This window comes from Mesorhizobium sp. P3_A2, assembly GCF_056403115.1.
The window spans coordinates 223,431-332,483 of record NZ_JBFUGC010000007.1 but is presented as its reverse complement, the minus strand read 5'-3'; the positions used below and the strand labels follow the sequence as shown (position 1 = coordinate 332,483).

The following is a 109,053-nucleotide window of genomic DNA, read 5'->3' as shown; positions in this document are numbered from 1 at the left end:
CGGCGGCGGACGCGCATGTTCGGCGTCTTGCAATGCTGGACGGCCCCAGCCCAATCAGGTAATTTTGAGGCTCGCGGATTGATCGGCGCGGCTCACCCCGGCAGCGGACTACGGAGAGGGCGCGCCAACGCGTGCGCTGCATAAGTTCGGGAGTTTCGATGACCGAAGTGATCGATCGACTGGTGACGGCGATGAACGCGCATCATCTCGACGCTGTCACCGCTCTCATCCACGAGAACTATCGGAGCGTACAGCCGGCGCACCCGGGCAGAGCCTTCGTTGGGCGTGACCAGATGCGCGCCAACTGGGAGGCCATGTTCACGGGAATACCTGACTTCCACGCGGCGGTCACGCGCTCGGTCCAAGACGGTGACACGACCTGGATCGAATGGCATTGGTCAGGGACTCGCAGCGACGGGCAACCCTTCGAAGTGCGCGGGGTCACGCTGTTCGAGATCATCGACGGTCAGATTGTGGCCGGGCGATTGTATCTGGAGGACGTCGAGCGCCAGGTTGTCGGCATCGAAGACGCGGTTGAAGCCCTCTCCGGGCGCCGTCCGCCAACGGCCAGCAGTGGAACCGGTTCGTGACCTCGCCACCTCACTGCGTTACCTGGTAGAGCTCCGCAACGGCCTCCTTCAGCGCGCGCCTTCCGTCCGGCCTGAAATACATCATGTGGCCGCCCTCTATGACGTCGAGGCGGATAGGCTTGGTGTTGGCGAGCGTCGGGACCTGGTTGACCAGATAGCGCGAGGCGAGATAGGGCGTGACCAGGTCGGTTTCGCCATTGACGATCACCACGCCGAGCGCCGGGTTCAGCGAACGTGCGCGCTGCAGATCGTCCATCACCCCGGCATAGCCTTGCCGGGAGCCGCCATAGTCCCAATTGTGGGTGACATCGCCATTGAGCAACCGGTAGCTGACGTCGGTGCGAAAATTCAGCTCGTCGCGTGCATAGGAGACGAAGGCCGAGGTCAATGCCGGCACGCTGCGGTCGAGCACCGGATCCGGACCGACGATGCGCGCGCTCTCGGGGGCGATATCGCTGGTGGCGATCGTGCCGTCATAAGGACTGAGCACCTTGCCGCCGGCGCGTTGGAATTCGCGCGCGAAAAGGCCGGTCGGGATGCGAGCAAAATTGCGCTGCACGAGCTCGAGCGGCAGGCCGGTGATCTCGGCCACGCGCTGGCTGGCCAGCCGCCCGCCCTGTTCCAGCCCGCTGGTCAGAGCGGTGAGGTAGTCGCCCAACGCATAGTGCTCGACCCCGGCGAGTTTCTCGCGCAGCGCCTCGCCGCTGACGCCTTCGCTGCGCAGCCGCACCGCCGCCAGCGAGGGCAGTTCCAGCGCCCAATGCAGCGGCTGGAATTCGTCCGGCAGCACCAGCGTGAATTCCAGCGCCGGCGAGATCAGCACGATGCCGTTCGGGCTCAGGCCGACATCCTCCTGCAGGGTCCTAGCGAGGAGTGCTGCCCGGAACCCGCCATAGCTTTCGCCGGCAAGGAAGAGCGGCGATCCGGTGCGGCCGTTCTGGGCGAGATAGAGCCGGATGAAGGCGCCGATCGAACTGGCGTCCTGGCTGACGCCCCAGAAGTCCTTCGTGTCCTGGCCGGGCGCCTCGCGGCTGTAGCCGGTGCTGACCGGATCGACAAAGACGAGATCGGTCATATCGAGCCAGCTGTCGGGATTGTCGATCAGCTTTTGCGGCGGCGGCAGGAATTGGCCGTCGGCCCCGGTCGCGATGACGCGCGGGCCGAGTGCGCCGAGATGCAGATAGGCGGACGCCGCGCCGGGGCCGCCATTGAAGACGAAGGTGATGGGACGAACCTTCTCCGCGCCCGCCGATGGCGGCAGCGTGTAGGCGACATAGAAGATTTCCGCCGTGACCTCGCCCTTGCCGGACAGCAGCGATAGCGTCCCGGCCTTTGCCTGGTAGTCGAGGTTGCGCCCGGCAATGGTGATCGAATGGCTGGTGATCTGCGGCGCCGGCAGCAGCGAAAGCACGCCGCCGGCAGGGGCGGGGCGCTCGGGCGTTTCGGCTAGGGTCGGGTGCGCGAAGGCGACAAGCACCAGGAGAATTGCGGGAATGAGCTTCAGCTTGGCACGCATGACACCTCCGGGAATGGCTCCCGCATAGGTATGGTCTGGGCGGTCGAAGTCAAAGTAACTATTCGCGGCGTCGTGGCCCCTCTGTCCCGCCGGCATATCAGTGCTATCAAAGCGTGAAGGACTCGAAAGGACAGACCATGGACGCCACCGCACTCAAAGCCATGCAGGCGCCGCTGAAGGATGCTTATCGCGGCGATGCCGCGCAGGCGCTGATCACGCTTCGCGCCAGGGGCTCGATCGACGACCAGTCGATCGCTTGCAAGGTCGAGACGGGCAGGGCGCTGGCCGTGGCCGGGCTGCATCCGGCAACCGGTGGCTCAGGGCTCGAACTGTGTTCGGGCGACATGCTACTCGAGGCGCTGGTGGCGTGCGCCGGCGTGACGCTCAAGGCGGTGGCGACGGCGCTGGAGTTCAGGCTCGGCGCGGCGACCGTCGAGGCTGAGGGCGATCTCGACTTTCGCGGCACGCTGGGTGTGGCCAAGGATGCCCCGGTCGGCTTCCGCACCATCCGGCTGAATTTCAACCTCGACACAGATGAGCCGCAGGAGCGCATCGATTCGCTCATCAAGCTGACGGAACGCTATTGCGTGGTATTTCAGACGATCAACAGCAAGCCGGAGCTGGTGGTAAGTGCGCGGCGCTAATCTCCCCCCTCGAGGGGGAGATGTCGCCGAAGGCGACAGAGGGGGTCGCCGCGCGTAGAGCGCCAACTTCTTCTGTCGGCGAAGGGGCGTCGCGTCAGGACGTACCGACCCCCTCTGGCCTGCCGGCCATCTCCCCCTCGAGGGGGGAGATTAGGCTACTGCGCCGCGGGCTCTTCCGCATCGCCCTCATCCGTAAACGGCGAGGCGCTTGGCACGCAGTTCACCGCCCAGCCGGCCGGCGTCGGCTGCTTCTGGTACTCGGTGATGGCGTTGGTGCACTGTTCGCGGGTGTCGAAGGTGCTGGGCAGCACCACCATGCCGCCTTGCGGGCCGGCGATCACCAGGTACCAGACCAATGCTACGCTGGGAGCAGCCATGGGAATTCCTCGCTTTGCTGGATGTCGGATTCGGGTCGAACCCTAGCAACTCCCGGCTGATGGCGAAAGCAGGGCGAAGGGGGAGCGGCCCGCCGGAGCATCACAGACCCGTGAACGAGCCACGCCCTCTATTGCGCTCAGTTCACCGCAAAGCAGTAGAACAGGCCGTCGCCGCCGGTGCCTTTCAGCGCCTCCTGGCTGCAGCCGCCGCGCGAGGCGTGCGAGGAGTTCCAGGATTTCGCCGCCGCCGACTCGTCCAGCCCGGTGCGGTCGTGATGGCCCATCATCGCCGCGCCCTCCGCGCCACTTAGCGTCCAGTCGCCGCAGGTCTGGTCGGCGATCTTGGTGCCGTCGGGCTTCGAGCCGGTCAAAATGTCGTGCCGGTTCGGCTTGTCGCCGCGGCCGTTGACCACTTCGCCCTTCTCGTTCAGTGCCGTCTGCTTGGTGATGGCGTTGACGTCGCCGTGCAGCGAGGCGACGTCATCGGCGATCTTTTCGCCCTTGGCGTTGATCCACGGACCCTTGCCGATGCGGTCGCGCGCGTCGACGTCGGCGGTCGAGAGATAGGCGTGCCATTCCTTGCCGGTAGCCCCGGCCGCTTCCGCCAGGGACGCGCAATGGGCGTCCGCACCCTTGAGACCGCCGAGATCGGCGCCCTTCCCGGACCCGACACTGGTGACGAAGAAGCTCATCTTGGCGTCTTGGGCGAAGGCTGCGCCAGCCGTGGCGGCAATCGCTGCGGCGGCAACGAGAAGAAGTCTGCGCATGTCGGTCCTCCGGTTTCGAATGTCCTACATTCGAAGAAACGTAACTGGAGGCCTGTTTAATCCCGCTTCAGCCCAGCTTTTATTCCGGCTGCCGGTAGGCGACGAAGCGGTTGTGCCTGGCCTGGAAGATCAGCCCCGTCTCCTTCAGCTCGGGGCTGGCCAGCGGCACAATGCGCTTCGCAATCTCCGATGGATGCGGCAGCGTCTCCGGATCTTCGCCCGGCGCGGCCTGCGCGCGCATGGCAGTGCGCGTGGCGCCGGGGTCGACGGCATTGATGCGCAGCGCCAGGCTTTGCGTCTCATGCGCCCAGGAGCGCATCATGGCTTCCACGGCCGCCTTCGATGCCGCATAGGGCGCCCAGAAGGCGCGCGCCGAATGCGCGGCTCCCGAGGACATGAGAATGGCGCGGCCGGCGTCGGAGAGCCTGAGCAGCGGGTCGACCGAGCGGATCAGCCGCCAGGTCGAGGTGACGTTGATGGTCATCACCTTCTCGAAGGTCTTCGCCTCGACATGGCCGATCGGCGAGATGACGCCGAGCACGCCGGCATTGGCCACCAGTATGTCGAGCTTGCCCCAGCGCTCATGAATGGCACCGCCCAGCCGGTCGATGCCGGCCATGTCGGCAAGATCGAGCGGCACCAGCGTCGCTTCGCCCTTGCCGGTCTTGGCGCGCTCGGCCTTGATCTGGTCGTCGAGCTCTTCCAGCCCGCCAACCGTGCGGGCGACCGCAATCACATGCGCGCCGGCGGCGGCAAGTTCTTTCGCGATAAAATAGCCGATGCCGCGCGAGGCGCCGGTAACGACCGCGACGCGGCCGGAGAGGTCGAGGGTCATGCGAGCGCTTTCAAGGATGGCAGTTGGGCTTTAGGCCCCGTTGTTCGCCAGCAGCGACAGCGTGCGCACATTGTCGTGGCCTTCGAAGTCGAGCAGGCGGGTCGGGTACTGACCGGTGAAGCAGGCGTCGCAGAATTGCGGCTGCTCGTTGTTGCGGCCGGCCTCGCCGACGGCGCGGTAGAGCCCGTCAATGGTGAGGAAGCCGAGTGAATCGACGCGGATGAACTCGGCCATCTCCTCGATCGACATGCGCGATGCCAAAAGTTTCGACTTCTCCGGCGTGTCGACGCCGTAGAAGCACGACGCACTGGTCGGCGGCGAGGCGATGCGCATATGCACTTCCCGGGCGCCGGCATCGCGCACCATCTGCACGATCTTCTGGCTGGTGGTGCCGCGCACGATGGAATCGTCGACCAGCACCACGCGCTTTCCCTCGATCATGCGGCGGTTGGCGTTGTGCTTCAGCTTGACGCCCATATGGCGGATCGAGTCACCCGGTTGGATGAAGGTGCGGCCGACATAGTGGTTGCGGATGATGCCGAGTTCGAAGGGAATGCCGGCAGCCTGCGAAAAGCCGATCGCCGCCGGCGTGCCGGAATCCGGCACCGGCACGACGATATCGGCCTCGACCGGGCTTTCCTGCGCCAGCTCGGCGCCGATGCGCTTGCGCACCTCATAGACATTGCGGCCTTCGACCGAGGAGTCCGGACGGGCGAAATAGACATATTCGAAGATGCAGAAGCGGGTCTTCTGCGGCTCGAAGGGGAACAGGCTCTCAATGCCCTTCGAGGTCACGACGACCATCTCGCCGGGCTTCAGGTCGCGCACGAAGCGGGCGCCGATAATGTCGAGCGCGCAGGTTTCGGAGGCCAGGATCCAGGCGCCGTCGAGGTCGCCCAGCACAAGCGGACGAATGCCGAGCGGATCGCGACAGCCGATCATCTTCTTGGAGGTCATCGCCACCAGAGAGAAGGCGCCTTCGACCTGGCGCACGGCGTCGATGAAGCGCGAGTTGAGATCGCGCTCCTTGCTGGTCGCGACCAAATGCAAAAGCGTTTCGGTGTCGGAGGTCGACGAGAAGATCGCGCCCTGTTTCTGCAGGGCGCGCTGCACGGTCATGGCGTTGGTGAGGTTGCCGTTGTGAGCGACGGCAAAGCCGCCATCGGCGAGTTCGGCGAAGAAGGGCTGGATGTTGCGCATGCCGGCGCCGCCGGTGGTGGCGTAGCGCGTGTGGCCGATGGCGCGATTGCCTTGCAGGCTGTCGATGACATGCTGCTTGGTGAAGGTGTCGCCGATCAGCCCGACATGGCGTTCGACATGGAACTGCGTGCCGTCATAGGAGACGATGCCGGCCGCTTCCTGGCCGCGATGCTGCAGTGCATGCAGGCCAAGTGTGACGATGGCTGCGGCGTCCTGCCGGCCGAAAATACCGAACACGCCGCATTCGTCGTGAAAATGATCGTCTGCTTCGGCGGAAAGCACGTCGTCTGCGTCTGCCTTCGAAACTGCCATTGGGCTCAAGCTCCGCTAAAATGGCCATATAAGGCGAGAGCGCCGCGAAAGCAACGCACGCCGTGCGCCGTTCACATCATAGTCAGCCCATAAATGGCGCCCGCCCAGTGGGCGCCATACCGTTCCAGGTCAGTTTGCCGGCGCGGCCGGGGCCGGAGCAGCGGGCTGTGTCGGTGCATTGTCGGCCGGAGCGTCTGTCTCGTCGTCGGGCGCCGGCGCATCCTCGCCGGCTGCCGGCGCATCCGCCGCCGGTGCATCGGCTGCCGGGGGCGTCTCGGGTGCCGCCGGCTGATTCGGGTTGAGCTTCTTCAGGATGGCGTTTTCCGGATCCTCGGGCAGCAGGCTTTCCAGCTTTGCGCCGATGGTCTCGAGCAGCGGCCTCGACTTGGCGTTGGCGATCCAGGCCGGAGCTTTGGCGCCGGCCAGCCAGTTGAAGAACAAGAGCGCCACCGCGACGACGAGGATGCCGCGCGCCGCGCCGTAAAGGAAGCCGAGCGTACGGTCGAGCGCGCCGATCCTGGAATCGATGATCCAGTCGGCAAGCTTCATGGTGATGACGGAAACGACGATCAGCGCGATGACGAAGACGATGCCGGCGGACGCCGCCATGGCGATCTTGTCATTTTCGACATAGGGCTGAACGTAAGGCAGCACCGGCTTGTAGAAGAAGAACGCCGCCGCGGCGGCCGCGGCCCAGGAGACGACGGACAGGATTTCGCGAGACAAGCCGCGAACCATGGCGAGCATCGCCGAGACCAGGGTGAAGCCGACGAGAATTCCGTCAAGCAGCGTAATCGGCATGTTGTTCGCCCCACTCCGATTGTCTTTTCACGGCTCGGCCGAGCCGTGTCATTCTTCCTCGTCGACACGACTGCGCCGTGAGCCGGCTATGCGCGCCACGAGATCGGCAAGTTCGGTTGGCTGGAAAGCGCCGGCCCCGATCCCCCCGACAACCTCCTCGCTGCCCAAGGGCAGAACCGCACTTCCAAAACCCAGCTTTTCGGCCTCTTTAAGGCGCTGTTGCGCATGCGCAACCGGCCTCACTGCGCCCGACAGGCTGATTTCGCCGAAATAGACGCAATCGGCGGGAAGGGCAAGACCGGTGAGCGACGAAACCAGTGCAGCCGCCACCGCCAGATCGGCAGCCGGCTCGGAAATCCGGTAGCCGCCGGCGACGTTGAGATAGACATCATGGGTGCCGAAGCGCACCCCGCAATGGGCCTCGAGCACGGCCAAAATCATCGACAACCGCGCGCCGTCCCAGCCGACGACGGCGCGGCGCGGTGTGCCCAGCGACGACGGCGCCACCAGCGCCTGGATCTCGACCAGCACCGGCCGCGTGCCTTCCATCCCGGCGAAAACCGCAGCACCCGGCGATTTCGCATGGCGTTCGCCGAGGAACAGCTCCGACGGATTGGCGACTTCGCGCAAGCCCTTGTCCGACATTTCGAAGACTCCGATCTCGTCGGTCGGCCCGAAACGGTTCTTCACCGTGCGCAGGATGCGGTAGTGGTGGCCGCCTTCGCCTTCGAAATAGAGCACGGCATCGACCATGTGCTCGACGACGCGCGGGCCCGCGATCTGGCCTTCCTTGGTGACATGGCCGACCAGCACAATGGCAGCGCCGGTGGATTTGGCATAGCGGATCATCGCCTGGGCGGCGGCGCGCACCTGGGTGACAGTGCCGGGCGCCGAATCGGCCATGTCGGTCCACAGCGTCTGGATGGAATCGAGGATGACGAGGTCCGGCCTTCTGCCGTCGGCGATTGTTGCCAGGATGTCCTCGACATTGGTCTCAGCGGCAAGTTCGACGGGTGTGTCGGCGACGCCAAGCCGTTGCGCGCGCAGCCTGATCTGGGCGACGGCCTCTTCGCCCGAGACATAAACGATGCGATGGCCTTTTGACGCCAGTGCTGCTGCGGCCTGGGTGAGCAGCGTCGATTTGCCGATGCCCGGATCGCCGCCGACCAGCAGCGCCGAGCCGCGCACGAAACCGCCGCCGGTGGCGCGGTCGAGCTCCCCAATGCCCGAAATGATGCGCGGCGCGTCCTCGATGTCGCCGGACAGGCTGGTCAGCACCACGGCGCGGCCCTTGCGGGCATTGCGCGTGTTGGCCGGCCCCGAACCAATGCCGCCCGACGTACCTTCCTCGACGAGGGTATTCCACTCGCCGCAAGCATCGCATTTGCCGGCCCAGCGCTGATGCACCGATCCGCAATTCTGGCAGATGAACTGAACGCGGGATTTAGCCATCAGGCGCGGCCGGCGATCAAAGAAAGACAGGTTAGCGGGACAGCGCCCCCCTCTGTCCGGCAGGACAGAGGAGGGCGCCGTGGAGAGCTGCCCTTCCAGATCTTTGATGCGACTTCTGACAAGCGGCTACTCAAACCTCTCCGCGATATGATGCTCTTCGGCGAGGTCGGAAAACCGGGTGAATTCGCCCTGGAAAGCGAGGCTGACCGAACCCGTCGGGCCGTGGCGCTGCTTGGCGACGATGACTTCGGCCTTGCCGCGCATCTCGTTCATCTCGTGTTCCCACTTGATGTATTCGTCGGTGCCGGGCTTGGGTTCGCGGTTCTTCAGATAATATTCCTCGCGATAGACGAAGATCACCACGTCGGCGTCCTGCTCGATCGAGCCGGATTCGCGAAGGTCGGACAGCTGCGGGCGCTTGTCTTCGCGGCTTTCGACCTGACGCGACAGCTGCGACAGCGCGATGATCGGCACGGAAAGTTCCTTGGCCAGCGCCTTGAGACCGGTGGTGATCTCGGTGATTTCCTGCACGCGGTTCTGCGAGGCCTTGGCGCTGGAACCCTGCATCAGCTGGATATAGTCGATGACGATGAGGTCGAGGCCGCGCTGGCGTTTTAGCCGTCGCGCCCGGGCGGAAAGCTGCGCGATCGAGATACCGCCGGTCTGGTCGATGAACAGCGGGATCTTCTGCATGGTCTGCGAGCAGGCGACCAGCTTTTCGAAATCCATCTCGGAAATCTCGCCGCGGCGGATTTTTGACGATGGAATCTCGGTCTGCTCGGAAATGATACGGGTCGCCAGCTGTTCGGACGACATTTCCAGCGAGAAGAAGCCGACGACGCCGCCATTGGCGGCCTTGAACGAACCGTCAGCCTGCTGCGCCGGCACATAGGCCTCGGCGATGTTGAAGGCCATGTTGGTGGCGAGCGATGTCTTGCCCATGCCCGGACGGCCGGCGATGATGATCAAATCGGAGGGCTGCAGCCCTCCCATGCGGCGGTCGAGATCGCGCAGGCCGGTTGCGATACCCGACAGATGGCCGTCGCGCATATAGGCGGCGTTGGCCATGTCGACGGCGGTCTTGACGGCGTCGGTGAAGCTCTCGAAGCCGCCATCATAGCGGCCGGTTTCGGCCAGTTCGAACAGCCGCCGCTCGGCATCCTCGATCTGCTCGGACGGCGCCATGTCGACCGGCGCGTCATAGGCGATGTTGACCATGTCTTCGCCGACGGTGATCAGCGCACGGCGCGTCGCCAAATCGTAGATGGCGCGGCCATAGTCGGTGGCGTTGACGACGGTGACTGCTTCGACCGCCAGACGCACCACATATTGCGCCACCGTCATGTCGCCGACCTTCTCGTCGGCCGGCAGGAAGGTCTTCAGCGTGATCGGCGTCGCCACCTTGCCCATGCGGATGAGTTCGGCCGCGACCTCGAAGATCTTCCTGTGCAGCGGCTCGTAGAAATGGCCGGCCTTGAGGAAGTCGGAGACGCGGTAGAAGGCATCGTTGTTGACGAGGATGGCGCCGAGCAGCGCCTGCTCGGCCTCGATGTTGTTTGGCGCCTCACGATAAAGCGGTTGCTCCGCCACGCCGAATTTTCGTGCTGCCTCTGCCATGATGTCCCCGATTTCGATCCCGGCTTCTCGATACCAGAACGCGAAAGATCCGATGCTGACTTATATGCATCAGTTGCGTCCAATCGGCGTTGATGCCCGCTGTCCACAGGGGACGGCAAACCGTCCACAGGACAGAATTCCCGTGCTCTGATTCCGATTGACTCGCCAGATGGTGATTGTATTGGTTCGACCGGAACGAAGCAAGAACAATCTCGGCGGCTATCCGCTTCTCTCGTCCAACGTATCGCCCCAGTCCAACCGCCGCGCTTGCTTGAACAGCTCGCCGTCGCGCTTGGTGAAAAGCGTCTCGCCGGCGCTGCCGTCCGGCCGGCACAATTTGAGCAGCACCTTGCCGGAGCCGGCTTTCGGCGGCGCTATGACGCGCGCGGCGCGGGAGGCCGCGGGCTGCCGCGACGCCGCGACGTAGATGAACTTCTCGTCCTCCCAGGGCACTTCGGCATCCTTGGCCAGGCGATGCAGGCGCGAGCGGGCGACGCGGCGCGAAAAATGGCACCAGTCTGGCGGCTCAAGCGGGCAGGGGGCGTCGTGGGGGCAAGGGGCCAGCACATTCGCGCCGGCCTCAAGCAATTGCCGGCGCACGGCAAGGATGCGCTGCCAGCCAGCCGGCGTGCCCGGCTCGACAATCAGCAGCGTGTCGGCGGTCAACTGCCAGAGCCGGGCGACAAGCTTCGGCAGCGATGCCGGCGCGATCTCGTCCAGCACATAGGCGCAGGTGACGAGATCGGCGGACTTGAGATCGGCAAGGTCGATGGTGACGTCGCCGGCGCGCCAGTCGATGCTCGCGGCGATGGCGTCTAGAGCGAGCGCCTGGCCGACCTTGCGCACCGCGGCGCTGGCCTCAAACAGCACCGCCTGTTGGAGATCAGGCCACTGGTCCGTGGTGGCCCAAAGCACCGTGCCAGGGCCGGCGCCGACATCGAGCAAGGTTTTTGGCTGGAAATCGGGCAGCGTCCCGGCGAGCGCATCCAGGCTGGCGCGCACCGCGGCATAGGTCGCCGGCAGCCGTGTCGCCAGATAGGCTTTCACCGCCATCTCCTCGGCCATGTGTAGGCGGCCGTCGCGCAGTTCGGCACGGTAGCGGTCGGACAGCGTCCTGGCCGCCTGGCGCAACGCCGGCAGCGGTATCGTTTCGAGCAGGCGCTCGACGCCTTGTCTGAGCGGTGCCGGAAGTTCCACGCTCAGGCTCCCCGCGGTGCGAGCAGGATGACCGAGGCGCCGGCGATCCCGGCAGGGGCGGCTGCGATGGAGAGGAGGGTGGTCATCAAAAAAGGCCTCGCAAAAACGAGACCTTTTTCCGTGTCAGAACCGGCAATGGCAAGCGGCAATCCGCAATCGAGGCGTTATTCCCGATCCGCCACCTTGCGGCGGCGCGCCGGCTTGGGAGCCGCGGACCTTGTGGCAACCGACCTTGCAGCAGCCGACCGGGCAACAGCAGGCTCGGCGGCCGCCGTTTCCTGGCGATGCCCCATGTCGCGCATCTCCAGCGCCTTTTCGCATTTGGCTATGTAGTCGCGCGTCATCGGCAGCGTGTCGTTCTTCTTGGTAATCTGGATCTGGAAGATCACCAGATCCTGCCAGCGGAAGGCGGCTTCCGAGGCGGCCAGATAGAACTCCCACATGCGGCAGAAGCGCTCGTCATAGATCGCCTTGGCCTTGTCGCGGTTGGCGGCAAAGCGCTGGCCCCAGTGCTTCAGCGTATCGGCGTAGTGCAGCCGCAGAATCTCGATGTCGGTAACCACCAGCCCCGACTTCTCGATCGCCGGCATCACCTCCGACAGCGACGGGATGTAGCCGCCCGGGAAGATGTATTTGCGGACGAAGGCGCTGGTCGCCCACGGCACGCCCGAGCGGCCGATCGTGTGCAAGAGCATGACGCCATCCGGCTTCAGCAGCGTTGCCGACTTGTCGAAGAAGGTGCGGAAGTGGTTGACGCCGACATGCTCGAACATGCCGACCGAGACGATGCGGTCGAAGCGTTCGTTGAGTTCGCGGTAGTCCTTCAGGTCGAAATGCACCCGGTCCTGGAGGCCTTGCGCATGCGCCCGGTCGGTGGCGACACCGTGCTGCTCGGTGGACAGCGTCACGCCTTGAACGTCGACGTCGAAGGCCTTGGCGAGGTAGAGGCCGAGCCCGCCCCAGCCGGAGCCGATGTCGAGCACGGTCTGGCCGGCCTTCAGCCTGAGCTTGGCGGCGATGTGGCGCTTCTTGGCGACCTGCGCCTCGTCGAGCGTCATGTCCGGCTGCTCGAAATAGGCGCAGGAATACTGCATGTCCTCGTCGAGGAAGAGCCGGTAGAGGTCACCCGACAGATCATAGTGACGCTGCACGTTGCGGCGTGAGCGCGAGGCGGTGTTGATCTGCTGCAGGCGACGGAAAGCGTGGCGCAGGCCCTCGATCGCTTTCGACCAGGTGGCGTCGATGCCGCCGCTGCCCATGTTCTGGAAGGCGATGCGCATCAGGCCGAGAACGCCGCCTTCAAGGATGTCGAGTTCGCCGTCCATGTAGGATTCGGGCACCGCCAGCATCGGATCGAAGGTGATGGCGCGTTCGGCGTGCCTGGTCTTGATATGCATGTGCACCGGCTCGCCGCTGCCGTCACCGAAAACCACGGCCGAGCCCTTCGGCCCGGTGACTTTGAGATTGCCCGTACGCACCAGGCGGTCGAGAACGCGCTTCAGCAGAATATTCATCACCAAATGTCCCCTCACGGTCAGACTGGCGGGCCAATTCTGCAACAATATATAGGGGTTCGAAAAGTTCCATTTGGTACAAAAATGCCCGGGCGAGAGGCCCGGGCATTGGTCCACAAAGGCTGGATGACGACAATGTGATTGGGAGCGCTGCTCCTTCGCTTGTCGTTAAGCGATCAGGCGTTGTCTTCGCCGCCTTCGAACTCGGTATTCGGGTCGAAGAAGTTCTCCGGCCGCGCATTGTCGTTGATGTCGTCGCCATAGATGGCTTCGGCGGTGGTCAGCGTTTCGCCCTTGGCCTGACGCTCGGCTTCATCGGCCGTGCGGGCGATGTTGAGGCTGATGGTGACCTCGACTTCCGGATGCAGCGCGATCGCCACATTGGTGACGCCGATGGTCTTGATCGGCTGGTTGAGCTGGATCTGGTTGCGGTTGACCGAGAAGCCTTCCGCCGTCAGCAGATCGGCGATATCGCGGGTCGACACCGAACCGTAGAGCTGGCCGGTCTCGCCGGCCGAACGCACGGCGATGAAGCTCTTGCCGTCGAGCTTTTCGGCAACCTGGCTGGCTTCCGACTTGCGTTCGAGGTTGCGGGCTTCGAGCTGGGCGCGCTGGCCTTCGAACTTCTTCTTGTTGGCTTCGTTGGCGCGCAGCGCCTTGCCCTGCGGCAAGAGGAAGTTGCGGGCAAAGCCGTCCTTGACCTTGACGGTATCGCCCATCTGGCCGAGGCGGGAAACGCGTTCGAGAAGAATGACTTCCATGGTTTTGTTCCTTCGTCTGGACACCGATCACAAGGTCGGCGCCGAATTGAGTGGAACAGGTCAGGAAGCTCTGAGCGCCTTGGCGCCGGTGTCGCTGTCCTGCCTGTCGCGGCAGTTAGAGGCTTTTCACCTCAACTCGGGATTTCAATGCATGTCGCGCAAAGTGGGTCCCGGTTTTGGGACAACGACATGCATCATCAAAATACTCCCTGCGGCGCCCGTCGCCGTGGGAGAATAGAGCGGGCGGCGAACCGCCCGCTCGAAAGTCTTAGCGAACCACGTAGGGCAGCAGGCCGAGGAAGCGGGCGCGCTTGATCGCCTTGGCGAGTTCGCGCTGCTTCTTCTGGCTGACGGCGGTGATGCGCGACGGCACGATCTTGCCGCGCTCGGAAATGTAGCGCTGCAGCAGACGCACGTCCTTGTAGTCGATCTTGGGCGCGTTGGCGCCGGAGAACGGGCAGGTCTTGCGGCGGCGATGGAACGGGCGCCGGGTCGGGATCTGATTGATGTCGACCATTATTCTGCACCCCCTTCAACGCCTTCGCGCGGACGGCGCGGACCACGATCGCCACCGGCGTCGCCAAATGAGCGCGGCGGACGATCGCCACGGTCGCCGCGATCACGATCGCCAAACGAACGCGGACCACGATCGCCACGGTCGCGGTCGCCGAAGCCGCCGCGTTCCGACCGCTCTTCGCGCTTCTGCATCATGGCCGACGGGCCTTCCTCATGCGCCTCGACCTTGACGGTCAGGAAACGCAGCACGTCTTCGGACAGACCCATCTGGCGCTCCATCTCGTTGAGCGCTGCCGGCGGGCAGGTGAGGTCCATAAGCGTGTAGTAAGCCTTCCGGTTCTTGTTGACCCGGTAGGTGAGGGACTTCAGTCCCCAGTTCTCGACCCGGCCGACGGACCCGCCATTTGCGGAGATGACGCCCTTGTACTGTTCGACAAGCGCATCGACCTGCTGCTGCGAGAGGTCCTGCCGGGCAAGGAACACATGTTCGTATAGAGCCATAGTGGTTCAGTGCCTTTCTTCGTTTCTCTCCCGGATCCTCGCGGCAAAAGCCTCTGCAACTTCTCTGACCCGCTGGTCCCGAAGGGGCGGGGAAGAAAGGAGCATTTCGAGACGGTCGAGAGCGGAGACACGGGAGGCGGAAGCGCTTCTGGCTTCACACGCCGCTTTCCCCTAGGAAAACAACGGCCCTCCGTTCAGCCCCCAGCAAGGACCGGCAGATTGCGGGCGTCTATACAGCAATTTGGCGGGAAGGCAAGGGTGGGGCACCGTTCCAGACAGCATCCTTGGCGTCGCGGGATCGAAAAACGCCGGGCGTCAACTTGTATGGGCGAGCTTGTCCACCGTTTCGGGGAAGAAGTCGGGCGCGGCCTTACGCTTGCCGAACATCATGTCGTATTGCAGCAGGCGGAAATCGTTGATCGCCGGATCGATGTCCTTCTGCCGAGCCCAGTCGGGCGTCGCTTCGCCTGACGGTGTCAGCAGGAGATTGCGATCGACGACGCGGTAGCGTTCGCGCAGCGCGCCGAGGAAGCCGGTGTAGTAGGGGTGCGTGATCCCGGCGGTGGTCAGGATGTGGTAGGGCAGGAAGGCCGGGCTGACCGCGCCCATATCCTGCGCCGGGCCGGTGCGGTTCGACCAGATGATCAGCGGCGTCTGGTGGTGCTCAAGTGCTGCCTCCGGCGTCGGCTCCTTGCGCGGCGCGACATTGTCTTTGAGGAAGCCGGTCTCGACATAGACCGGGCCGAGCGGCGGCAGATGGTCGCCGAAGAAGGCGATGACCGTCGGCCGCTCGCGCTTCTTCGCCCATTCGATCAGCCGTTCGAGGCCACGGTCGGCATCGGCCGAACCCTCGGCGTAGCTGAGCAGCGATTCCCGCGCCCACGTGCTGATGGGAGCCGCGACCTTGTGGGTCGGGTTGTAATAGCGGTACGGCTCGTAGGGGCCGTGGTTCTGCAGGCTGACGGCGAAGAAGAACACCGGGCCCTCGCTGGCGTCGGCCTCTGCGATGATCTCGTCGGTCATTGCCGCGTCGGAGGCCAGCGGCCCGCGCTTTTCCAACGGTGGCAGCGTCTCTTCCGAGCGGAAATCGTTGAAGCCGAAATCGGCATAGACCGCGCCGCGGTTCCAGAACCAGTTGGTGCCGGGGTGGATGGCGCGCGCCCGATAGCCTTCACTTTTCAGGAAGGTCGCCAGCGACGGCGTCGGCGTGCGCACATATTGCTGATAGGGGATCGAGCCCGCCGGCAGGAAGGCGTTGGAAAAGCCGGTCAGCGCCTCGAATTCGATGTTGGCGGTCATGCCGCCGAATTCCGGCGAGAACATATAGCCGGAGCGCAAAGCCCGCACATTGGGGATCGGGTCCGGCGTGATGGTGACGCCGGGCAGCTTGGTCGGATCCCAGAAGGATTCGCTCATCACCACGATAATGTCGGGTTTCTCATCCGGCACCGAGGCCGTCACATCAGGTCTGTCGATCGCATCGATCGCCTTGTCGGAATAGCCGGCCGGTGCAGAGACATGCGCCATCGGCACGTTGAGCGCGAAAGCCAGCGCAAACCCGTTGGAGGCGTAGTTCTCCTTCTGGTCCCACATGATCGGGATGATCTGCAGCCGGTCGCGGGTCCACGAGAAGGTGGCGTAATCCATGATCGAGACGAAGAAGGCGAGCAGCGGCACTGCCAGCGTCAACCGCGCCAGGCGCCCCTTGCGGCTGAGGATCGGTACCTTGCGGCGCCACCGCCGCCAGCCGTAGACCAGCAGCGACAGCCCGGCGACGATGCCGACCGCCATGGCCACCGCCGTCCAGGGCCGCTCGCGCACCAGAAGCGGCATCAGCGCCATGATCTGACGCGAATAGAGGAAATCGGTCGGGTAGAGCGGATCACCGAGATAGTGCGACTTCTGGTGCCCGACAAAGGCCAGCGCCAGCGTCAGCGGCGCCACGATCATCAGGCTCTGGTGGCTGCGGCCAAGCACGGCGTCCAGTCCGATCAGCACCAGCGCAAAGACGATGATGGTGGTCCAGCCCGGCTTGAAGGGCTGCAGGAAGAAGTCGACCGTGCCGAAAAAGTCGCCGCGCACGATCCATTCGATGGCGAACACCAGGACAGCGGAGGCAAGCAGCGTGACCAGACCGTAGCGGATGACAGGCCATCTGCGCCCCGGCAGGTAGCCGGTGGACGGATCGTCTTCCAAGAACTGTGGCGCGGGTACTGCCGCGCCCTTCCTGATCCTTGCCACTTCTCTTCTTCCCCCGGCCCAAGCAACGCGTTTTTCCACTCGCGTCACCGTTCTGTCATAGAACTGTCATGCAAAAGCTAGCGCCTGTGGCGGAAATAAGAAGAGCCAGCAAACGATTCGTGAGCGGTTTTCATCAGGAGTGATCGGCAAAAAGCCTTTCAGAACAGGGACTCGAGGTCAGCTTCCGGGTGGAACGAGGACCGAAATGCTGCTCGCGGGCTTGACTTGGCGGTCCGCCTTGCGTCACAGGCAGGAAAAATCAGCCGCTGGAGAGAGCCCAAATGGCCGTTGCATTCACCTTTCCGGGACAAGGCAGCCAGGCTGTCGGCATGGGCAAGGACCTCGCCGACGCCTTCCTCGAGGCGCGCAGGGTCTTCGAGGAAGTCGATGACGCGCTGGGCGAAAAGCTGTCGACATTGATCTGGAAAGGCCCTGAAGAGACGCTGACCTTGACCGCCAATGCCCAGCCGGCGCTGATGGCGGTATCGCTGGCTGCGGTGCGGGCACTGGAAGCGCGCGGTTTTTCGCTGAAGGACAAGGTCGCCTACGTTGCCGGCCACTCGCTCGGCGAATATTCCGCCCTTGCCGCCGCCGGCTTCGTCTCGGTCGCAGATGCCGCCCGGCTACTGCGCATTCGCGGCAATGCCATGCAGGAGGCGGTGCCGGCCGGAGAGGGCGCGATGGCGGCGATCATCGGACTGGAACAGCCTGACGTCGAAGCCGCTTGCACTGAAGCAGCCGGCTCCGGCAAGGTCTGCCAGATCGCCAACGACAATGGCGGCGGCCAACTGGTGATCTCCGGCGCCAAGGCGGCGGTGGAACTCGCCGCGAAACTGTGCACCGAGAAGGGCGCCAAACGGGCGCTGATGCTGCAGGTCTCCGCCCCCTTCCACTCGGCGCTGATGGCGCCGGCCGCCAATGTGATGCGCGAGGCGCTGGCCGGGGTAACGAAGCATGCGCCGGTGGTTCCCGTCGTTTCCAACGTCACCGTGACCCCGACCAGCGATCCCGACGAGATCGCGCGGCGCCTGGTCGAGCAGATCACCGGCCGCGTGCGCTGGCGCGAAACGGTAGAGTGGTTCGGCGCCAACGGCGTCGCCACGCTCTACGAGATCGGCGCCGGCAAGGTGCTGTCGGGCCTGGCGCGGCGCATCAACCGCGACATCGCCACATCAGCCGTCGGCACTCCCGCCGATGTCGAGGCGGCGCTGGCCGCGCTGGGTTGACCAGAGCGTCCGGCGCAGGCGAGGCTGGGCTTGAACTTCTGGTCTCACCACTGTACATGAATACATGTATTCATCAGGAGGGTCCGTATGCCAACCTCGATTCGACTGGCTCCCGAAATTGAAGAGCGCTTGGATTTTCTTGCGACCAAGACCGGCCGCAGCAAGGCCTTCTATCTGCGCGAACTCATCGAGCGCGGTCTTGAGGACATGGAAGACTATTACCTCGCAGCCGAGGTCTTGGAACGGATCAGGAGCGGCGAGGAGGATGTTGTAACCGCCGAGGAATTCTGGCGTGGCCTGGACGCTTGAATATGTCCGCTCGGCGCGCAAATTCGTCGAAAAACTGGACCCGCAGACACGTCACCGCATCAGAGATTTCATCGAAAACCGCATCGCCGCACTCGACAACCCGCGTGAGGCAGGCAAGCCGCTGAAGGGACCTCTAGCGACATTTTGGAGATATCGGGTTGGGGATTATCGGATTATCTGCGATGTGCAGGACAAACGGCTCGTCATTCTGGTGGTGACGATAGGTCATCGTGGCGACGTCTACAGATAGCCAAATTCGCCGGCCGCCGACTTGAGAAGAGGATTGAAAAAATGTTCGAACTGACCGGCCGCAAGGCGCTCGTCACCGGCGCATCTGGAGGCATTGGCGAGGCGATTGCCCGCGTGCTGCATGCGCAAGGCGCCATTGTCGGCCTGCACGGCACCCGCATCGAGAAACTGGAGACCCTGGCCGGCGAGCTCGGCGACCGGGTAAAGCTGTTTCCGGCCAATTTGTCGAACCGCGACGAGGTCAAGGCGCTTGGCCAGAAGGCGGAAGCCGAACTCGAAGGCGTCGATATCCTGGTCAACAATGCCGGCATCACCAAGGACGGCCTGTTCGTGCGCATGTCGGATGCCGACTGGGACAGCGTGCTCGAGGTCAACCTGACCGCCGTGTTCCGGCTGACCCGCGAACTCACCCATCCAATGATGCGCCGCCGCCATGGCCGCATCATCAACATCACTTCGGTGGTTGGCGTCACCGGCAATCCCGGCCAGACCAATTACTGTGCCTCCAAGGCCGGCATGATCGGCTTTTCCAAGTCGCTGGCGCAGGAGATCGCGACCCGCAACATTACCGTCAACTGCGTCGCCCCGGGCTTCATCGAATCGGCCATGACCGACAAGCTCAACGACAAGCAGAAAGAGGCGATCATGGCGGCGATACCGACGCGCCGCATGGGCACGAGCGTTGAAGTGGCGTCTGCTGTCGCCTATCTCGCCTCCAACGAAGCCGCCTACGTCACCGGCCAGACCATCCATGTCAACGGCGGCATGGCGATGATTTGACGGGACATGGCCGGGTTATAAGAAGACATGGCCGGCTTGTGAAAAGAGACCATTTCGCCTTGGACCTTAGCCAATTTTCGTGTAATGCGGCCCGCAACCCGGCGGTTCGGGCAAAAACCGGTCCGGCACCGTTGCGTTTCCGGCAGGACCATCTTTCAGCTTGATTAGCGGCATTCTGCCCGCTAACGAAGACAGACAAACAAAAGACGAGGATGCCCCAAATGAGTGACACCGCAGAGCGCGTCAAGAAGATCGTCATCGAACATCTTGGCGTCGATGCCGACAAGGTGACGGAGCAGGCGAGCTTCATCGATGATCTGGGCGCGGACAGCCTCGATACGGTCGAACTCGTCATGGCGTTCGAAGAAGAGTTCGGCGTCGAGATTCCGGACGATGCGGCCGAGACCATCCTGACCGTCGGCGATGCCGTGAAGTACATCGACAAGGCTTCGGCCTGACGCTATCCGCAGTCATCACCGGGGAGGACCTGCGATGAGGCGTGTCGTCGTCACGGGCCTTGGCCTGGTTTCGCCGTTCGGTATGGGCTTCGAGCACAGCTGGAAGGAACTGCTGACCGGCCGCAGCGCCGCCAAGCGCGTCACCGAGTTTGAAGTGGAAGATCTTGCCTGCAAGATCGCCCACGTCATTCCGCGCGGTGACGGCACCAACGGCACGCTCAATCCCGAAGCCGTGCTTGAACCCAAGGAACTGCGCAAGATCGGCGACTTCATCCTTTACGGGATCGCGGCCGCCGACGAAGCGCTGAAGGATTCCGGCTGGGAGCCCGGCACAGAAGCCGAGCGTTGCGCCACCGGTGTCATGATCGGCTCCGGCATCGGCGGCCTCGAAGGCATCGCCGAGAATGCGCTGATCCTGCACGAACGTGGACCGCGCCGCATCAGCCCGTTCTTCATTCCCGGCAACATCATCAATCTGGTGTCCGGCCAGGTGTCGATCCGGCACGGGCTGAAGGGCCCCAATCACGCCGTCGTCACCGCCTGCTCGACTGGCGCGCACGCCATTGGCGATGCCGCCCGTCTGATCATCTTCGGCGATGCCGACGTGATGCTGGCCGGCGGTGCCGAATCGCCGGTGACCAGGCTTTCGCTTGCCGGCTTCGCCGCTTGCCGGGCACTGTCCACCGACCGCAACGACACGCCTGAGAAGGCCTCGCGTCCCTATGACCGCGACCGTGATGGCTTTGTCATGGGCGAGGGTGCCGGCGTCGTCGTGTTGGAAGAGCTCGAGCACGCCAAGGCGCGCGGCGCCAAGATCTATGCCGAGGTCACCGGCTACGGCCTGACCGGCGACGCCTATCACATCACCGCACCTGCCGAAGACGGCGACGGCGCCTTCCGCTGCATGACGGCGGCGCTGAACCGGGCCAAGCTGACGCCCGCCGATATCGATTACATCAACGCGCACGGCACCTCGACCATGGCCGATACGATCGAGCTCGGTGCCGTCGAGCGGCTAGTCGGTAATGCCGCCTCGAAGATCTCGATGTCGTCGACCAAGTCGTCGATCGGCCATCTCCTGGGTGCCGCGGGGGCCGCCGAGGCGATCTTCTCGATCCTCGCCATCCGCGACAACATCGCTCCCGCCACCATCAATCTCGACAACCCGGAACGCGAAACCGCGATCGATCTGGTACCCAACACGCCACGGCATCGCCAGGTCGACGTGGCGCTGTCCAACTCCTTCGGTTTCGGCGGCACCAACGCTTCGCTGGTCTTCCAGCGCTATATAGGCTGATTGCGGTATCGACCGGCGCGCCAGCGGTCTGTCGTCAATTTTGCCATATTCGAGCCTACTCTGCCGCTGGGGATTCGTCGCATCGGCCTGAAACCGAAGGCGCTTTTTTTGAAAGCACGATGCGTAGGCTTGAAATGTTAGGGCACGCTGTGCGTCCAACCGGACGCGCGGTCGCTCTAAGAGATCAGATGGTAGGGCGCTTATGAACACCAATCCGGGCGGCAGCGGACAATTCGGACAAAACCAGCAGACCGGCCCGATCGTGCCGAAGACTGCGGCCGAGGCCTTGCGGCCGGAAGCCGGCACGCCGCCGCCGAAGCGCTCGCGCGCCTCGCGCAGCCAGGTCGTGGTGTTCATGAACTTCGTCATCTCCGCGGTGATGTTGATGATCCTCGCCGCCGGCGTCTCGCTTTATTTCGGCAAACAGGCCTTCAACGAACCTGGTCCGTCCGCCAATGGCGACACCTTCCTGGTCAAGCCGAACACCGGCGTACAGGATATTGCCGACCAGCTCGAACGGCGTGGATTGATCAGCGACGCCCGCATCTTCCGCATTGGCGTGCGCGTCTATGGCAATGATTCAGCGCTGAAGGCCGGCGAATACGAAGTCAAGCCGCGCGCCTCCATGCGCGACATCATGGAGCTTCTGAAGAGCGGCAAGTCGGTGATGTATTCGCTGACCATTCCCGAGGGCCTGACGGTCGAGCAGGCGCTGCAGCGCATTGCCGAACAGGATGCGCTGACCGGCGACATGCCGGCGACCACGCCGGCCGAGGGCAGCCTTGCCACCGATACGTTGCGCTTCACCCGCGGCGCCACGCGCCAGCAGATGGTCGACAAGCTGCTCGCCGACCAGAAAAAGCTGGTCGACGAAGTCTGGCAGCGGCGCGCGCCCGACCTGCCTCTGGCCAATGTCGACGACTTCGTCACCTTGGCCTCGATCGTTGAAAAGGAAACCGGTCGGGGTGACGAGCGCTCGCGCGTTGCCGCCGTCTTCCTCAACCGTCTGGCCAAGGGCATGCGGCTGCAATCGGATCCGACCATCATTTACGGCCTGTTCGGCGGCAAGGGCAAACCCGCTGACCGGCCGATCTACCAGTCGGACATTGAGAAGCAGACGCCTTACAACACCTATCTGATCAACGGCCTGCCGCCGACGCCGATCGCCAATCCCGGCCGCGCCGCACTCGAAGCCGTCGCCAACCCGTCGAAGACCGATGATCTCTATTTCGTCGCCGACGGCACCGGCGGCCACGTCTTTGCCACCACGCTTGCCGAGCACAATGAGAACGTTGCCCGCTACCGGGCGCTGCAGAAAAAGCAGGCTGAAGACGCCGCCAAAGGTGCCAAGACCCCGGGCCAGACCGATGCGCCGGCGGATGGCGACAGCAGCGGTGACGCCAGTGGCGATACCGTCGGCGACAGTGGGGATGCCGGCGGCGATGCGGGTGCCGCCCAGTAGCAGGCCGGCGCTTTTTGGCGGAGTGACCTTGCGCCTTGCGGACATGGGCGACGCGCTGGTGCTTTGAGCGCCCAGCGCGGTTCGAAGCGTCTTTGGCCTTGCTCCGATGGCTCTGCAGATTTCAGCACTGCGAGATCAAAACGATACCGGAAATCAACACCTTGCCGGTATTCCGATTCTGACATTCGCGCTCCCCGTGATATCGAACGCGAGCGGGATTTCAGAATTGGAACATCAGGAGACACGAGCCGCATCATGAATTTGCAGAGCATGACCGGATTTGCACGCGCCGTCGCCGAGCACGACGGCGCTTCGATCGCCTGGGAGGTCAAGTCGGTCAACGGTAAGAGCGTCGAGGTCAGGCTGCGGCTGCCGCAAGGTTTCGAGCGGCTGGAGCCGGCGGTCCGGCAGACGCTGCAGAAGCGGTTTTCGCGCGGCAATTTCCAGGCGACGCTGACCGTCGGCCGCGCCGCCGGCCAGCAGGTGCAGCCGGTGGTCAACGAAGTCTTCCTCCGGGATCTGGCCGGGTTGGCCAAGCGGCTGCAGGAGCAGTTCGGTGTTGCCCCGGCGACTGCCGACGGCCTGCTTTCCCTGCGCGGCGTGCTCGATGTCCCCGAAACCAGCGAAACCGAGGAGGTTCGGGCAGCGCTCGACACGGCGATCCTGGCGGCGCTGGAGGCGGCGCTTACCGGTCTCGAGCAGGCGCGCCAAAGCGAAGGCGAAGCGCTGCGCTCGCTGCTTTCCGGCCATATCGACGCCATCGAGACGCTGACGCTCAAGGCCGAGGCCGACCCGTCGCGCGAGCCGGCGGCGATCCGCGAACGGATCGCCGAACAGGTGCGGCTGCTGATGGATGCGTCGGCCAATCTCGATGCCGGCCGGCTGCACATGGAAGCGGCGTTTCTGGCCACCAAGGCTGATATCCGCGAAGAAATAGACCGACTGAAGACACATGTGGCGTCGGGCCGGGCGCTGCTGGCAAATGGCGGCGCCATCGGCCGCAAGCTCGATTTTCTGGCGCAGGAATTCAACCGCGAATCGAATACGCTGTGTTCGAAGTCGAACGCCGCCACTGTCACCGCCATCGGGCTGGAGCTCAAGGCGGTGGTCGACCAATTTCGCGAACAGGTCCAGAATCTGGAGTAACCCAAGATGGGTGCCAAGGAGCCGATGGTTGCCAGGGATCTGGGATCCCGCATTCGCCGACGCGGGCTGATGCTGGTCCTGTCGTCGCCGTCCGGCGCCGGCAAGTCGACGATCGCGCGCAACTTGCTGGAAAGCGACGGCAGCCTGGAACTGTCGGTCTCGGTCACCACCAGGCCACGCCGCGGCTCGGAGATCGAGGGCGTCCACTACCACTTCCGCACCATGCGCGAGTTCGAGCGGCTACGCGATTCCGACGCGCTGCTGGAATGGGCCGAGGTGCACGGCAATTGCTATGCGACGCCGCGCGAGCCGGCCGAACTGGCGTTGGCGCAAGGGCGCGACATGCTGTTCGACATCGACTGGCAAGGCGCCCAGCAGCTCAAGGAAAAGATGCGCGCCGACATCGTCTCGATCTTCATCCTGCCGCCGTCGATGAAGGAATTGAAGGCGCGGCTGAAGCGCCGCGCCGAGGACCAGGAGCAGGTGATCGAGACCAGGCTGAAGAACGCCCGCAACGAGATCGAACACTGGAAGGAATACGACTTTGTCATCGTCAACGACGATCTCGACCGCGCTTTCGCCGAAGTGCGCGGCATCGTGACGGCAGAACGGCTTCGGCGCGATCGCCGACCGGGTTTGTTTGATTTCGTATCGGGACTGTTGGACGAGAAGACGGAGTAAGTAGCTCCTCCACCGTTGGGTAATCTAGTCACCTCTCAGCTGTCTGGCAGATCGTCCGGCCAACGCTGCGCTCCGTGAAGCACGCGCAGGATTCGAATTGTGCTGTCGGTCGGCTGATAGGCTGCGACGTATGGCGTGCCGACGATGACAAGCTCTCGCGTCCCAGCGAGACGGCCGGTCCGGCCGCTTTGGGGAAAATCTCGAAGACGGCTGATCGCGGCGACGATCCGTTCATCGACGTCGATCGCGGCCGCAGGATTGTCAGCCTCGATATGCGTGAAGATGCCGTCGCGATCTGAAAGCGCGAATGGCGACCAGACGATCTTCAAGATTTAGGTTCACCAGCCGAGCGCCGCGCCGTGGCGCGTCTCTCGGCAAAATGCGCTTCGATTTGATCGTCGGGAATGTCGGATCGGGTGTCGTCGAGCGCTTCGCGCACCTTGGCGCGAAACCACGCGTCATACGCCTCGTTGTTTGTGACGAGATCGATAGGCAGCGCACCCTCGTTGGCGGTTCGGGTGAGCAATATCCGCACCGCATCCGAGACCGTCAGCCCCATGCTTTGGAGCACCGCCGAAGCCCGATCCCGGATGTCGGCGTCGATACGCGTCTGGACCAGTGCATTTGCTGGCATGGCAATCTCCTTCGACATCAATGTAATGCGTTTGAATGACGATTGCTAGGCCGGCACCGGCGGTCAAACAGCGTTCGTCAGCCGCACGAATTCCTCGACGCTGAGCGTCTCCGCCCGCCGGGTCGGATCGATGTTGGCGCGCAAAAGCAGTGCCTCACCCCCTAGGCTCTTCACGCTCTGCCGCAGCATCTTCCGGCGCTGGCCGAAGGCAGCTTCGGTGACGCGGCCGAGTTTTTTCACGTCGGCCGCCAGCGGACTGGCACGCGGCACCAGATGCACCACCGAGGAGGTGACCTTGGGCGGTGGTGTGAACGCTTGGGGTGGCACGTCGAAGGCAATCCTCGCTTCGGTCCGCCAGCCCGCCAGCACGCCGAGCCGGCCATAGGCATCGCTGCCGGCGCCGGCGACAATGCGCTCAGCCACCTCGCGCTGGAACATCAGCGTCATCGATTGATAGAAGGGCGGCCAGTCGGTGACGGTCAGCCAACGGATCAACAGCTCGGTGCCGATATTGTAGGGCAGGTTGGCGGCAATCCTCACCGGGCCGCCGCCTTGCGACGCGGCACTGGCAAGAGTGGCAAAATCCGTCTTCAGCGCGTCGCCGCTGATCACCTCAAGCCGGCCCGGATAGTGGTTGGAGATCTCGGCAAGCGCCGCCAGGCAGCGTTCGTCGCGTTCGATGGCGATGACGCGCCGGGCACCGGCAGAGAGCAGCGCCCTGGTCAGCCCGCCGGGGCCGGGGCCAACCTCGATCACCGTGCTGTCGCTAAGGTCACCGGCGGCGCGCGCGATCTTGCCGGTCAGATTGAGGTCGAGCAGGAAATTCTGGCCAAGCGCCTTCTTCGCCTGCAGCCCATGGCGCTCGATCACCTCGCGCAGTGGCGGCAGCCCATCAATGCTCATGCGGCTGCGACCTTTATGCCGGTATCGGCCAGCCGGCGGGCCAGCTTCAGCGCCGCGATCAGGCTGTCGGGACGTGCGATGCCTTTGCCGGCGATGTCGAAGGCTGTGCCGTGATCGGGCGAAGTGCGGATGAACGGCAGGCCAAGCGTGACGTTGACCGCCTCGTCGAAGGCCAGCGCCTTGGCCGGGATCAACGCCTGGTCGTGATACATGCAGATCGCGACGTCATAGTTAGCGCGGGCGCGCGCATGAAACATCGTATCGGCCGGCAGCGGCCCGAAGGCGTCGATGCCTTGCGCACGCAGGATCTCGACCGCCGGGCGGATGATGCGCTCATCCTCCGTTCCCATGGCGCCGCTTTCGCCTGCATGCGGATTGAGGCCGGCAAGCGCGAGCCTCGGCCTGGCGATGCCGAAGCGGCTTGCAAGATCGGCGGCCGTGATGCGCGAAGTCGCAACGATCAGCTCTGTCGTCAGCATCTTCGGCACCTCGGCAAGCGCAATGTGGATGGTGACCGGAACGGTGCGCAATTCGGGGCCGGCGAGCAGCATCACCGGCGTCACCGGGCCACCGATGTGCAGGGAGGCCAGATGCGCCAGATATTCGGTGTGGCCGGGAAAGCCGAAGCCGGCATCGTAAAGCGGCTTCTTGGCGATCGGACAGGTGACGACCGCGGCCGCGTGGCCGGCAAGGCAGTCGGCGACGGCGCGGTCGATGGCTTCGATGGTGCCGGCGGCATTGGTCGGGTCAGGCCGGCCGGGATCGTCGGTGAAGCGCGCCGCCAGCGGCACCACGGGCAAAGCGTCTTGAAAGACATCAGCTGCTTGCGCCGGGGCCGTCTCCGCGATTGCCACCTCGGCGCCGATCCGACGCGCCCGCGCGGCGATCAGCGCCGGGTCGGCGAGAAGATAGAAGGGTGCCGCACCCGAATCGCGGGCGCTCTGCCACGCGGCAATGGCGATTTCCGGCCCGACGCCGGACGGATCGCCGACGCTCAGTGCCAGCGGAAGCTCTGTCTCACGCACGGCCAGGCCGGTTTCAGCGCGTGACGATCTTGGCTTTCGCCTTCAGCTCCTCGACATATTTGGCCGAGAGGTCGTCGGCGTTCTTGTCGCCGGTGCTTTCGCTCTGGAACACCATCTGGGCAGCCTTGTCGTCAGAGACCTCGCGCGACGAGCAGATACCGATGAATTCGATGCCGCGATCGGTCTCGCGCACAGCCGTGGCGCCGCCCAGTTTGGTGGCCTTGATCTGCTCGGCCCAGTCCGGCGGCAGTTGCGGCGCCAGCACCCTGGGGAGATCGCGAACGGTGACGTCGACCAGGCCCTTGGCGAATTCGCGCGTGGTGGCGCAGCCGTTGAAGCGGGCGCGCATGGCCTCGGCCTCACGCTTGCGCTTGGCGAGTGTGGCACTGCGCTCGGCCTTCGGCACCACGAAGATCACCTGCTGCAGCATGTACTCGGTGGCGCTCGGCTTGGCGCCGCCTTTTTCGAGCATGTGCTTGACCAGGTCCTGTTCGCTCATCTGTCCGCCGCCGCCGCTATAGCGTGCGCTCAGCGCCTGGTTCCACGCCATCTGGGCGCGGATGAATTCCTTGAAATGCTCCTTGGTCACGCCGGACTGCGTCATGACGCCGTCCAATTGCTTGAGCTGCATCTTGTTGGTCGAGGCAAAGCGCTGATAGGCGGCCTCGACCTGGGCGTCGGTGATCCGGATGCCGAGGCGCTTGGCCTCGGCGACGCGCAGCGTCTGGTCGATCATCTCCTGGCCTGCGTCGCCCTTCTTGCGCTGCAGTTTCAGGAAGGCAGCCCGGTGCGCAATGTCGCCGCTGGTGATCGGTATGTTGTTGACGACATACTTGATTTCACTGGCGAAGGCCGGCGGCGTCATCATGGTGACTGAGATCGAGGTCGCCGCTATCAGGAGCGCGAATCCTGCCGAAAACAGGTATTTCCTCATCGAAAGCATCCCAATTCTAAGCCCGGTTTTGGATGACCAAAACCCGTGCCCGCTTTATGCGGCAAAACGATGTCGTCAGCCGGCTCTACTGGATGGTGTCGATCGAGCTTTGTGACGAGCCGAAATCGCCGAGCGTGCGGAACGACAGGTTGAAGCCGACATTCTGCGACACTTCCCTGGTGTTGATGTCGCGCGATTCCGAGAACGTCATCAGATAGGTGAAGCAGGAATCGTTGTAGGCAAAGCCGACGCCATCCTTGACCAGCACGCTTTGCTGCAGGTCGTAGGTGCCCGTGCCGAAGACGCGCCAGTTTTCGGCCAGGTGCGTCGAGGCGCCGAGCGTGACTTCGTGGCGATCGGTGGTGAAACCGTAGAGCGGCTGCGCCTGGATGAAGGCGTATTTGGCGCTCAGCGAAACCGGCAGGCCGGAATAGGCGGCCTTCACCTCGGCGCGGCGAACTTCGAAGCTCTGCTCGTCGAAGCGGCCGCTGAACGAACCGGAGAAGCCGCTCGGGCTGCTGAAGCCGATAAGACCGACATAATCGGAGGTCGAAGTCTCCAGGCCGGAATCGGCACCCGCATTGACCAGATCCGGTGAATCGAACGAATTGCGTCCGCCCAACTGGTAGGATTGGCCAAAGATGGCGTTGGTGCCCCAGCCATTGTCATAGGCGCCCGAATAGCGGAACCCGACATTGGCGCGGCTGCCGCCTTCGACGCGGTCGTAGCCGGAGAACTTGTCGCGCTCGAACAGCGTCGTGGCGTCGAAGACGAAGCTCTGTGCATCCTCGTTGGGAACGGCCAGGCCGCCGACATACTGTTCGTTTGGGCGCATGAAGACCTGCGCCATCGGCTCGACGATATGGCTGGAGCCGGTCATCGAGAACAGCACCGGCCAGCGCATTTCAAGTCCGGCGGTCGCCATGTAACGGGCAAAGGAAGACCGCATGTCGGCGGTGGTGTCTATTCGAGGATCGGCGGCCATCGCATTAATGGCAGCGAGCGAGCCTGAGGATGCATTGAGATAGTCGACGTCACCCTGCAGAGCCAAGAGAGGCGTCAGTTGCAATCCGCCGTCCGTGGTGAAGGTGCGCTTCCACTCGGCCTCGGCGGTGAAGCGGCCCGACTCGCCCTCAATGCCGCGCACGCGCTGGACGCCCGAGGCCGGCACGTAGGGGGTAAAATAGGCCTGATCGAGATCGTCACGGCGGATCACCCGCGCATTGACATTGAACGACAGTTGGCCACCGGCCACCGACATGTCGGGGATATAGGCATAGTCGAGCGACGGCAGCACCCAGGGCTGCTTGTCGCTGCGCGACGAGATGTTGCTGTCCAGTGCGTTTTCCTGAACCTGGAAGCGCATGGCGCGCACATCGAAATAATTGCGACCGTTGAGGCCGGTCAGGTAGACCGACGATTGATGCACGGCGTCGTTGTAGCCGTCGATCGTATAGGTACGCGAGAAATTCTTGTCGGTCTGCAGCAGGATGTCCCAACCGAAGTCCCAGCGCGGATTGATGGCGAACTGGCCTTTGGTGCCCATCATGCCGCGAAACTTGTTGGGATCGCCGACTTCGCCCGAATTGACATTGTGGCCAGCGCTAGTGGGGAAAGCGGAGCCATCGATGAAGGCGTTGGGGTCTTCCTGACGGATGCCGGCAATCTTCAGCGTGTACTGGCCATTGTTGAAGCGCTGGCGCCACTCGGCCTCGCCGAGGAACCCCTGCTTGGTATAGCCGCTGCCGGTGACGGTGAGATCGTAGGTCGGCGACAGTGCGAAATAGTAGGGGACTTTGACGCCGACGCCGAGTTCGTTGTTGAAGGCGATGCTGGGGATCAGGAAGCCGCTTTTGCGCTTGACCGTCGGGTCGGCGATCTCGAACGCCGGCAGATAGGCCAGCGGGAAGCCGAAGAATTCGAAATTCGCGTTCTCGAAGCGAACCGTCTTCTTTTCGCCGTTCCAGATGATCTTCCTGGCTTTGACCCGCCAGGTCGGCGCCTTGTCCGGCTTGTCCTCGCAAGGCTCGCAGGCGGTATAGACGCCGTTGTGGAACGTCGTCAGCACGCCGCCCATGCGTTCAGCGCTTTCGGCGGCGAAATAGGCCTTTTCGGGGGTTTCGACGCGCAGCGCGTTGACGAAACCATCGGCGAAATCGTCGGTAATGTCGATGTGCTGCGAGTTGATCTTGGTGCCGTCGCTGTTGACGATCTCGACATTGCCGCTGGCGACGAGCCGCTTGGTGTTGCGATCATACACGACGCGCTGGGCGACGAGCTTGTTGCCGCCATAGTCGATCTGGACGCCGCCGATGGCGGTGACCGTCTGGTTGTCGTTGTTATAGACGAGCGTATCGGCCGCCAGCAGCATCTGGGTGCCGGAGGGAACCTTCGTTGCCACGTCGGTGACATCCTGCGCCAGCGCAGGAGCCATCGGCACGCCGCAAGCGAGCAGGCATACCAAGGCGCTCGCCGAATAAAGGCGCGCCAAACCAGCCTGCCTATGGCTGCGCAAAGCCGCCTCCCTCACTAGCCGTCTTCCTTGTATAGCAGGAATGTCACCCCAAAGAACATAGCCACGACAACCGGAACCCATGCAGCCACGGCTGTGGGCACGAATCCCGCCACGCCGAATGCCTTGACCAATACCGAAACGACATAAAGCAGAAACCCGGCGAGGACGCCACCCAGAATCATCGTTGCCGACTGCCCCATCCTCGCAAATCGCATTGAAACTGTTGCCGCAATCAGCGTCATGGCCACAAGCAGGAACGGTAACGCCACCAGCGAATCGAACTGCATGGCGAAGGCATTTGCCTTGAGGCCGAAGGAGCGGGCAACCTCAATCTTGCCGGGAAGCTCGTAAAACGGAATGGTTTCGGGGCGCGCCAGCCTTTCCTGCACGAACTCCGGCTTGAGGTTGGTCGGCAACTGGTCCGTCGTTTCCGAGCGGATGTTGCCGTCCTTGAACACCTTGACGTCCTGCAATTCCCAGTAGCCGTCGCGCAGGAAAGCCCGCGCCGCGTCCTTGCGCTCGACGATATTGCCTTGCGGATTGAGAACGAAGAACACCGCGTCGGCCATTTCCAGGCCCTGGTTGAGGATGGCGCGGGCGCCGATGATGGTGTCGCCGGAGCTGGTTTTCTGGCGGATCCACGGCGTGGCATCGGCCGCCACAGCGTTCGAATTGCCGGACCGCAGCTGGTTTTCCATCTGCTCCGACCAGGAAAAGCCGTGCGCGGCGATCGGATTGAGCACGCCGACCGACAGCGCGCCGAATAACAACGCACCGATGCAGCAGGGCAACAGGAACTGCCAGGCCGACACGCCGGCCGAACGCGCAATCACCAGCTCATATTTGCGGTTGAGCGACACCAGCGTCGCCATCGCCGAAAACAGGCCGACAAACGGCACCGTCTGCAGCATGATCATCGGCATCCGCAGCGCCGAGATGGCGACCGCCGTGCCGTAGGTGAAGCCCGGCAGGCCGGTGATGCGGCCGGACAGTTCGGTGAAGTCGATCAGGAACACCAGCGCCAGAAGGCCGATAAAGAACCAGATCGTGATCGACACGTAGCGAAAGAAGAAGTAGCGGCCCAAGGTCCAGCCCATCGTCAGGCTCCCTGGCCGGATGTGTAGCGCCGGGTGAGGCGCAGCTTCAGCGCCGTCCAGCCATCACTGACGCGGCCGGCGAAATTCGTCAGCCAGTCGGCCCAGCTGCCGGGCAGTTCCATGCTTCGCGAGGTGACGATGAACCAGATGGCGACCGCCGAGGCGACGATCGGCACGCCATAGACCATGTACGCATATTGCGGGACCTTGTCGGCTTTCCCGGCGGCAAAAAAGCCCAGCCAGCGCACGAACAGCGCAACGGCAATGGCTGTGATCAGCGGATGGATGCGCGCCTCGCGGTGTGAGCGCGCATCGCCTGCCACGGCCAACGCGATCAGCGCGAACACCAGCGCGTACGACCATTCGGAAAAGCGCTGGTCGAGCTCGGCCTTGTAGGCGCCGGGCCTGCGCTGGAAGATCTTGTCGTTGGGGTCCGGGTTGAGCAGGTACTGCGTCGTCCTGTCCTTGGGCAGGAGCAGGATATCGTTCGCCGCCGACATGAAAGCGGATAGATCGAAGGCGTAGGAGGTGAAGCGGATGACCGACAGATCGCCGGTCAGCGTCTTGCGATGAATGACGCCGTCATTCATCATCAGCACCTTCTCGTCACCCTTTTCGACGACGCTGCCGCTCTTGGCATAATAGATCAGATTGGCGCCTTCCTCGCGCGAATCGGCGACGAAGATGCCGCCAAGCCGGTTGTCCGGCAGCCGCTCGCCGATCTGCAGGAACAGCCCGTCGTCGATCTTGCGGAATGTGCCTTCCTGGATGATCAGCGACAAAAGATCGGCGCGCGAGGATGCGATCAACTGGCGGTTCTTCTGCCTGGCATAAGGCTCGACGCCATTGTCGACGGCGAAGGAAAGGACACTGGCCGCCAGAGCGATCAGCAGGACCGGCCGAACGATCGTCCAGCGCGAGGCGCCGGCGGCGTTGATGACGGCCAGCTCCGAATCGGAATTCATGACGCTGAGCGTCTGGGCGACCGCCACCACCAGGGCGAACGGCACCACGATCGGGATGATCGTGGGGATGATGAGGGCCGCGACCTCGAAGAAGGTCAGTGCCGACTGGCCGCTGTCGGTAACGAGATCGATGCGGGCGAGTACCTGCGTCGTCCAGACAATGGCCAGCGTCCAGATCAGCGCAGCGAGAAACACCGCCAGCGCACGACGCATGATGTAGCGTTCAACGACCTTCATGTAAGGCTTTTCTCGATTTGCCGAACGGCATCATGCCCGCAGACAAGGTAGTCGTCCGGCTGCGCCTGTACAACTGGGTGTGTTTGGCCATTTCTTTCAGGCGGATCGATCCGTTTCCCGTCCCACATCGCCCGTCCCGCGGGCCGGAGTGTCGGCGGCAATGGATAAGAAAGGGAGAACATCGATGGTTAACAACAGGTTGCGGCAGGAGAGCGGGGCCGTGCCGCGACGAATCGTCATCGATTCCACAGCGCATATGGGCCCCGATTCCGGCAAAGTCTTGCCAAATGAAGGAAAACGACCAAATGTCGCGCATCTTCCCTGAAAACGCATTCTCCCTGAAAACCTGAGCCGTTTCCGAAAGCAGGACCTGATGACTTTGAGACCATTGATCGCCTTCGCCAAATTTGCCGCGCCTAAAAAGGGCAGCGTCTTCGTGCTGGCGGCCGACGATGGCGGTCTTGGCGAGCCGGCAAAGGCCTGCGATCCGGATGGAACGCTGGCGCGGGCGTTTCCGGTGGCGGACTTTTCCGGAAAATTTGCCGGTGTCGTCGAAGTGCTGGCGCCGCAGGGGACATCGCTCGACCGGCTGGTGGCGATCGGCGCCGGCAAGGTTGCCGGTCTCGATGACTTTGCCTGGCTGAAGCTTGGCGGCACCATTGCGGCGTCCCTGCGCAAGGCGACCGAAGTGGCCATCATTCTCGATGTGCCGGGCGCAAAAATTGGCGGTAAGCAAGCGGCGAACCTGGCTGCCGGCATCGTCCTGCGCAGCTACGCCTTCGACAAATACAAGACTAGGAAGGACAAGGACGAGGCCGAGCCGAAGAAACCGGTCAAGGTCACCATCCACACCGCCGATCCGGCCGCCGCGAAAAAGGCCTTCGCCGACGAAGTGGCGGTGATCGACGGCGTGCTTCTCGCGCGCGACCTGGTCAACGAACCCGCCAATGCACTCGGCCCGGTCGAATTCGCCGCCCGCGCCAAGGAACTGGAAGCACTCGGTGTCGAGGTCGAGATCCTCACCGAGAAGGAAATGAAGAAGCTCGGCATGGGCTCGCTGCTCGGTGTCGCGCAAGGCTCGCCGCGCGGCGCCCGCATGGCTGTCATGCAATGGAAGGGCGGCAAGGCCAAGGATGCACCGGTCGCCTTCGTCGGCAAGGGCGTCACCTTCGACACCGGCGGCAATTCCATGAAGCCGGCTTCCGGCATGGAAGACATGAAAGGCGATATGGGCGGTGCTGCCGCAGTCACAGGGCTCATGCAGGCGTTGGCGGCGCGCAAGGCAAAGGCCAATGTCGTCGGCATCATCGGGCTGGTGGAGAATGCCGTCGATGGCCACGCCCAACGCCCGGGCGACATCGTCACCTCGATGTCGGGCCAGACCATCGAGGTGCTCAACACCGATGCCGAAGGCCGCCTCGTGCTGGCCGATGCGCTATGGTATTGCAACGATCGCTTCCAGCCGAAATTCATGGTCAATCTGGCGACGCTGACGGGCGCGATCATGGTCGCGCTCGGCCAGCACTATGCCGGCCTGTTCTCCAACAATGACGAACTGTCGGACAGGTTGACGACGGCCGGCCAGGCGACGCAGGAGCGGCTGTGGCGCATGCCGCTTGGGCCCGAATACGACAAGCTGATCGATTCCAAGAGCGCCGACATGAAGAACATTGGCGGCCGCTATGGCGGCGCCATCATCGCGGCGCAGTTCCTGCAGCGCTTCGTCAAGGAAACGCCGTGGGCGCATCTCGACATCGCCGGCACCGCGATGGGCTCGCCGCCGAGCGAGATCAACCAGTCCTGGGGCTCGGGTTTCGGCGTCAGGCTGCTCGACCGCCTGGTGCGCGACAATTACGAGGGATAGAGCCGGATATGGCCGACGTCCTTTTCTACCACCTGACCGAATCGACGCTGGAGGATGCGCTGCCCGGCCTGCTCGAGCGCAGCGTCGATCGCGGTTGGCGCGCCGTGGTGCAGACCGGCACCGAGGAGCGGCGCGACGCGCTCGACCAGCATCTATGGACATTCCGGGACGATTCGTTCCTGGCCCATGCGACCGACCGCGAGGCCTATCCGGCCGAGCAGCCTATCCTCCTGACCACGAGCGAGGCCAATCCCAACCAGGCGCAGATACGCTTCCTCGTAGATGGCGCTGCTCCTGCGGATCTCGCCGGTTACGAACGCGCCGTGTTCCTGTTCGACGGCCATGACGCGGCCCAGGTCGAAGGCGCCCGCACGCACTGGAAGACGTTGAAAGAGGCCGGCCACGCGGTCACCTATTGGCAGCAGACGCCCGACCGGCGCTGGGAGCGCAAGGCTTAGAGGGTGGCGCCGGCCCGTCTTGAAAACGACGCTGTTATCTCCGAACGATCCGATCTAAGGATTGCGAAAAGCGCAACTCACGCGGCGGGCTGAGAATGCGGGTCAAGATCATCGGAACCGGGCGAGCCGTGCCGGCTCGATGCGTGACGTCGCGCAGTCTCGACGCGCGGCTGGGGCTTGGCGATGGCCATCTCGAAGCTGCCACCGGCGTCATTGAGCGCTATGTCTGCGAGGCCGAATCGCAGGTCGATCTCGCCTGTGCGGCGGCGCGCCTCGCACTCACCGATGCCGGCATCGATGCCAGCAGCGTTGATCTGGTGATCGGCGGTTGCGGCGTGCCTTACCAGCCGCTGCCGTCGACCGCGCCGCTGGTCATGCAGCGTCTCGGCCTGGCGGATGGATCGGCCGCCGCCTTCGACGTCAACAGCACCTGCCTCGGCTTCCTCACCGCTTTTGAGACGGCGTCGCGGCTGATCGAGGCCGGGCAATGCCGCACCGCGCTGGTGTTTTGTTCCGAGATCGCCTCGCGCGCTTTGCCGTGGCAGGATCAGCCGGAAATCGCGGCCCTGTTCGGCGACGGCGCGGCCGCCGCGGTGCTGCAGCAGGCAGCACCCGGCAAGGGCAGGGTGGCGGCCAATCTGATGCGCACCTATCCCTCAGCCTATGAAGCCTGCAGCATCGGCTCCGGCGGCACGCGTTTCGACTTTCACCGTCAGCCGGAGGAATTCGCCCACCACAGTCTCTTCCACATGGACGGCAAGGAACTGTTCCGCGTCACGTCGCGCCATTTCAACGGCTTCGTTGCCGAATTGCTCGATCGTGCCGGCTGGCGGCGGGACGATGTCGATGTCGTCGTGCCGCACCAGGCGAGCCCGTTCGCGCTCGCCCATATGGCGCGTCAGACCGGCTTTGCGCCGGAGAAGCTGATCGATATCGCGGCGCGCTACGGCAACCAGATCGCCGCTTCGATCCCCTTTGCGCTCGATGTCGCACGCCGCGAACGCCGCGTCGCGCCGGGCGTCAAATTGCTGTTCCTCGGCACCTCGGCCGGCGTATCGTTCGGCGGCATGGCGCTGGAAGCCTGACCATGGGGCGCGTGCTCGTCACCGGCGCCAGCGGTTTCCTCGGCTCGCATGTCCTGGCGCGGCTGGCGGCAATGGGCACACCGGCGCTCGGCCTTGGCCGCGATGCCGAGCGTTGTGCGGCGCTCGAAGCCGCCGGTCACGAGATCATTCGCCTCGATCTGTCCAAATCGTTCGATGCCGCTGCCGAACACGATCTCGGAGGCCTCGATGCGATCGTCCATTGCGCTGCGCTTTCTGCGCCATTCGGCAGGCTGGCGGATTTCGAGACGGCCAATGTCGTGGCAACCCGCAACCTCGTCGATTTTGCCCGCCGGCAAGGCGTACGCCGCCTCGTCCACATCTCCAGCCCTACGGTCTGTTTTGCCTATCGCGACCAGCTCGGCGTCCGCGAGGACGCCGGCCTGCCGCCGCCGGTCAATCACTATGCTCGCACCAAGCGACAGGCTGAGGAAGTCGTGCTGGCCGCGCCTGAAATCGGCCCGGTGCTGCTGCGTCCTCGCGGCCTCTACGGCCCGGGCGACCGCACGCTGCTGCCCCGCCTGCTGCAGGTGGCCCGGCAGCGCCCGCTACCGCTGTTTCGTGACGGCCAGGCGCGCATCGATCTCACTTACATCGATGACGTCGTCGATGCTGTGCTTGCCGCTCTGTCCGTTGGCAGCATTGCCGAGGGGCAGATCTTCAACGTTTCCGGCGGCGAGGTGGTGCCGGTGCGGCGCATTGCCGAGGCGGCCTGCGCCCGCGCCGGTGTACAGCCACGCTGGCGCAAAATGCCGCTTTGGCCCGCAATGCTGGCAGCCGGTTTGACGGAGACGGCGGCGCAGCTCTTGCACGGCCGGCCCGAACCGCCGGTGACGCGCTACGGTCTCGGCCTGTTCGCCTATGCCCAGAGCCTCGACATTGCCAAGGCCCATCGCATCATCGGCTGGACGCCGAAAGTGTCCTTCGAGGAAGGGCTCGATCGCACCTTCGGCAAGGCGATGGAAAATCGGAGGTCGGCGTGAAGATCGTCTTCGCCAACAGTGCCTCTGTCAGCGCCGCCGAGCGCCTGATCTTGCGCGGCGGCAGCTGGGCGAAGGTCAGACTGCGTGTCCGCTACGGGCTGATCCTGCATCCGCAGGCGGGTCCAGTGCTGATCGACACCGGTTACACGCCGCACGTAACTCAAGCGCGTGGGCGCAGCACGGCGCTGGGTCTCTACAGTGCGATCCTCCGGCCCGAGCTCAACGAAGCCGAGCAGCCGCTGCCGGTTCTGGCGCGCTTCGGCCTGTCGCTGCAGGATGTACGAACCGTCATCGTCACCCATTTCCATGCCGACCACATGTCGGGCCTGTCGCTGTTTTCCCATGCCCGCTTCATCGCCAATGACGCCGCCTGGGCGCGCGCCAAGGCCAAGACAGCTCGGCAGAATCTGCGCCACGGCGTTTTCAAGGAACTGTTTCCGCCGGATTTCGAGGCACGGCTCGACGGGCTGTCGTCGAAGCGGCAAATCGAGTCGCACGGCGGCGTGCCCGGTGGCGCCGACCTGTTCGGCGACGGCAGCGTTGTCGCCGTCGATCTTCCCGGCCATGCCGATGGCCAGTTTGGCCTTTTGTTCCCCAATATGGAGCGGCCGCTGCTCTACGCCGTCGATGCGCAATGGTTGATCAGAGCGCTGGTCGAAAACCGGACGCCCGGTCTGCCGGCAACCCTGCTGGCCGAGGACGCCGCCGCGCTCGAGCCGACCAGCGTGACGTTGCGACGGTTTCTGGCAACCGGCGGCGAGGTCATGCTTTGCCATGATCCGGCGTTGACGTCCCACGATCTTGCCGGACAAGGCGCATGAACGGGCCGGCCGAGGCGGTTAATGCGTTTGCGCTGACGCAATGGCTCTCGCGCAAGAGCCGCGAGAATTTCGAACGCTGGCAGGCGCATGCCTTGCGCCGCTTTCTCGACCACGACCTGCCGCGCGCGCGGTTCTACGGCAAGTCGCCGCACCATCTCGGCGATCTGCCGGTGACCGACAAGGCGACGCTGATGGACAATTTCGAGCGCTTCAATATCAATGGCGTCTCAGCCGCCGAAGCCTGGAAGGCGCAAGCCGGCGATGGCCGCATCGGTGAACTGACGGTGGGCGCCAGCACCGGCACGTCGGGCAATCGCGGTCTGTTCGTCATTTCCGAAGCGGAAAAATATCGGTGGCTGGGCACGATCCTGGCCAAGGCAGTGCCCGATCTCATCTGGCGCCGGCAGCGCGTGGCGGTGGTCTTGCCGCAGAACACCGGGCTTTACGAGAGCGCGCGCAAATCGCGGCGCATCGACCTCGGTTTCTTCGACGTGACGCGCGGGCCGGAAAGCTGGCGTTCCAGCCTCGAGGATTTCGCGCCGACGGTCATCATCGCGCCGCCGAAAATGCTGCGGCACTTTGCGGCCGAGGATTTTCGGTTGAAGCCACAACGTGTCTTTAGCGCCGCCGAAACGCTCGACCCGGTCGACCGTCCGGTTATCGAAGAATTCTTCCGGCTGCCACTGGACCAGATCTACATGGCGACGGAAGGGCTGTTCGCCGTCACCTGCCGAAAGGGTGGGCTGCATCTGGCTGAGGATTCGGTGTTCTTCGAGTTCGAACCGGCCGGCGATGGCCTGGTCATGCCGCTGGTCACCGCCTTTCGCCGCCAGACCCAGATCATGGCGCGCTACCGGATGAACGATCTGTTGCGGCTCTCGCAAACTCCATGCCGCTGCGGCTCGCCGCTGCGCACGGTGGATGAGATCGTCGGCCGCATGGACGATGCCTTCCGGCTGGCCTCGCCGCATGGGCAGATTCTTGTGACGCCCGACATCCTGCGCAATGCTGTGTTGAAGGCCGACCGGCGCATCGACGATTTCCGCCTGGTCCAGACCGCGCCCCATGCCATCGAACTCAGTCTCGCGCCCAAACTTGCCGACGAAGCCGCGACCGCCGCGCATCAGGCGGTGCGAACGCTGCTGGCGGCGCGCCAGGCAACGGCTTCCGTCAGCCTTATGCGTAAGGACCTGCCGCTGGAGACAGGCCGCAAGCTGCGCCGGGTTGAATGCCGGCTGGGAGCAGGGCCGTGAACCGGCCTGGCGCATTCCCGTTCGATGAGGCGGATCGGGTGGAGAACAATCCGCGCGAGGTCGAAGCCTTCGTGCGGCTTTTCAACGAAGTGCCTGTGCGCGACCTCGTCCGAAATCTGAAGGTGGCCGTAGAAACCTTCGAGATCGCCGGCCGCTCCTTTCCACTGACGCTGAACGACAGAAGCGAGGCGCCGAACTGCTACATCTGCTCCCCGTCCAGCGCCTATATCGATTATGCCATCGACGAGACCCGCAATTTCGTCTCATCGCCCTTGTTGCAAATGGCGATCCGGATGCTGATCGGCCTATGCGCACCGCTGGTCAGGGCCAGCGGCCTCGACCATCAGGTGCAGGTCAACAACTGGCTCTATTCCACCAATCCGGTGCCATTGCTCGACCGCAAGACGGTCGCTGCGATCCGCGACGATCTTAAGGTGCGTTTTCCCGACCGCGCTGTTCTCATCCGCTCGCTGAACGAGATAGCCGATCGCTCGACCATCGCGGCGCTGAAGGCGGAAGGGTTTTGCCTGCTGGCGGCGCGGCAGATCTATATCTTCGCCGACCGTGGTTCCGCCATGACCAATGACATGAAGCGCGACCGCAAGCGACTGCGCACGACGCCGTTCGAGAGGGTCGGCGATGCCGACTTTACCGAAGCCGACTATGCGCGCAGCGAAGCGCTTTATCGCATGCTCTATCTCGACAAATACACGCCGCTCAACCCGCATTACACCGCCCGCTATATCGGCGAGATGCACCGTCGCGGCATCCTCAAGCTGGCGGGTCTGCGCCGTCCCGGGGGTGAACTGGTCGCCGTTACCGCGCTGTCGAAAAACGGCAGGACACTGACGCAGCCGATCGTCGGCTACGACACCGGCCTGCCGGTGAGCGAAGGCCTTTACCGCATGATGATGGCGCAGGCGCAGGACCATGCCACGGCGAACGGCCTGTTCTTCAACATGAGCGCTGGTGCCGCCGCCTTCAAACGCTTGCGCGGCGCTGTGGCGACGGTGGAATACAACGCCATTTATGCCGGCCATCTGCCGCGCCGCCAACGCATGGCAGTGCGCATCATGGAATTTGTGCTCGCGAAGATCGGCATTCCCCTGCTCAGGAGATTTGAACTTTGAGCGAGGCACGGCAGCAAAAAGATAAAGACCATTGGCAGGCGGTGATGCGGTCTGCCGATATCAAAGCCAAGCCGAAGCGCATCCTGTTCGACGGCGCGCCGCTGGTGCTGTTCCGCTCGGCGCAAGGGATCACTGCCCTGTTCGACCGCTGTGCTCACCGCCTGGTCGAACTGTCGACCGGCAAGGTCATTGGCGGCGAGATCGAATGCCCTTACCATGGCTGGCGCTACAATGGGGAAGGGCGATGCACCGCCATCCCCGGCCATGTCGGTGACATGCCGCACTATCGCGTCCGCCGCTACGCCGCGATCGAACGCGACGGCGTCGTCTTCGTCTCGTCAGGTACGCCCGAAGTCGAGCCCTATCTCCACTGCATGCAGGGCAAGGATGTCGTCGTGAAGCGGGTGCGCAGTTCGGCGCAATCGACGGTGCTCGACGCGGCCGAGAACATTCTCGACGCCACCCACACCCACTTCACCCACAAGGGCGTACTGCGCGGTCTCACCGCAAAGCGCCATCTCGTGCGCGTCGAGGTGACCGGCGGCGAGGGCTGGGTCGAAAGCTGTTACACCGGCGAGGACCGGCAGCAGGGACTGGTCAGCCGGCTGCTCGAAGGCGAGCGCGCCAGGACCATCGGCCGCTACCGTCACCCGGGCATCGTCGAACTGGAATATTGGGGCAAGGGCGGTCTGGCGCTGGCGACGACCTTCCATCTGCGCCAGGCGGACGAACGGACCGTCGAAGGCGTCGGCTGGCTCATCGGCCCACGCCAGGGCCTGTTCGGAGAGCTCAAGGCGCTGGCCTTCCAGCCGCTCTTTGCCTTTGCCCTGCAGCAGGATCGCCGGGTGCTGAAATCGGCCAGTGACAATGCCCGGATACCGCCGCAGGTTCGGCCGGCGATCGGCCCGCTGGATTTCCTGCGCCGCGACATAGCGGCGATCATGGACGGCAAGATGCCGCCGGCGGCAGCGGAGCCACGCGTGTACCAGATCGAGCTGTAATCTAAAGTTCACAGCGCTTGATTTTGTCTGCTTCGTGAATTATAGTTCACGAATGATCGAAGTCAGGCTGACGGCCGATTTCACCAGATGGCTCGACGGCCTTCGCGACGCTGCAGCGCGGTTACGGGTCGTTGCTCGCATCCGCCGGGTCGAGATCGGCAACATCGGTGACGCCAAGTATTTTGACGGCATTGGCGAACTTCGTATCGATCACGGCCCCGGCTACCGGCTCTACTTCGTGAAGGCTGGGAGCTCCGTGATCATACTTCTTTGCGGCGGCGACAAGTCCACCCAGAAGCGCGACATCGCCAAAGCGAAACAGATGGCAAAGGAGATATGACAATGCCCCTCAAAACCACCCGCTTCGATGTTCTTGATCACCTCAAGACGCCGGCGGACCGCTTTGCCTATATCGAAGCCGCTTTTGAGGATGGTGATCCGGCACTCATAACGCACGCTCTCGGCGATGTAGCGCGTTCTGTCGGCATGACAGCCGTTGCCAAGGAAGCCGGCGTTACCCGGGAGGCGCTGTACAAGGCGCTGAGCGAAAAGGGTGATCCACGCCTCAGCACGCTGCTGGGCGTCACCAGGGCACTGGGCCTGCAACTCTCCGCCAGGCCAGTTCATCCCGTCGAGGCGCCTTGACCAGCGGTTGCACGCTCGGAAGGCAGGAACCGGAAAGACCTTGATTCAACGCGGCTGCTCCTGAAGCGGCCCGTTCCACTCGATGTCTCGCGTCGACGCGGCTTGCAGGCTGATGCGCTGGCGCAGTGCGGTGCCGGCGATCTCGGCTAGTGCGCGCCATTGCGCTTTTCTGGGCGCGGGGTCGCCCGGCCAATCGAGCAGCTCATCGGCCTCGCGCATAGTTTGGCGGAAGCGGCCAAGACCGCCGGAGCGCAGCGCCGCCGGCAGACCGTAGATCCACATCGCCAGCCGCACCGTCTGCAGCTTGGCGACATCAGGCTTCACCTCCGGACCGTCGTCCAGCACAGCGTCGGCAAAGCGCTGCGGATCGCGGAAGAGATGCAAGCCGCTCACGGCGCGCGGATTGCACTCCAGCGGCAGCACCGTGCCGTCCTTCTCGCGCATCAGGTCGAAGGAGATCTGGCCTGTCCAAGCGGTGCCGGCGACGAAGATTTCGACAATGCGCCGGGCAGCCGCATCCTCGACCGGCTCGAAGCAGATACCGGCGCCTTTGCCGGCGCGATAGAGTGACCGGTAGAACGCCAGTGCCTTGAGCTTGCCCTCAATCGCTACTGCATAGGCACTGATCTCGTCGCCGGCGATGAAGCGCTGCGCCACCCACGGGGCGGTGGGCGAGGGGCGGACGGCGTCGAGTTCGCCCGGCGATGGCCGCGGCAGCACGTCACGAGCGAAACGCGACCAAACCGGCTTGAACACCAGTTCGCGCGAATGGCCGCGCACGCTTTCGAGATCGGCATCGCTTTGCAGCAGCGTCGTCTCCGGCACGTCGAGGCCGAGGCTTTGCGCCAGCCAGATGAAGGCGTGCTTGTCGTGGACGCGGGAAAGCATCGCCATATCGGGTGCGAACAGGCGAGCGGGCAAGGCGCGGTCGCGCCAGAGTTGGCCGAGATAGAAGACTTCCTCGCAGGTTGGGATGACCAGTTCCACACCTTCGGTACGGACGAGAGAGGCAACGGCCTCTGCATAGGAATCAGCAGCAAAGCGCGGCGGCGGCAGGCGATGGTAGGCAGCGCATGCCGTGCTTGCCGCGGCGATCGGCCGGGCAGGACTGTCGGCCAGGATCACCCGCCGTCCGGCGCCGTGCAGCAGCCGCGCCAGATGCAGCGCCACCGGTGCCCGCGCCCCGGTGACCAGCACTGTGCTATCTGCCATCGAAGACCTGCATCAAGCCCGCCCGCCCATAGCGATTCTCTCAATCAGGCTTGCGCGAAATCGGCGGTGTTGACAACGTCCCGATCCAATTGGCGCGAGGTGGAGCACGCGTCATCGAAGGCGCCGGCATGGCACGTTGCTTACGCGTCATGCCGGCTGTGTGCTGGCCAGATCGGCGCTACTCCCCACCCATCTCTTTCTTGAACGTATCGAAATCGACCTGCATGCCGTTGAACATGGTGCTCCAGTGGCGGGTCAGCGCCGCCATCGCCACGGCCTCCTGGATCTCCTCGTCAGTCGCGCCGGCGCGCTTGGCGTCCTGGGTGTCTGACCAGACGCAATAAGTGCACGGAATCTGCGCTGCCACCGCCAGCGAGATCAGCGACTTGACCTTAGGCGGCAGCGCCGTCTTGTCGCTGAGCTCGATCGCCTTGACCTCGGCCCACGCGCCGGGCAGACCAGCCTTAGGGAATTGCTTCACGAAGCTCGGCACGCCGCCCATGGTCGACTGGATGTCCTTGATGGTTGCGTCATAGTCGTCGGCTTGGGCCGGTGCGGCGGCCAGGGTCAAGGTCAGCGTACAAGCGGCGGCCGCGAGCAGGGAGCGAACGAGGGAATTGGTCGATGAAAACGTGCGATAAGCGGACATGTTTTTCTCCTCTGGTGTTTGTTAGCCTTACGATGTAAGGTGGTATGGAACGTGAACCTTACAGTGTAAGTTGTCAAGCGACGCCATGGACTCACCGATCAAAAAAAAGCGAGCACGCGGCCGGCTGTCCCGTGAAATAATCGAGGACGCCGCCTTCGAAGTGATCGAGCGGGAAGGGCTTGCCGGCTTTTCGATGCGCAAGCTCGCCGCCGCGCTCGGCTGCGAGGCGATGAGCATCTATCATCACTTCCCGTCGCTGGCACATCTGCACGAAGCGCTGGTCGATCGGCTGATCGGCGCGCTCGAAATGCCTGACGCCGGCCTGCCGTGGCGGGAAAGGATGCGCATGGCCATGCAGGATTTCCGCCGCGTTGGCCGCGAGCATCCGGCCTTCGCGCCGTTCCTCGTTACCTACCGGATGAATTCGCCAACCTGCCTTGCCTGGCTAAACAGCGTCATCGGTCTGTTCGAAGCCGGGGGCTTCGGCACTGAGCTCGGGGCGCGGCTGTTCCGCACTGCCGGATACTACCTTATGGGGGCCATCCTCGACGAGACCGCAGGCTATGCCCGGGGTCCGTCGGCGGTCAGCACGGTCAGCGACGAGCAACTGGCGCGCGATTTTCCCAATGTCACGGCCGCCGGCCGCTATTTCGGCGCCGCCGAATTCGACGCGACATTCGAGCTTGGTCTCGACATGCTGCTGGATGAGATGGAACGCCTGCGCGACAGCGCCAACACAAGGTAGTGTCAAGCATCCGTCAGTGTTGCGACGCAGACATGACTCCGATGCGGTTGGACGGCGGGCATCTCGCCTTGGCCAAATCCGCACAAACATTCATTTGGCTATTATCTTTGTCTTGGACGGACGAGGCTCGCTGCGCAGGCCATCGCCTTTTGATCCTTGGAGCGCTATTGGCAAGCTGGTCGAACACTCGGGTTATTCTCAATGCGCTTTCTGTTTGTCCTGATCCTGCTCGCCGGTATCGCCGTCGGCGTCGTCTATCCCTGGGCGATGACGAATTTCTCCGGCCATGAGGTCGGCAGCTACAGGGTCTACGAGCAGGGCCGCTTCAAGCCGGTGACGGTGGCGCTCTCGTCAAGCGACGCGCCGGTCAGGGTGCTGGTCGACCTGACAGCGCGGGCCGAGCGCATCGTCTCGCAGCAGCGCACTATCTTGACGTTGACCGCGGCTACCGGTGGCAAGACTGTGCTGGCCTCGACGCTGCAGTTCAACCACTCAGACAATCCGCGCCAGGTCAGCCCGCAACTGCCCGACAAGATCTTTCGCGACGAGGCCGGCGTGATCGCGCTCGTCAGCCCCGGCTCCTATCTCTTCACCGTCGGCCCGGGCGATGCCGATGATATCCCGATGCGGGCGGTGGACCTGGTGCTGCGCGCCGGCACCGGCGAGATCGACGGCCGCGCCCGGCCGGTCGGCTACGGGTTGATTGCCGTCGGCCTGATCGGCTTCCTGCTATCGTTGCGTTTCGGCGGCAGCCAGCCGGAGAACCCCAACTCGAAGCCGCCGCCGCCGCGCTGGGGCAGAGGCTCCTCGAAATGAGCGCGGCATGAATTACCGTCACGCCTATCACGCCGGAAATTTCGCCGATGTCGTCAAGCATGTCGTGCTCAGCCTTCTGCTCGAATATTTGAAGCAGAAGGACAAGGCGTTCCGTGTCATCGACACTCATGCCGGCATTGGCCGTTATGATCTGTCGTCGACGGAAGCGCAAAAGACCGGCGAATGGCAGGGCGGCATCGGCCGCCTGATCGACGCCCCGTTGGACAAATCGGCGGCTGCGCTGCTTGCCCCCTATCTCGAAGCCGTGCGTTCGCTTAATCCCGATGGTGGCGTGAAGAAATATCCGGGCTCGCCTTTCATCGCCCGCCATCTCTTGCGCAAGCAGGATCGGCTGTCGGCGATCGAACTGCATGGCGAGGATGCCGCCAGGCTGAAGACCCTGTTTGCCGGCGATTTCCAGACAAGGGTGATCGAACTCGATGGCTGGCTGGCCCTCGGCGCGCATCTGCCGCCGAAGGAAAAGCGTGGGCTGGTTCTTATCGATCCGCCCTTCGAGGAAGCCGGCGAATTCGACCGCCTCGTCGACGGGATGCAAAGAGCGCACAAGCGCTGGCCGGGTGGCATCTATGCGCTGTGGTATCCGATCAAGGACCGCAAGGCGATTATCGCCTTCCGCAAGGCGCTCAAGCAATCCGGCGTCGCGAAGCTGCTCGACATCGAGTTCGAGATCCGGCCTGCGTCGCGGGAGCCGAGCCTCGACGGCAGCGGCATGGTGGTGGTCAACCCACCCTTCACGCTGGAGCGCGACCTGCGCATCGTGCTGCCGGCTCTGCACAGACTGCTGGCGGTCGAAAAGCCGGCGCACTGGTCGCTGGAATGGCTGGCCGGGGAATAGCAACGCTTCGCTGCGGGCGCCGCAACCTCCAGCGAAGTCATGCTTGCCGTGTCCTGCGACAGCCGCGCGGCGGTCGATGCGATGAACGAGGCGGCGGCGAAACATGGCTGCACGGCCGACATCAATGCCCAGCAGGATTATGGCTTCGTGTACAATCGCCGCCTGGCCGATCCTGACGGCCACATCTAGGAAGCGATGTGGATGGACCCGGCCGCTGCCGGAAACCATCGTCCGCGCAACCGCTTGACCGCGCGCCGCCGAATCCGCACAGTGCGCGCAATCGACCTTTGAGAGGCTGCCATGACTCGCTTTGCCAAATCCGCTCTTGCTGCCCTGATTTCGCTTTGCACGCCGCTGGCCGCACCCCTTGGCATCACCCAGGCGGTGCAGGCCGCCGATCTTTCCGTCTATTCCGACGAGGACAGCGGCGTCTGCGGGCAGGCCTGGGTGCTGAACAAGATCTCCAGCCGCTTCTCTTATCAGGTGCATCACGTGCCGCATCTGCCTGATGTCTCGATCACCGATTTCCAGCGCATTCACCAGCATCGCTATCTGCCGGCAAGCGAAGAATGGCCGATCGGCCGCCGCTATTGCGGCGCTACCGTCAGCCTCTCCGATGGCCGTGCCCGCACCATCTGGTACCTGATCGAGGAAGGCCAGGGTTTCGCCTCGATCGGCGACAATGTCGAATTCTGCGTTTCGGGCTTCGACCGCTGGATGGTCTACAACGGTCGCTGCCGCGTCCTGCGCTGAGAGCAGTACCTTCTCCACCTTTAACGCCTGCGGCGAGACCCGCAGGCGTTTTCGTTTGGCGTGTTGACAGCCGGCTTGATCGGTCTCATAAATACGAGACAGACCTGTCTCACTGCTGGTGGAAGACCATGACGCCATCGCCTGCGATCGACAAACGCCAGCACGTCGTAGAAACCGCCTACACTCTCTTTAAGCGCGCCGGCTTCCATGCCACCGGCATCGACCGCATCATTGCCGAGGCCGATGTGGCGAAGATGACGATGTATCGCCACTTTCCGAGCAAGGACGAACTGATCGTCCAGGTGCTCGACTATCGCGCCCGCCGTTTCGAGCGTCAGCTCGACCAGCTTGCGCAAGAGGTCGCCACGCCGGAGCGCAAGATCGGAAAAATCTTCGACTGGCACGAGCGCTGGTTCGGCAGTCCTGATTTCCACGGCTGCCTGTTCGCGCATGCACTGGCCGAGTTCGGCGATCCCACCCATCCGGTGTTCCAGGCCGTCATCAGGCAGAAGAACGGCCTCAAGCGGCGCATGCAGGCGATCCTCGAGGCTGTGATGCCGCCGAAGCAGGCTGAGGGTGCTGCGGCGGCGCTGCTGATGCTGATCGAGGGCGCGACACTGATGGCGCAGATGGGTGAGGCCGAAGCCGCCATCGATAGCGCCCGCAAGGCGGCCGATGCCGTCATAGCCAGCGCGCGTATAGCGCAATGAGCGCGACGGTCATTGCGCTCGCGCTGTTCGCGGCGGTCCTGCATGCCGGCTGGAACGCCTTCCTGCGGACCGGAGCCGACAGGCTGTGGACTGTCACTGTCATGAGCTTTTCGAGCACGCTCATCGCCATTCCAATGGCGCTTTTCCATGCGCTTCCGGCGACCGGCGCCTGGCCCTATGTCGCGCTCTCGGCCGGCCTCCAGGTCGGCTACAGCGTGTTCCTGGTCGCCGCCTACCGTTATGGCGAACTGGGGCAGGTCTATCCGATCGTGCGCGGCAGCGTGCCGCTGCTGGTTACACTCGGCGGTTTCGTGCTGGCCGGCCAGCAGCTCACAATGCCCGAGATCGTCGGCGTCACGCTGGTCGCCTGCGGCATCATGGGCCTGTCGCTCGGCAGGGGCAGGGCATCGACGACCTCGATCCTTTACGCGCTGGCGACCGGCGCGATCATCGCGGCCTACGCGACGGTCGACGCCATCGGCGTGCGCGTGGCGGGCGACAGCGGCGCCTACACCGCCTGGGTGCTGTTGATCTACGGCGCCTTGCTGCCGGCGACCTTCATCGTCCTGCGCGGCAGGCTCGTCGTCAACTTCAGCGCGCCCGAAACCCGTAAGGCTCTCGCCGGTGGCTTGTTCGCGCTGCTTGCTTATGCCGTCGTGGTCGCCGCTTTCGCACTCGGCCCGGCCGGCCCCATCACCGCCATCCGCGAAACCAGCGTTGTCTTTGCCGCCTTCATCGGTCGGCTCTTCCTCGGCGAGCAACTGACACCGCGGCGCGTCGGCGCCTGCGCCGTCGTCGCGCTTGGCGCCGTCTGCCTCGGCTATCAGCCGTGAGCGGTGAGGGATCTCGATCGCGCTATTCTGTTCATGCGCTGCGGCCGGAACCCGACACATAAGCGCAGATCAGCTCGACGAGTTGCTTCTGCAGGTCCGGCGCATCGAGCATGTCGCGCCGCGCGGCATTGTGGATGACGCCCTCGACCGCCGAGGAGAGTACGCGGGCCACGGTCTCATTGTCCTTCCTGCGCCGGCGATACTGTGCCACCGCCGCCGTATAGTGGTCGAGATAGCGCGACTGGAACGAGGCATGAGCGGCGCGCGAGCCGCGATCGCCCGGCGCCTCGTCGAGCAGCACCTGATGCAGGGTCGGATGGATGCTGTGCGCATCGATCATGCCGCGCACCAGCTCCTGCGCGAATCGCTTGAGCGGCTTGTCGCCTTCTGCTGATTCGGCGATCACCGACAACACCTGATCGAAATGTCGCCGACGGATTGCCTCGACCAGCGACAGCTTGTCGGGAAAATATTGATAGAGCGAGCCGATGCTGACACCGGCGGCATCAGCCACCTTGTTGGTGGTGAAGCCGGCCCAGCCGAGCGTGCTCAGAACATGAGCGCCGGCTTCGATGATCGCCTCGACGGTTGCGCGCGAACGCGCCTGGCGCGGCTGCTTGCGCATGCGCGAGCGCGGCTTTGCAATGCGAGTAGACATGCCTGCTCCATCAGCCGAGAATATAGACAACATACTCACATTTTTCGGAAAGGATACAGACCATGAGCGCGCGGGATCTGCTTCGTAGCCTCTTCGTCTATCAAGCCTGGGCCAATGGCGAATTGCTGGAGAAGCTCGCGGGTCTCGACCAGCGGGCGCATCCGCAGGAGCGTCACGCAGCCATCCGTCTGCTCAACCACAACCTCATCGTGTCGAGGATATTCGCGGCGCATCTTTCCGGCACGCATCACGCCTACGCGTCAGACAACACCGAGGACACGCCGGCGCTCGATGAACTCGGCGCCGATGTCGCGGCGATGGATCGTTGGTATCTCGACTATCTCGAAGCCGTGTCGCCTAAACTTCTGTCACAGCCTGTGCCCTTGATCTTCACCGACGGTGACAAGGCAATGATGTCGCGCCAGGAAATGCTGATCCATGTCGTCACCCACGGCGGCTACCATCGCGGTGAGATCGGGCGGATCCTGGTGCAGATTGGCGTCACGCCGCCATGGGATACGTTTGCCGTGCATCTCCACCAGACCGAGCCTGCGCGTCGGCTGCAGATGATACGTGAGCCCGTTGGGGTGTAGAGCTGCAAGCCTTGGATTCCAAGGGGTGCGAGGCTTCGCAGGATAAGGATCGCCGCGATCCTTGGCGCCCCTTTGCCCGCCGGGGGAACTCCCCGCACCGAGGCTGGGCAGGTCCCTTCTCCTGGCGGAGATGTTAGGCAGAACAGAGCGGGCGCCGCTCCTTCAAATACTGCCTTTCATCATGTCGGGCCAATCTCAAATTATATACGAGCAAAAAACTCGCGTTCACTTTGGCGCCGTTTTGTCGTCGTCTGAATGAAGCAAGATCAGTCTATGCGATACGATGGTTTTTTGTGATCTGCCAAGCTACCGATGACCACGCGCGATCGGCGCCGCCGCAAGAGATTGTGAGCTTGACGAGAAGATCGCATGAGTCGCGACGCTCAGAAATTCTGCTGCAAAAGTTCGCTGTGACGCGCGAAGATTCTTTGCCGATTTCGCTATCGATCATCGCGAACATGCTCTCGGTGTAACCGAAATTTAATCTGCAAAATTCAGTGTAATGCTTCGCTGGCTAGACACGCGCGAGTCAGATATGAATAGGCTCGCCGGGTCACTAACGGCCAACGGCACAAACGCAAGGGGCATCGCATGGCTAAGCAGTCATCCAAAGCGCCGGCATCCAAGGCACCGGCAAAGAAAGCACCAGTAAAGGCAGTGGCGGCGAAAGCGGCAACTGCAGTAAAGAAGGCAGCACCTGCTGCCAAGCCGAAGGCGGCAGCGCCCAAGGCAAAGGCAGCACCGGCTAAGAAGCCGGTTGCGAAGGCCGCTGCCAAGCCGGCAGTGAAGAAAGCAGCACCGGCCAAGGCCAAGGCTGCGCCGGCAAAGAAGGCGGCGCCTGCCAAGAAGCCTGCTGCCAAGGCTGCGGCGAAACCCGCCGCGAAGAAGGCGGCACCTGCCAAGGCTCCGGCCAAGGCCGCCGCTGCGAAATCTACCGCAGCCGTGAAGAAAGCAGCGCCTGCCAAGAAGGCAGCGCCTGCGAAGGCCGCGAAAAAGTAATCGCGTTTCTTCGCGCGCCGGGGACGATGCCGGGACATGAGGGCGGGCGCCTTGGATACGCCGCGCTCTCCGCCTCGGCGTTATGGCGCACGAAAAGAGGGGCGAACGTAATCTATCTTTCGCAGCTCCCAGGACTTCGCCTCACGGCGAAGTCCGGTGGGGCTTTTTTGTTGCCCTGAGCAGACCGCCTGGCTCTCAATATACCGGTTCCTCTGGCGGTCAGTTTTTCTTCTGCTGGCATTTGCCTGTAGACATCGATCGGTAGAAACTCACTGTCTGCGAAAACAGGGAACCGATCATGCCGAAGCTGCTCTACGCGTCCTCATCCCCTTACAGCTCCAAGGTGCGCATGGCGGCACTCTATGCCGGCATCGCTGTTGACCTGGTGCCGATCAAGACTGAGGACAAGCCGGCCGAATTGATATCGGCCAATCCGCTCGGCAAGATCCCGGTGCTGGTGCTCGACGACGGCCGCTCGATCCACGACAGCCGCGCCATCACCCAGCACCTCAACCGCGCATCGAAGAATCTGTTGTTGCCGCGCAATGCCGACAAGCGGCTCGAAGCCGAAGTGCTGGAGGCGCTGGCGGACGGCATCTGCGATTGCGCGCTGTCGATGGTTTATGAGCGGCGCACGCGGCCCGACGAGATGGTCTATCAGCCCTGGCTCGATCGCCAGTGGACGAAGATCACCGCCGCGCTCGATCTCCTCAACGCCAATCCGCCGAAACTGCCGAAGAAGATCACGCTTGGCCAGTTGGCGCTGCGCGCCTGCCTTGGCTATCTCTCGCTGCGCTTCGCCGGCAAATGGGAAAAGGGCCGCGGCCGGCTGACCCGCTGGGCAGCGCGCTTCGACGAGAAGTTTCCGGAGCTGAAGGGATCCGTGCCGGCGTGAGGGGACCCCTTTCCCCTGCCGGGGGGAAGGTGGCCTCGCGAAGCGAGGTCGGATGAGGGAAGAAGGCAAGAACTACAAAAAAAGCCGGGCGCGAGGCCCGGCTTTCTTGTGTCGTGGCTTGAACGACAGTTAGAACTTCATACCGACGCCGAAGGTGACGCGGTTGTCGCTTTCCTTGACCTTGGTGCCGACACTGTCGAAGCTCTTGGAACCGAAGTCGGTGTAGCGGTACTCGACACGGCCGAACACATTGTCGGTGATCTTGATGTCGGTGCCGACGCCGGCCGTCCAGCCGAGCATGGTGTTGCTGTCGCTGTCGCCCGGAACCGAGATCTTCTGGTTCTTCAGGGCGCCACCGCCGGTGCCATAGAGCAGGATTTCCGGGGTCACAGCGTAGCCGAGACGGGCGCGCAGCGAGCCTTCGAAGCCGCCCTTGGAATCGACGCCGCCGCTGTCACCCTTGACGCCGTTGTAGCCGAGATCGGCTTCAGCACCGTATACGAAGTTTTCCTGCTGCCACTGGTAGCCGCCGAAAACGCCGCCGACGAAGCCCTTGGTCTTGATGTCGGGGCCGCCGTCATGGACTTTGGCATGACCGCTGAAACCGTAGCCGACGCTGACACCGGCATAGGGGCCGGCCCAGGAAGCGACGGGGAGTTCGGCGATCGGGGCAGGTGCCGGGGGCTCTTCCGAGACGACGTCAGCGGCAAAAGCAGTACCGCTGAGGGCGAAGAGCCCGAGCGCGACCGCGATTGGCGCGAATTTGAGATTGGCTTGCATTGTTGTTTACTCCTTAAGCCACAAGACACGTAGGCTTGTTTGTCTTGAACGCCATCAACCCGTCCGGGGGATGAAACGGATCTGGCACTCAACGGTTCCGAATGTCGTGTCAAAATGCGGCGGCAGCGAACCTGAAACTGGGTCATTCCCCGGCGCGAATGAGGCCGAAGCTTGACGTTGCATCTTCGCAACAGCGAAATGTCAGCACGCTTGCGATGCTGCACTGCACTCGGCTTGGTGCAAGGAGTCCAGCGTCCTATATTGCGGTCCTGCCGGCCCGAATCCGGACGGGTCCAGGCGCTGAAAAAGCCGTTTCGCCACATTCCTGCCCCAGGTGGAAACGGCATTTAACCCCTGGACGCGTCACAATGTGCCGGCTAGCGGAATTGGGGCGTAGATTGAGGATTGACAGATGATCGAAGCCACAGGCGTGGCGCTGGTGACGGGTGGGGCAAAGCGGATCGGCAAGGCGATCGTCGAGGATCTGGCCGCGCATGGCTTTGCCGTCGCCATCCATGCCAATCGCTCGGGCGCCGAGGCTGACGCGCTGGCCGCGCGCATCAGGGGCGCGGGCGGGCGCGCCGCCGTGGTTGCCGCCGACCTGACCGACATGGCCGCCGTCGGCGATCTCGTCGGCTGCGCCGAGGCCGCGCTCGGTCCGGTCACGCTTCTGGTCAACAATGCCTCGCTGTTCGTCGACGACAGCGTCGAGGATTTCGATTGGGTGGCATGGGACCGCCACTTCGCCATCCATGTGAAGACGCCGGCGCTGTTGGCGCAGAACTTCGCCCGTGCCTTGCCGCAGGGGCAGGAGGGGCTGATCGTCAACATCATCGATCAGCGCGTCTGGCGGCCGACGCCGCGCTATTTCTCCTACGCGCTGTCGAAGTCGGCTCTGTGGACGCAGACTGAGATGCTGGCGCAGGCGCTCGGTCCGCGTATCCGCGTCAACGCCATCGGCCCCGGTCCGACGCTGAGGAATGCGCGCCAGGAAGATCACGATTTCGACAAGCAGGTCGACGGCCTGATCCTGAAGCGCGGCCCGCAACTGGCCGAATTCGGCGCCACCATCCGCTATCTCTGGGAGGCGCGCTCGGTGACCGGCCAGATGATCGCGCTCGACGGCGGCCAGCACCTTGCATGGCAGACGCCGGATGTGACAGGCATGGTGGAATGAGTCCCGCAGACCAGAAACACAAGACGCGCGCCGGCGCCGCTGACGATATGCCGCCGGACATCGACCTTGAGGACGAGGCGGCCGAGGAGATCGTCGAGCCCGAGGCCGCTGGACCCGATGTCGCCTTCACCGCGATAGACTGGGCGCCGCATGCCGGCGACGCCGACGGCATGGTCGGCGCCGAGGTCATCCAGACGCTGGTCAAGCGGCTGCCCAATGCGCCCGGCGTCTACCGCATGATGAACGCCGCCGGCGACGTTCTTTATGTCGGCAAGGCGCGCAGCCTGAAGAAGCGGGTGACCAACTACGCGCAAGGCCGGTTCCACACCGCCCGCATCGGCCGCATGGTGCGCGAAACGGCGACGATGGAGTTCGTCGTCACCCGCACCGAGATCGAAGCGCTGCTGCTCGAAGCCAATCTTATCAAGCGCTTGCGGCCGCGATTCAATGTGCTGATGCGGGACGACAAATCGTTCCCTTACATCCTGTTGACCGGCGATCATGTCTCGCCCGGTATCTACAAGCATCGCGGTGCGCGCTCGCGCAAGGGCGACTATTTCGGCCCGTTTGCCTCGGCCGGCGCCGTCGGGCGAACCATCAATTCGCTGCAGCGCGCCTTCCTGCTCAGGAGCTGTACCAACTCCTTCTACGAGAACCGCACCCGGCCGTGCCTGCTCTACCAGATCAAGCGCTGCGCCGGTCCCTGCACCGGCGAGATCTCGCACAGTGACTATGCCGAGCTGGTCGCCGAGGCGAAGGATTTTCTGTCCGGCCGCAGCCAGAAGGTGAAGACCGAGATCTCTGAAGCCATGCAACAGGCGTCGCAGGAGCTCGATTTCGAGCGCGCCGCCATCTATCGCGACCGGCTAGCGGCGCTGTCGCATGTGCAGAGCCATCAGGGCATCAACCCCGCCACGGTCGACGAGGCCGATGTCTTCGCCATCCACCAGGAGGGCGGCCAGGTCTGCATCCAGGTGTTCTTCTTCCGCACCGGCCAGAACTGGGGCAATCGCGCCTATTTCCCCAAGGCCGATCCGGCGCTGGAGGGGGCGGAAGTGCTGGGCTCGTTCCTGGCGCAGTTCTATGACGACAAGCCGACGCCGCGGAACATTCTTCTGTCGCGAGCCGTCCAGGACCAGGAACTGCTGGCCGAGGCGCTTTCCACCCGAGCCGGCCGCAAAGTGTCGATCTCGGTGCCGCAGCGCGGCGAGAAGAAGGATTTGACCGACAACGCGCTGCAGAATGCCCGCGAGGCGCTCGGCCGCCGGCTGGCCGAAACCTCGACGCAAGGCAGGCTGCTCGCCGGCTTTGCCGAGACCTTCGGCCTGCCGAAGCCGCCCGTGCGCATCGAGGTCTACGACAACTCGCACATTATGGGCACCAACGCCGTCGGCGCCATGGTCGTCGCTGGGCCGGAAGGGTTTGTGAAGAACCAGTACCGGAAATTCAACATCCGCTCGACCGAGATCACCCCCGGCGACGACTTCGGCATGATGCGCGAGGTGATGGAGCGGCGTTTTTCAAGGCTGCTGAAGGAGCATGGCGATGTCGCTGTGGCCGACGATGCGGCCACAGGCGAGGCGGCCGACGATATCGAGGACGACATTTCCGGCAGTTTCCCGGCCTGGCCCGACGTCATCCTGATCGATGGCGGCCAGGGCCAGATGAGTGCGGTGCGCAAGATCCTCGCCGATCTCGGCATCGAGGACCGCGTCGTGGCGATCGGCATCGCCAAGGGCCAGGACCGCGACGCCGGCCGCGAACGCTTCTTCGTCAAGGGCAGGGACTCGTTTTCGCTCCCGGTGCGAGACCCCGTGCTCTATTTCGTCCAGCGGCTGCGTGACGAGGTCCACCGCTTTGCCATCGGTTCTCACCGCGCGCGGCGCAAGAAGGAATTGGTCAAGAGCCCGCTCGACGAGATCGCCGGTATCGGTCCCGGCCGCAAGCGCGCCTTGCTGCTGGCCTTCGGCACCGCCAAGGCGGTCAGCCGTGCGGCGGTCGAGGATCTGGTCAAGGTCGACGGCATTTCCGAGCAGGTGGCGAAACTGGTCTACAACCATTTCCACGAAAGCTGACGCATATCGCCCAAAAGTGTGAAGCGGTTTTGGGATAACGATATGCGTCCACTTTGGAAGACGGGGTGCTATTTTCGTCTGGCCAATCGAATCTCGGCTGTTGACCCCCTACATCCGGTTCTGATTTGAGTACGCAGGCAGAAAGAGTCCCCCCGATATGGCCCAGCGCGCGTTCAACCTGCCCAACATGCTCACCTACGCCCGCATTGTCGCGGTGCCGCTGGTGGTGCTGTGCTTTTTTCTCGAAGGGCATCTGAAATCGAGCGACTTCGCCCGCTGGTCGGCGCTGATCATCTTCCTGCTGGCCTCGATCACCGATTATCTCGACGGCTATCTGGCGCGCGCCTGGCAGCAGACCTCCAACATCGGCAAGATGCTCGATCCGATAGCCGACAAACTGCTTGTCGCCACCTGCCTGCTGCTCTTGGCCGCCGACACCGACCGGCACGCCGGCATCGCCGGCTGGTCGCTTTGGGCGGCGATCATCATCCTGTGCCGCGAGATCCTGGTCTCGGGCCTGCGCGAATATCTGGCGGCGCTGAAAGTCTCGGTGCCGGTGACCCAGCTCGCCAAATGGAAGACCGCCATCCAGATGGTCGCCATCGCCTTCCTGCTTGCCGGACCTGCCGGCGACAAGATCTTCCCGCTGACCACGCAGACCGGGCTGGTGCTGCTGTGGATCGCCGCACTGGTCACGCTCTACACCGGCTACGACTATTTCCGCGCCGGCCTCAAGCACATCATGGACGAGTGAGATGACCACGCGGCTCATCTATTTTGCCTGGGTGCGCGAACGGATCGGCAAGCCTGAGGAAGACGTCGAATTGCCGGCCGGTATCGAGACGGTGGCCGACCTCTTGCGCTGGCTGAAATCGCGCGGCGAGGAGTATGAGCACGCGCTGCAATATCCCGACGTGATCCGTGTCGCCATCAACCAGGAACATGTCGAGCATCGGGAAAAGGTCGCCGGCGCGCGCGAGATCGCGCTGTTTCCGCCGATGACCGGCGGCTGACGCCATGCCCGGCCTGCCGATGGTGCGCATCCAGCGCGAGGATTTCGACGTTGCCGCCGAGATCGCCAGGCTGACGCAGGGCCGCGCCGACATCGGCGCCGTGGTGTCTTTCCAAGGCCTCTGCCGTGACGAGGAAGCTCAGCTGTCGGCACTCGAGCTCGAACATTATCCCGGCATGGCCGAAGCCGAGATCGGCCGCATTGCCGCCGAGGCGGTTCAGCGCTGGCCGCTGCAGGGGCTCACCGTCATCCATCGCCACGGCAAGATCGCACCCGGCGAAAACATCGTGCTGGTGGTGGCGGCGTCCGCGCACCGACAGGCGGCGTTCGAAGCGGCGAATTTCCTGATGGATTTCCTGAAATCGCGCGCGCCGTTCTGGAAGAAGGAACATCGCGTGGACGGCACCGACGGCGGCTGGGTCGAGGCCAAGGACGCCGACGACCAGGCTGCGGCGCGTTGGAAGGCGCGGCCTGAATAAATCTCGGCGTAGCCATGTATTGACCGCATTCCCTTGGCCAAATCGCATCTGGCAAAAGGGAGCAAGGGCATGCTGGACAGGATCGCTGAATTCTTCGTCTTCGGTTTTGTGCCGCTGGTCGTCGGCATGCTGGCCGTTCCCGAAATGTCTGTCGCCGCCGAGAAAACCCTGAAGGGCGAAGTGATGTATCGCGAGCGCATCGCGCTGCCGCCCAACGCCGTACTTTCGGTACAGCTGGCCGACGTGTCTTTGGCCGATGCGCCGGCCGTCATTGTCGGCGAACGCAAGGTGGCGCCGGCCGGCCAGGTGCCGATCAAGTTCGAGATCAGCTTCGATCCAACGGTGATCCGGCCCAACATGACCTACGCGCTGCAGGCGCGCATCACCGCCGACGACAAGCTGCTGTTCATCACGGACACACGCTATCAGGTCGATCCGCTGAGCGATGCGCCGCAGACGATCGTGTTGAAAATGGTGGCGCCGAGCGACAAGCCGACCTCGGCCTCGCTGTTCGATCAGAGCTGGCTGGTCGAATATATCGACGGCATCGGTGTGATCGCGCAACCGAAAGCGACGTTCAGGGTCAGTGAAGCCGGCAAGGCCGGCGGCAGCGGCCCTTGCAACGCCTATTTCGCCACCGCCAAGGTCGAGGGCTCGACGATCGCCGTCAGCGACATCGGCTCGACCTACAAGGCCTGCGCGCCGGAGGTGATGGCCGAGGAAAAGGCGCTGTTCGAGGCGTTGGTCAAGGCGGCGTCGTACCATGTCGATGCTGGCAAGCTCACCATCGCCGACAAGGACGGCCGCGACATTTTGCGGTTCAACGCGGCAAGCTGACGTCGACGGACCTGGCGTGGCGGCGGCGCGGGAATCGTCTTCGCGACTTTTCCGACCCGGATTACGCGACAGCCGGGAATAGTCCGGCCGCGCGAAGCGTTAACGTCCCATATGGCGGGTCGGCAAAAGGGACATGTCCCTTCACTGAAGCCGCCAGACCGAATGCGGCTCGATCTGGCCACTCAAAAAGGAGTCCAGACATGAAAAAGCACGCGCTTATCCTTGCCGCCACAGGCGTTTCGCTGATTACCTTCGCCGGCTTTGCCAGGGCCGACGACCATTTGTTCAATGCACTTCAGCATGGTCTCAGTCCTGACAGCCAACCCTTCCAGACCAACAAGGCCGGCCATAGTGGCGACCTGGCGCCTGGGCAGGGCAGTCCGTTTGTCGGCGACGACACCCAGACACCGGCCACCGACACCGAAGCGGCGAACGATCATGCAAATGTGAAAGAGCGCCAAGCGAAGTGACAGAAAACCCGCCGCTACGGGCGGCGGGAACTCTTGTTCGTCCGATACGCCGCGCCGCCAGTTGACCACTTGGGAGAGCGTCACGTCTGCGGTGGCGGCGGCGCCGGCGTCAGGGCGAACCGGCGCATCAGGTCCATGAGCCTGGCGTGGTCGGGCGGGCCGCCGGCGCTGAAGATGGCGAAGGCCTCGCGGAAATAGTCCGGACCGATCGCCGCCGGCGTCACCACGCAAAGCACCTTGGCGTTCTCGGCGGTGTCGTTGTCGAAGCGGTGGACCGCACCGCGCGGAATGCACAACGCCTGGCCAGGTCCGATATCGTGCCGGTGTCCGTCGACGGTCAGCGTCAGCACGCCTTCGATCCCGTACATCGTCTCTTCATAGTGGTCGTGGCTGTGTGCCGGGGCGGGCAGGCGCTGCGAGCTGGCGACCGTCAGTTCGAAGGCGGCGATGCTGCCGTTCGATTGGTCGCCGGTCAGCAGGAAGTGCACGGCAAGGCCGCCATGGCTGATTGTCTCCTCCGCAGGATTGACGCGAACCTGGCCGGCTTTGTCTAGCATTCCATCCTCCTATGTGGTAAATCGAATTTACCGAAATGAGTAAACTCAATTTACCCGAGTGTCAATGCCGTCATCCACGGAAGATCTACCAAGGAAGCCACCATTGATCGGTGCGCTGCTGCGCGTACCGGCCATGGCCATTCACCGCAAACTGATCCGGGATCTGAAGGCCTCGGGTTTCGAGGACCTCAGCCCGCCGCATATGGCGGTGATCCAATATCCCGGCCCTGATGGCCTTCGGCCGAGCGCGCTTGCCGAGCGCGCCGGGATGAGCAAGCAGGCCATGAACCAGTTGCTGAAGACACTGGAAGCGATGCGTTACATCACCCGCTCGGCGGCACCCGACGAGAGCGGCGGGACCATTGTCCATTTCACCGACCGCGGGCGCGCCGCCTACCAGAAAATGGCCGACATCTTGCTGGACGTCGAGCGCGAATGGGCCAAGGAGCTTGGGCAGAAGCGTTTCACGGAACTGAAAACGCTGCTCGGCGACCTCTGGGACACGCCGCTCATTCGTTGAGCTCAGACCGGCTTCGCCTTCCCGAACCGCGCCCCATAGTGATAGGGCGGCACCTCGACCAGTTTAACAAGCTTCAGGCCGCCGGCTTCGACATCCGTGATGGTCTGTTGCGGTGACAGCCTGAGTTCGGTTCGCGGGCCGCGCGGCTCGCCCAGCACTGTCGTCGTCTCGCGCGGGTGCTGGTGCCAGTTGACGATGACGAAATGTCCGCCGGGGGCGAGCGCCTCGTGCACGGCACGCGCCAGGCGCGGCCGGTCGGGCACGCCGTGGAAGGCGTTGGCCATGAAGACGAAGTCGACTGGCCGGGACACCAGGCTCGCGAGTTCGTAGGCGTCGCCGGCGACGAATTCGCAATTGGTCACGCCGGCGCCGGTCAGCCGTCGTTGCGCGGCCTCCAGCAGGTCGGCATCGATATCGATGGCGATGACACGGCGGGCGACGGCGGCGATCGGCAACGTGAACCAGCCGTCGCCGCAGCAGAGGTCGACCACCTCCATGCCCGGCTTCAGCCCGGTTGCCGCAAGCACGCCGGCTGGATCAGGCCACAGCGCCTCCCACCAGCCGCTCGACGGCATCTCGGTGCCTTGGAAGAAACCGGGGATGGCGCTGGTCATGGTAGGTCGGATCCGCTGGAGCGCGATCCGACCTTAGCGCAGGTCGATCTTCGGGGGGAGGGCAGCGAGGTCCGACGCCAAAGAAAAAGGCCGGCGAAACGCCGGCCTTTTGCATGCATTCCGTTCGCGTCGGCTCAGCCGACGATTTCGGTGTCCGAGAACCAGTACTTGATCTCCTGCGCGGCGGTTTCCGGCGCGTCGGAGCCGTGCACCGAATTCTCGCCGATCGACAGCGCATGGACCTTGCGGATGGTGCCCTCGGCGGCGTTGGCCGGGTTGGTAGCGCCCATCACTTCGCGGTTCCTGGCAATGGCATTTTCGCCTTCGAGCACCTGGACGATGGTCGGCGCCGACGACATGAATTCCACCAGCTCGCCAAAGAACGGGCGATCCTTGTGGACGGCGTAGAAGCCTTCTGCCTCACGGCGGCTCATCCACACACGGCGCGAGGCGATGACGCGCAGGCCGGCCTCTTCCAGCATCCTGGTGATGGCGCCGGTGAGGTTGCGCCGGGTCGCATCCGGCTTGATCATGGAAAAGGTGCGTTCGATCGCCATTGGTCGTCCTTGTGATGAAGAGTGGAATTGGGAGTGGCGGGCTCTATACAAGCCGCCCGACCCATTGCCAAGGGGAGGCGCTCGACCCGCGCTATTGCGCCGCGACCGGCGCCCTGGCGGCGCCGACGTCGCGCAGCGGCGGCAGGCCGTAGAGCCGGCTGTCTTCGCGGCTGAACTGATCGGGTCGCCCCATGTCCTGGTACGGTGTCGCCGTCGAAGGGCGACAGATCGGCCGGGGCGAAGATGGACGGGTCGCAGGGGCGGGGGTATCATCTCCAGGGAAATCAGTTGGATGGGAAGCCGGATACCGGAGGACCTTCGGCGAGATGAACTGGCACGATCTGAGACCCGGGGATATCAAGGGGATCCTGCTGATGGTTGCCCTCTTCGGCGGTCTGGTCGTTGCCATGCTGCTCGGGCTCGGGAAGAATACCAACTTCGGTTTCGGCCCGGAATGGCAATGTACGCCGATGCCGAAGGGCGACCCGATCTGCGTCAGGCTCATCGCCAAGGATGAGGCGAAGTGACCGGAATTATCGCCTGATCACCAGGGGCGACCGTCGGCTTTCCCAGCCCTCGCGTTCCAGCGTCGGCACGTCGTGCTCCTCGCTGGGATAGCCGAGGCAGAAATAGCCGATCAGCGTCCATTCGGGCGGTGTATCGAGGATCTTGGCCATCTCGGCCGCGTCGAGGATCGACACCCAGCCCATGCCGATGCCTTCTGCCCGCGCCGCCAGCCACAGAGTATGCACCGCCATGACGGCCGAATAGTCGATGGTCGCCGGCATGGTCATGCGGCCAAGCCCGTGACCTTGTTCAGTCGTACGGTCGGCGAAAACCGCGAACTGGCAGGGTGCTTCGTTGAGACCGGCAAGCTTCAGCCGGGCATAGAGCGCTGCGCGCTCGCCCGAAAAGCATGTAAGCGCCTCGGCATTGCAGCGCTCGAAAGAGCCTCTCACGGCCGCGCGCCGTTCGGCGCTGTCGACCACAACGAAGCGCCACGGCTGGCTGAGCCCGACGGACGGCGCGATGCTGGCAAGCTCCAGCAGCCGTTCCAGCGTCCCCTCGGGCAAAGCCGTCCGTTCGAAGCGCCGCACATCCCGACGCCAGCGCAGCAGCGTAACGAGCCCGGCGCGAAAATCGGCGGTGAAATCGGGAGGTGACGACATGGCGGTCTCGCTAGGAGTAAGGCAGTAGGGCAGTAGGGCAGTAGGGCAAGGTTTAGTTGAGGCAGTCCGAGCACCGTAACCTACTGCCCTACTGCCTTATTGCCCATTGCCTTACTGTGCCGCCTCCACCGTGCGGCCGAGGCCGTCATGAAGGTCGAGGCAGCGTTCGAACCATTGCGCAACGATGTCGCTATCGTCGAGCAAGCGGTAGGGCGAGGTGATGCGCGCCCATTGCAGCGCGCCGAAGACGATGTAATCGGCAAAGAGCGGCAAGGCGCCGCCGATGAACGGCTGATAGCCGAGCATCGAACGCAGCGGCTCCAGCGCGGCACGGAAGCCGGCGAGCCCGGCATCGCGGGCCGCCGTCACCGCTTCCAGCGGCTTGCCGAAGCGCTGCTCGCGGCTGGAGCGGAAATAGGCGGCGTTCTCGTCGTCCTGCATGGCGTGGATGTCGAGCAGCGCGGCCGTGGTGACATAGGGATGGATGGTGAGTTGCGACCAGCGCTCGATGAAACGCGCCATCGCCTTGCCGCCGTCGCCGGCAAACAGCGTCGGCCGCTCGGGATAGGTCTCGTCCAGATAGAGCGCGATGGCGAAGGAATCGGCCACCACACGATCGCCGTCGCGGATCACCGGCACGGTCTTCGAGACACCGCCCTCGACCCTGGGCACGTCGAGAAAGCGGGTCGGCAGGCTGGATCTGTCGAGACCTTTATGTGCAAGCGCCATGGCGACCTTCCAGCAATGCGGGCTGAACGGACGGGTCGTGTCGCGTCCGACGAGTTCATAGAACAGAATGGCCATTGGCGGCTGCGTCCTCGCGGTCTAATTAGGCGCCTGCGGCTGAAGCGGAACTCGTCGGCGGGAAGAAAAGATGAAACAGCATTTCATGATGTTTGCGGCCTACAATCAATGGGCCAATGGCCGCATCTACAATGCTGCCGCCGATCTCGTGGACGAAGAATTCGAAAGGGACGTCGGCGCCTTCTTCGGCTCGATGGCCGGCACGCTCAATCATCTGCTGGCCGCGGACCGCGTCTGGATGAAGCGCTTCACCGGCACGGGCGACGCACCGTCGCGAACCGACGCCGTCCTCCACCGTGCTTTGCCTGTCCTGTGGCAGGCGCGCGAGGCGGAGGACAAGAGGATCATCGGCTGGATCGACGGCATGAGCGACAAGGCGCTTGCCGGCCGCTTCTCCTACATGACGCTTTCCGATATGCGCACCGTTTCGCAGCGACTGGCGCCGGCGCTCAGCCACTTCTTCAACCATCAGACCCATCATCGCGGCCATGCCCACATGATCCTGACCGTGCTTGGCCGGCCCTCCGTGCCGCTCGATCTGGTGCTGTTCCAGCGCAGCGAGGAAGGCCGCGCCTACGCCTGATGCACCTTCCTGCAATCCGAGTGGTAGATTCCTCAAATTTAAAAATTTGAGCAAGTTCGTCTAAATTCTTCTTGCCGCAGCGTAGAGATTAAAAACCACGACTCTTCATATGCACAAAAGCTAAAGAAACCAAAACACCGCTCTCCGCGTATCTTATCGAAAAAGAACGAGTGCGTTTAGATCTGTGAGTGCTGAAATGCGAAAATAGAAAACCACACAGGAGAGTGTTATGGCCAGTATCGTAAAGAGAATCGCCAGTACATTGGCGAGTGGTGCAATCATCGTTATTCTCGCCATGCCTGCGAACGCCCAAAGCGTCGGGCTTGGTGGACTTGGCGGCGTATCCGTCGGCGGAAACAGAGCCGACGCCAATGCGGGCGGGCCAAATGGAGCTGACGCAAATGCATCTTTCGGCGGTAGCAGAACCAGTGCCAACGTTTCGATCGGCGGCACAAATGGCGCCGATGGGACTGCCACCATCGGCGGCAGCAGTTCCACAGCTACCGCATCCATCGGTGGCACCAACGGCGCTGGAGCAAATGCGACTTTGGGCAACGGCACCAACAGCGCGGTCGGCGTGACACTCGGCGGCACGAGCGCCAATGTCGGAGTTGGAACGCCAGGGGTTCCTGGCACCCTCGGCACTGCGGCAACTGCCACCACGCCGGCTATGCCGGGCGTCGTCGCCAGCATGTCGAGCAGCCAGCTGACACGCATGAAGAAGCGCTGCATCGATGTGCTCAGCAGCGAGGGCACCTACGACAGCGACCTGCGGCAGCTCTGCCTGATGATCTCCCGTCGCTGAGACGGGGTTCGCCGGGAGTGTCGAACCAGCCGTGGGGCTTTACGGCACTCTCCTACTGCATGCCCCGGACTTCCCGAGGACATGCGCTGACGAGAAGCCTCCGGCCAGTCGGAAAGCCCGCCACGCAAGTGGCGGGCTTTTTGTGACCGCCGGCATCTTCACGGCGATGGCCGTGCTTTCGACGGGCTGTTAACCACATTACAATTGAAGGCAAGGTTTTAGGGTTTCATTTGTGTTCCTACTGCAAAATGGCGGACACGGTGGAGAATGGCATGCGGATCGATCTGTCGCCCACGAGTTGGGGCAGGGTCATAGTGGTCACAGTTGTCGGCACGGCGATCTGTATCGCGGCTGCCTTCTTTGTCGATTCCTACAATTTTTCGTCGCTGTCGCCTGATGCGTTGCGCTGGGCGCAACTCACCGACCTGCTGCTGCCGCTTGTGCTGGGTGGATCGTTCTTCTCTTTCCTGATGTACAAGATGCGTCAGCTGGCCATCGCCCAGAAAGAGCTGAGCATCGTCGCGGCGACCGACAGCCTGACGGCGGTGTTCAACCGCGGCGCGTTTTCAATGCTGGTTGAAGCCTATCTCGACCAGGCGCGCAGCCAGGTCGTCGTCAATGCCGGCGCCTTGCTGATCGTCGACGCCGACCATTTCAAGACCATCAACGATCGACTGGGTCACGATTGCGGCGATCAGGCGCTGAAGCTGATTGCCGAGACGATCAAGGCCCAGCTGCGCGGCGCCGATATTGTCGGACGCATCGGCGGCGAGGAGTTCGCCGTTTTCCTGCCCGGCGCCGACCCGTCGCAGTCCTGGCTGGTCGCCGAGGGGATCCGGCGGCGCATCCGCGAGGTCGAATTTGCCCCGGGTGGACGACCTTGTCCGCTCTCGGTGAGCATCGGCGGCGTCGCCTTCAGCGGGCCCACCACCTATGCCGACATGTTCCTGACGGCCGACCGGCACCTCTACAAGGCCAAGTCGAACGGGCGCGACCAGGTCAGTTTTGAGACAACCGGGCCGCGCGGCCTGCTGACCGGCGATCCGGCAACGTTCCATTGAGATTGAGCGATAGGTCAGAGCGGGCCTGATCAGGCGGATCACTGCAACGCCGACCTGATATAGCGCAGTGGAGCTGTTACCGTCCGGTCTGGCTGCAGGCGGTGGAGGTTCTGGTGCTGGCCGATACCGGCTTCTACCTGGCGCATCGCGCCTTTCACGCCGTCCCGTTCCTGTGGCGCTTCCATTCGATCCACCACAGCATCGAGGAGATGGATTGGCTGGCCGCGCACCGCGTCCATCCTGTCGACCAGATCCTGACCAAATCGGCCTCGTTCGTGCCGGTTTTCGCGCTCGATTTTTCGAGCACCGCCATACTGATCTTCACACTGATCTATCAGTGGCAGTCGCTGTTCATCCATTCCAACACGCGTATCAAGGTCGGACCGTTGAAATGGCTTCCGGCGTCACCGCAGTTTCATCATTGGCATCATGCCAATGAGCGTGAAGCCTGGGACAAGAATTTCGCCGGGCAGCTGCCTTTGCTCGACATGCTGGGAGGCACGTTGTTCATGCCCTACAGGATGCCGCAGAAATACGGCACCGATGATCCGGTCCCGCCGCTCTATCATCAGCAGCTTGCCTATCCGTTTGTCGGCAGCACCGGACAGCTCGCGCAAGCTGCAAGGCTGGCCGAAGCCGCACCTACGCCGGCCGGCAAGTCCGATTGATCTTTTCGCCGGCCAGGTTTGATCCGCCGTCTCAGGCGGCGTAGCCGCCATAGCCGCGCGCGACCGGCTTGACCGAGATGATCGGCTGGACTGGTGGCCAGAGGATGCCGGCCGTCACCGCAAAGGTGATCAGCGCATCGCGCGCGGCCTCAGTCGAGATTTCGCCGGTGCGTGCCGCCTCGCAGGCCTTCACCGCGGCGCCATAGCTCACGCGTCGGCGCGACGGCGGAAATTCGGTCAGGAAATCATGCATTTCGAACAGCGAGGCGAGCATGCGTTTGTGGCCGGCGCCAACGGTGACGGCAACCGGGGTGAAGAACATCGCGTCGTGCATTCTGGCCTCTCTGGATTGGCGGAGGGGAGGCGGTCGCCGCTCTCCGATCAGGGTTGGACGCCAGAAAACGCGGCGCGGGGCCTGAGGTTCCATGACAGAGAATTTTGCTTTTTGACGTCGCTCCCCCGGTCGGCATCCGCGGTTGCAGCCGGCGGCTATTTCCACATGCCGCGCATGCGGGCACCGAGGTCGACCCGAACGTCAGGTCTGTGGCGAGGATCGTCCTTTGCGTGGACGCTCGCCCACGAGGTCTGCTCGAAGGCGCCGAGGATGGAGGCCGGTATGAAGCGGCTGCGTGAGGCATAAACGTTGCGGTCGCCGCGCGCCGGCTGGTTGTGCGGATAAAAGCGCTGCGGCGTCACCAGGTGCAGGCCGTCCTTGGCCCGCGTCATCGCGACGTAAAGCAGCCGGCGCTCCTCCTCGATGTCTTCCTTGGTGCCGACGCCGAGATCGGCCGGGATGCAGCCATCGACGGTGTTGAGCACGAAGACGTTCTTCCATTCCTGGCCCTTGGCCGAATGGATGGTCGACAGGATCAGATAGTCCTCATCGCGATGCGGCGGCCCGGCCTGGTCGCTGGTCGCATCCGGTGGATCGAGCGTCAGTTCGGTCAGGAAGCGCTCGCGCGAGGCGTAGCCGAAGGCGATCTGCTCGAGCTGCAGGAGGTCGGCTCGCCGCGTCGTTGCATCCTCATGCATGCGCTCAAGATGCGGCTCGTACCACAGCCTGACCTGTTCGAGATCGGCCGGCCATTTGCCTGACCTGGCGCGCAGGCCGGAATAGAGCGTGACGAATGCCGGCCAGTCCTCCGCGGCGCGTTGCGGCGGCCGGTAACGGGCCAGCCCCATCGCTTCATCGAGCGATGTCGCCATGGTCTCGACGACGGCGCTGGCCGCCGAAGGGCCGATGCCGGGCAGAAGCTGCAGCACGCGAAAGCCGGCGACGCGGTCGCGCGGGTTCTCGGCAAAGCGCAGCACCGCCAGCACGTCCTTGACGTGGGCGGCGTCAAGGAATTTCAGACCGCCGAACTTGACGAACGGGATGTTGCGGCGCGTCAGCTCGATCTCCAGCGGCCCGCTGTGATGCGAGGCACGAAACAGCACCGCTTGCGACTTCAGCACCGTGCCGGCCTCGCGCTCGGCGAGGATCGCCTGGCAGACATAATTTGCCTGTTCAGCCTCGTCGCGCACGCTGACCAGTTTCGGCTTTTGCGAGGATTTGCGCTCCGACCACAGATTCTTGGTGAAGCGCTCCGACGCTTCGGAAATCACCGCATTGGCCGCAGCCAAAATGGTCACGGTCGATCGGTAGTTGCGCTCCAGCATGATGACGTCTGCGGCTCGCGTGAATTGCTGGGGGAAATCCAGGATGTTGCGCACCTCGGCGGCGCGGAACGAATATATCGACTGCGCGTCGTCGCCGACCACCGTCAGTCCGGCGCCGTCCGGCTTCAGCGCTGAAAGGATCGAGGCCTGCAGTCTGTTGGTGTCCTGGTATTCGTCGACCAGCACATGATCAAAACGGGAAGAAAGATGCGTGGCGATTTCAGGCTCGACCGCCATCTGCGCCCAGTAGAGCAGCAGGTCGTCGTAATCGAGCACGTTCTGCGCCTGCTTGGCCTCGACATATCCGGCGAACAGCGCCTTTAGCTGTTCTGCCCACCCTGAGCACCAGGGAAAAGCCGCACCCAGCACCTCGCCGAGCGGCGCCTGCGCGTTGACAGTGCGCGAATAGATCGCCAGGCACGTGCCCTTGGTCGGAAAACGGCTTTCGGTCTTCGAAAAGCCGAGTTCATGCCGGGCAAGATTCATCAGGTCGGCGGAATCCTCGCGATCGTGGATGGTAAAGGTCGGATCGAGGCCGATCGTTAGTGCATAGTCGCGCAACAGCCGGGCGCCAATGCCATGAAATGTACCCGCCCAACTCAGCGCGTCGGCGATGACGGACGCATCGCGGCCCAGCACCTCGCCGGCAATGCGTTCGACCCGTCTGGCCATTTCGCTGGCAGCGCGGCGCGAGAACGTCATGAGCAGGATGCGTCGCGGATCGGCGCCCTTGACGATCAGATGCGCAACCCGGTGGGCCAGCGTGTTGGTCTTGCCGGAGCCGGCGCCGGCAATCACCAGCAACGGTCCCGCGATCTGGCCGTCGCCATGTTCGACGGCCAGCCGCTGCTCGGCGTTGAGCTTGGCGAGATAGGCGGGCTGCAGGGTCGAATCATTGATGGCGATGGTCATCGCCCATCAAGCATCGTTTCTGCTTTGTTCGCAACGGGCTACCGCAGCTCGGCCTCTACCGGGCTTTATCCCTGTGGGGATGGCTGGCCTATCTCCGCGGGGCGACGCCCATTGCCGCCGACTGGCGTCGCAAGGCGCGTTCGTCGCCGGGCATCGGCAGCGGTTCGAAATTGTCAGGCACCTCGTCGATGATTTTTCTGGCGGCGCGATAGGCCGCATAGGCGACAAGGCCGGTTATGAGCAGACGGATCATGGCGCGATCTCCTTTGCTCAACCAACCGCAGAGGCGGCGTTTTGTTCCAGCCGGTGGCGCCGCCCGATGAGGTGTGCAACCAAAGCCGAACCACCTCGTTGCCTTTACGAAGGAGAGGGCAGACCCAGGGAGGTTGCCATGAAAGGGTTTCCGATTGCGGTCCCGATTCTGCTGGCGATGGCGCTCGCGGCCTGCGACAACAACATCCAGCCGACCAAGGCGCCCGTGGTCGACCAAGTCCCGCAGCCGGCGCCGAAGTCACCCATGGGTGGCGACCAGGCGCCGCCGGCGCAATAGATCGGGCCATCGCGGCCAAGATGAATCTTTACCGCCCCAGCAGATTTCGGGCGGCATGAAGCACGGTGGACCAGCGTGATACCGCCTTGTCCAGTTCGAAGACGAGATAGCGTGCGGGTTCAGCGCCGACGGACTTCAGTCCGTGCATTGCACCGGCAGGGTGATAAAGCAGCGCCGGAGCCGAAACCCGCTTGCCCAGCGTCTCAATCGCACCGGAGAACAGGACAATTGCCACGTCATAACGGTCGGCATGGGGCGCGTAGCCGACGCCAGGCATTGCGATCGAGACATGACAGTGCAATCGATCGAGCCATCTGGTCTTCGCGTTGAGGATGGTCCCCCGATTGCGCTTGCCGAGATCCGCGGCGGCAAACAGCGTGTCTGAGCTCCGCACGAAGGCCAGCTTCGACGCTTCACCGGGCGCATGGCCTCGCTCGTTGCGCCATTTGAGCATCGTGTAGAGCACTGGTTTGTCGCTGGCATTGACCAGCGTGTGCGGCTGGAAGGCGGGGTAATAGGCGAAATCGCCTGCGTTCATCGTTTCGCTTCGAATGCTCTCAGACCCGACATCGTCGGCAGTTATCAACGCTGCTTGCCCCGAAACGACGATGAGGATCTCTTCTTCCACATGGGTGTGCAGTGAATGCGGCGTGGCGCCGGGCGCCAGTACCGACGAGTGCGCGTCCATGAATTCGATCTTGGCCGTGCGGCCGCGAAAGTGCGGCATCGAGGCGAAATGTGCCACCGGCTTGGCCGGCAGTTCGGGCAGATCGACCACGGCGTTCGGTATTGCGGCAAGCCTGCGCGGGCCGGGCGGTCTGGCGATCTGGTTGATACCGATCGGCGAGCGGCCGGAAACGACCAGTACCGGCGGTCTTGGCTCCGTCTTGAAATGGAACGGCCAATCGAAGGCCTCAGGAATGAAAACGGCGCGGTCGGCGCGGGCATATTGCAGCAGCAAGGCGACGCGCGCAGTCGTCGACGGGTTGTGCGAGCCATGCCAGACTCTGCCGTCAAAGATCAGCGCGGCACCATCGCAAACGTCGGGCTGAACGATTGTTGCGTCTTCAGCAAAAGTCCGCGCTGCATCCAGCACAGCCGCATCGGAATTTTCCGCCGCATTCATTCCAAGCCTGGCTTTGATCTCCTGAACCGTGGCGCCATAGCGGTGCGAACCCCTGACGAATTTGAGGCCCGACGCGGAATTTGTGTTCTCCAGGCCGAGCCACACGGTCAGGAAGCCGCCATCGGCCGATGACGATTCAACATCGCAGTGAAACGGATGCTCCGTGTCCGGACGCCTGATGACGACATGCGCGGCCCACAGAATGATGTCTTCGCCGAGGACCGGACGTACCAGCGCGAGGATGCGCGGGTCGCTGGCGATCTTGTAGTAGTGATGATTGGCGACAGCGGACGCCTTGCTCCACACCTTCTTTTTCTGGCGTTCCTTGATCAGCCTGGGCAGAAGTCGGCCCCGTTCCTTTCGGCTTAGAACCGGAAACGGACCAGCGAAACCGTCGCGCTCAATGTCGTCGATCATCAATCAGCTTTTTAGGTGAACCCAATCGGAACCGATTGCCTGAGCCGAGAGTACGACAGGCGCGCATCGCAAAACAAGAGCGGAGAAGAAGGCCGGCGCTGCTCGGGAGGAAGCTGAAAGCGCCGGCCAAGCGGGAAAACAGGCCCGCCGCACGACCGAAGATAGCTGAGTCTTTCCTCTGCGTCATGAGGTGACCCGCATCGACCTGCTCATGACGGCGCTCCTGCACAAAATCAGCGGAAAACCCTGAAATCCTGCAGCATCTCGCCACGACTGGTCCGCTCTGCAAGGGTATAGCCGGAAAGATGAAAAAGCTTCTGTCCGGTGGCCTCATGTTCGCCTCGATCACAATCGCGGCGCTGGTCTTGTGACCGTGGTCTACAACCATCGGGAACGGCTGAGCGATCGTCAGCTGATCGCGATAGCGGTTGCCGATGCTGTAAAATCTCCACATGGCCCGATCAGATACAGTTCCGCCGACGAGCGGATGAGGCTCAATCCGGGATGCTGCATTGTGGGCAAGAACACTCTCAGTAGGAGCGACCTCAGGCCTTAGCCTGCCGCAACACCGGGCCGCTGGCGATCTCGGCGTCCAGCTGGCACTGTGTCAGCGCCGCCTCGGCCATGATCCACTGCTTGAACAGGTCCACCTTGCGCGCATAGAGCGCGGTGGCCGGGCTGACGAAATACCAGCCGGCACTGTTGGGGTGATGCACGGCAAACGGTGCCACCAGCCGCTCGGCGCGGATGTCGCTCGCCATATAGGCGCGGTTGGCGACTGCAAAGCCCATGCCGGCATTGGCCGCTTCATACGACATCATGCAGGAATCGAAATAGATGCTCTTGGCCTCGCCGAGCACGGAACTCGCGCCGGCAAAACCCAGCCACGACTGCCAGTTCTGCGTGCAGGTGTCGGAATGCAGCAGCGTAAAATGCCTGAGGTCGTCCGGCGTCACCTTTGACACCGGCTTGTCGCCGAGAATCTCCTGGAACAGCTTTCTGCTGCATACCGGCGTCAAATCCTCCTTGAACAAGAGGTCCGCCGCCAGGTCGGGAAAGTTGCCATCGCCATAGCGGATCTCGAGGTCGAACTCGGAAGTAGCGAACTCATTGGTGGCGTAGGAGGTCGAGACGCGCATCTCGATTTCGGGATATTGCCGCTGGAACAGCGGCAGGCGCGGAAACAGCCAACGCGCGGCGAAAGTCGGCAGCACCGAAATCTTCAGCACATGCGCCTGCGACTGTCCGGTCGCTTCCATGCTGGCCGCCACGATCCGCTCCAATGCCTCGCGAACGCGCGACACATAGGTCTCGCCCTCGGGCGTCAGCGAAACCGCATTGCCGCCGCGCTGGAAGATCTTGAAGCGCAGCTGGTCCTCAAGACTCTTGACGCGCTGACTGACCGCGGAAGCAGTAATGAACTGCTCTTCGCCGGCGCGCGTAAAGTTACGGTGCCGGGCGGCACTTTCCACAATCTTCAGCGAATTGAGGTTGACCTGACTGAGCAGACGCACGCGTTTCGACCTTAAGCTGGGCTTACACTAGCACCAGCATTCCTAATTTTACAGGGGTGGGGGAATTAATCGACTGTTTACCAAGTGATGCCCCCACCCTGGAGAAGTAGAATGAACGCCCATACCATTCCCGATTTGCGCTATGCGATGAGCCGTGAAGCCATTATCGGTCACGAAACAGCCTGGAAAGTGTCGAGTTTTGGCGTCGCGCAGTATCTGCACGGCTACGATCCGGCGTTGCTGGCGGCAATCGAGGAGGCGGCGTTGAAGCTCAAGTCCAGCCACGCCGTGCACAAGCATCTCGATCTGACCTTCATCACCGGTGCCGATCGCTTCATCCCGGAGATCAAGGAACTGCTGCATGACAAGCTGCGCCTGGAGCGTCTGTCCGATATGATGGGCACCAAGCTCGAGCCTTACCCGCTGTCGATCGTCGGCTCGACCGTCACTTTCATGAATCCCAAGGATGGCGCCGTCGATTGGCATTGCGACGGTGTTCCGGTCACCGAACTCATTCCGCTTTCGATCAGCAATCCGCTGGTTGGCGGCCATCTCGAAATCTACTGCGACGATTCCGAAACCGGCCGCGCCATCCTCGAATCCGGCCGCGAGATCCCACGCAACCGCATCATGCGCATCGACCACAAGATGAACTACGCGACGCTCGGGCAGTTTCTTGGCGTTCTGCACCGGACGGCACCGATCCAGTTCGGTGACCGCGTCACGCTGGTGCTCAACCAGCGCTCGGTGGCCAAGCCCTATGTCGACGACAACCGCATGTTCTATCTCGCAGCCGACAATGACCATGATCGCGAATGGGTCAACGAACTGGCCGAAGACGTCTGGACAAACCAGCTGCCGGCCTATCGCCGCTTCGAGGAAGAACGTCCGGTTGCGGCGGCGACCGATGCGCCGCTCCCGGGCGGCCCAAGGGAATCATGGTAGCCAGCGCATAGAAGTGGACACCGGTTTGACCGTCGGTTCGGAAGAAATCATGGTCGGCGACAGGGACAGGGCGCCGTCCCGGCCTTCCCGGGACGGGCCGGGCTCGCCATCGGCCCTGGTCTTCGCCGCCGGCGCGGTCGCCCTGTGGTCGACCAACGCGCTGGTCGGCAGATCCCTGCTGGCCAGCCATCCGGTGTCGCTGGTGCAGTTGCTGCAGTTTTGCGGAGCGGCGCTGGTGTTCGCCGTCATCCATTTGGCGAGCCGCAAGAACGCGACCCCCGAAAGGGCAGCCACGGGCGCCCAGGCGGTCGCGGTCGGCATCATCGGCCTGGTCGGCACCATGGTGCTGCAATACATCGCCTTTGCCTCCATGCCGGTGATCGAGGCAAATCTCGTCGCCTACACCTGGCCGCTGATGGTTGCGGCGGCGGTCATCGTGCTGGGCAAGCCGCAGCGCCCCGTGCTTCTCGGCTTGACTGCCGTGCTCGGCTTTGTCGGCGTGGCGTTGGTGATCTCGGGTGGTCGCGGCCAGCCATTTCTCCAGGGCAGCATCGTCGGCTATCTCGCCGCCTTCGGCTCGGCGCTGTGCATGGCGTTCTATTCGATCGCGATCGCTCGCCTGACCACTCCGTCGGAGCGTTTGCTTTTGCCTTCGGCACTGGTCGGCGTCGGCCTGACCTTGCTGTGGTGTGTTCACGACGGCACGGCCTGGCCAGCTGGCGCGGACCTCCTGCTTGGCCTCTATCTCGGCGCCGGTCCGATGGGGCTGGGCTATTATTTCTGGTCGCGCGCCTTGAAGCTCGAAGGCGGCGGCAAGGTTGCGGTTGTCGCCTATCTGACGCCGATCGCCTCGACGCTGCTGCTGACGCTGTCCGGTGAAAGGCTGACGCTGACCGCGATTGCCGGTGCGGTCCTCGTCATCGGTAGTTGCATTGCGGTGGGCATAGAACGCTCGGAGGCTGAAAACCATGCTTGACGACGATGAACGCCTCGCCAGACAGGAAGCATACTGGCTGATCAAGGAGTTCGGCGCCGAGGCGCCGCTCTATGCCGCGATGAAAGCCGAAAAGGCGATCGAGCAAAAAGACTTCGGGCGGTGCGCCCGCTGGAAACGTATTCTAGAGATATTGGCCGACTCCACACCCGTCGGTTCCGCAACGGCGAAATCAGCTGCTTCGAAGTATTAGATTTTCTAATTTGCAACGTTGCAACGTGATGTGGAAACATCCTCCTGCACCGATTCTTGATGATTTACTGACGCTTAACGACCCGCTGGGGGGTGCTGTTAAGTGGATACATCGAGAACACTCTTCAAAAAAAGCCGGCAAATGCATCACCGGCGGGAGAAAAACAAATTGCAAACTCTCGACAACAAGACTGCTATTGAACTGACCGCCGACATTGTATCGGCCTATGTCGGCAACAATCCACTGCCAGCTTCTAGTCTACCGGACTTGATCGCAAGCGTCAGCGCTTCGGTTCGTAAGTTGGGCAATGCCCCCGCCGTGGAGAGCCCTGTGCTTAACCCGGCCGTCAATCCGAAGCGTTCGGTGTTTCCCGACCACATCGTCTGCCTCGAGGACGGCAAGAAATTCAAGTCGCTGAAGCGCCACTTGATGACCGATCATGGCCTCAGCCCGGACGAGTATCGCACCAAATGGAGCTTGCCGCCGGACTATCCGATGGTGGCGCCGAACTATTCCGCGACCCGTTCGGCATTGGCCAAATCCTCGGGCCTCGGCCGCAAGCCGGCCGTTCCGGCCGCCACGGCCAAGGTGACGAAGCGCAAGACGAAGGCCTGACCCAGGTCGTCTCTGAAAGTTATCGGTTTGCAGTCATGGACGGCGCGCTTCAGGCGCGCCGTTTTCATGCCTTATGCCCCGGCCGGCCCTCCAAGCCCTTGCGAAGCGCCGCCCTCCCGTGCAAAAGCCCCGGCATGCTTATCATCAACGACCTTTCGCTCCGCATGGCCGGACGCCTGCTTCTCGACCATGCCTCGCTGACCTTGCCGGCCGGCACCAAGGCCGGCCTCGTCGGCCGCAACGGCACTGGCAAGACGACCTTGTTCAAGGCCATCACCGGCGATTTCCCTTCTGAGACCGGCTCGATCAGCCTGCCGAAAAACACCCGCATCGGCCAGGTGGCGCAGGAAGCGCCGGGCACCGAGGAGCCGCTGATCGAGATCGTGCTCAAGGCCGACCTCGAGCGCACTGCGCTGCTTGAGGAGGAGAAGACCGCCACCGACGCGCACCGCATCGCCGACATCCACATGCGGCTGGCCGATATCGATGCGCACTCGGCCGAGTCGCGCGCGGCCACCATCCTTGCTGGCCTCGGCTTCGATGATGCGGCGCAGCGCCGCCCGGCCTCGTCCTTCTCTGGCGGCTGGCGTATGCGCGTGGCGCTCGCCGCGGTGCTGTTTGCCGAGCCCGACCTTCTGCTGCTCGACGAGCCGACCAACTATCTCGATCTCGAAGGCACGCTGTGGCTGGAAAACTATGTGTCGAAGTATCCGCACACGGTGCTTCTGATCTCGCACGACCGCGACCTGCTCAACCGCGCCGTCAATTCCATCGTCCATCTCGACCAGAAGAAGCTGACCTTCTGGCGCGGCGGCTACGACCAGTTCGAGCGCCAGTACACCGAGCAGAAGGAGTTGCAGGAGAAGGGCCGCGTCAAGCAGGAAGCCGCGCGGAAGCATATGGAATCCTTCGTCGAGCGCTTCCGCGCCAAGGCGTCCAAGGCCAGGCAGGCGCAGTCGCGCATCAAGGCGCTGGAGAAGATGAAGCCGATCGCGGCGATCGTGAACGACACCGTGCGGCCGTTCTCTTTCCCCGAGCCTGTGAAGACGGTGGCGTCGCCGATCGTGGCGCTGAACAACGTCAATGTCGGCTACACCGAAGGCCAGCCGATCCTGAAGAAGATGACGCTGCGCATCGACGCCGACGACCGCATCGCGCTGCTCGGCGCCAATGGCAATGGCAAGTCGACCTTCGCCAAGCTTCTGTCGGGCCGGTTGAAGCAGGAAACCGGCACCATGACGGTTGCGCCCGGGCTGAAAGTGGCGATCTTCGCCCAGCATCAGCTCGACGATCTCAGGCCGGAGGAAAATGCCTACGAGCATGTCCGCCGGCTGATGCCGGAAGCGCCGGAATCCAAGGTGCGCGGCCGCGTCGCCCAGTTTGGCCTCACCACCGAAAAGATGAATACGGCGGCTAAGGACCTGTCCGGCGGCGAGAAGGCGCGGCTCCTGATGGGCCTGTCAGCTTTCGAGGGGCCGAATCTGTTCATCCTCGACGAGCCGACCAACCATCTCGACATCGACAGCCGTGAATCCTTGATCCATGCGCTGAACGAGTTTCCCGGCGCCGTCATCCTGATCTCGCATGACCGCCATCTGCTGGAGGCGACCGCCGACCGGCTGTGGCTGGTCAAGGACGGCGCGGTCAATCCCTATGATGGCGACCTCGAGGACTACAAGACGCTGGTTACCGGTGTCTCCGGCGACCGTCGCGGCAAGCGCGAGGCCGAGAAGGCGTCGAAGGCCGATCGCCGCCGCGATGCGGCAGCGCGCCGCGCCGCCTTTGAGCCGCTGGCCAAGGAAATCCGCGCCACCGAGGCGCTGATGGACCGCATCCGCAAGCGCATCGACCTGATCGAGGACGAACTCGCCAACCCGGCGGTGTATGAAAAGGATCCGTCGACGGCGACCCGGCTCGCCAAGGAGCGCTCGCAGCTGGCCCAGCAGCTTGCCGGCCACGAGGAAAAGTGGCTGACCATGTCGGCCGAATATGAGGAAGGCACGGCGGAGTGATTTACCCTCCCCCTTGTGGGGAGGGTCGATCCGCGAAGCGGAGCGGGGTGGGGGTCTGCGCCGCACCGCACCCCGGCGCCACGCGCCGACCCTCCCCATCAAGGGGAGGGTAAGATCTGGCCCAACACGCCGCGTCTGGAACCCGCTAGACACGCACCATGAACCAGCACGCCAAGCTCCGCATCGGCCACTCAGCCTGTCCGCATGATTGCCCGTCGACCTGCGCACTCGAGGTCGAATTGCTCGACGGCAACCGCATTGGCCGCGTCCATGGCGCCAAGGCTGACACCTACACTTCCGGAGTCGTCTGCGCCAAGGTCGCGCGCTACGCCGACCGTGTCCACCATCCGGACCGGCTGCTGAAACCGCTGGTGCGGGCCGGCGCCAAGGGCGAGGGCGTCTGGAAGGACTCGAGCTGGGAAGCGGCGCTCGACCTCGTCGCCGAGAAATTCATCGCGGCGGAAGAAAAATACGGCTCGGAGACAGTCTGGCCTTATTACTATGCCGGCACGATGGGGCTGGTGCAGCGCGACGGCATCGACCGTTTGCGCCACGCCAAGAAATATTCGGGCTTCTTCGGCTCGATCTGCACCAACCTGGCCTGGACCGGCTGGATGATGGGGGCGGGCGCCTTGCGCGGGCCGGACCCGCGCGAGATGGCCAAATCGGACTGCGTGGTGATCTGGGGCACCAACGCCGTGGTCACGCAAGTCAATGTCATGACCCACGCCATCAAGGCGCGCAAGGAACGCGGAGCGAAGATCGTCGTCATCGACGTCTATGAGAACGCGACGATGAAGCAGGCCGACATGGGCCTGGTGCTGAAGCCCGGCACCGACGGCGCGCTGGCCTGCGCGGTCATGCATGTGCTGTTTCGCGACGGCATGGCCGACCGCACCTATCTCGAAAAGTACACCGACGATTCGCGCGGGCTGGAAGAGCATCTCAGGACCCGCACACCGGAGTGGGCGGCCACCATCACCGGACTAAGCGTCGCCGAGATCGAAGATTTCGCCCGTCTCGTCGGCACGACCAAGAAAACCTATTTCCGCCTTGGCTACGGTTTTTCGCGCCAGCGCAACGGCTCGGTCAACATGCATGCAGCGTCCTGTATCGCCGCCGTTACCGGCGCCTGGCAATATGAGGGCGGTGGAGCCTTGCACTCCAATTCCGGCATCTTCAAGCTCAACCAGGAGCTGCTCGAAGGCACGCAGATGCGCGATCCTTCGATCCGTTATCTCGACCATTCACGCATCGGCCCGGTGCTGACCGGTGCGGCGGACGCGCTCTATGGCGGCCCGCCGGTAACGGCGATGCTGATCCAGAACACCAACCCGGTGAATGTCGCCCCCGAGCAGCGGCTGGTGAAACAGGGGTTCCTGCGCGACGATTTGTTCACCTGCGTACACGAGCAGTTCATGACCGACACGGCAAAGCTCGCCGATGTCGTGCTGCCGGCGACGATGTTCCTGGAGCATGACGACGTCTACAAAGGTGGTGGCAACCAGCACATCACGCTTGGCCCCAAGCTGATCGAACCGCCTGTAGGTCCGCGCACCAACCATTTCGTCATCGAGCAACTGGCCGAACGTCTCGGCGTCGCCGACCGGCCGGGCTTTGGCCTCACCGAGCAGCAGCATATCGACATCATCCTCGGCAAACGCGGGCTGGGCAGTTTCGCCAGCCTGAAGGAAGACAAATGGGTCGACCTGCAGCCGGATTTCGAGGCGGCGCATTTCATCAATGGCTTCGGTCACGCCGACAAGAAATTCCACTTCCGCGCCAACTGGAGCGGGCAGGCGGCGCCCAACCGGCCGCCGAAAAGCATGGGCCTGTTCGGGCCGGTGGCCGAGCTGCCGGAATTCCCCGACCATGTCGACCTGATCGAGGTCGCGGACGCCGAGCATCCGTTCCGGCTGACGACATCGCCGGCACGCAATTTCCTCAACTCGACCTTTTCCGAGACACCAGTGTCGAAGGCCAAGGAGGGTCGGCCGGAATTGTTGTTGCATCCAGACGACGCCGCTGCCCTTGGATTGGGCGATGGCGACCGCATCGAGGTCGGCAATCGGCGCGGCGAGGTGGTGCTGCACGCAAAACTGTTCGACGGCATCAAGCGCGGCGTGGTGATCGCCGAAGGCATCTGGCCAAACAGCGCCCATGAGCGTGGCGAGGGCATTAATGTGCTGACCAGCGCCGATGCGCCTGCGCCCTATGGCGGTGCCGCCTTCCACGACAACAAGGTCTGGTTGCGGCCGGCCGACTGAAACTTATTATCTGGGCAAAGGCACGGTGAGCCCGACCTTGACGCGGTCCATGGCGACGAAGGTGCGGAATTTTCGCACATTCTTGCTGTCGAAGAACAGTTTGCGCGTCAGCGCCTCATAGGCGCCCATGTCGGCCACGGTGATGACCAGGATGAAGTCGGCCTCGCCGGTGACGTAGTAGCATTGCTGCACCTCGGGAGCCGCCGAGAATTGCCGCTTGGTCGCGTCGATCAGGTCTGAGCGTTCGCTCTCCAGCTCGACCTCGACGAAGATGGTGATGGGCTGGCCGACCGCCGCCGGCTCGATGACCGCGACATTGCCGGCAATGACGCCAGACTTTTCCATGCGCTTGATGCGCCTCTGCACCGCCGGCGCCGACAGGTTGACGGCCTCGCCGATCAGCCGCTGCGGCGTGGTGTTGTCCCTTTGCAGGATGGCAAGGATGGCGAGGTCGAAACTGTCGAGTGAGGGCGATGTAGGCAAAGGCGCTGTTCCAACGAAACAAACTTGCATTTCGAAGGCCCAATTACAGCGCCCTTTGCGCCTCTGCTGCAATATGATTTCGTCTGACCCTCAAGGAGGCCAACCGTGTTCCTGCTCAACAGCAATACCTTGCACCGCCGGCCGCTCGATCCGGTCGATGCCGAAACGCTGGGGGTTGCCGGAGCCGACACGGTCGAGCGCTTTCTCGCCCATCGCGACAATCACCAGATAACGCCGCTGCATGCACTGCCGGCGCTGGCCGGCGAACTCGGCCTCGGCGCCATCCACATCAAGGATGAAGGCTTTCGCCTCGGCCTCGGCAGCTTCAAGGCGCTGGGCGGCGCCTATGCAGTCTTCCGCCTGGTGCTTGAGGAAGCGAGCCGGTCGCTCGGCTGGGCCGTCGATGTGGCCGATCTCGACCGGTCCGATGTTCGGGCGGTCGCAGCCGGCATGACGGTGGCCTGCGCTACCGACGGCAATCACGGCCGATCGGTTGCGCAAGGGGCGCAACTCGTCGGCGCCAAGGCTGCAATCTTCGTTCATGCCGGCGTCAGCGAGGAGCGGATTGCAGCAATAGCGCGCTATGACGCGCAGATGATCCGCGTCGACGGCAATTACGACGACTCGGTCAGGCAGGCAGCTGAGCTTTCGGCCGAGAAAGGCTGGACCGTGGTGTCCGACACCTCCTGGCCGGGCTACGAACGCATCCCCGGTCTGGTCATGCAGGGCTATACGGCGATCGTGCGCGAAGCGCTGCGCCAGTTGCCGCAACCGCCAACCCACGTCTTCGTGCAGGCCGGTGTCGGCGGCATTGCCGCTGCCGTGGCAGGCCATCTCGCCATCGTGCTCGGCGATGCCAGGCCGACCTTCATCGTGGTCGAGCCGGTGCGCGCAGCCTGCGTTGCCGCAGCGGCCCAGGCAGGCCGCGTGGTCAAGGTTGCGCACGCCCCCCCGACTGTGATGGCGATGCTTGAATGCTATGAGGCCTCTCCAGTCGCTTGGCGCGTGCTGGCGCGGGTTGCCGACGCCTTCATGACGGTGGACGAGGATGAGGCCGTCGCGGTGATGCGGCGGTTGGCGCGGCCGGCGGGCGGCGATCCGGCGATCGTTTCCGGCGAAAGTGGCGGCGTCGGCCTTGCCGGCCTGATCCGCGCGGTGGCTGACGACAGCGCCGCTCTCGGGCTCGATAGCCAATCCCGCGTGCTGTTGATCAACACCGAAGGCGCTACCGACCCGCATCGCTATGCCGAACTGGTCGGCATGACACCGGCCGATGTGCTGGCCGGCAAGATGGCAGCCGAGGCAGCATCATGATCGCCATCGATGCGAAGCGCCTGCTAGGCCGCATCCGTGAGCTCGGCACTGTCGGTCGTGACGGCGACGGCAGGCTGATCCGGCTCGCCGCTTCCGATGCCGACAAGCAAGGCCGCGACCTCTTCGTCGGCTGGCTCAGGCAAGCCGGGCTGGAAGTCGCCATCGACCGGGTCGGCAACATATTCGGCATCTGGCAAAGCGCCGACAATGCGGGGCAGGCGCCGCTGCTGATCGGCTCGCACATCGACACCGTCATCGATGCCGGCATTTATGATGGCTGCTATGGCGTACTTGCCGGGCTGGAGGTGATCGAGACGCTGAAGGCCTCGGGCGTTTCGCCCTCACGTCCGGTCGCGGTCGCCGCTTTCACCAATGAAGAGGGTGTGCGCTACACGCCCGACATGATGGGCTCGCTCGTCCATGCCGGTGGGGCTGGCGTGGACGCTATGTTGGCCGCCATCGGCACCGACGGCAGCGTGCTCGGCCAGGAACTTTCCCGGATCGGCTATGCCGGCGACCGCGACCCCGGCTTCCTCAAGCCACATGCCTATCTCGAACTGCATATCGAGCAGGGGCCGGTGCTGGAGCGCGAAGGCGTGCCGATCGGCGCCGTCGAAAATCTGCAAGGCATCTCATGGCAGCGCATCACCATCGACGGCGCCGCCAATCATGCCGGCACCACGCCGATGTCGATGCGCAGCGATGCCGGCCATGCTGCCGCCCGCGTCATCACCTTCCTGCACGATCGAGCCAAGGTTTCGAACACGCCGACGGTCGTCACCGTCGGTACGATGCGCTTCGAGCCGAATGCCATCAATGTCATTCCCGGGCGCGCCGTCTTCACTATCGACCTGCGCGATCCCGATGAACAGCGCCTGCAGGCACATGAGGCGGCGCTTGCCGCATACCTCGAAGAGCTTGCTGTGGTTGAGAACGTGTCGATTTCTGCGGAGCAACTCGCCCGCTTCGAGCCGGTGCTGTTCGATATCGGCATCGTCGAACGGATCGAGACCGCCGCGAAAAATCGCGGTCTCGGCGTCAGGCGCATGACATCGGGCGCCGGCCATGATGCACAGATGATGGCCCGCATCGCGCCGGCGGCGATGATCTTCGTGCCGAGCGCCGGCGGCATCAGCCACAATCCGCGCGAACATACCGAGGATGCCGAGCTTGTCGCAGGCACCAACATCCTGCTTGATGTCGCCAGTGAGCTTGCGAAATAGGTCGGGGGAGAAAAATGGCTGAACTCGATCGTGATGCGCTGAAGCGGGAGATGACCGTCTGGCGGCGCGATCTGCATGCGCATCCTGAATTCGGCTTTGAGGAAAAGCGCACGGCCGCCTTTGTCGCCGCGAAGCTGCGTGAATTCGGGTTGGACGATGTCGCGGAAGGCGTCGGCGGTACCGGCGTCGTCGGCACGTTGAAGCGCGGCAGCGGCAACCGGGCGATTGCGCTCAGGGCCGACATGGATGCGCTGCGCATCACCGAGCAATCGGCGGCGGCCTATCGCTCGCAAAACACTGGCTTCATGCATGCCTGCGGCCATGACGGCCACACCACCATGCTGCTCGGCGCTGCAAAGCTGCTGGCGGCCGAGGGTGGTTTTGACGGCACTGTGCGCTTCATCTTTCAGCCGGCCGAGGAGTGGGGCAAGGGCGCGCTGGCGATGCTCGACGACGGTCTGATGCAGCGCTTTCCCTTCGACGAGATTTTCGGCCTGCACAACATGCCTGGCCTGCCCATCGGGTATTTCGAAACCCGCGCCGGCCCGATCATGTCGGCCGAGGATAATTTCGAGATCGTGCTTAAGGGCATCGGCGGCCATGCCGCGCGACCGCATTCGGGCAAAGAAACGCTGGTCGCCGCCTGCGCGTTGGTCACCAATCTGCAGACCATCGTCTCGCGCCGGCTGAGCCCGGCCGACATAGCGGTGGTTTCGGTGACCGAACTGATCACCGACGGCACGCGCAATGCATTGCCCGGTCTTGCCCGCATCCTCGGCGATGCCCGCAGTTTTCGGCCGGAGGTCAGCGCCGAGATCGAGCGGCAGATGCGCATCATCGCCGAGGGTACGGCCGCCGCCTACAATGTCTCCGCCGAGATCACCTACACCAGGGAGTTCGTACCGCTGCAAAACGATGCCGAACTCGTCGACGAGGCATTTGCCGCCGCAAGGCGCGTGCTGGCCGAGAACGCAGTCGGCGTCGCGGCGGAGCCGATGACCGGTTCGGAGGATTTCGCCCGCTTCCTCGACCACGTACCCGGCTGTTTCGTTTTCCTCGGCAATGGCGAGGCGTCAGTGCCGCTGCACAATTCCAGCTACGACTTCAACGATGACGGGCTGTTGTACGGCACAAATTTCCACGCCGCGATCGTCAGGCAAAGACTGGGCGGCGAGGCCGGCAAATGACGACGGCTTGATTGCCGGTTCGCCTTCGCGGCTGGCCCAAGCGGCTGCGCTGGTCCCAGCCAGCTCCCGGGTTTAGTCACAAGGCCTGTTGCCGGAGATCGTACGCCAATGGCCAGGGTTTCGCTTCTGGGAATACCGCATGACGAGAACTCGTCCTACCTCAAGGGTGCTGCGGCAGCGCCGGCTCTGATCCGGCGCGAGCTCAAAAGCGACGCGCACTCCTCGTGGAGCGAAACCGGCTTCGATGTGGCGGACAGTTTTCTCGACCGTGGCGACATCGACTTTTCCGGCGTTGGCGATCCGTGGGAGCGGATCGAGGCCGAGGTCGGGCGCGCGCTGGACGCCGGCCATCCGCTGATCAGCCTCGGCGGCGACCACGCGATCGCATGGCCGTTGCTGCGCGTCGTGCGCCGCCGCCACCCCAGCCTGACGATCGTCCAGATCGACGCCCATCCCGACATCTACGATGCCTATCAGGGCAACAAACGCTCGCACACCTCGTCCTTCGCTCGCATCCTGGAGGAGGGGCTGGCCGACCGGCTGATCCAGATCGGCTTGCGCACGCTCAACGACGAGCTTCGTGACCAGCTCACACTCTTCGGCGTCGAGGTGATCGAGGCGCGCCATTTCAGCGAGGATCTGCGGCTCGACCTCAAGACGCCGGTTTACCTCTCGGTCGATCTAGATGGCCTCGATCCGGCCTGTGCGCCCGGTGTGTCGCATCGCGAACCCGGTGGTCTTACAACCCGGCAAGTGATCGGCCTGATCCAGCGGATCGACCAACCGATCATTGGTGCCGATGTTGTCGAATACAATGCGAATCAGGATGTCTCCAACCTGACAGCGCTTGTCGCCGCCAAGCTGGTCAAAGAGATCGCCGGCATGATGCTGAAGACGCATGGCGCCGCCTGAATCAATCTGGCAAGGCGGCATGGTAGACGATTGTTCGGACTCGCATTTCCAACGAAAGCCGCCATGCCGCATCCATTGAAGATAGCCATAGCCGGCGCGCTCGGCCGTATGGGCAGGCAGATGGCACTGGCCGTCGAGGCCGATCCCAGGCTGGCGCTCGTCGCCCGCTTTCACAGACCGGGCAGCGCCGGCGAGGGCCTGGTCGAACGCGACGAGGCGCTGGCGATTGCCGATGTCGTCATCGACTTCACCACGCCGGCGGCCTCCGTCGAACTGGCAAAGGCCTGCGCGGCCCGCGGCGGCCCGGCACTGGTCATCGGCTCGACCGGATTCAATGCCTCTGAACTTGCCGCCATTGCCGAGGCGGCGAAGTATATCGCGATCGTGCGCTCGGGCAGCTACTCGCTCGGCCTCAACATGCTGGCGGGGTTGGTCGAGCAGGCGGCGCAGGCGCTTGGCCCCGACGCCGACATCGAGATCCTGGAGGCGCATCACCGTCTGAAGGTCGACGCGCCGTCTGGCACGGCGCTGATGCTTGGCGAAGCGGCCGCGAGGGCGCGCGGCGTCGGCCTCGACGATGTGGCGAGACGCGCTCGCGACGGCGTCACCGGTCCTCGCCCTGCCGGTGAGATCGGCTTTGCCGTGCTGCGCGGCGGCGGCATTGTCGGCGATCATACCGTGAGCTTCCTCAGCGAAGGCGAGACCCTCACGCTCTCGCATTCGGCCGCTGACCGCTCGATGTTCGCGCGGGGCGCCATTGTAGCGGCACTTTGGCTGGTGGAACGTCCGCCCGGCGAATACGACATGCGCGACGTTCTGGGGTTCGACAAAAGGGCAGGCCGCTGACCTTGTCAATCCCTTGCAAGGCTGCGGTTGTCGCTGTTTTCCCGCCATCGATGCACTGTATCGTGATCGATGAACGCCGGCTCAGCGATTGGTCGCGCCATATAGCAAGTGCTATAACTTAACTATTTGATATCACGATAGAAAATTGCAACCGCCACGTCATTCGGGGGATTTCAAGATCGAACTGAACGGTTCGGTTCACACATTTTAGTGATTGGAAATGGCAGCAAGACAGACCCATCTCGGGGTGGTCCGAGCGACGCGAATTCCTCCCAAGGCACGCCACTAGACGGACAGGACCAGATATCTGGAGTACTTAAAATGACCAAGATCGCTCTTACCGCTGCTGCCCTCCTCGTTGCCACCGGCACCGCTTTCGCAAGCAGCGACCATTACGGCTCTGACGGCGTCAACCAGCCTGCTGTGACCGCGTCGACCGCTCCGGCCGGCAACATAGACCACAGCTATACGGCCTCGATCGGGAAGCCGGCTACCTTCGGCGGCTTCACGATCAAGCCGGACTCGAACCAGCCGCAATCCGGCCAGGGCATCTGGGGTCGTTAATTTCCAGAGAGATTTACGACCACAAAGAGCGGTGGGCTTGGCCCGCCGCTCTTGTTTTTTGTGCAGCCGGCTTGGGTTCCGCGAGGTCTGAATCAATTCGGCAGCAAGCTACCCTATCTTCTTGTTTGCACATCATCTTTCTAGGTCAAGTTGGTGATCTTCGTTAGACCGGCACCGTTTCGGCAACCGCTGAGCGGGCTCTCCGAAACCAACGAGCGGCGGTCTTGGCCGCCGCTTTTTTGCGCAGCCGTGACCGGCACTGACCGCGAGGAATCCGTTTTGCCCGGGAATAAAACCGGGCGGTGGCGGGTCTTGTCGACAGCGGGACCATCCTCCCAAGGCGCCCGCGCAGTGAAACGACAGACAAGGAATACTGAAATGACCAGGATTGCATTCGTCGCGGCCGCGATGCTCGTCTCTGCCATGGGCAGCGCCTCTGCCGGCAGCGATCACTATGGCGCCGACAACGCTAACCAGCCGACCGCCGGCGTCGACCGCGGCTTCACCGCCTCGATCCGCAGGCACAGGATGGCCAAGCCTGCGGCTAACGTCGATACGACGACAACGGGATCGGCACGATCGAAAGCCTCGCCGGATCCTGGCCAGGGCATCTGGGGCAATTGATCTTTGCACCAAAAGCGGCAGGCGTGGTCCGCCGCTTTAGATTTGGACAGCATCAGCCCAAATCCTTCGGCCTGATGCAATGCGTTAGCCGGGCTGTGCCGAAGGCGAGGTCTGCCCAGTCATCGTCGACGACAAAGCGTGCAAGGGCGCCGGTGGGGAATTTTTCTTCAAGCTTCCTCAGAGCTGCGGCATCCGATCGCGGACCGGCAAGCCGGCGTGCCAAATCCTCCAGGCCGGGATTATGGCCAAGCACCAGGACGCAGCCAGCCGACGCCATTGCCTGTTGCACCTCGGCCAGAATATCGCCAGCCGTGGCCTCGAAGAGCCCCTCGGCAAACTCCACCGGCACTCTCTCCGGCAGTTCGGCCGAGACCAGCCGCCATGTCTCCCGCGTGCGCAGCGCCGGTGACACCAGCGCCAGATTGGGCAGCCAGTCGCGCTTGGCCAGTTCGCGCCCCATCCGTGGCGCAGCCTTCAGCCCGCGCGGGGCAAGCGGCCGGTCGAAATCAGCAAGCGCCGGATCGTCCCAGCTCGACTTGGCATGGCGCAGCAGGAGCATCTGTTTCATCGGTTCATCTCAGAACCAGGGAATGTTGAGCTGGAAATCTTTGCCATATCCGCCACCATATTTGGCGCCCGTAGCGACATCGAAAGCTGCCGACAAAGTGCCGAAGATGAACAGGCCGACGCGCTTCTCATCTTTGTCCCATTTGATGGCAATATCCGGTTCAGTCATCGCCCAAGCGCCTGATCGAATATGAATCGCGCCAATGATCGGCCCAGCGGCCTGGCCGTTCACTTCGTACAGATAAAAATACGCTGTAGCGTTTGGCAGCCCATCGGTTTCCTCATATTCGAAGACACCGGCGAGATCGCCTTTCCTTCGGATAGCACTATCAAAGATATCCAAGGGCCTCAGGTCCTGACCTGTGTCCTGAAATTTCTACGGCGTGATCCGCGCCAGATGCTCGAGGTCACGTTCCTCGCGCAGCGGGTCGGGCGCCATCACCACGGAGGTGGCGTTGTCGGCGTCGTCGGCGAAATGCGCCAGCACCGTGCGGCCGCCTTCCATGCGCGCCTTGCCGTCGGCGACGAGGCCGAGCGCCAGCGCATAGAGCCGGTGTTCGGCCTTCAGCACGCGCGCGGCCAGCGTGTCCTCATTGTCGCCGACCATCACCGGCACCGCGGCTTGCGCTATGATCGGGCCGTCATCCATCTCGGGCGTGACGAAATGCACCGTGCAGCCATGGATGCGCATGCCGGCCCGCAGCGCGCGTGCATGCGTGTCGAGCCCCTTGAAGGCCGGTAGCAGGGCAGGGTGTATGTTGAGCATGCGCCCCTGCCACTTCTCGACCAGGCCACGGGAAAGGATGCGCAAATAGCCGGCCAGCGCCACGATCTCGGCGTTGAACGCAACCAGTGCGGCGTCGATCGCCGCATCATGGGCTTCCTTGCTGGCATGGTCGGAGCGCACGATGACCTTGGTCGGGATGCCGCGCGCGGCTGCGATGCCGAGACCGGCGGCGTTCACCCGGTCGGAAATGACGCCGACGATCTCGGCCGGATAGGCCGGATCGCTCGCCGCCGCGATCAGCGCCGTCATGTTGGAGCCGCGTCCCGAGATCAAGACAACCGTGCGTTTCCTGCTCATAGGCCGATCGAGCCCCGATAGATGACGCCGGCGTCGCGGCGCGGCACGATGCGGCCGATCGGCGTCACCGTCTCGCCGGCCTCCTGCAGCACGGCGGCGACCTGCGCTGCCTGGCCGGAGGCGACGACGAGGATCATGCCGATGCCGCAATTGAAGGTGCGCATCATCTCTTCCGGCGCCACGCCGCCGGTTTTCGCCAGCCAGGAAAAGACCGGCGGCACATCGATGGCATTGAGGTCGAGCTCGGCGGAGAAATCCTTCGGCAGCACGCGTGGGATGTTTTCGGGGAAGCCGCCGCCGGTGATGTGGGCGAGCGCTTTGATGCCGTGCGTGTTGCGGATCGCCTTCAGGATCGACTTCACATAGATGCGGGTCGGCTCCAGCAGCGCTTCGGCCAGCGTCGCCTCGTCGTTGAACGGCGCCGGATCGCTCCAGGCAAGGCCGCTGACACCAACGATGCGGCGCACCAGCGAAAAGCCGTTGGAATGCAGGCCGGATGAGGAAAGGCCGAGCAGCACATCGCCCTCGACAATGTCGTCGGTGGGCAAGAGCTGGCCGCGTTCAGCCGCTCCCACAGCGAAACCGGCAAGGTCATAGTCCTTGTCGTGATACATGCCCGGCATTTCAGCCGTCTCGCCGCCGATCAGCGCGCAACCGGCCTGCCGGCAGCCTATTGCGATACCGCCGACGATCGCTGCCCCCTGGTCGGGGTCGAGCTTGCCGGTGGCGAAATAGTCGAGGAAGAACAGCGGCTCCGCCCCTTGTACGACAATGTCGTTGACGCACATGGCGACGAGGTCGATGCCGATCGTGTCATGCTTGCCGGCGTCGATGGCGATCTTGAGCTTGGTGCCGACGCCGTCATTGGCGGCAACCAGCACCGGGTCCGTGAAACCTGCGGCCTTGAGGTCGAACAGGCCGCCAAAGCCGCCGATCTCGCCATCGGCGCCCGGCCGGCGCGTCGCGCGCACCAGCGGCTTGATCTTCTCCACCATCAGATTGCCGGCATCGATATCGACGCCAGCCTCGGCATAGGTGAGCCCGTTCTTGCGCTTGCTCATGTCCGGCGCTTGCTCATCGCTGTTTCCACTCGTTTGCGGGCTCTTCGCATGAACGGCCGCGCCTCGCAAGGATGACGGCGGAATGGCGGGGTTTTGCCCCCCGATAAAAGCGTGGGCAGTGGGTTTTTCGGCGGCGGTAGCGCCCCTTGTGCAAAATCCGTCTGTCCTCGCTTTTTATTGGAGACAAAACCCCTCGTCTCCATCTTCGCCTTCACCCCCTTTTGCGTCCTTGTACCTAGCTGTTGTTGGTGATCTGTTGCCACGCATCAGGCATTCGGGGAAAAGCCATGCTCAATCCGTCGCAACAGATCATGAGGCTGGGATTCGGATTCGCCGTGTCGCAGGCGCTGCGCGTCATTATCGAACTCGGTATCCCCGATCTGCTGGCTGCCAGCGAGCGGTCGGTGGATGAACTAGCGGCTGCCACCCAGTCGGACGCTGACGCGCTTTATCGTGTAATGCGACTTCTCGCGCCTGAAGGGGTCTTTCGGGAAATACTGCCCCGTCATTTCGAGTTGACGGAGGTTGGTGCCGTGCTGCGCTCCGATCGGCCGGGTCCCGGTGACTTCGTCCGCATGATCAACAGCGAGGCCTATCTTGCCTTCGAGCAACTCCTGCATTCTGTCCGCACCGGAAAGCCGGCCTTCGACAAGGTGTTCGGGAGCCCAAGGTTTGACTGGCTGTCGGAACACCCGGAGCAGGCTGCCTTGTTTCAGCGTGCCATGGTCGCCTTGAGCCAAGGCAGCAACGAGGCCGTTGCCGAAGCTTATGACTTCAAGCCGTTCACGCGTGTCGTCGACGTTGGCGGCGGGCATGGCCAGCTTCTCTCGGCGATCCTGGCCCGCAACCCTCATTTGAGCGGCGTGCTTTTCGATCTGTCTTCAGGCGTCGCGGCAGCACGCCAGGGTGCCGGAGGCGACCTGCCGCGCACCGAATTTGTCGCCGGTGATTTTTTTGAAAGCGTTCCCACCGGTGATGCTTACGTCATCAAGAAGGTCGTTCACGATTGGGACGATGGGCGTGCCGCGGAGATCCTGCGAAATTGCCGTAAGGCGATGCTGCCGAACGGGAAGGTGCTTGTGGCCGAGACCCTCGTACCGCCAGGTGACGAACCGAACCAGATCAAGGGTATCGACGTGGTCATGCTCGCCGTCACCGGCGGCCTGGAGAGAACGCAGGTCCAATATGCAAGCTTGTTCGACGCCGCTGGACTACGCCTGGAACGAGTGATTCAGACCCGAGGACCCATTTCCATCCTCGAGGCGTCCGCGGTCTGATCAAAGAAGTTCTCGCCGCGAGCCCAGAGCGCGGTACTTAGCTGTCCAGCGACCGTCATCTTTTCCATGAACGTCAGGGACGTCGAATATGCGAGATTGGAAGCCTGTCGAGATGGCCGGCAGGGCATAGGGGTGGTTCACACAAAGCCTTACCATGTGTGGCGCTTCTCCCTTGCGATCCCCCTCCTTCTCCATCATGTATCAGCAAAACAAAAGCGACGGGACATCGCCTTGACCATCCCCAACCTGATCACCATCATGCGCTTCCTGCTGGTGCCGGCGGTGGTGCTGGCGATGCTGAACATGCGCTGGGACTGGGCGTTTGCCGGCTTTCTCGTCGCCGGCATTTCCGATGGCGTCGATGGCTTCATCGCCCGCCATTTCAACCAGCAATCCAGGCTTGGCGCCTATCTCGACCCGATGGCCGACAAATTGTTGCTGGTCTCGGTGTTCGTGGTCATGGGTTTCATCGGCGAACTGCCGCTGTGGCTGGTAGTCACCATGGTGTCGCGCGACGGGCTGATCGTCTGCGCCGTCGTCCTGTCCACCGTCATGGCGCATCCGGTCGAGATGAAGCCGCTCTACGTGTCGAAGGCCAACACCGCCGCCCAGATCGCGCTGGCGGCCGTGGTGCTGGGTGAACTCGCCCTTGGCCTCCACCTCGACCCGCTCAGGCCCGCGCTCATATTGCTGTCCGGGGTCTTGACCGTGGCTTCGGCCGCGGCCTATCTCGTGGCTTGGCTGAGGCATATGAGCGGTTATGGCGAAGGCTCCACCCCGGGTAGTTGACAACAGTGCCGCGACTGCAGCGGCAGCAGACGCGGCTGCGTCCACTGCGTTTCGCCGCCAGATATTCTTCTGGCTGGGAACCGCCGTCTTCCTGGCGCTGTTCCTCTATATCTTCTCCGGCATCCTGCTGCCGTTCGTCGCCGGCATGGTGCTTGCCTATTTCCTCGACCCGGTCGCCGACCGGCTGCAGCGCCTCGGCCTGTCCAGGCTGATGGCGACGATTGTCATCCTGATTACCTTCATCGTCTTGCTGGTTCTGGCCTTCGTCATCCTGGTTCCGGTGCTGGCGACCCAGATGGCTGATTTCGCCAGCAAGCTGCCGGAATATCTGACCCGGCTGCAGGCGCTGATCACCAGCTTCGACCCGAAATGGCTGGAGCAGAAATTCGGCGTCAACGCCAATGGCCTGCGCGACGGGCTGAATTCGCTGCTCACCTCGGGCTTCGGCCTGTTGAGCACCGTCTTCACCTCGATCTGGAGTTCCGGCGTGGCGCTGGTTTCGGTGGTCAGCCTGTTCGTGGTCACCCCGGTCGTCGCCTTCTACATGCTGCTCGACTGGGACCGCATGGTGGCGGTGGTCGACAGCTGGGTGCCGCGCGATTATGTCGGGACGGTCAGGGCGATCTTCAGGGACATCAACACCGCGACCGCGGGCTTCGTGCGCGGCCAGGGCACGCTGTGCCTGGTGCTCGGCGGCATGTACGCCACCGGCCTGACGCTGACCGGGTTGAATTTCGCCATCCTCATCGGCCTGTTCGCCGGGCTGATCTCCTTCATTCCCTATGTCGGTTCGCTGACCGGCCTGGTGCTGGCTGTCGGCGTTGCCTTCGTCCAGTTCTGGCCGGACTGGACCATGATCGTCGCCGTGGCCGTGGTGTTCTTCATCGGCCAGTTCATCGAGGGCAACATCCTGCAACCCAGGCTGGTCGGCAAGAGCGTCGGCCTGCATCCGGTCTGGCTGATGTTCGCACTGTTTGCCTTCGGCGCCCTGTTCGGCTTCGTTGGCCTGCTGATTGCTGTGCCGGCCTCGGCCGCGGTTGCCGTGCTGGTGCGCTTTGCCATTGCCCGCTATCTCGAATCGCCGCTCTACAAGGGACACTCAACCGAGCCCGTCCCGCCGCTGCCCGCCGATCGCGGCGGCGGTCATCGGACGCGGCGCGGCTGACGTGGTCGACCAGAGAACCGAACCGCCGCGCCAGCTACCGCTCGATCTCGGCCACGGCACCGGCTATTCGCGCGACGAACTGGTGGTGTCGGCCACCAATCGCGAGGCGGCGGCCCTGGTCGACCGCTGGCCGGACTGGCCATCGCCGGTGATCGTTCTGGCCGGCCCGGCCGGTTCCGGCAAGACACATCTGGGGTCGATCTGGCACGCGCGGGCCAACGCTGTGGCGGTCGATGCCCAGCGCATCGGCAATGCCATCGCCGGGCTCGGCGGCAGGCCTGCGCTGATCGACGATGTCGACAAGACAGCCATCGACGAGGCGGGCCTGTTCCATCTCATCAATGAAGTGCGCGGCGCCGGTTCCACCTTGCTGTTGACGGCGCGGCGCTTCCCCGCCGCCTGGGGGGTGACGCTGCCCGATCTCGCCTCACGGCTGAAAGCAGCGGCAACCGTCGAAATCCACGAACCCGATGACCTGCTTCTGGCCGGTGTCATCACCAAACTGTTCGCCGACCGCCAGGTCGAGGTCGAACAGCATGTTGTGCAATATCTCGTGCGCCGCATCGAGCGCTCGCTGGCCACCGCCATGCGGGTGGTCGAACGGCTGGATCGCACCGCGCTCGAACGCAAGACGCCGATTACAAGGGCACTCGCCGCCGAGATCGTCAGTGCGATGGATGAAGGTCAGGGGGAGTTCGAAATCTAGGCAGTGGAAGGAGAAGACTCCGCTCCTGTCCCATTTCGAGAAAAACCTCTGGCATCCATCTTGCAGCACTACGCCTGCCGGCTGACCCCGGTCCTGATCGCGTTCCTGATCGGGTTGTAGGCTCGCCGGGAGTGATGATTGGGGTTCTCGCCCGGCGAGCTTACCTTCAAGCAGAATGGTCGCCAGAGTGGCCCTTAAAAGGGCGCGCGCTCCTGTCACGCCCACAACGGGGCCAAATACCGAACCAGCAGGTAGACCGCTGAGTGCGCTGCCATGTAGCAGGCGGCAACGACGACAAAGAAGGTCAGGCTGGCTGGCCACGACCGGGGAGAACGCTGCCTCTTGCTAGGCCGGTTGTTCCAAATCCACAGGGCAGCACAGATAATGGCCCAAACGACCACGAACGGAATCGCGATGCCGATATAAGCAAAGTAGGCAGGGCCTATCAGCGACAGCCATGCTTCAAGACCAAGCATCCGGAATCTCCCCTTTTGCCAAAGTCTAGACCGACGGCAGCGATGGAAGCGAGGGCTTATCCGCGCTAAGGCTTTCCCGGGCAATGGCGAGAGACGATCAAAGGAACCACCTGCCTGGCTGACGTGGTTGCGGCGCTTATCGCCGCCACGGGCACGTAGGCTCAGGTGGCGCCCGGCCGACTAACCCGGCCGGGGCATGTCTAAAGCGATCGGATCAACCGCAGACCCTGACCTGCTCGATGACCCTGTGGTGATGGCGCCAGTGCTTGACCAGCTCGATATGGCAGCGGTGATGACGGTGGTGGCGGCGCCATTGACCGTCATTGCCCTGATTGTCGCTATATTCATCGTCGTCGTAGACTCTTTGGCGTTCGTGATAACGGAGAATTTGTATTTGATCATTGTCGGGTGAATATTGATCGCCGTCGTCGGACTGGATGATCACGCTGGCGGCTTGCGCCGGTGCAATCAAAACTGCCGTTCCGGCAAAAGCTATCATGGAAGCGATTATCAGGGTTTTCATTATATCTCTCCTGGGTCGAATAATACTCAACTCGCGGGAGAGCTTCGCGTTCCAATGCAAATTGCAGGGTAACCGATGCAGGCCTGCGGGGTGCGAACGCGCACCGCCATGCGCCGGCGGCGAGGCCACCGTTGGCGACAGGCAAACTTTGCAGGGGAGAAAAATGGTCGGAGTGGAGAGATTCGAACTCCCGACCCTCTGGTCCCAAACCAGATGCGCTACCAGGCTGCGCTACACTCCGAGGCCCTGCGGCGTATAAGGTTACGGGCCCTGCCGCGCAACCCCTAAAACGTCAAACCGGACTCGGCGGTTTGCGCTCCCGCGCAATTCTGGCAGCGATCGCCTTGGCCTGGATGCGGGCGTTGGCGAAGCAGCCGCGGATGCTCGGCCGCATGCCGGTGAACCACAGGCCCGGCAGTTTCGGGTCGCTGTCGGCGCCGTTGAACAGCGGCACGCCCTTTTCGTCGAGTACGCCGAGCTTGCCCAACATGGCCTCGAGCCCGGTGCGGTAGCCGGTCGCGGCGATGACGATATCGGGCTGGATCGTCACGCCATTGTCGAAAATGACCGTGTCGCGGGTGAATTCCCGCACCGTCGGCACGACGATGATCCTGCCATCCTTGATGGCGTCGACGGCGCCGTCATCGGCGGCGATGGCGGTATAATCCGACGCCAGCCGGCTTGCCCCGCCCGAGGGCGTCGGTGGCAGACCGAAGGCGGCGAGGTCACCGAAGACCAGCCGCTGCGTCGCTGCCATCACCGCATCGGCAAGCTTGAACGGCAGCCGCGCCAGAATCGGCGAAAAGCGGTGGACGGCGATCTGGCCGATGCGCTTGGGCAGCAGCGCCGGGCCGTTTCGCGCTGATAGCCAGATCTGCGCCGTATCCACCCGCGCCAGATGGTTGAGCGCGTCGAAACCGGAATTGCCGGCGCCGACGACCAGTATCTTTCGGCCCGCATAGTCATTGGCGTCGCCGAACTCGGCCGAATGGATGACGCGCCCGGCAAAGGCCTTCATACCTTTCCAGGCCGGAATGAAGGGCTGCCGGTCGCGCCCGGTGGCGATTATGACATGGCGCGCCAGTCGCGGCCCGGCGCTTGTCTGCACAAGCCAGTGGTCACCGTCGAAGGCGATCTCACCGACCGAGACGCCGAACTCGACCGGCAGCCGGTGCATGGCGCGGAATTCGTTGAGATGGCGGATGACGGCGCTTCGGTGCGGAAAGGCAGGGGTGCCGGCAGGAAACGCGACGCCCGGAAGTGCCGAGAGATCGCGATGCGTGTTGAGGTGAAGCTGTGGGTGGCGCCGGTGCCATGGCTCGGCCAGCCGGGCTTCCTTTTCCAACACCATCACTTGTACGCCGGCCTTGAGCAGCGCATGGGCTGCGGTCAGCCCGGCCCCGCCGGCGCCGATGACGATCGCGCCGTTGAAAATCGCTCGCTGGCCGGCCTCGGCGTGCAAAATCCCTGCGTCCATGCCTCTATATGTCGCCATCATGACCATGACTTTTGATGCCACGCCAGTGTATCTGGCCTATGTCGCTTCCGAAGCGGCGCGGTTGCAAGCGGCTTCGGCCTTGCCGTCGGCAGTGTTGCACAGTATTGACTGAAATAAGGCGGCGCTACCGCCAACGCAGCCACGAGGTGCCCATGTCCGCGCGTATTTTCAGCCCAGCCAAAACCGCGATGCAGTCCGGCAAGGCCAAGACCGGCCATTGGGTGCTGGAATTCGATCCCGCCCAGCGTAAGAAGATCGACCCGCTGATGGGCTACACCACATCGGGCGACATGCTGAGCCAGATCCGACTCACCTTCGACACCAGGGAAGAGGCGGTGGCTTACGCCGAAAAGCAGGGGCTGACCTTCCGCGTTGAGGAGCCGAAGGAGACCAAGCGCCGGCAGATTTCCTATGCGGAAAATTTCCGCTATGACCGCAGGATACCCTGGACGCATTGACCGGCATCGCCGGGCAGCGTCCGGCACATAGACATCAGCCGGCCAGGATATCAAATGGCTTGTCCGGCCAGCGGTCCCGTAGCTCAGCTGGATAGAGCACCGGCCTTCTAAGCCGATGGTCACAGGTTCGAATCCTGTCGGGATCGCCAACAAATCAACGGTTTAGCTCAGGCGCCGCTCCAAAGTTCCAACATCTCACCCTGTTTCCGCGGGGCGAGAAGTGGACGTCAGCGCCATCTCTGCGTGCTGCCTGAAAGCAGGTCGCCGGCAGATATCGTTATGGTCTTGTAGAAAGAGCGCAGCGCTGATAGTCTTTGGTCTGACATTGGCTAGGACTTTGGTCTGATGATTCTGACTGGAGTCTCGGCTTATGCCAGCTGGAACTTGGCGCTGGTTTTCGCCGCATAGGTCGCCTCGGTTGAGTGGGCGAGATGCGACGAAATCATCGCAACGGTGTATCCAAAGGTCGCGTTTGGCACGGCGCCGGATGAGCGCGAAAGTAAAGATCTGGAATCGATGATTTCGAGAACACTTGCCGCCAATGCAGAAACTGTCGCCGCCTTTCTCAATTTGATGGGAAATGAGAAGCGGCTTTTGATCATGAACCACCTGGCCGGCGGCGAACTTTCGGTCGGTGTTCTTGCCGAGAAAGTTCTGCTCAGCCAGTCGGCCCTGTCGCAGCATCTTGCCAAGCTCCGCGCCTTCGGCCTTGTCGACACCCGTCGCGACGGCCAGATGGTCTACTATTTCTGCTCGTCCGGCGCGGCGCGCGAACTGCTTTCCATGCTGGATGGCTTCCTGGCGACCGAAAGACCGCTCACGGGGCCGGGGCCGCATTATGTCGCCGAAAGGCTGCGCCGGGCGCGAGCAGCCTGAGGGCAGGCATCGGCCTGGGTTGGTTGACCCTTAGGCCTGGCTTCATTGTCGCTAACGCGCGAAGTCGATGTCGGCGCCATCCCGGCGTTAATCGCCAGTATTTTCGAAGATATTGCGTCCCCCAGCGTTGGGTCGTCCATGCCGGCCAGACCGCACGTCGTTGGGCGCCAACATGGGCGCAACGCCGGCCAGCGTCGAACTTGCGCGATATCTAATATAAGAGCACAGTTCAAAAGCGGGCGGAGGGAGAACGGCTCATAAGCAAATCGGGAGGAAACCATGAACAGCATGAGCCTCACCACGCTTGAACGCGGCAAGACGACCGTCGACGCTGCTGTCCTTGAAGCGCTTTCGGCACGATTGCGCGGCACACTGCTTCAGGCGGGCGACGCCGCCTACGACGAAGCGCGCACAGTCTGGAATGCCACGGTCGACCGGCGCCCCGGTCTCATTGTGTGTTGCGTCGGCGCGTCCGACGTCATCAGTGCCGTGAATTTCGCCCGGGAAAACAGGCTTCTCGTCTCCGTGCGCGGCGGCGGCCACAACATTGCTGGCAGTGCCGTCTGCGATGGCGGCCTGATGATCGATCTATCGGCGATGAAGTCGGTGCGGGTCGATGTCGTGGCGCGGCGGGCATGGGTCGGGCCCGGCGCCACGCTCGTCGATGTCGACCGGGAAACACAGGCTTTTGGCCTGGTGGTGCCGACGGGTATCAACTCGACCACCGGCATATCAGGCTTGACGCTGGGTGGCGGCTTCGGCTGGATCACCCGCAAATTCGGCCTGACCATCGACAATCTTGTTTCAGCCGACGTGGTCACCGCCGATGGCAAGTTGCTGCGCGTCAGCCAGAAGGACAATCCGGACCTGTTCTGGGCGCTGCGGGGCGGCGGCGGCAATTTCGGTGTCGTCACGGCGTTCGAGTTCCAACTCCACCAGATGGGTCCGCAGGTTCTGTCGGGGCTCGTCGTCCATCCCTTCGCCGATGCCGAAAAGGTGCTGCGGGACTATCGCAAGGCGCTCGAAACCGCGCCCGACGAACTGACCTGCTGGGTGGTCATGCGGCAGGCACCGCCGCTACCGTTCCTGCCGAACGAATGGCATGGCAAGGAGGTGCTGGTTTTGGCCATGTGCTATTGCGGCGACATCCAGGCGGGCGAAAAGGCGACGCAGAAGCTTCGCGCCATCGGCACGCCGATTGCCGATGTCGTCGGCCCCAACCCGTTCACCGGCTGGCAGCAGGCCTTCGACCCGCTGCTGGCGCCCGGCGCCCGCAACTATTGGAAGAGCCATGACCTGACCGGGCTTTCGGACGGCGCGATTGGTGCCACCACTGCGGCGATTACCAGGCTTCCAGGCCCGGAATGTGAAATTTTCTTCGGTCATGTCGGTGGCGTGGCGGGCCGTGTGGCGGCAGATGCAACGGCGTTTCCGCAGCGCAACTCGCATTTCGTCATGAATGTCCACGCCCGCTGGCGCGAACCGGCAATGGACAAGGCCTGCATCGATTGGGCTCGTGGTATCTACGAGGCGACCAAGCCCTATGCCGCCGGCACGGCTTACGTGAACTTCATGCCGGAGGACGAGGTCGACCGGGTCGAAGCGGCCTATGGCGGCAACTATCGCCGGCTTCTGGAAATCAAGCAGCGCTACGACCCGCTGAACCTGTTCCGCATGAACCAGAATCTGCGGCCGAAAGAAAGCCAGCGCGCCGCTTGAGGCGGCAGCGCGTGATTCCGAACCGGAGATCCGTGCGTGCGAATATCGGAATCGATTTTGCTGCATTGACCTTCGGTTCGGAGCGGGTTGTCGCCTATGGCGCCGGCCTGGACGGCCGGGCCCGGGTCTCAATACCCCTGAAGCAAGCTGATTGTCACAAGTTCGAATCCTGTCGGGATCGCCTTTTTTCCTGCGGCCCTTTTGTCAGGAGCTTCAGCTGACCGCTGGAACGCGGCTCGCGCCCAGCTGTTTATGGGAGATGGCACCGAACACTCCGACAATCGCCCGGATCTGGCGCGGCAGGACTTTGCCGGACAAGGCAGACGCCTACGAGCGCTACAATTACCAGGTCGGCATCATGCCGCTGATCGAGAAAGCGCTCGGCGTGCAGACCTTTCGCGAGGACGCGCCGACGCATTCGGAATTTGTCACCATCTCCTATTGGGAGAGCGTCGAGGCGATGGTGGCCTTTACCGGCGGCGATCCGAGGGATATCCACCATCTCGACCGCGACAAGGAGTTCTTGATCGAATTGCCGAAGAGCGTCCAGGTGCTCCGCATCCGCTCCAGTCACGGCATGGTCGGCGGCGATTGATGTTTTCGAGCTTTGACGCCAGAACCGTTCAAGTGGAGGAGACATCGATCTTCGTCAGGGTCGGTGGCTCATGGCCGCCTTTGCTGCTCCTGCACGGCTTCCCCGAAACGCATGTGATGTGGCGCGACATTGCCGTGGCTTTGGCGCAGCACTTCAGCGTGGTCGTCGCCGATCTCAGGGGCTACGGCCAAAGCGGTTGTCCGGGTTCCGATGCTGATCACACTGCCTACTCCAAGCGCGCGATGGCGCGCGACATGGTGCAGGTCATGAGCGCGCTCGGCTTCGACCGCTTCATGCTTGCGGGCCATGATCGTGGTGGCCGCGTTGCTTACCGGATGGCGCTCGACCATCCCGAAATCGTGTCGAAACTCGCCGTCCTCGACGTCATCCCCACTGCCGCCGCCTGGGATCGCGCCGATGCCAGGCTGGCGCTTGCCTTCTGGCCATGGAGCCTGCTTGCCCAGCCCGAGCCGCTGCCGGAGCGTCTGCTGGCCGCAGCCCCGGATGCTGTCGTCGACAATGCGATCGCCGGCTGGGGCTCGGCTCCCGACGCTTTCCCCGCTGAAGTGAGAGAGGCTTACATCGAGGCGTTGCGCGATCCCGCCCATGTGCACGCCATTTGCGAGGAATACCGCGCCGCCGCCGGCATAGACCGCGAGCACGACGCGCAGGATCAGGCTGACGGCCGTCGTATCAAATGTCCTATGCTTGCGCTCTGGAGCGGCGAGGGCGGGTTGGAAAACTGGTATGCTGAAGAGGGCGGCCCGCTGGCGATCTGGCGGCAATGGGCCGACAGCGTCGAGGGCGGCCCGGTCAAGGGTGGCCATTTCTTTCCGGAGGAGCATCCTTGCGAGACGGCGGCCGCGCTCTCGAAATTCTTTGCGGCGTGAACTCTGGCTGACAATCAGGCGCCGGGTTGAACCGTCAGTTCCCGCGCGGCTTCACCACCACGGTCCGCACCGCCAGCACCAGCACGGTGATGATGATCAGGATCACCGAAAGGGCTGCGATCGCCGGGTCGATGTTGTCGCGCAATCCCATCCACATCAGCCTGGGCAGCGTGATGGCGTTGACCGAGGTGATGAACAAAGTGACGCCGATCTCTTCCCAGGACAGGACAAAGGAGAGCAGGGCGGCGGTGACAATGCCGAACTTGATGTTGGGCATGATGATGCGCGTCGCGCGCTCCCACACGCTGGCGCCGAGGCCGCGCGCGGCCAGATCGATGCGGCGGTCGAGCTGGCTGAGCGAGACCAGAATCAGCACCGTGGCGAAGGGCACCGTCATCACCGAATGCGCCATGGCGACGCCGAGCCAGGTGTCGTAGCCGAAGAACGAGCTCATGCCCGAGATCGAGGTGAGCAGGAAGTAGAGGGTGATCGCCGACACCACCGGCGGCACCACCATCGGCAACAGGACAAAGCCAACGAGCGCTGCGGTAAAGCGCGGCTGGAACATCCAGACGCCAAGGCTGAAGCAGAGCGCCAGCACGGTGGAGATGACGCTGCTGACGATGCCGATGCGGATCGAAAGCAGGATGGCGTCGAGCCAGCGCGGATCCTCGATCAGCGAGCGATAGTGGCGCAGCGACAGTTCGCCCGTCGGCATTGCCAGCATGCGGCTCGGCGTCAGCGACACAGGGATGACCGCCAGCAGCGGCAGCAGCAGGAACAGCGCCACCAGCACGGCGAGGATCAGCGAGACGGGGCCGGGGCGATAGGTCGGCATCAGATCAGCTGCTTCGGTCTGACATAGCGGAACAAAAGCGCCATCAGCGCGCCGACGAACAGCACCAGCACGACGCTGATTGCCGCGCCCAGCCCCCAGTCGGGGCTCTGGAAGATCCTGAGATAGATCAACTCGGCGATCATCACGCTGCGGCCGCCGCCGAGGATCGCCGGCGTGACGAAGAAGCCGAGCGAGAAAACGAAGACGATCATCGCTGAGCCGATGATGCCGGAGCGCGTCATCGGCACGAACACCGTCCAGAAGGTGCGCATGCGGCTGGAACCCAACCCGCGCGCCGCAAGCAGCACGCGCTCGTCCAGGCTGCGCATGGCCGATGCCAGCGGAAACACCGCGAAGGGGATCAAGAAATGCGTCATGCCGACGATGACGCCGAACTCGTTGCGCACCAGCGCCAGCGGTTCGGAGATGAAGCCGATCCATTGCAGCCAGGTGTTGATCAGGCCGCGGTTGGACAACAGCGCCACCCAACCGAAAGCGCGCGTCAGCACCGAGATCCAGAAGGGGACGAGAATGCAGAATTCAGCGACAATGCGCTGCGCCGGGCTGCCGCGCACCCACACCATGGTGATCGCATAGGCAGCCGCGACAGACACGACGGTGACGATCAGCGCAATGCGCAGCGTGCGGATGAACACCGACTGCACCAACGCGTCGGTGGCAAGCGCGGCATACTGGCCGAGGCCAGGCGTCGGCAGCGTAACGCTCCATTTGACGACGCCGAGGAACGGCCAGGCATAGGCCAGCACAAGAAACAGGAGCAGCGGCGCCATCAACAGCGCCGCGCCCATCCTGTCGGAGAGGGTGCCCCTCATCTCGGTCCGATCGTCCCGGCCTGGTCAGGCCGAGATGATCTTGGTGTATTCGTCGAGCGCTGCCCCGTAATTCTTGGCGTACCAATCCATGTCGAGCGCGATCTGCTTCTTCATGTTTTCGGGATCGACCGGATTGATGCGCTTCTTGTCGGCCGGGATCAGCGCGTCGGTGGCCGGATTGGCCGGACCCTGTCCGAGCTTGTCGAACATCACCAACTGCTTTTGCGGATCCTGGGCGCTGGCGATGAACTTCATCGCCGCGTCCTTGCCGCCGGGGTTTCCCTTGAGCACGGCCAGCGCGCCGGGCGAGATCAGGCCCTGGTCCCAGATGAACTTGATCTTGCCGCCCGAGTCCTGCTCGATCAGCGAGGCGCGGGTCGACCAGACGATCGCCATCGAGGCTTCGCCATTGAGCAGCACGCTCTGGCTCTCGGCGCCGCCGCCCCAATAGGCCACGACATTTTCCTTGAAGGCGGCGATCTTGTCATGCGCGCGCTTCAAATCGAGCGGGTAGAGCGAGGCCGGCGCGATGCCGTCGGCGAGCAGTGCTGCTTCCCAGCTCGAAACGCCCCATTTGTAGAGCGAGCGCTTGCCCGGGAACTTCTTCACGTCGAAGAAATCGGCCATGCCGGTCGGCGCGTCCTTGCCGTATTTCTCCGAGTCATAGGCGATGACATAGGAGAAGAAATAGGTCGACGCCGCGTACTCCCAGCCGAACCCTTCGCGCATCTTCTTTTTGTCGACGATGGCGTAGTCGATCGGCTCAAGCGCGCCCTGAGCGCCGAGCGTGATGGCCGAGAACGGGTCGACGTCGACGAGGTCCCAGGTCGGCGCGCCGCTCTTGAACTGCGCTGCGATGGCGCCTTCCGTCGGGCCCGAACCGTCCATCTTGACGGTGATGCCGGTTTCCTTGGTGAAAGCCTGGCCATAGGCGGCGTCATAAGCCGTTATGGCGTCTCCGCCCCAATTGACCAGCACAAGTTCCTTGGCCTGCGCAAAGGCACCGGTAGAGCGCAGCAGCATCGGCGTGCCGGCCAGCACAAGGGCGGCAAGCTGGGTGAATTGCCGGCGCGAGATCTCGCCGCGCGCTGCCCTGGCGGACAGGCCGTCGATCGCTTGTTTTTTGGTTTCGTTTGTCATGTCAGTTCCCCTTTTTCGTTGATAGTTCCGGTGGTTATGGCGCGCTCCAGATTCTTTGCTGGAAGACTTCGCCGGTGTGGTCGTCATCCTCCGTCCGGAAGGAGGAAACCCTTTTCCGCCGGCCAGGTCAGCCAGACGGAATTGCCTTTGCTGAGTGCGGCGGCCGCGACCTCGTTCGGCACCGACACGGTCACCTTGGCGCCCTGGCGCGTCGTCAGGTCGAGCTTGGTCGCCGCACCGAGATAGGTCGAGCCGACGGCGGTTGCGGCAATGCCGTTCTCGCCGGTGGCTGCCTCGCGGGCGATCGACATATGCTCGGGGCGGATTGCCAGAATGGCGTTGCCGTTGACCGCCTCGGCATTGCCGCGCAGCGTGATCGCGCGGTCCTCGCAGAGTGCGGTGGCGCCATCATCGGCGCGCTTCACGCCCTTCAGCGGCAGCATGTTGATCTCGCCCAAAAACTCGGCGACGAAGCGGTTGGCGGGCCGGTCATAGACCTCGTCCGGCGCGCCGACCTGCAACAATTTACCATGGTTGAAGATGGCGACGCGCGACGACAGCGCCAGCGCCTCGCTCTGGTCGTGGGTGACGAAAACGAAGGTGGTGCCGGTCTCCTGGTGCAGTCGTTTCATCTCGGCCTGCATCTGGCCGCGCAGGCTCTTGTCCAGCGCCGAGAACGGCTCGTCGAGAAGCAGCACACCTGGTTCGAACACCAGCGCGCGGGCCAGCGCCACGCGTTGCTGCTGGCCGCCGGAAAGCTGTGCCGGGAGCTTGGTCTCATGGCCCTTGAGGCCAACGCGCTCGATCATCTCGGCGACGCGGCGCTTGATCTCGGCAGCGGATTTCTTGCGCACCTTGAGCGGGAAGGCGATGTTGGCCTCGACCGACATATGCGGGAACAGCGCATAGCCTTGGAACACCATGCCGGCGGCGCGCTGCTCGGCCGGCCGCTCGGTGATGTCGACGCCGTCGCTGAAAAGCTTGCCCTCGGTCGGCTGCACGAAGCCGGCCAAGATCATCAGGAAGGTGGTCTTGCCGGAACCGGATGGACCGAGCAGGGTCAGGAACTCACCGCGGCCGATGTTGAGCGACAGATCGTCCAGTGCACGGAACGAGCCGAAGCTCTTGCCGATCCCGATTGCCTTGATCTCTGCGGCCCGGCCGGGTTGCTGCATCCTGCCTCTTCCTTGGTCGTGGCTTGAGCGTAGGGCAGGGCGCCGGCTCACCGCAACCGAATAGTTTTCGCCTGATCGGCAAATTTGATTCACGGATGGCGCCAAATCTCCCCCCTTGAGGGGGAGATGGCCGCGAAGCGGCCAGAGGGGGTCGGTTCGACTGGGCTCTACATCCTGCCGCAGATGGAGGTTGGCGCTTCATGCGCGGCGACCCCCTCTGTCGCCTTCGGCGACATCTCCCCCTCGAGGGGGGAGATCAGCTAATCTCCGACAGCTTCGACCTCAACCACCCGCCGAACGCCTCCAGCACCGGGTGGCTCGCCTTGGCATGTTCCGAAACCAAAAAGTAAGAGCGCGGCGAGAGGATCGCGATGTCGAACGGCTTCACCAGCCGGCCTTCGCTGAGCGCCCGGCGGCTGGTCAGTTCGTCGCCCATGGCGATGCCCTGGCCGGCGATCGCCGCCGAGAAGACGAGATTCATGTCCGAGAAGAAAATGCCACCTTCAGTGTCGGGGTTTTCCACCTTGGACAGCGCCAGCCAGCGCGCCCAATCCTCGGTGTCGCCGAGATGCAGGAGGTTGGCGCGCAGCACGTCGGCTGGTTTTGAAAAGCCGCCGACCTTGTTGAGCAAGGTCGGGCTGCAGAGCGGCGTGAACGAGATTTCGCACAGTAACTCCACCGCCCGGTTCGGCCAGTTGCCAACGCCGAAGGCGATGAAGGCGTCGGCGTCGGGATTGCTGACATCGTCCAGCCGTCGCGGCGTCAGGATCGACAGCGCCACATCCGGATACATCTGCCGGAACTCGCCGATATGGGTGCATAAAAACAGCGAGGCGAAGCCCGGCGTGCAGGAGACGGCGAACGAGCCGCCGAGGCCGGTGCCGGCCTGGCGTGTCACCGCATCGCCAAGCACGGTCAGCGCCTTGCGAACATCGGCGGCATAGCGCTGGCCGCGTGGCGTCAGCGCGACGCCCTTGCCGATGCGCTCAAGCAGGTCGAAGCCGAGGTCGCGTTCGAGCAGCCGCAACTGATGGCTGACGGCGCTGCGGGTGAGGTGCAGTTCGTCGGCGGCGCGCCAGACGCTGCCGTGACGGGCAAAGCTATCAAGGGCGCGCAGCGCCTGTGTGGAGGGTATTCGCAAGAGGCCTCAGGTGAACCGAATTTGCACGAACCGGGAAAACATATCACTTTTTGGAAAGTCGCTTCACTGCTTTCTTGGGCTGCATGGAGAAACCGGTGACGACCTCGGCGCAAGCCACCGCGCTTGCCTGTCTCGATGGCATCCAGCCGTCGCTGTCGGCGTGGACGCGCACCATTTTCGATTTCGGCGAGACCGCCTGGCGCGAATACCAGTCTGCCGCCTGGTATGTTGCGCGGCTGAAGCATGAGGGCTTTTCGGTCGAAGAAGGCTCGGCCGGCATGCCGACCGCCTTTTGCGCCCACTGGACGAACGGCCCAGGTCCGACCATCGGCATGTACGCTGAATACGACGCCGTGCCCGGCAACTGCCAGGACGCGGCAACGGTGAAGCGGCCGCGACCGGGTCTGGGCGTCGAGGCGGGCGGCCACACCGATCCGCATTCCGGGCTTGGCGTTGCCGGCCTCGGCGGGCTTCTGGCCACCAAGTCGGCAATGCAGCGCCACGGCATCGAGGGCACGCTGCGCTTCACCGGCGAGCCGGCCGAAAAGGTGAGGGGCTCGAAACCGATTCATGCGGCAAAAGGCTATTATGACGGCCTTGCCGGCATGATCTCCTTCCACCCCTTCTACATGCTGCCGCTCTGCAACACGGCGCGTTGGGACACGCATTGCGGTGCCGCTTATGCGATGATCTACCGTTTCGTTTGCGACGAACCCGAAAACTGGGTGCGCGCGGGTGATGGCGCGCCGATCCCGCAGGCGCATTCGGCCGTGCGGGCGCCCGGCGCCAACGATGCGCTGATGACGATGTATATGGCCTCCAAGGCGCTGCGTGATTCCATGCTGCCGCACCAAGGCGGCTGGTCGATCAGCGAGGCGATCCTCACCGCAGGACAGGCGACGGCCGACAATCTGCCGGCGGGGCTCTCCGAGATCCAGTACATGATCCGCGTGCCGACCATTGCCATGGCCAAGCAGGTCACCGCGGTGCTCGACCGCAATGCGCAAGCCGCCGCTACGATCAGCGGCAGCCGCTATGAGCGCCATTGGGTGTCGAAGTCGCGGCCGGGCCTCGCCAATCACGCAATGGCTGAGATCGCCTATAAAGCGCTGTCTACGGTCGGCCCGCCACACTGGGATGAGGCGGCCAAAGCGATCGCCCGCGAGGTGCAGGTCAATGCCGGCGGCACCGCGACCGAAAACCCGTTCATCGACGAGATGGAACGGCTGATCACGCCGCAAGACGCCGAGGCCATCCTGCGCCGCGATTTGCCGCCCTCGCAGATCAACTCCACCTCCGACGATTACACCGACATGTCGTGGCACGCGCCGACGGCACGCTTCTATGTCGCCCGGCCAGCGTTGCGCTCGGCGAATGGCCATGCCTATCCGTCTTGGGCGATGAATGCGCTAGGCGGCATTGCCGCCACCATCGATCCGATGGTCATTTGCGCGGCGAAGACTGTTGCGCTTGCAGCCCTCCGCTTGCTTGAAGACAAGACCGCGCGCGATGCGGCGATGGATGAGTTTACCACCCGCACCGGCGGCGGCATCGGCGGCTCGAACTGGATCGCGCCGCTTTGCGACTATGACCCGCCGATCAATTTCCGTTGGCCGGAATATGTCACCACCGCTCGCGGGCGCGACTGGTGGATTCCGTCCGCCGGCAACGCTTAGCCATCACCACCACGAGGAGAACCCCATGACCGTCCATGACCGCATCGTCGCCGAACCGTTCTCGCTGCAGCGCCGCAACCCCGCCGGAGGCACCAAGCCGCTCACCGCTTGGGGTTTTGCCAACGAGACCGACGTACTGACCGACGTGCTGCTCGGCTCGCCAAACTTCCTGCGGCACCTCTCGACCAGTTCGCTGTCGCGCAAACATCTGCGCGAGGCGCCCTGCAACGTCCAGATCGCGCAGGCGCAGCATAAGGACCTCGTCGCCGCCTATGAGCATTTCGGCGTCAACATCCACTGGCACGAGCCGACGCCGGAACTGCCGATGCAGGTCTATTCCCGCGATTCCAGCGTCATGACGCCCTACGGCGCCTTCATCACCGCCATGGCCAATTGGTGGCGGCGCGGCGAGAACTATGCCGCCATCCGTACCTACGAAAAGCTCGGCATTCCGATCTACGACATGGTCACCGCCGGCACCTTCGAGGGCGGCGACTTCAACGTCATCGAGGAGGGCGTCGTGCTGATCGGCTGCGGCGGCGCCCGCACCCAGGAAGAAGGCGCCCGTCAGGTTCAGGCCTGGTTCGACAAGGAGGGCTGGGAGACACGGCTAGCCTTCATCGACGAGTACTACGTCCACATCGACTTGATGGTGGTGCCGATCGCCGAGAAGCTGACCGCCGTCTGCCTCGCCTGCACCGAGCCAGGCATCGTCGACTGGCTGAAGGGCAAGGGCCACGAAATCATCGACGTGCCGTTCCAGGACACGATGGCGCTCGGCTGCAACTTCATGTCGCTGGGCAAGGACAGGGTGATCGCGCCGACATCGAGCCAGTCGCTGATCGGCCAGCTCAAGGCGCGCGGCTTCGAGGTCGCGGCGATCGACATGAGCGAAATCTCCAAGACCGGCGGCGGCATCCACTGCATGGCACAGGCGCTGAAGCGCGAGCCGGCATAAGGAGAACGACCCGGGTCGGTTTGGGACTCGTCCCCGGGCGCATTTGACAAGACGAACCCGACAGCGGAAACATGTGCCTTCATTGCGAGGAGAGAATCTGTGAAAAGAACCTACGAAAAGCCGAGTCTGGCCAAAGCAGGCAAACTCGGATCGCTGGTCGCCTCAAACCCGTCGAAGCCCGCCCCCTGAGCGCAGCCAGCTGTTGCAGGCCGCAATTCGGTTGTCCTGACCAGCGACAACCGAATTGTATGATTTCATGCCAGCCCGCCGGCTTTGAACGGCGGGCTTTTGGCTTTGCGCCGTGGCGCAAAGCCACGCGCCGCGTATCAGCCGGCTAGTCCGGTCTGTCCGAACCTGAATTGAATTTGCGCCTGGCGTTTTCCAGATGCGCGCGCATCGCTTGCCCGGCGGCTTCCGGGTCATGGCGCTCGATCGCCTCGAACACTGCCTGGTGGCCAGCGAAACTCTTGCGTTTCTCGATCTCGGTGTTGGCCATGTGGATGCGCTGATTGATCAGCCATTCGACCAGCGCCTCATGCGCGGCGAGGAAGATCGGATTGCCGGGGATGACGGTCAAGGCGCGGTGAAATGCGACGTCGGTGACGGCGAAGGCTCGCGCCCTTGGAATGGCGCGCTCGTTCTCGGCAAGGGCGGCGGCCAGCGCGTCGATCTGTTCGCGCGTCGCCACCTCGGCGGCATGGCGCGCGATCGAGACTTCGAGAAACAGCCGCAATTGCTCGAAATGGCCGATGCCATCGGGCTGGTCCATCAAAAGATGCGCCGTGCCGGTCAGTTGCTCCAGCATGTTTTTCGGCGTCGGCCGCGTCACCTTCGGCCGCTCGCCGCTGTTGATCTTCACCAGCCCCATCTTTTCCAATGCAAACAGCGCCTCGCGCACCGAGGGGCGGCCGACGTCGAACATCGACATCAGGTCTCGCTCGGACGGCAGCGAGGCGCCGACCGGATAGACCTCGTCGCGGATCATCGCCTCCAGGCGAAGGCGAACTTCATCGGCAACTTTTTTTCGAACCGGCATATTGTGCCGATGGCGCCTGCTGTCACCGATGCCGAGGATCGGATGCGCGCCGTTCTCGCCCGCCCGGCGATCAGAGAGTGGCTGGCGTGAGATGGCCGCGCTGACGACGGAACGCGATCGCCTCGTCTGGCCCGGCCGGACTCGCGACGGCGTGCAACCGCCCGTCCGGCCGGAGTCCCATCTGCTATGCAGGTATCAATACGGCGATGCGATGCACGCCGACCTCCTTGCTTGTATTCGTTGCCTCGTCGGTCTTGCCCTTGGAGCAGGTATACATGTCACCCGTCTTGAGCTTGAATTCCTTGTCTACC

At 63.5% G+C, this 109,053-nt stretch carries 123 protein-coding genes and 2 tRNA genes (1 of these 125 cut by a window edge); 71 read left to right on the top strand and 54 right to left on the bottom strand.

The annotated features are described in order from the left end of the window. Nucleotides 1-158: 158 nt before the first annotated feature. Nucleotides 159-590 (top strand): nuclear transport factor 2 family protein, encoded by a 432-nt coding sequence (locus AC1DXM_RS18595; protein ID WP_352585038.1) that lies wholly within the window; start codon nt 159-161, stop codon nt 588-590. A 10-nt stretch (nt 591-600) separates the two neighbouring features. Here AC1DXM_RS18595 and AC1DXM_RS18590 read toward each other — a convergent pair whose 3' ends face one another. Continuing rightward, complete coding sequence (locus AC1DXM_RS18590; RefSeq protein WP_477234972.1) at nt 601-2,106, bottom strand: S10 family peptidase; 1,506 nt, start codon at nt 2,104-2,106, stop codon at nt 601-603. Nucleotides 2,107-2,243: 137 nt separating this feature from the next. On the opposite strand from AC1DXM_RS18590, the gene AC1DXM_RS18585 reads away from it, so the two are divergent. Further along, a complete protein-coding gene (locus AC1DXM_RS18585) occupies nt 2,244-2,750 on the top strand; it encodes an OsmC family protein (RefSeq protein ID WP_477234970.1) in 507 nt (168 codons plus the stop codon). 155 nt (nt 2,751-2,905) lie between these two features. Here the strand turns inward: AC1DXM_RS18585 and AC1DXM_RS18580 are convergent, their stop codons facing one another. The 10 genes from AC1DXM_RS18580 to rplI all read right to left on the bottom strand — a co-directional run bounded on the left by AC1DXM_RS18580 (nt 2,906) and on the right by rplI (nt 13,583). Further along, a complete protein-coding gene (locus AC1DXM_RS18580; RefSeq protein ID WP_023689120.1) occupies nt 2,906-3,127 on the bottom strand; it encodes a hypothetical protein in 222 nt (73 codons plus the stop codon). Between the two features lie 137 nt (nt 3,128-3,264). Next, nucleotides 3,265-3,894 carry a hypothetical protein gene (locus AC1DXM_RS18575; protein ID WP_477234967.1) on the bottom strand — a complete coding sequence of 210 codons (630 nt, stop codon included), beginning with the start codon at nt 3,892-3,894 and terminating at the stop codon, nt 3,265-3,267. 79 nt (nt 3,895-3,973) lie between these two features. Next, a complete protein-coding gene (locus tag AC1DXM_RS18570) occupies nt 3,974-4,729 on the bottom strand; it encodes an SDR family NAD(P)-dependent oxidoreductase (RefSeq protein ID WP_477234965.1) in 756 nt (251 codons plus the stop codon). A 30-nt stretch (nt 4,730-4,759) separates the two neighbouring features. After that, nucleotides 4,760-6,241, bottom strand: a complete 1,482-nt coding sequence (gene purF, locus AC1DXM_RS18565; RefSeq protein WP_477234963.1) for an amidophosphoribosyltransferase — start codon at nt 6,239-6,241, stop codon at nt 4,760-4,762. A 129-nt stretch (nt 6,242-6,370) separates the two neighbouring features. Beyond that, nucleotides 6,371-7,042: a CvpA family protein gene (locus AC1DXM_RS18560; RefSeq protein WP_477234961.1), complete on the bottom strand. Its 672-nt coding sequence runs from the start codon at nt 7,040-7,042 to the stop codon at nt 6,371-6,373. A gap of 48 nt (nt 7,043-7,090) precedes the next feature. Further along, a complete protein-coding gene (radA, locus tag AC1DXM_RS18555; RefSeq protein ID WP_352557966.1) occupies nt 7,091-8,494 on the bottom strand; it encodes a DNA repair protein RadA in 1,404 nt (467 codons plus the stop codon). A 126-nt stretch (nt 8,495-8,620) separates the two neighbouring features. After that, nucleotides 8,621-10,111 (bottom strand): replicative DNA helicase, encoded by a 1,491-nt coding sequence (locus AC1DXM_RS18550; RefSeq protein ID WP_477234959.1) that lies wholly within the window; start codon nt 10,109-10,111, stop codon nt 8,621-8,623. Between the two features lie 219 nt (nt 10,112-10,330). Continuing rightward, nucleotides 10,331-11,308 (bottom strand): small ribosomal subunit Rsm22 family protein, encoded by a 978-nt coding sequence (locus AC1DXM_RS18545; RefSeq protein ID WP_477234957.1) that lies wholly within the window; start codon nt 11,306-11,308, stop codon nt 10,331-10,333. A 164-nt stretch (nt 11,309-11,472) separates the two neighbouring features. Further along, a complete protein-coding gene (locus tag AC1DXM_RS18540; protein ID WP_477234955.1) occupies nt 11,473-12,822 on the bottom strand; it encodes a class I SAM-dependent methyltransferase in 1,350 nt (449 codons plus the stop codon). A 176-nt stretch (nt 12,823-12,998) separates the two neighbouring features. After that, nucleotides 12,999-13,583 (bottom strand): 50S ribosomal protein L9, encoded by a 585-nt coding sequence (gene rplI, locus AC1DXM_RS18535; RefSeq protein WP_142867758.1) that lies wholly within the window; start codon nt 13,581-13,583, stop codon nt 12,999-13,001. On the opposite strand from rplI, the gene AC1DXM_RS18530 reads away from it, so the two are divergent. Then, on the top strand, nt 13,582-13,821 hold the full coding sequence (locus tag AC1DXM_RS18530; protein ID WP_477234953.1) for a hypothetical protein: 240 nt from the start codon (nt 13,582-13,584) through the stop codon (nt 13,819-13,821). The genes rplI and AC1DXM_RS18530 overlap by 2 nt on opposite strands. A 30-nt stretch (nt 13,822-13,851) precedes the next feature. On the opposite strand, the gene rpsR is transcribed toward AC1DXM_RS18530, so the two are convergent. The 3 genes from rpsR to AC1DXM_RS18515 form a co-directional block, all read right to left on the bottom strand. Continuing rightward, a complete protein-coding gene (rpsR, locus tag AC1DXM_RS18525; protein WP_006203718.1) occupies nt 13,852-14,100 on the bottom strand; it encodes a 30S ribosomal protein S18 in 249 nt (82 codons plus the stop codon). Then, nucleotides 14,100-14,600 carry a 30S ribosomal protein S6 gene (rpsF, locus tag AC1DXM_RS18520; protein ID WP_112560792.1) on the bottom strand — a complete coding sequence of 167 codons (501 nt, stop codon included), beginning with the start codon at nt 14,598-14,600 and terminating at the stop codon, nt 14,100-14,102. Before rpsF ends, rpsR begins: the two co-directional genes overlap by 1 nt. Nucleotides 14,601-14,915: 315 nt before the next feature. Then, nucleotides 14,916-16,841 (bottom strand): LTA synthase family protein, encoded by a 1,926-nt coding sequence (locus AC1DXM_RS18515; protein ID WP_477234950.1) that lies wholly within the window; start codon nt 16,839-16,841, stop codon nt 14,916-14,918. A 281-nt stretch (nt 16,842-17,122) separates the two neighbouring features. Between AC1DXM_RS18515 and fabD the strand changes: the two genes are divergently transcribed. The 9 genes from fabD to gmk all read left to right on the top strand — a co-directional run bounded on the left by fabD (nt 17,123) and on the right by gmk (nt 24,449). Beyond that, nucleotides 17,123-18,067 carry an ACP S-malonyltransferase gene (gene fabD / locus AC1DXM_RS18510; RefSeq protein ID WP_477234948.1) on the top strand — a complete coding sequence of 315 codons (945 nt, stop codon included), beginning with the start codon at nt 17,123-17,125 and terminating at the stop codon, nt 18,065-18,067. A gap of 87 nt (nt 18,068-18,154) precedes the next feature. Next, nucleotides 18,155-18,376: a type II toxin-antitoxin system RelB family antitoxin gene (gene relB, locus AC1DXM_RS18505; RefSeq protein ID WP_477234946.1), complete on the top strand. Its 222-nt coding sequence runs from the start codon at nt 18,155-18,157 to the stop codon at nt 18,374-18,376. Continuing rightward, a complete protein-coding gene (locus AC1DXM_RS18500) occupies nt 18,360-18,626 on the top strand; it encodes a type II toxin-antitoxin system RelE family toxin (RefSeq protein ID WP_477234944.1) in 267 nt (88 codons plus the stop codon). Before relB ends, AC1DXM_RS18500 begins: the two co-directional genes overlap by 17 nt. Before the next feature lie 41 nt (nt 18,627-18,667). Beyond that, entirely contained in the window at nt 18,668-19,405 is a 738-nt protein-coding gene (gene fabG, locus AC1DXM_RS18495; protein WP_477234942.1) for a 3-oxoacyl-[acyl-carrier-protein] reductase, read from the top strand. 221 nt (nt 19,406-19,626) lie between these two features. Continuing rightward, on the top strand, nt 19,627-19,863 hold the full coding sequence (locus AC1DXM_RS18490; RefSeq protein ID WP_006203723.1) for an acyl carrier protein: 237 nt from the start codon (nt 19,627-19,629) through the stop codon (nt 19,861-19,863). Between the two features lie 34 nt (nt 19,864-19,897). Then, nucleotides 19,898-21,160, top strand: a complete 1,263-nt coding sequence (gene fabF, locus AC1DXM_RS18485) for a beta-ketoacyl-ACP synthase II (protein WP_112560796.1) — start codon at nt 19,898-19,900, stop codon at nt 21,158-21,160. A 202-nt stretch (nt 21,161-21,362) separates the two neighbouring features. Continuing rightward, nucleotides 21,363-22,622 carry an endolytic transglycosylase MltG gene (gene mltG / locus AC1DXM_RS18480; RefSeq protein ID WP_477234940.1) on the top strand — a complete coding sequence of 420 codons (1,260 nt, stop codon included), beginning with the start codon at nt 21,363-21,365 and terminating at the stop codon, nt 22,620-22,622. 255 nt (nt 22,623-22,877) lie between these two features. Next, nucleotides 22,878-23,768, top strand: a complete 891-nt coding sequence (locus tag AC1DXM_RS18475; RefSeq protein WP_477234938.1) for a YicC/YloC family endoribonuclease — start codon at nt 22,878-22,880, stop codon at nt 23,766-23,768. 6 nt (nt 23,769-23,774) lie between these two features. Beyond that, the gene (gmk, locus tag AC1DXM_RS18470) at nt 23,775-24,449 is read left to right on the top strand and encodes a guanylate kinase (protein ID WP_162712060.1); all 675 of its coding nucleotides are present in this window, start codon (nt 23,775-23,777) and stop codon (nt 24,447-24,449) included. Nucleotides 24,450-24,484: 35 nt separating this feature from the next. On the opposite strand, the gene AC1DXM_RS18465 is transcribed toward gmk, so the two are convergent. The 8 genes from AC1DXM_RS18465 to lptF form a co-directional block, all read right to left on the bottom strand. Continuing rightward, a complete protein-coding gene (locus AC1DXM_RS18465) occupies nt 24,485-24,778 on the bottom strand; it encodes a type II toxin-antitoxin system RelE/ParE family toxin (RefSeq protein WP_477234935.1) in 294 nt (97 codons plus the stop codon). After that, complete coding sequence (locus AC1DXM_RS18460; RefSeq protein WP_477235046.1) at nt 24,775-25,083, bottom strand: type II toxin-antitoxin system RelB/DinJ family antitoxin; 309 nt, start codon at nt 25,081-25,083, stop codon at nt 24,775-24,777. The genes AC1DXM_RS18465 and AC1DXM_RS18460 overlap by 4 nt, the downstream gene beginning before the upstream one ends. Nucleotides 25,084-25,146: 63 nt before the next feature. Then, a complete protein-coding gene (gene rsmA, locus AC1DXM_RS18455) occupies nt 25,147-25,986 on the bottom strand; it encodes a 16S rRNA (adenine(1518)-N(6)/adenine(1519)-N(6))-dimethyltransferase RsmA (RefSeq protein ID WP_477234933.1) in 840 nt (279 codons plus the stop codon). Next, nucleotides 25,983-27,011, bottom strand: a complete 1,029-nt coding sequence (gene pdxA, locus AC1DXM_RS18450) for a 4-hydroxythreonine-4-phosphate dehydrogenase PdxA (protein ID WP_477234931.1) — start codon at nt 27,009-27,011, stop codon at nt 25,983-25,985. The genes rsmA and pdxA overlap by 4 nt, the downstream gene beginning before the upstream one ends. A gap of 13 nt (nt 27,012-27,024) precedes the next feature. Continuing rightward, nucleotides 27,025-27,954 carry a SurA N-terminal domain-containing protein gene (locus AC1DXM_RS18445; protein WP_477234929.1) on the bottom strand — a complete coding sequence of 310 codons (930 nt, stop codon included), beginning with the start codon at nt 27,952-27,954 and terminating at the stop codon, nt 27,025-27,027. Between the two features lie 76 nt (nt 27,955-28,030). After that, nucleotides 28,031-30,475 (bottom strand): LPS-assembly protein LptD, encoded by a 2,445-nt coding sequence (locus AC1DXM_RS18440; RefSeq protein WP_477234927.1) that lies wholly within the window; start codon nt 30,473-30,475, stop codon nt 28,031-28,033. Continuing rightward, a complete protein-coding gene (lptG, locus tag AC1DXM_RS18435; protein ID WP_477234925.1) occupies nt 30,475-31,557 on the bottom strand; it encodes an LPS export ABC transporter permease LptG in 1,083 nt (360 codons plus the stop codon). The genes AC1DXM_RS18440 and lptG overlap by 1 nt, the downstream gene beginning before the upstream one ends. 2 nt (nt 31,558-31,559) lie before the next feature. Then, complete coding sequence (gene lptF / locus AC1DXM_RS18430; protein ID WP_477234923.1) at nt 31,560-32,759, bottom strand: LPS export ABC transporter permease LptF; 1,200 nt, start codon at nt 32,757-32,759, stop codon at nt 31,560-31,562. Nucleotides 32,760-33,132: 373 nt separating this feature from the next. On the opposite strand from lptF, the gene AC1DXM_RS18425 reads away from it, so the two are divergent. The 10 genes from AC1DXM_RS18425 (at nt 33,133) to AC1DXM_RS18380 (ending at nt 42,017) form a co-directional block, all read left to right on the top strand. After that, the gene (locus tag AC1DXM_RS18425; RefSeq protein WP_477234921.1) at nt 33,133-34,623 is read left to right on the top strand and encodes a leucyl aminopeptidase; all 1,491 of its coding nucleotides are present in this window, start codon (nt 33,133-33,135) and stop codon (nt 34,621-34,623) included. 8 nt (nt 34,624-34,631) lie between these two features. After that, complete coding sequence (locus tag AC1DXM_RS18420; RefSeq protein ID WP_112397329.1) at nt 34,632-35,081, top strand: DNA polymerase III subunit chi; 450 nt, start codon at nt 34,632-34,634, stop codon at nt 35,079-35,081. Nucleotides 35,082-35,176: 95 nt separating this feature from the next. Then, entirely contained in the window at nt 35,177-36,166 is a 990-nt protein-coding gene (locus AC1DXM_RS18415) for a 3-oxoacyl-ACP synthase III family protein (protein ID WP_477234919.1), read from the top strand. 2 nt (nt 36,167-36,168) lie between these two features. Then, nucleotides 36,169-37,167, top strand: coding sequence for an NAD-dependent epimerase/dehydratase family protein (locus AC1DXM_RS18410; protein ID WP_477234917.1), 999 nt, complete (start codon nt 36,169-36,171; stop codon nt 37,165-37,167). Then, nucleotides 37,164-37,988, top strand: a complete 825-nt coding sequence (locus AC1DXM_RS18405; RefSeq protein WP_477234915.1) for an MBL fold metallo-hydrolase — start codon at nt 37,164-37,166, stop codon at nt 37,986-37,988. Before AC1DXM_RS18410 ends, AC1DXM_RS18405 begins: the two co-directional genes overlap by 4 nt. Continuing rightward, complete coding sequence (locus AC1DXM_RS18400) at nt 37,985-39,241, top strand: F390 synthetase-related protein (RefSeq protein WP_477234913.1); 1,257 nt, start codon at nt 37,985-37,987, stop codon at nt 39,239-39,241. The genes AC1DXM_RS18405 and AC1DXM_RS18400 overlap by 4 nt, the downstream gene beginning before the upstream one ends. Continuing rightward, entirely contained in the window at nt 39,238-40,371 is a 1,134-nt protein-coding gene (locus AC1DXM_RS18395; RefSeq protein ID WP_477234911.1) for a GNAT family N-acetyltransferase, read from the top strand. The genes AC1DXM_RS18400 and AC1DXM_RS18395 overlap by 4 nt, the downstream gene beginning before the upstream one ends. A 41-nt stretch (nt 40,372-40,412) precedes the next feature. Beyond that, complete coding sequence (locus AC1DXM_RS18390; protein WP_477235044.1) at nt 40,413-41,372, top strand: Rieske 2Fe-2S domain-containing protein; 960 nt, start codon at nt 40,413-40,415, stop codon at nt 41,370-41,372. A 52-nt stretch (nt 41,373-41,424) separates the two neighbouring features. Further along, nucleotides 41,425-41,712, top strand: coding sequence for a type II toxin-antitoxin system RelE/ParE family toxin (locus tag AC1DXM_RS18385; protein ID WP_352557993.1), 288 nt, complete (start codon nt 41,425-41,427; stop codon nt 41,710-41,712). Between the two features lie 2 nt (nt 41,713-41,714). Then, nucleotides 41,715-42,017, top strand: a complete 303-nt coding sequence (locus AC1DXM_RS18380; protein ID WP_477234909.1) for an addiction module antidote protein — start codon at nt 41,715-41,717, stop codon at nt 42,015-42,017. A gap of 45 nt (nt 42,018-42,062) precedes the next feature. Here AC1DXM_RS18380 and AC1DXM_RS18375 read toward each other — a convergent pair whose 3' ends face one another. Both AC1DXM_RS18375 and AC1DXM_RS18370 read right to left on the bottom strand, forming a co-directional pair. Then, nucleotides 42,063-43,229 carry an ATP-grasp domain-containing protein gene (locus AC1DXM_RS18375; RefSeq protein WP_477234907.1) on the bottom strand — a complete coding sequence of 389 codons (1,167 nt, stop codon included), beginning with the start codon at nt 43,227-43,229 and terminating at the stop codon, nt 42,063-42,065. Nucleotides 43,230-43,407: 178 nt separating this feature from the next. Beyond that, entirely contained in the window at nt 43,408-43,878 is a 471-nt protein-coding gene (locus AC1DXM_RS18370; protein ID WP_477234905.1) for a carboxymuconolactone decarboxylase family protein, read from the bottom strand. Nucleotides 43,879-43,963: 85 nt separating this feature from the next. Between AC1DXM_RS18370 and AC1DXM_RS18365 the strand changes: the two genes are divergently transcribed. The 7 genes from AC1DXM_RS18365 (at nt 43,964) to AC1DXM_RS18335 (ending at nt 48,591) form a co-directional block, all read left to right on the top strand. Beyond that, nucleotides 43,964-44,623 (top strand): TetR/AcrR family transcriptional regulator, encoded by a 660-nt coding sequence (locus tag AC1DXM_RS18365; RefSeq protein ID WP_477234903.1) that lies wholly within the window; start codon nt 43,964-43,966, stop codon nt 44,621-44,623. A 201-nt stretch (nt 44,624-44,824) separates the two neighbouring features. Then, a complete protein-coding gene (locus tag AC1DXM_RS18360) occupies nt 44,825-45,439 on the top strand; it encodes a hypothetical protein (RefSeq protein WP_477234901.1) in 615 nt (204 codons plus the stop codon). A gap of 7 nt (nt 45,440-45,446) precedes the next feature. Then, nucleotides 45,447-46,295: a 23S rRNA (adenine(2030)-N(6))-methyltransferase RlmJ gene (locus AC1DXM_RS18355; RefSeq protein WP_477234899.1), complete on the top strand. Its 849-nt coding sequence runs from the start codon at nt 45,447-45,449 to the stop codon at nt 46,293-46,295. A gap of 39 nt (nt 46,296-46,334) precedes the next feature. Then, a complete protein-coding gene (locus tag AC1DXM_RS18350) occupies nt 46,335-46,484 on the top strand; it encodes a VOC family protein (protein WP_477234897.1) in 150 nt (49 codons plus the stop codon). 111 nt (nt 46,485-46,595) lie between these two features. After that, on the top strand, nt 46,596-47,048 hold the full coding sequence (locus tag AC1DXM_RS18345; RefSeq protein WP_142867794.1) for a hypothetical protein: 453 nt from the start codon (nt 46,596-46,598) through the stop codon (nt 47,046-47,048). Nucleotides 47,049-47,176: 128 nt separating this feature from the next. After that, complete coding sequence (locus tag AC1DXM_RS18340) at nt 47,177-47,758, top strand: TetR/AcrR family transcriptional regulator (RefSeq protein ID WP_477234895.1); 582 nt, start codon at nt 47,177-47,179, stop codon at nt 47,756-47,758. Then, entirely contained in the window at nt 47,755-48,591 is an 837-nt protein-coding gene (locus AC1DXM_RS18335; protein WP_477234893.1) for an EamA family transporter, read from the top strand. Before AC1DXM_RS18340 ends, AC1DXM_RS18335 begins: the two co-directional genes overlap by 4 nt. A gap of 31 nt (nt 48,592-48,622) precedes the next feature. On the opposite strand, the gene AC1DXM_RS18330 is transcribed toward AC1DXM_RS18335, so the two are convergent. Beyond that, nucleotides 48,623-49,249 (bottom strand): TetR/AcrR family transcriptional regulator, encoded by a 627-nt coding sequence (locus tag AC1DXM_RS18330; RefSeq protein ID WP_312037252.1) that lies wholly within the window; start codon nt 49,247-49,249, stop codon nt 48,623-48,625. Nucleotides 49,250-49,311: 62 nt separating this feature from the next. On the opposite strand from AC1DXM_RS18330, the gene AC1DXM_RS18325 reads away from it, so the two are divergent. The 3 genes from AC1DXM_RS18325 (at nt 49,312) to AC1DXM_RS18315 (ending at nt 51,736) form a co-directional block, all read left to right on the top strand. Continuing rightward, nucleotides 49,312-49,842: a DinB family protein gene (locus tag AC1DXM_RS18325; protein ID WP_477234890.1), complete on the top strand. Its 531-nt coding sequence runs from the start codon at nt 49,312-49,314 to the stop codon at nt 49,840-49,842. A gap of 591 nt (nt 49,843-50,433) precedes the next feature. Continuing rightward, nucleotides 50,434-50,841, top strand: coding sequence for a hypothetical protein (locus tag AC1DXM_RS18320; protein ID WP_477234888.1), 408 nt, complete (start codon nt 50,434-50,436; stop codon nt 50,839-50,841). Nucleotides 50,842-51,139: 298 nt separating this feature from the next. Then, a complete protein-coding gene (locus AC1DXM_RS18315; RefSeq protein WP_112560829.1) occupies nt 51,140-51,736 on the top strand; it encodes a glutathione S-transferase family protein in 597 nt (198 codons plus the stop codon). A gap of 129 nt (nt 51,737-51,865) precedes the next feature. Here the strand turns inward: AC1DXM_RS18315 and AC1DXM_RS18310 are convergent, their stop codons facing one another. Next, nucleotides 51,866-52,516, bottom strand: coding sequence for an outer membrane protein (locus AC1DXM_RS18310; protein ID WP_477234886.1), 651 nt, complete (start codon nt 52,514-52,516; stop codon nt 51,866-51,868). 412 nt (nt 52,517-52,928) lie between these two features. Between AC1DXM_RS18310 and AC1DXM_RS18305 the strand changes: the two genes are divergently transcribed. The 7 genes from AC1DXM_RS18305 to AC1DXM_RS18275 all read left to right on the top strand — a co-directional run bounded on the left by AC1DXM_RS18305 (nt 52,929) and on the right by AC1DXM_RS18275 (nt 58,566). Beyond that, entirely contained in the window at nt 52,929-53,693 is a 765-nt protein-coding gene (locus tag AC1DXM_RS18305) for an SDR family oxidoreductase (protein WP_477234884.1), read from the top strand. Next, nucleotides 53,690-55,768 (top strand): excinuclease ABC subunit UvrC, encoded by a 2,079-nt coding sequence (uvrC, locus tag AC1DXM_RS18300; RefSeq protein ID WP_352558014.1) that lies wholly within the window; start codon nt 53,690-53,692, stop codon nt 55,766-55,768. The genes AC1DXM_RS18305 and uvrC overlap by 4 nt, the downstream gene beginning before the upstream one ends. A gap of 157 nt (nt 55,769-55,925) precedes the next feature. Continuing rightward, nucleotides 55,926-56,522 carry a CDP-diacylglycerol--glycerol-3-phosphate 3-phosphatidyltransferase gene (gene pgsA / locus AC1DXM_RS18295; protein ID WP_140710699.1) on the top strand — a complete coding sequence of 199 codons (597 nt, stop codon included), beginning with the start codon at nt 55,926-55,928 and terminating at the stop codon, nt 56,520-56,522. A 1-nt stretch (nt 56,523) separates the two neighbouring features. Next, nucleotides 56,524-56,781: a molybdopterin converting factor subunit 1 gene (gene moaD, locus AC1DXM_RS18290; protein WP_112560833.1), complete on the top strand. Its 258-nt coding sequence runs from the start codon at nt 56,524-56,526 to the stop codon at nt 56,779-56,781. Nucleotides 56,782-56,785: 4 nt separating this feature from the next. Further along, the gene (locus tag AC1DXM_RS18285) at nt 56,786-57,259 is read left to right on the top strand and encodes a molybdenum cofactor biosynthesis protein MoaE (protein ID WP_477234881.1); all 474 of its coding nucleotides are present in this window, start codon (nt 56,786-56,788) and stop codon (nt 57,257-57,259) included. Between the two features lie 69 nt (nt 57,260-57,328). After that, nucleotides 57,329-58,096, top strand: coding sequence for a YbaY family lipoprotein (locus tag AC1DXM_RS18280; RefSeq protein ID WP_477234879.1), 768 nt, complete (start codon nt 57,329-57,331; stop codon nt 58,094-58,096). A gap of 200 nt (nt 58,097-58,296) precedes the next feature. Beyond that, nucleotides 58,297-58,566, top strand: coding sequence for a hypothetical protein (locus AC1DXM_RS18275; protein ID WP_477234877.1), 270 nt, complete (start codon nt 58,297-58,299; stop codon nt 58,564-58,566). An 80-nt stretch (nt 58,567-58,646) separates the two neighbouring features. Here AC1DXM_RS18275 and AC1DXM_RS18270 read toward each other — a convergent pair whose 3' ends face one another. After that, nucleotides 58,647-59,123: a cupin domain-containing protein gene (locus AC1DXM_RS18270; protein ID WP_477234875.1), complete on the bottom strand. Its 477-nt coding sequence runs from the start codon at nt 59,121-59,123 to the stop codon at nt 58,647-58,649. A 103-nt stretch (nt 59,124-59,226) separates the two neighbouring features. Between AC1DXM_RS18270 and AC1DXM_RS18265 the strand changes: the two genes are divergently transcribed. Next, complete coding sequence (locus AC1DXM_RS18265; protein ID WP_477234873.1) at nt 59,227-59,643, top strand: MarR family winged helix-turn-helix transcriptional regulator; 417 nt, start codon at nt 59,227-59,229, stop codon at nt 59,641-59,643. A 2-nt stretch (nt 59,644-59,645) separates the two neighbouring features. Here AC1DXM_RS18265 and AC1DXM_RS18260 read toward each other — a convergent pair whose 3' ends face one another. Together AC1DXM_RS18260 and ndk are read right to left on the bottom strand one after the other, a co-directional pair. Continuing rightward, nucleotides 59,646-60,257: a class I SAM-dependent methyltransferase gene (locus AC1DXM_RS18260; protein WP_477234871.1), complete on the bottom strand. Its 612-nt coding sequence runs from the start codon at nt 60,255-60,257 to the stop codon at nt 59,646-59,648. Nucleotides 60,258-60,391: 134 nt separating this feature from the next. Then, on the bottom strand, nt 60,392-60,814 hold the full coding sequence (gene ndk / locus AC1DXM_RS18255; RefSeq protein WP_192259008.1) for a nucleoside-diphosphate kinase: 423 nt from the start codon (nt 60,812-60,814) through the stop codon (nt 60,392-60,394). 326 nt (nt 60,815-61,140) lie between these two features. Between ndk and AC1DXM_RS18250 the strand changes: the two genes are divergently transcribed. Further along, nucleotides 61,141-61,341 (top strand): hypothetical protein, encoded by a 201-nt coding sequence (locus AC1DXM_RS18250; protein WP_352558018.1) that lies wholly within the window; start codon nt 61,141-61,143, stop codon nt 61,339-61,341. A 6-nt stretch (nt 61,342-61,347) separates the two neighbouring features. Here AC1DXM_RS18250 and bluB read toward each other — a convergent pair whose 3' ends face one another. Together bluB and AC1DXM_RS18240 are read right to left on the bottom strand one after the other, a co-directional pair. Then, nucleotides 61,348-61,983, bottom strand: coding sequence for a 5,6-dimethylbenzimidazole synthase (gene bluB, locus AC1DXM_RS18245; RefSeq protein ID WP_477234868.1), 636 nt, complete (start codon nt 61,981-61,983; stop codon nt 61,348-61,350). A 111-nt stretch (nt 61,984-62,094) separates the two neighbouring features. Next, complete coding sequence (locus tag AC1DXM_RS18240) at nt 62,095-62,787, bottom strand: glutathione S-transferase family protein (protein WP_477234866.1); 693 nt, start codon at nt 62,785-62,787, stop codon at nt 62,095-62,097. A 70-nt stretch (nt 62,788-62,857) separates the two neighbouring features. Here AC1DXM_RS18240 and AC1DXM_RS18235 point away from each other — a divergent pair, with 70 nt between their 5' ends. From AC1DXM_RS18235 to AC1DXM_RS18220, 4 genes are all read left to right on the top strand, one after another. Next, nucleotides 62,858-63,370, top strand: a complete 513-nt coding sequence (locus tag AC1DXM_RS18235) for a DinB family protein (protein WP_477234864.1) — start codon at nt 62,858-62,860, stop codon at nt 63,368-63,370. 229 nt (nt 63,371-63,599) lie between these two features. After that, on the top strand, nt 63,600-64,175 hold the full coding sequence (locus AC1DXM_RS18230; RefSeq protein WP_477234862.1) for a hypothetical protein: 576 nt from the start codon (nt 63,600-63,602) through the stop codon (nt 64,173-64,175). Nucleotides 64,176-64,447: 272 nt separating this feature from the next. Continuing rightward, nucleotides 64,448-65,236 carry a GGDEF domain-containing protein gene (locus AC1DXM_RS18225; RefSeq protein ID WP_477234860.1) on the top strand — a complete coding sequence of 263 codons (789 nt, stop codon included), beginning with the start codon at nt 64,448-64,450 and terminating at the stop codon, nt 65,234-65,236. A gap of 113 nt (nt 65,237-65,349) precedes the next feature. Further along, nucleotides 65,350-65,904, top strand: coding sequence for a sterol desaturase family protein (locus AC1DXM_RS18220; RefSeq protein ID WP_477234858.1), 555 nt, complete (start codon nt 65,350-65,352; stop codon nt 65,902-65,904). A 31-nt stretch (nt 65,905-65,935) separates the two neighbouring features. Here AC1DXM_RS18220 and AC1DXM_RS18215 read toward each other — a convergent pair whose 3' ends face one another. The 3 genes from AC1DXM_RS18215 to AC1DXM_RS18205 form a co-directional block, all read right to left on the bottom strand. Next, entirely contained in the window at nt 65,936-66,238 is a 303-nt protein-coding gene (locus AC1DXM_RS18215; protein ID WP_477234856.1) for a DUF982 domain-containing protein, read from the bottom strand. Nucleotides 66,239-66,393: 155 nt separating this feature from the next. Beyond that, nucleotides 66,394-68,475: an ATP-dependent helicase gene (locus tag AC1DXM_RS18210; RefSeq protein ID WP_477234854.1), complete on the bottom strand. Its 2,082-nt coding sequence runs from the start codon at nt 68,473-68,475 to the stop codon at nt 66,394-66,396. Nucleotides 68,476-68,563: 88 nt separating this feature from the next. Continuing rightward, nucleotides 68,564-68,728 carry a hypothetical protein gene (locus AC1DXM_RS18205; protein ID WP_477234852.1) on the bottom strand — a complete coding sequence of 55 codons (165 nt, stop codon included), beginning with the start codon at nt 68,726-68,728 and terminating at the stop codon, nt 68,564-68,566. A gap of 138 nt (nt 68,729-68,866) precedes the next feature. Here AC1DXM_RS18205 and AC1DXM_RS18200 point away from each other — a divergent pair, with 138 nt between their 5' ends. Next, nucleotides 68,867-69,025, top strand: coding sequence for a hypothetical protein (locus AC1DXM_RS18200; protein WP_477234850.1), 159 nt, complete (start codon nt 68,867-68,869; stop codon nt 69,023-69,025). A 28-nt stretch (nt 69,026-69,053) separates the two neighbouring features. Here the strand turns inward: AC1DXM_RS18200 and AC1DXM_RS18195 are convergent, their stop codons facing one another. The 3 genes from AC1DXM_RS18195 to AC1DXM_RS18185 form a co-directional block, all read right to left on the bottom strand. Beyond that, on the bottom strand, nt 69,054-70,568 hold the full coding sequence (locus AC1DXM_RS18195) for a cupin domain-containing protein (protein WP_477234848.1): 1,515 nt from the start codon (nt 70,566-70,568) through the stop codon (nt 69,054-69,056). Then, a complete protein-coding gene (locus AC1DXM_RS18190; protein ID WP_477234846.1) occupies nt 70,552-71,022 on the bottom strand; it encodes a hypothetical protein in 471 nt (156 codons plus the stop codon). Before AC1DXM_RS18190 ends, AC1DXM_RS18195 begins: the two co-directional genes overlap by 17 nt. A gap of 91 nt (nt 71,023-71,113) precedes the next feature. Then, a complete protein-coding gene (locus AC1DXM_RS18185) occupies nt 71,114-72,082 on the bottom strand; it encodes a LysR substrate-binding domain-containing protein (RefSeq protein WP_477234844.1) in 969 nt (322 codons plus the stop codon). Between the two features lie 111 nt (nt 72,083-72,193). On the opposite strand from AC1DXM_RS18185, the gene AC1DXM_RS18180 reads away from it, so the two are divergent. From AC1DXM_RS18180 to AC1DXM_RS18155, 6 genes are all read left to right on the top strand, one after another. Next, nucleotides 72,194-73,027, top strand: a complete 834-nt coding sequence (locus AC1DXM_RS18180; RefSeq protein WP_477234842.1) for a hypothetical protein — start codon at nt 72,194-72,196, stop codon at nt 73,025-73,027. Nucleotides 73,028-73,076: 49 nt separating this feature from the next. Beyond that, nucleotides 73,077-74,003: a DMT family transporter gene (locus AC1DXM_RS18175; protein ID WP_477235042.1), complete on the top strand. Its 927-nt coding sequence runs from the start codon at nt 73,077-73,079 to the stop codon at nt 74,001-74,003. Then, nucleotides 73,996-74,214, top strand: a complete 219-nt coding sequence (locus tag AC1DXM_RS18170) for a hypothetical protein (protein ID WP_477234840.1) — start codon at nt 73,996-73,998, stop codon at nt 74,212-74,214. The genes AC1DXM_RS18175 and AC1DXM_RS18170 overlap by 8 nt, the downstream gene beginning before the upstream one ends. 141 nt (nt 74,215-74,355) lie before the next feature. Next, the gene (locus AC1DXM_RS18165; protein WP_477234838.1) at nt 74,356-74,829 is read left to right on the top strand and encodes a Ros/MucR family transcriptional regulator; all 474 of its coding nucleotides are present in this window, start codon (nt 74,356-74,358) and stop codon (nt 74,827-74,829) included. Nucleotides 74,830-74,963: 134 nt separating this feature from the next. After that, the gene (locus tag AC1DXM_RS18160) at nt 74,964-76,841 is read left to right on the top strand and encodes an ABC-F family ATP-binding cassette domain-containing protein (RefSeq protein ID WP_023819154.1); all 1,878 of its coding nucleotides are present in this window, start codon (nt 74,964-74,966) and stop codon (nt 76,839-76,841) included. A gap of 158 nt (nt 76,842-76,999) precedes the next feature. Next, complete coding sequence (locus tag AC1DXM_RS18155; protein WP_477234836.1) at nt 77,000-79,108, top strand: molybdopterin-containing oxidoreductase family protein; 2,109 nt, start codon at nt 77,000-77,002, stop codon at nt 79,106-79,108. A gap of 6 nt (nt 79,109-79,114) precedes the next feature. On the opposite strand, the gene AC1DXM_RS18150 is transcribed toward AC1DXM_RS18155, so the two are convergent. Further along, nucleotides 79,115-79,621, bottom strand: coding sequence for an Lrp/AsnC family transcriptional regulator (locus AC1DXM_RS18150; RefSeq protein ID WP_477234834.1), 507 nt, complete (start codon nt 79,619-79,621; stop codon nt 79,115-79,117). A 75-nt stretch (nt 79,622-79,696) separates the two neighbouring features. Between AC1DXM_RS18150 and AC1DXM_RS18145 the strand changes: the two genes are divergently transcribed. The 7 genes from AC1DXM_RS18145 (at nt 79,697) to AC1DXM_RS18115 (ending at nt 86,261) form a co-directional block, all read left to right on the top strand. Further along, nucleotides 79,697-80,905, top strand: a complete 1,209-nt coding sequence (locus AC1DXM_RS18145) for a diaminopropionate ammonia-lyase (RefSeq protein WP_477234832.1) — start codon at nt 79,697-79,699, stop codon at nt 80,903-80,905. Further along, nucleotides 80,902-82,128: an allantoate amidohydrolase gene (locus tag AC1DXM_RS18140; protein WP_477234830.1), complete on the top strand. Its 1,227-nt coding sequence runs from the start codon at nt 80,902-80,904 to the stop codon at nt 82,126-82,128. The genes AC1DXM_RS18145 and AC1DXM_RS18140 overlap by 4 nt, the downstream gene beginning before the upstream one ends. 14 nt (nt 82,129-82,142) lie before the next feature. Continuing rightward, a complete protein-coding gene (locus AC1DXM_RS18135) occupies nt 82,143-83,315 on the top strand; it encodes a M20 aminoacylase family protein (RefSeq protein WP_477234828.1) in 1,173 nt (390 codons plus the stop codon). A gap of 108 nt (nt 83,316-83,423) precedes the next feature. Further along, a complete protein-coding gene (locus AC1DXM_RS18130) occupies nt 83,424-84,227 on the top strand; it encodes an agmatinase family protein (protein ID WP_477234826.1) in 804 nt (267 codons plus the stop codon). Nucleotides 84,228-84,290: 63 nt separating this feature from the next. Next, entirely contained in the window at nt 84,291-85,073 is a 783-nt protein-coding gene (dapB, locus tag AC1DXM_RS18125; RefSeq protein WP_477234824.1) for a 4-hydroxy-tetrahydrodipicolinate reductase, read from the top strand. Between the two features lie 321 nt (nt 85,074-85,394). Continuing rightward, nucleotides 85,395-85,637 carry a DUF680 domain-containing protein gene (locus AC1DXM_RS18120; protein WP_477234822.1) on the top strand — a complete coding sequence of 81 codons (243 nt, stop codon included), beginning with the start codon at nt 85,395-85,397 and terminating at the stop codon, nt 85,635-85,637. Between the two features lie 378 nt (nt 85,638-86,015). Continuing rightward, on the top strand, nt 86,016-86,261 hold the full coding sequence (locus AC1DXM_RS18115; protein WP_477234820.1) for a DUF680 domain-containing protein: 246 nt from the start codon (nt 86,016-86,018) through the stop codon (nt 86,259-86,261). Nucleotides 86,262-86,313: 52 nt separating this feature from the next. On the opposite strand, the gene AC1DXM_RS18110 is transcribed toward AC1DXM_RS18115, so the two are convergent. The 4 genes from AC1DXM_RS18110 to purM are packed head-to-tail and all read right to left on the bottom strand — an operon-like array spanning nt 86,314 to nt 88,973. Further along, a complete protein-coding gene (locus tag AC1DXM_RS18110) occupies nt 86,314-86,829 on the bottom strand; it encodes a SixA phosphatase family protein (RefSeq protein ID WP_477234819.1) in 516 nt (171 codons plus the stop codon). Between the two features lie 9 nt (nt 86,830-86,838). After that, entirely contained in the window at nt 86,839-87,171 is a 333-nt protein-coding gene (locus AC1DXM_RS18105; RefSeq protein ID WP_477234817.1) for a hypothetical protein, read from the bottom strand. 33 nt (nt 87,172-87,204) lie between these two features. Continuing rightward, entirely contained in the window at nt 87,205-87,912 is a 708-nt protein-coding gene (gene purN, locus AC1DXM_RS18100; protein ID WP_192248541.1) for a phosphoribosylglycinamide formyltransferase, read from the bottom strand. Further along, the gene (gene purM, locus AC1DXM_RS18095) at nt 87,909-88,973 is read right to left on the bottom strand and encodes a phosphoribosylformylglycinamidine cyclo-ligase (protein ID WP_477234814.1); all 1,065 of its coding nucleotides are present in this window, start codon (nt 88,971-88,973) and stop codon (nt 87,909-87,911) included. Before purM ends, purN begins: the two co-directional genes overlap by 4 nt. A 287-nt stretch (nt 88,974-89,260) precedes the next feature. Between purM and AC1DXM_RS18090 the strand changes: the two genes are divergently transcribed. The 4 genes from AC1DXM_RS18090 to hdaA all read left to right on the top strand — a co-directional run bounded on the left by AC1DXM_RS18090 (nt 89,261) and on the right by hdaA (nt 92,910). Next, a complete protein-coding gene (locus AC1DXM_RS18090) occupies nt 89,261-90,250 on the top strand; it encodes a methyltransferase (protein ID WP_477234812.1) in 990 nt (329 codons plus the stop codon). A gap of 231 nt (nt 90,251-90,481) precedes the next feature. After that, on the top strand, nt 90,482-91,039 hold the full coding sequence (locus AC1DXM_RS18085; protein ID WP_477234810.1) for a CDP-alcohol phosphatidyltransferase family protein: 558 nt from the start codon (nt 90,482-90,484) through the stop codon (nt 91,037-91,039). Beyond that, nucleotides 91,011-92,204 carry an AI-2E family transporter gene (locus AC1DXM_RS18080; RefSeq protein WP_477234808.1) on the top strand — a complete coding sequence of 398 codons (1,194 nt, stop codon included), beginning with the start codon at nt 91,011-91,013 and terminating at the stop codon, nt 92,202-92,204. Before AC1DXM_RS18085 ends, AC1DXM_RS18080 begins: the two co-directional genes overlap by 29 nt. Before the next feature lies 1 nt (nt 92,205). Continuing rightward, nucleotides 92,206-92,910, top strand: coding sequence for a DnaA regulatory inactivator HdaA (hdaA, locus tag AC1DXM_RS18075; RefSeq protein WP_477234806.1), 705 nt, complete (start codon nt 92,206-92,208; stop codon nt 92,908-92,910). A gap of 215 nt (nt 92,911-93,125) precedes the next feature. Here hdaA and AC1DXM_RS18070 read toward each other — a convergent pair whose 3' ends face one another. The 4 genes from AC1DXM_RS18070 to AC1DXM_RS18055 all read right to left on the bottom strand — a co-directional run bounded on the left by AC1DXM_RS18070 (nt 93,126) and on the right by AC1DXM_RS18055 (nt 95,386). Beyond that, nucleotides 93,126-93,386 (bottom strand): hypothetical protein, encoded by a 261-nt coding sequence (locus AC1DXM_RS18070; protein ID WP_477234804.1) that lies wholly within the window; start codon nt 93,384-93,386, stop codon nt 93,126-93,128. Between the two features lie 214 nt (nt 93,387-93,600). Then, nucleotides 93,601-93,909 carry a hypothetical protein gene (locus AC1DXM_RS18065; RefSeq protein ID WP_477234802.1) on the bottom strand — a complete coding sequence of 103 codons (309 nt, stop codon included), beginning with the start codon at nt 93,907-93,909 and terminating at the stop codon, nt 93,601-93,603. A gap of 164 nt (nt 93,910-94,073) precedes the next feature. Then, nucleotides 94,074-94,150: transfer RNA gene (locus AC1DXM_RS18060), tRNA-Pro, on the bottom strand. A gap of 51 nt (nt 94,151-94,201) precedes the next feature. Further along, nucleotides 94,202-95,386 carry a flavin-containing monooxygenase gene (locus AC1DXM_RS18055; RefSeq protein WP_477235040.1) on the bottom strand — a complete coding sequence of 395 codons (1,185 nt, stop codon included), beginning with the start codon at nt 95,384-95,386 and terminating at the stop codon, nt 94,202-94,204. A gap of 173 nt (nt 95,387-95,559) precedes the next feature. On the opposite strand from AC1DXM_RS18055, the gene AC1DXM_RS18050 reads away from it, so the two are divergent. Both AC1DXM_RS18050 and AC1DXM_RS18045 read left to right on the top strand, forming a co-directional pair. Then, complete coding sequence (locus AC1DXM_RS18050; protein WP_112560867.1) at nt 95,560-95,865, top strand: ETC complex I subunit; 306 nt, start codon at nt 95,560-95,562, stop codon at nt 95,863-95,865. A 72-nt stretch (nt 95,866-95,937) separates the two neighbouring features. Beyond that, nucleotides 95,938-96,014: transfer RNA gene (locus AC1DXM_RS18045), tRNA-Arg, on the top strand. 219 nt (nt 96,015-96,233) lie between these two features. Here the strand turns inward: AC1DXM_RS18045 and AC1DXM_RS18040 are convergent. Continuing rightward, on the bottom strand, nt 96,234-96,467 hold the full coding sequence (locus tag AC1DXM_RS18040; protein ID WP_477235050.1) for a hypothetical protein: 234 nt from the start codon (nt 96,465-96,467) through the stop codon (nt 96,234-96,236). Between AC1DXM_RS18040 and AC1DXM_RS18035 the strand changes: the two genes are divergently transcribed. The 4 genes from AC1DXM_RS18035 to AC1DXM_RS18020 all read left to right on the top strand — a co-directional run bounded on the left by AC1DXM_RS18035 (nt 96,382) and on the right by AC1DXM_RS18020 (nt 99,945). After that, nucleotides 96,382-96,741, top strand: coding sequence for an ArsR/SmtB family transcription factor (locus tag AC1DXM_RS18035; RefSeq protein ID WP_203278147.1), 360 nt, complete (start codon nt 96,382-96,384; stop codon nt 96,739-96,741). The two genes, AC1DXM_RS18040 and AC1DXM_RS18035, sit on opposite strands and share 86 nt — an antisense overlap. A 279-nt stretch (nt 96,742-97,020) precedes the next feature. Then, entirely contained in the window at nt 97,021-98,460 is a 1,440-nt protein-coding gene (locus AC1DXM_RS18030; protein WP_477234799.1) for an FAD-binding oxidoreductase, read from the top strand. A 259-nt stretch (nt 98,461-98,719) separates the two neighbouring features. Further along, entirely contained in the window at nt 98,720-99,055 is a 336-nt protein-coding gene (locus tag AC1DXM_RS18025; RefSeq protein WP_477234797.1) for an antibiotic biosynthesis monooxygenase family protein, read from the top strand. After that, nucleotides 99,055-99,945 carry an alpha/beta fold hydrolase gene (locus AC1DXM_RS18020; protein WP_477234795.1) on the top strand — a complete coding sequence of 297 codons (891 nt, stop codon included), beginning with the start codon at nt 99,055-99,057 and terminating at the stop codon, nt 99,943-99,945. Before AC1DXM_RS18025 ends, AC1DXM_RS18020 begins: the two co-directional genes overlap by 1 nt. A 34-nt stretch (nt 99,946-99,979) precedes the next feature. Here the strand turns inward: AC1DXM_RS18020 and AC1DXM_RS18015 are convergent, their stop codons facing one another. From AC1DXM_RS18015 to AC1DXM_RS17995, 5 genes are all read right to left on the bottom strand, one after another. Further along, the gene (locus AC1DXM_RS18015; RefSeq protein WP_477234793.1) at nt 99,980-100,783 is read right to left on the bottom strand and encodes an ABC transporter permease; all 804 of its coding nucleotides are present in this window, start codon (nt 100,781-100,783) and stop codon (nt 99,980-99,982) included. Continuing rightward, nucleotides 100,783-101,616 (bottom strand): ABC transporter permease, encoded by an 834-nt coding sequence (locus tag AC1DXM_RS18010; protein WP_477234791.1) that lies wholly within the window; start codon nt 101,614-101,616, stop codon nt 100,783-100,785. The genes AC1DXM_RS18015 and AC1DXM_RS18010 overlap by 1 nt, the downstream gene beginning before the upstream one ends. A 24-nt stretch (nt 101,617-101,640) precedes the next feature. Further along, nucleotides 101,641-102,756, bottom strand: coding sequence for an ABC transporter substrate-binding protein (locus tag AC1DXM_RS18005; RefSeq protein ID WP_477234789.1), 1,116 nt, complete (start codon nt 102,754-102,756; stop codon nt 101,641-101,643). Nucleotides 102,757-102,839: 83 nt separating this feature from the next. Continuing rightward, complete coding sequence (locus tag AC1DXM_RS18000; protein WP_477234787.1) at nt 102,840-103,931, bottom strand: ABC transporter ATP-binding protein; 1,092 nt, start codon at nt 103,929-103,931, stop codon at nt 102,840-102,842. Nucleotides 103,932-104,187: 256 nt separating this feature from the next. Then, entirely contained in the window at nt 104,188-105,072 is an 885-nt protein-coding gene (locus AC1DXM_RS17995; RefSeq protein ID WP_477234785.1) for a LysR substrate-binding domain-containing protein, read from the bottom strand. Nucleotides 105,073-105,155: 83 nt separating this feature from the next. Here AC1DXM_RS17995 and AC1DXM_RS17990 point away from each other — a divergent pair, with 83 nt between their 5' ends. Next, nucleotides 105,156-106,748 (top strand): zinc-binding metallopeptidase family protein, encoded by a 1,593-nt coding sequence (locus AC1DXM_RS17990; protein WP_477234783.1) that lies wholly within the window; start codon nt 105,156-105,158, stop codon nt 106,746-106,748. Between the two features lie 25 nt (nt 106,749-106,773). Beyond that, nucleotides 106,774-107,706: a dimethylarginine dimethylaminohydrolase family protein gene (locus tag AC1DXM_RS17985; protein ID WP_477234781.1), complete on the top strand. Its 933-nt coding sequence runs from the start codon at nt 106,774-106,776 to the stop codon at nt 107,704-107,706. Between the two features lie 334 nt (nt 107,707-108,040). Here AC1DXM_RS17985 and nanR read toward each other — a convergent pair whose 3' ends face one another. Both nanR and AC1DXM_RS17975 read right to left on the bottom strand, forming a co-directional pair. After that, nucleotides 108,041-108,742 (bottom strand): transcriptional regulator NanR, encoded by a 702-nt coding sequence (nanR, locus tag AC1DXM_RS17980; protein WP_477234779.1) that lies wholly within the window; start codon nt 108,740-108,742, stop codon nt 108,041-108,043. A 184-nt stretch (nt 108,743-108,926) separates the two neighbouring features. Then, nucleotides 108,927-109,053, bottom strand: the 3' end of a protein-coding gene (locus AC1DXM_RS17975; protein WP_477234777.1) for a hypothetical protein. It continues 296 nt past the right edge of the window; only the last 127 of its 423 coding nucleotides appear in the window; its start codon lies beyond the right edge, outside the window; its stop codon occupies nt 108,927-108,929.

Bases quoted from the DNA above. Each gene is read 5' to 3' on its own strand.
- AC1DXM_RS18090 (WP_477234812.1), top strand. From the start codon at position 89,261: ATGCTCAATCCGTCGCAACAGATCATGAGGCTGGGATTCGGATTCGCC.
- pgsA (WP_140710699.1), top strand. From the start codon at position 55,926: ATGGCCCAGCGCGCGTTCAACCTGCCCAACATGCTCACCTACGCCCGC.
- AC1DXM_RS18550 (WP_477234959.1), bottom strand. From the start codon at position 10,111: ATGGCAGAGGCAGCACGAAAATTCGGCGTGGCGGAGCAACCGCTTTAT.
- AC1DXM_RS18400 (WP_477234913.1), top strand. From the start codon at position 37,985: ATGAACGGGCCGGCCGAGGCGGTTAATGCGTTTGCGCTGACGCAATGG.
- rplI (WP_142867758.1), bottom strand. From the start codon at position 13,583: ATGGAAGTCATTCTTCTCGAACGCGTTTCCCGCCTCGGCCAGATGGGC.
- AC1DXM_RS18360 (WP_477234901.1), top strand. From the start codon at position 44,825: ATGCGCTTTCTGTTTGTCCTGATCCTGCTCGCCGGTATCGCCGTCGGC.
- AC1DXM_RS18355 (WP_477234899.1), top strand. From the start codon at position 45,447: ATGAATTACCGTCACGCCTATCACGCCGGAAATTTCGCCGATGTCGTC.
- AC1DXM_RS18120 (WP_477234822.1), top strand. From the start codon at position 85,395: ATGACCAAGATCGCTCTTACCGCTGCTGCCCTCCTCGTTGCCACCGGC.
- AC1DXM_RS18175 (WP_477235042.1), top strand. From the start codon at position 73,077: ATGGTCGGCGACAGGGACAGGGCGCCGTCCCGGCCTTCCCGGGACGGG.
- AC1DXM_RS18330 (WP_312037252.1), bottom strand. From the start codon at position 49,249: ATGTCTACTCGCATTGCAAAGCCGCGCTCGCGCATGCGCAAGCAGCCG.
- AC1DXM_RS18335 (WP_477234893.1), top strand. From the start codon at position 47,755: ATGAGCGCGACGGTCATTGCGCTCGCGCTGTTCGCGGCGGTCCTGCAT.
- AC1DXM_RS18315 (WP_112560829.1), top strand. From the start codon at position 51,140: ATGCCGAAGCTGCTCTACGCGTCCTCATCCCCTTACAGCTCCAAGGTG.
- AC1DXM_RS18580 (WP_023689120.1), bottom strand. From the start codon at position 3,127: ATGGCTGCTCCCAGCGTAGCATTGGTCTGGTACCTGGTGATCGCCGGC.
- AC1DXM_RS18020 (WP_477234795.1), top strand. From the start codon at position 99,055: ATGTTTTCGAGCTTTGACGCCAGAACCGTTCAAGTGGAGGAGACATCG.
- AC1DXM_RS18155 (WP_477234836.1), top strand. From the start codon at position 77,000: ATGAACCAGCACGCCAAGCTCCGCATCGGCCACTCAGCCTGTCCGCAT.
- rpsF (WP_112560792.1), bottom strand. From the start codon at position 14,600: ATGGCTCTATACGAACATGTGTTCCTTGCCCGGCAGGACCTCTCGCAG.
- AC1DXM_RS18595 (WP_352585038.1), top strand. From the start codon at position 159: ATGACCGAAGTGATCGATCGACTGGTGACGGCGATGAACGCGCATCAT.
- AC1DXM_RS18285 (WP_477234881.1), top strand. From the start codon at position 56,786: ATGCCCGGCCTGCCGATGGTGCGCATCCAGCGCGAGGATTTCGACGTT.
- AC1DXM_RS18540 (WP_477234955.1), bottom strand. From the start codon at position 12,822: ATGAATATTCTGCTGAAGCGCGTTCTCGACCGCCTGGTGCGTACGGGC.
- lptG (WP_477234925.1), bottom strand. From the start codon at position 31,557: ATGGGCTGGACCTTGGGCCGCTACTTCTTCTTTCGCTACGTGTCGATC.
- AC1DXM_RS18570 (WP_477234965.1), bottom strand. From the start codon at position 4,729: ATGACCCTCGACCTCTCCGGCCGCGTCGCGGTCGTTACCGGCGCCTCG.
- purF (WP_477234963.1), bottom strand. From the start codon at position 6,241: ATGGCAGTTTCGAAGGCAGACGCAGACGACGTGCTTTCCGCCGAAGCA.
- AC1DXM_RS18585 (WP_477234970.1), top strand. From the start codon at position 2,244: ATGGACGCCACCGCACTCAAAGCCATGCAGGCGCCGCTGAAGGATGCT.
- AC1DXM_RS17990 (WP_477234783.1), top strand. From the start codon at position 105,156: ATGGAGAAACCGGTGACGACCTCGGCGCAAGCCACCGCGCTTGCCTGT.
- lptF (WP_477234923.1), bottom strand. From the start codon at position 32,759: ATGAAGGTCGTTGAACGCTACATCATGCGTCGTGCGCTGGCGGTGTTT.
- gmk (WP_162712060.1), top strand. From the start codon at position 23,775: ATGGGTGCCAAGGAGCCGATGGTTGCCAGGGATCTGGGATCCCGCATT.
- AC1DXM_RS18150 (WP_477234834.1), bottom strand. From the start codon at position 79,621: ATGCAAGTTTGTTTCGTTGGAACAGCGCCTTTGCCTACATCGCCCTCA.
- uvrC (WP_352558014.1), top strand. From the start codon at position 53,690: ATGAGTCCCGCAGACCAGAAACACAAGACGCGCGCCGGCGCCGCTGAC.
- AC1DXM_RS18345 (WP_142867794.1), top strand. From the start codon at position 46,596: ATGACTCGCTTTGCCAAATCCGCTCTTGCTGCCCTGATTTCGCTTTGC.
- AC1DXM_RS17985 (WP_477234781.1), top strand. From the start codon at position 106,774: ATGACCGTCCATGACCGCATCGTCGCCGAACCGTTCTCGCTGCAGCGC.
- AC1DXM_RS18190 (WP_477234846.1), bottom strand. From the start codon at position 71,022: ATGTGGAGATTTTACAGCATCGGCAACCGCTATCGCGATCAGCTGACG.
- AC1DXM_RS18340 (WP_477234895.1), top strand. From the start codon at position 47,177: ATGACGCCATCGCCTGCGATCGACAAACGCCAGCACGTCGTAGAAACC.
- AC1DXM_RS18475 (WP_477234938.1), top strand. From the start codon at position 22,878: ATGAATTTGCAGAGCATGACCGGATTTGCACGCGCCGTCGCCGAGCAC.
- AC1DXM_RS18140 (WP_477234830.1), top strand. From the start codon at position 80,902: ATGATCGCCATCGATGCGAAGCGCCTGCTAGGCCGCATCCGTGAGCTC.
- radA (WP_352557966.1), bottom strand. From the start codon at position 8,494: ATGGCTAAATCCCGCGTTCAGTTCATCTGCCAGAATTGCGGATCGGTG.
- AC1DXM_RS18115 (WP_477234820.1), top strand. From the start codon at position 86,016: ATGACCAGGATTGCATTCGTCGCGGCCGCGATGCTCGTCTCTGCCATG.
- AC1DXM_RS18215 (WP_477234856.1), bottom strand. From the start codon at position 66,238: ATGCACGACGCGATGTTCTTCACCCCGGTTGCCGTCACCGTTGGCGCC.
- AC1DXM_RS18460 (WP_477235046.1), bottom strand. From the start codon at position 25,083: ATGCCAGCAAATGCACTGGTCCAGACGCGTATCGACGCCGACATCCGG.
- AC1DXM_RS18010 (WP_477234791.1), bottom strand. From the start codon at position 101,616: ATGAGGGGCACCCTCTCCGACAGGATGGGCGCGGCGCTGTTGATGGCG.
- AC1DXM_RS18030 (WP_477234799.1), top strand. From the start codon at position 97,021: ATGAACAGCATGAGCCTCACCACGCTTGAACGCGGCAAGACGACCGTC.
- AC1DXM_RS18040 (WP_477235050.1), bottom strand. From the start codon at position 96,467: ATGATCAAAAGCCGCTTCTCATTTCCCATCAAATTGAGAAAGGCGGCG.
- purN (WP_192248541.1), bottom strand. From the start codon at position 87,912: ATGAGCAGGAAACGCACGGTTGTCTTGATCTCGGGACGCGGCTCCAAC.
- AC1DXM_RS18005 (WP_477234789.1), bottom strand. From the start codon at position 102,756: ATGACAAACGAAACCAAAAAACAAGCGATCGACGGCCTGTCCGCCAGG.
- AC1DXM_RS18305 (WP_477234884.1), top strand. From the start codon at position 52,929: ATGATCGAAGCCACAGGCGTGGCGCTGGTGACGGGTGGGGCAAAGCGG.
- AC1DXM_RS18110 (WP_477234819.1), bottom strand. From the start codon at position 86,829: ATGAAACAGATGCTCCTGCTGCGCCATGCCAAGTCGAGCTGGGACGAT.
- AC1DXM_RS18325 (WP_477234890.1), top strand. From the start codon at position 49,312: ATGAGCGCGCGGGATCTGCTTCGTAGCCTCTTCGTCTATCAAGCCTGG.
- AC1DXM_RS18230 (WP_477234862.1), top strand. From the start codon at position 63,600: ATGGCCAGTATCGTAAAGAGAATCGCCAGTACATTGGCGAGTGGTGCA.
- AC1DXM_RS18165 (WP_477234838.1), top strand. From the start codon at position 74,356: ATGCATCACCGGCGGGAGAAAAACAAATTGCAAACTCTCGACAACAAG.
- AC1DXM_RS18530 (WP_477234953.1), top strand. From the start codon at position 13,582: ATGGTTTTGTTCCTTCGTCTGGACACCGATCACAAGGTCGGCGCCGAA.
- bluB (WP_477234868.1), bottom strand. From the start codon at position 61,983: ATGTCGTCACCTCCCGATTTCACCGCCGATTTTCGCGCCGGGCTCGTT.
- AC1DXM_RS18235 (WP_477234864.1), top strand. From the start codon at position 62,858: ATGAAACAGCATTTCATGATGTTTGCGGCCTACAATCAATGGGCCAAT.
- AC1DXM_RS18375 (WP_477234907.1), bottom strand. From the start codon at position 43,229: ATGGCAGATAGCACAGTGCTGGTCACCGGGGCGCGGGCACCGGTGGCG.
- AC1DXM_RS18270 (WP_477234875.1), bottom strand. From the start codon at position 59,123: ATGCTAGACAAAGCCGGCCAGGTTCGCGTCAATCCTGCGGAGGAGACA.
- AC1DXM_RS18180 (WP_477234842.1), top strand. From the start codon at position 72,194: ATGAACGCCCATACCATTCCCGATTTGCGCTATGCGATGAGCCGTGAA.
- moaD (WP_112560833.1), top strand. From the start codon at position 56,524: ATGACCACGCGGCTCATCTATTTTGCCTGGGTGCGCGAACGGATCGGC.
- AC1DXM_RS18135 (WP_477234828.1), top strand. From the start codon at position 82,143: ATGGCTGAACTCGATCGTGATGCGCTGAAGCGGGAGATGACCGTCTGG.
- AC1DXM_RS18200 (WP_477234850.1), top strand. From the start codon at position 68,867: ATGAAAGGGTTTCCGATTGCGGTCCCGATTCTGCTGGCGATGGCGCTC.
- AC1DXM_RS18015 (WP_477234793.1), bottom strand. From the start codon at position 100,783: ATGCCGACCTATCGCCCCGGCCCCGTCTCGCTGATCCTCGCCGTGCTG.
- AC1DXM_RS18130 (WP_477234826.1), top strand. From the start codon at position 83,424: ATGGCCAGGGTTTCGCTTCTGGGAATACCGCATGACGAGAACTCGTCC.
- AC1DXM_RS18380 (WP_477234909.1), top strand. From the start codon at position 41,715: ATGCCCCTCAAAACCACCCGCTTCGATGTTCTTGATCACCTCAAGACG.
- AC1DXM_RS18240 (WP_477234866.1), bottom strand. From the start codon at position 62,787: ATGGCCATTCTGTTCTATGAACTCGTCGGACGCGACACGACCCGTCCG.
- AC1DXM_RS18195 (WP_477234848.1), bottom strand. From the start codon at position 70,568: ATGATCGACGACATTGAGCGCGACGGTTTCGCTGGTCCGTTTCCGGTT.
- AC1DXM_RS18170 (WP_477234840.1), top strand. From the start codon at position 73,996: ATGCTTGACGACGATGAACGCCTCGCCAGACAGGAAGCATACTGGCTG.
- AC1DXM_RS18210 (WP_477234854.1), bottom strand. From the start codon at position 68,475: ATGACCATCGCCATCAATGATTCGACCCTGCAGCCCGCCTATCTCGCC.
- AC1DXM_RS18205 (WP_477234852.1), bottom strand. From the start codon at position 68,728: ATGATCCGTCTGCTCATAACCGGCCTTGTCGCCTATGCGGCCTATCGC.
- AC1DXM_RS18250 (WP_352558018.1), top strand. From the start codon at position 61,141: ATGAACTGGCACGATCTGAGACCCGGGGATATCAAGGGGATCCTGCTG.
- mltG (WP_477234940.1), top strand. From the start codon at position 21,363: ATGAACACCAATCCGGGCGGCAGCGGACAATTCGGACAAAACCAGCAG.
- AC1DXM_RS18420 (WP_112397329.1), top strand. From the start codon at position 34,632: ATGGCCGACGTCCTTTTCTACCACCTGACCGAATCGACGCTGGAGGAT.
- nanR (WP_477234779.1), bottom strand. From the start codon at position 108,742: ATGCCGGTTCGAAAAAAAGTTGCCGATGAAGTTCGCCTTCGCCTGGAG.
- ndk (WP_192259008.1), bottom strand. From the start codon at position 60,814: ATGGCGATCGAACGCACCTTTTCCATGATCAAGCCGGATGCGACCCGG.
- AC1DXM_RS18560 (WP_477234961.1), bottom strand. From the start codon at position 7,042: ATGCCGATTACGCTGCTTGACGGAATTCTCGTCGGCTTCACCCTGGTC.
- AC1DXM_RS18050 (WP_112560867.1), top strand. From the start codon at position 95,560: ATGTCCGCGCGTATTTTCAGCCCAGCCAAAACCGCGATGCAGTCCGGC.
- AC1DXM_RS18280 (WP_477234879.1), top strand. From the start codon at position 57,329: ATGCTGGACAGGATCGCTGAATTCTTCGTCTTCGGTTTTGTGCCGCTG.
- AC1DXM_RS18225 (WP_477234860.1), top strand. From the start codon at position 64,448: ATGCGGATCGATCTGTCGCCCACGAGTTGGGGCAGGGTCATAGTGGTC.
- AC1DXM_RS18445 (WP_477234929.1), bottom strand. From the start codon at position 27,954: ATGCTTTCGATGAGGAAATACCTGTTTTCGGCAGGATTCGCGCTCCTG.
- AC1DXM_RS18310 (WP_477234886.1), bottom strand. From the start codon at position 52,516: ATGCAAGCCAATCTCAAATTCGCGCCAATCGCGGTCGCGCTCGGGCTC.
- AC1DXM_RS18415 (WP_477234919.1), top strand. From the start codon at position 35,177: ATGCGGGTCAAGATCATCGGAACCGGGCGAGCCGTGCCGGCTCGATGC.
- AC1DXM_RS18385 (WP_352557993.1), top strand. From the start codon at position 41,425: ATGATCGAAGTCAGGCTGACGGCCGATTTCACCAGATGGCTCGACGGC.
- relB (WP_477234946.1), top strand. From the start codon at position 18,155: ATGCCAACCTCGATTCGACTGGCTCCCGAAATTGAAGAGCGCTTGGAT.
- AC1DXM_RS18065 (WP_477234802.1), bottom strand. From the start codon at position 93,909: ATGAAAACCCTGATAATCGCTTCCATGATAGCTTTTGCCGGAACGGCA.
- AC1DXM_RS18575 (WP_477234967.1), bottom strand. From the start codon at position 3,894: ATGCGCAGACTTCTTCTCGTTGCCGCCGCAGCGATTGCCGCCACGGCT.
- AC1DXM_RS18490 (WP_006203723.1), top strand. From the start codon at position 19,627: ATGAGTGACACCGCAGAGCGCGTCAAGAAGATCGTCATCGAACATCTT.
- AC1DXM_RS18025 (WP_477234797.1), top strand. From the start codon at position 98,720: ATGGCACCGAACACTCCGACAATCGCCCGGATCTGGCGCGGCAGGACT.
- AC1DXM_RS18320 (WP_477234888.1), top strand. From the start codon at position 50,434: ATGGCTAAGCAGTCATCCAAAGCGCCGGCATCCAAGGCACCGGCAAAG.
- AC1DXM_RS18260 (WP_477234871.1), bottom strand. From the start codon at position 60,257: ATGACCAGCGCCATCCCCGGTTTCTTCCAAGGCACCGAGATGCCGTCG.
- AC1DXM_RS18590 (WP_477234972.1), bottom strand. From the start codon at position 2,106: ATGCGTGCCAAGCTGAAGCTCATTCCCGCAATTCTCCTGGTGCTTGTC.
- AC1DXM_RS18000 (WP_477234787.1), bottom strand. From the start codon at position 103,931: ATGCAGCAACCCGGCCGGGCCGCAGAGATCAAGGCAATCGGGATCGGC.
- AC1DXM_RS18160 (WP_023819154.1), top strand. From the start codon at position 74,964: ATGCTTATCATCAACGACCTTTCGCTCCGCATGGCCGGACGCCTGCTT.
- AC1DXM_RS18035 (WP_203278147.1), top strand. From the start codon at position 96,382: ATGATTTCGAGAACACTTGCCGCCAATGCAGAAACTGTCGCCGCCTTT.
- fabD (WP_477234948.1), top strand. From the start codon at position 17,123: ATGGCCGTTGCATTCACCTTTCCGGGACAAGGCAGCCAGGCTGTCGGC.
- rpsR (WP_006203718.1), bottom strand. From the start codon at position 14,100: ATGGTCGACATCAATCAGATCCCGACCCGGCGCCCGTTCCATCGCCGC.
- AC1DXM_RS18275 (WP_477234877.1), top strand. From the start codon at position 58,297: ATGAAAAAGCACGCGCTTATCCTTGCCGCCACAGGCGTTTCGCTGATT.
- AC1DXM_RS18070 (WP_477234804.1), bottom strand. From the start codon at position 93,386: ATGCTTGGTCTTGAAGCATGGCTGTCGCTGATAGGCCCTGCCTACTTT.
- fabF (WP_112560796.1), top strand. From the start codon at position 19,898: ATGAGGCGTGTCGTCGTCACGGGCCTTGGCCTGGTTTCGCCGTTCGGT.
- AC1DXM_RS18055 (WP_477235040.1), bottom strand. From the start codon at position 95,386: ATGGACGCAGGGATTTTGCACGCCGAGGCCGGCCAGCGAGCGATTTTC.
- AC1DXM_RS18350 (WP_477234897.1), top strand. From the start codon at position 46,335: ATGCTTGCCGTGTCCTGCGACAGCCGCGCGGCGGTCGATGCGATGAAC.
- AC1DXM_RS18370 (WP_477234905.1), bottom strand. From the start codon at position 43,878: ATGTCCGCTTATCGCACGTTTTCATCGACCAATTCCCTCGTTCGCTCC.
- AC1DXM_RS18410 (WP_477234917.1), top strand. From the start codon at position 36,169: ATGGGGCGCGTGCTCGTCACCGGCGCCAGCGGTTTCCTCGGCTCGCAT.
- purM (WP_477234814.1), bottom strand. From the start codon at position 88,973: ATGAGCAAGCGCAAGAACGGGCTCACCTATGCCGAGGCTGGCGTCGAT.
- AC1DXM_RS18080 (WP_477234808.1), top strand. From the start codon at position 91,011: ATGGCGAAGGCTCCACCCCGGGTAGTTGACAACAGTGCCGCGACTGCA.
- dapB (WP_477234824.1), top strand. From the start codon at position 84,291: ATGCCGCATCCATTGAAGATAGCCATAGCCGGCGCGCTCGGCCGTATG.
- AC1DXM_RS18425 (WP_477234921.1), top strand. From the start codon at position 33,133: ATGACTTTGAGACCATTGATCGCCTTCGCCAAATTTGCCGCGCCTAAA.
- rsmA (WP_477234933.1), bottom strand. From the start codon at position 25,986: ATGAGCATTGATGGGCTGCCGCCACTGCGCGAGGTGATCGAGCGCCAT.
- AC1DXM_RS18365 (WP_477234903.1), top strand. From the start codon at position 43,964: ATGGACTCACCGATCAAAAAAAAGCGAGCACGCGGCCGGCTGTCCCGT.
- fabG (WP_477234942.1), top strand. From the start codon at position 18,668: ATGTTCGAACTGACCGGCCGCAAGGCGCTCGTCACCGGCGCATCTGGA.